The 115,343-nt window shown below is 34.1% G+C and carries 96 protein-coding genes, 1 tRNA gene and 1 riboswitch (1 of these 98 running past the window's edge); of the genes, 52 read left to right on the top strand and 45 right to left on the bottom strand.

The annotated features are described in order from the left end of the window. From ABJF52_RS03735 to ABJF52_RS03680, 12 genes are all read left to right on the top strand, one after another. Positions 1-544, top strand: the 3' portion of a protein-coding gene (locus ABJF52_RS03735) for an NAD(P)/FAD-dependent oxidoreductase (protein ID WP_348146492.1). It extends 518 nt beyond the left edge of the window; 544 of the gene's 1,062 nt are visible here — the last part of the coding sequence; the start codon falls outside the window, past its left edge; its stop codon occupies positions 542-544. A gap of 194 nt (positions 545-738) precedes the next feature. Next, a riboswitch (SAM riboswitch) is annotated at positions 739-872 on the top strand. 95 nt (positions 873-967) lie between these two features. Further along, the gene (locus ABJF52_RS03730; protein WP_348146490.1) at positions 968-1,972 is read left to right on the top strand and encodes a homocysteine S-methyltransferase family protein; all 1,005 of its coding nucleotides are present in this window, start codon (positions 968-970) and stop codon (positions 1,970-1,972) included. A gap of 9 nt (positions 1,973-1,981) precedes the next feature. Beyond that, positions 1,982-4,687 carry a methionine synthase gene (gene metH / locus ABJF52_RS03725; protein WP_348146488.1) on the top strand — a complete coding sequence of 902 codons (2,706 nt, stop codon included), beginning with the start codon at positions 1,982-1,984 and terminating at the stop codon, positions 4,685-4,687. After that, positions 4,687-4,929 (top strand): hypothetical protein, encoded by a 243-nt coding sequence (locus ABJF52_RS03720; protein ID WP_348146485.1) that lies wholly within the window; start codon positions 4,687-4,689, stop codon positions 4,927-4,929. The genes metH and ABJF52_RS03720 overlap by 1 nt, the downstream gene beginning before the upstream one ends. Next, a complete protein-coding gene (gene metF / locus ABJF52_RS03715) occupies positions 4,929-5,882 on the top strand; it encodes a methylenetetrahydrofolate reductase [NAD(P)H] (protein WP_348146483.1) in 954 nt (317 codons plus the stop codon). The genes ABJF52_RS03720 and metF overlap by 1 nt, the downstream gene beginning before the upstream one ends. 69 nt (positions 5,883-5,951) lie before the next feature. Then, complete coding sequence (locus ABJF52_RS03710; protein ID WP_348146480.1) at positions 5,952-7,052, top strand: acyloxyacyl hydrolase; 1,101 nt, start codon at positions 5,952-5,954, stop codon at positions 7,050-7,052. 10 nt (positions 7,053-7,062) lie between these two features. Continuing rightward, complete coding sequence (locus ABJF52_RS03705) at positions 7,063-7,884, top strand: head GIN domain-containing protein (RefSeq protein WP_348146478.1); 822 nt, start codon at positions 7,063-7,065, stop codon at positions 7,882-7,884. A 17-nt stretch (positions 7,885-7,901) separates the two neighbouring features. Next, entirely contained in the window at positions 7,902-9,002 is a 1,101-nt protein-coding gene (locus tag ABJF52_RS03700; RefSeq protein ID WP_348146475.1) for a serine hydrolase domain-containing protein, read from the top strand. Positions 9,003-9,283: 281 nt separating this feature from the next. Further along, the gene (locus tag ABJF52_RS03695; RefSeq protein WP_348146472.1) at positions 9,284-10,111 is read left to right on the top strand and encodes a prephenate dehydratase; all 828 of its coding nucleotides are present in this window, start codon (positions 9,284-9,286) and stop codon (positions 10,109-10,111) included. After that, positions 10,108-11,253 carry an aminotransferase class I/II-fold pyridoxal phosphate-dependent enzyme gene (locus ABJF52_RS03690; RefSeq protein WP_348146470.1) on the top strand — a complete coding sequence of 382 codons (1,146 nt, stop codon included), beginning with the start codon at positions 10,108-10,110 and terminating at the stop codon, positions 11,251-11,253. The genes ABJF52_RS03695 and ABJF52_RS03690 overlap by 4 nt, the downstream gene beginning before the upstream one ends. A 31-nt stretch (positions 11,254-11,284) precedes the next feature. Then, on the top strand, positions 11,285-12,142 hold the full coding sequence (locus tag ABJF52_RS03685) for a prephenate dehydrogenase (RefSeq protein WP_348146467.1): 858 nt from the start codon (positions 11,285-11,287) through the stop codon (positions 12,140-12,142). Between the two features lie 4 nt (positions 12,143-12,146). Beyond that, on the top strand, positions 12,147-13,229 hold the full coding sequence (locus ABJF52_RS03680; protein WP_348146464.1) for a bifunctional 3-deoxy-7-phosphoheptulonate synthase/chorismate mutase type II: 1,083 nt from the start codon (positions 12,147-12,149) through the stop codon (positions 13,227-13,229). Positions 13,230-13,308: 79 nt separating this feature from the next. Here the strand turns inward: ABJF52_RS03680 and ABJF52_RS03675 are convergent, their stop codons facing one another. Then, entirely contained in the window at positions 13,309-13,755 is a 447-nt protein-coding gene (locus tag ABJF52_RS03675; RefSeq protein ID WP_348146461.1) for a hypothetical protein, read from the bottom strand. Between the two features lie 151 nt (positions 13,756-13,906). Between ABJF52_RS03675 and rsgA the strand changes: the two genes are divergently transcribed. From rsgA to ABJF52_RS03630, 9 genes are all read left to right on the top strand, one after another. Next, on the top strand, positions 13,907-14,857 hold the full coding sequence (gene rsgA, locus ABJF52_RS03670; protein WP_348146458.1) for a ribosome small subunit-dependent GTPase A: 951 nt from the start codon (positions 13,907-13,909) through the stop codon (positions 14,855-14,857). After that, positions 14,858-15,310 (top strand): D-aminoacyl-tRNA deacylase, encoded by a 453-nt coding sequence (dtd, locus tag ABJF52_RS03665; protein ID WP_348146455.1) that lies wholly within the window; start codon positions 14,858-14,860, stop codon positions 15,308-15,310. Positions 15,311-15,408: 98 nt separating this feature from the next. Further along, positions 15,409-17,313: a DUF3857 domain-containing protein gene (locus ABJF52_RS03660; protein ID WP_348146452.1), complete on the top strand. Its 1,905-nt coding sequence runs from the start codon at positions 15,409-15,411 to the stop codon at positions 17,311-17,313. A gap of 4 nt (positions 17,314-17,317) precedes the next feature. Continuing rightward, complete coding sequence (locus ABJF52_RS03655) at positions 17,318-19,306, top strand: transglutaminase (protein WP_348146449.1); 1,989 nt, start codon at positions 17,318-17,320, stop codon at positions 19,304-19,306. Beyond that, complete coding sequence (locus tag ABJF52_RS03650) at positions 19,272-19,598, top strand: nucleotide pyrophosphohydrolase (RefSeq protein WP_348146446.1); 327 nt, start codon at positions 19,272-19,274, stop codon at positions 19,596-19,598. The genes ABJF52_RS03655 and ABJF52_RS03650 overlap by 35 nt, the downstream gene beginning before the upstream one ends. 117 nt (positions 19,599-19,715) lie before the next feature. Then, positions 19,716-20,945, top strand: coding sequence for a 3-phosphoshikimate 1-carboxyvinyltransferase (locus tag ABJF52_RS03645; RefSeq protein WP_348146443.1), 1,230 nt, complete (start codon positions 19,716-19,718; stop codon positions 20,943-20,945). An 87-nt stretch (positions 20,946-21,032) separates the two neighbouring features. Continuing rightward, positions 21,033-22,082 (top strand): tRNA preQ1(34) S-adenosylmethionine ribosyltransferase-isomerase QueA, encoded by a 1,050-nt coding sequence (queA, locus tag ABJF52_RS03640; RefSeq protein WP_348146440.1) that lies wholly within the window; start codon positions 21,033-21,035, stop codon positions 22,080-22,082. A gap of 73 nt (positions 22,083-22,155) precedes the next feature. After that, positions 22,156-23,196, top strand: coding sequence for a 23S rRNA (adenine(2503)-C(2))-methyltransferase RlmN (rlmN, locus tag ABJF52_RS03635; RefSeq protein WP_348146437.1), 1,041 nt, complete (start codon positions 22,156-22,158; stop codon positions 23,194-23,196). Between the two features lie 93 nt (positions 23,197-23,289). Further along, entirely contained in the window at positions 23,290-24,267 is a 978-nt protein-coding gene (locus tag ABJF52_RS03630; RefSeq protein ID WP_348146435.1) for a polyprenyl synthetase family protein, read from the top strand. A 4-nt stretch (positions 24,268-24,271) separates the two neighbouring features. Here ABJF52_RS03630 and ABJF52_RS03625 read toward each other — a convergent pair whose 3' ends face one another. After that, positions 24,272-24,508 carry a zinc-ribbon domain-containing protein gene (locus ABJF52_RS03625; RefSeq protein WP_348146433.1) on the bottom strand — a complete coding sequence of 79 codons (237 nt, stop codon included), beginning with the start codon at positions 24,506-24,508 and terminating at the stop codon, positions 24,272-24,274. A 135-nt stretch (positions 24,509-24,643) separates the two neighbouring features. On the opposite strand from ABJF52_RS03625, the gene dnaG reads away from it, so the two are divergent. Next, the gene (gene dnaG, locus ABJF52_RS03620) at positions 24,644-26,623 is read left to right on the top strand and encodes a DNA primase (protein ID WP_348146431.1); all 1,980 of its coding nucleotides are present in this window, start codon (positions 24,644-24,646) and stop codon (positions 26,621-26,623) included. A 58-nt stretch (positions 26,624-26,681) separates the two neighbouring features. Here the strand turns inward: dnaG and ABJF52_RS03615 are convergent, their stop codons facing one another. Together ABJF52_RS03615 and nadE are read right to left on the bottom strand one after the other, a co-directional pair. Beyond that, a complete protein-coding gene (locus ABJF52_RS03615) occupies positions 26,682-27,311 on the bottom strand; it encodes a response regulator transcription factor (protein WP_348146428.1) in 630 nt (209 codons plus the stop codon). 168 nt (positions 27,312-27,479) lie between these two features. Continuing rightward, positions 27,480-28,268, bottom strand: coding sequence for an NAD(+) synthase (nadE, locus tag ABJF52_RS03610; RefSeq protein WP_348146425.1), 789 nt, complete (start codon positions 28,266-28,268; stop codon positions 27,480-27,482). A 113-nt stretch (positions 28,269-28,381) separates the two neighbouring features. On the opposite strand from nadE, the gene gldB reads away from it, so the two are divergent. Next, on the top strand, positions 28,382-29,308 hold the full coding sequence (gene gldB / locus ABJF52_RS03605; protein ID WP_348146422.1) for a gliding motility lipoprotein GldB: 927 nt from the start codon (positions 28,382-28,384) through the stop codon (positions 29,306-29,308). Further along, positions 29,308-29,643 carry a gliding motility protein GldC gene (gldC, locus tag ABJF52_RS03600; RefSeq protein ID WP_348146419.1) on the top strand — a complete coding sequence of 112 codons (336 nt, stop codon included), beginning with the start codon at positions 29,308-29,310 and terminating at the stop codon, positions 29,641-29,643. Before gldB ends, gldC begins: the two co-directional genes overlap by 1 nt. 9 nt (positions 29,644-29,652) lie before the next feature. Here gldC and ABJF52_RS03595 read toward each other — a convergent pair whose 3' ends face one another. Beyond that, entirely contained in the window at positions 29,653-31,281 is a 1,629-nt protein-coding gene (locus ABJF52_RS03595; RefSeq protein ID WP_348146416.1) for a metallophosphoesterase family protein, read from the bottom strand. 2 nt (positions 31,282-31,283) lie between these two features. Then, complete coding sequence (bla, locus tag ABJF52_RS03590) at positions 31,284-32,048, bottom strand: subclass B1 metallo-beta-lactamase (protein ID WP_348146413.1); 765 nt, start codon at positions 32,046-32,048, stop codon at positions 31,284-31,286. Between the two features lie 25 nt (positions 32,049-32,073). Between bla and ABJF52_RS03585 the strand changes: the two genes are divergently transcribed. Next, the gene (locus ABJF52_RS03585; protein WP_348146410.1) at positions 32,074-32,448 is read left to right on the top strand and encodes a GTPase; all 375 of its coding nucleotides are present in this window, start codon (positions 32,074-32,076) and stop codon (positions 32,446-32,448) included. Here ABJF52_RS03585 and yihA read toward each other — a convergent pair. The 6 genes from yihA to ABJF52_RS03555 all read right to left on the bottom strand — a co-directional run bounded on the left by yihA (position 32,445) and on the right by ABJF52_RS03555 (position 40,417). Further along, the gene (gene yihA / locus ABJF52_RS03580) at positions 32,445-33,068 is read right to left on the bottom strand and encodes a ribosome biogenesis GTP-binding protein YihA/YsxC (protein WP_348146407.1); all 624 of its coding nucleotides are present in this window, start codon (positions 33,066-33,068) and stop codon (positions 32,445-32,447) included. The two genes, ABJF52_RS03585 and yihA, sit on opposite strands and share 4 nt — an antisense overlap. A 12-nt stretch (positions 33,069-33,080) precedes the next feature. Next, on the bottom strand, positions 33,081-33,845 hold the full coding sequence (locus ABJF52_RS03575; RefSeq protein ID WP_348146404.1) for an alpha/beta hydrolase: 765 nt from the start codon (positions 33,843-33,845) through the stop codon (positions 33,081-33,083). Between the two features lie 103 nt (positions 33,846-33,948). Continuing rightward, positions 33,949-35,709 (bottom strand): hypothetical protein, encoded by a 1,761-nt coding sequence (locus ABJF52_RS03570; RefSeq protein ID WP_348146401.1) that lies wholly within the window; start codon positions 35,707-35,709, stop codon positions 33,949-33,951. Between the two features lie 3 nt (positions 35,710-35,712). Further along, a complete protein-coding gene (locus ABJF52_RS03565; RefSeq protein ID WP_348146399.1) occupies positions 35,713-36,915 on the bottom strand; it encodes a DUF4249 domain-containing protein in 1,203 nt (400 codons plus the stop codon). After that, positions 36,915-39,680 carry a TonB-dependent receptor gene (locus ABJF52_RS03560; RefSeq protein ID WP_348146396.1) on the bottom strand — a complete coding sequence of 922 codons (2,766 nt, stop codon included), beginning with the start codon at positions 39,678-39,680 and terminating at the stop codon, positions 36,915-36,917. Before ABJF52_RS03560 ends, ABJF52_RS03565 begins: the two co-directional genes overlap by 1 nt. An 8-nt stretch (positions 39,681-39,688) precedes the next feature. After that, on the bottom strand, positions 39,689-40,417 hold the full coding sequence (locus tag ABJF52_RS03555) for a hypothetical protein (RefSeq protein WP_348146393.1): 729 nt from the start codon (positions 40,415-40,417) through the stop codon (positions 39,689-39,691). A gap of 302 nt (positions 40,418-40,719) precedes the next feature. Between ABJF52_RS03555 and ABJF52_RS03550 the strand changes: the two genes are divergently transcribed. The 15 genes from ABJF52_RS03550 to ABJF52_RS03480 all read left to right on the top strand — a co-directional run bounded on the left by ABJF52_RS03550 (position 40,720) and on the right by ABJF52_RS03480 (position 56,795). Further along, on the top strand, positions 40,720-41,202 hold the full coding sequence (locus ABJF52_RS03550; protein ID WP_348146391.1) for a division/cell wall cluster transcriptional repressor MraZ: 483 nt from the start codon (positions 40,720-40,722) through the stop codon (positions 41,200-41,202). After that, entirely contained in the window at positions 41,192-42,085 is an 894-nt protein-coding gene (gene rsmH / locus ABJF52_RS03545; RefSeq protein WP_348146388.1) for a 16S rRNA (cytosine(1402)-N(4))-methyltransferase RsmH, read from the top strand. The genes ABJF52_RS03550 and rsmH overlap by 11 nt, the downstream gene beginning before the upstream one ends. A gap of 18 nt (positions 42,086-42,103) precedes the next feature. Beyond that, entirely contained in the window at positions 42,104-42,445 is a 342-nt protein-coding gene (locus tag ABJF52_RS03540) for an FtsL-like putative cell division protein (protein ID WP_348146385.1), read from the top strand. Then, positions 42,432-44,438 (top strand): penicillin-binding protein, encoded by a 2,007-nt coding sequence (locus tag ABJF52_RS03535; RefSeq protein ID WP_348146382.1) that lies wholly within the window; start codon positions 42,432-42,434, stop codon positions 44,436-44,438. The genes ABJF52_RS03540 and ABJF52_RS03535 overlap by 14 nt, the downstream gene beginning before the upstream one ends. Next, entirely contained in the window at positions 44,435-45,898 is a 1,464-nt protein-coding gene (locus ABJF52_RS03530; protein WP_348146379.1) for a UDP-N-acetylmuramoyl-L-alanyl-D-glutamate--2,6-diaminopimelate ligase, read from the top strand. Before ABJF52_RS03535 ends, ABJF52_RS03530 begins: the two co-directional genes overlap by 4 nt. A gap of 14 nt (positions 45,899-45,912) precedes the next feature. Beyond that, positions 45,913-47,133, top strand: coding sequence for a phospho-N-acetylmuramoyl-pentapeptide-transferase (gene mraY, locus ABJF52_RS03525; protein WP_348146376.1), 1,221 nt, complete (start codon positions 45,913-45,915; stop codon positions 47,131-47,133). Further along, entirely contained in the window at positions 47,134-48,468 is a 1,335-nt protein-coding gene (gene murD, locus ABJF52_RS03520) for a UDP-N-acetylmuramoyl-L-alanine--D-glutamate ligase (protein ID WP_348146373.1), read from the top strand. It begins immediately after the preceding gene. 9 nt (positions 48,469-48,477) lie between these two features. Continuing rightward, positions 48,478-49,686: an FtsW/RodA/SpoVE family cell cycle protein gene (locus ABJF52_RS03515; RefSeq protein WP_348146370.1), complete on the top strand. Its 1,209-nt coding sequence runs from the start codon at positions 48,478-48,480 to the stop codon at positions 49,684-49,686. Next, positions 49,673-50,767: an undecaprenyldiphospho-muramoylpentapeptide beta-N-acetylglucosaminyltransferase gene (gene murG / locus ABJF52_RS03510; RefSeq protein WP_348146367.1), complete on the top strand. Its 1,095-nt coding sequence runs from the start codon at positions 49,673-49,675 to the stop codon at positions 50,765-50,767. The genes ABJF52_RS03515 and murG overlap by 14 nt, the downstream gene beginning before the upstream one ends. A 3-nt stretch (positions 50,768-50,770) precedes the next feature. Further along, positions 50,771-52,123 (top strand): UDP-N-acetylmuramate--L-alanine ligase, encoded by a 1,353-nt coding sequence (gene murC, locus ABJF52_RS03505; RefSeq protein WP_348146365.1) that lies wholly within the window; start codon positions 50,771-50,773, stop codon positions 52,121-52,123. A 1-nt stretch (position 52,124) separates the two neighbouring features. After that, the gene (locus tag ABJF52_RS03500) at positions 52,125-52,832 is read left to right on the top strand and encodes a hypothetical protein (RefSeq protein ID WP_348146362.1); all 708 of its coding nucleotides are present in this window, start codon (positions 52,125-52,127) and stop codon (positions 52,830-52,832) included. 5 nt (positions 52,833-52,837) lie between these two features. Next, on the top strand, positions 52,838-54,184 hold the full coding sequence (ftsA, locus tag ABJF52_RS03495; protein ID WP_348146360.1) for a cell division protein FtsA: 1,347 nt from the start codon (positions 52,838-52,840) through the stop codon (positions 54,182-54,184). A 43-nt stretch (positions 54,185-54,227) separates the two neighbouring features. Next, entirely contained in the window at positions 54,228-56,168 is a 1,941-nt protein-coding gene (gene ftsZ / locus ABJF52_RS03490; RefSeq protein ID WP_348146359.1) for a cell division protein FtsZ, read from the top strand. A gap of 89 nt (positions 56,169-56,257) precedes the next feature. Continuing rightward, a complete protein-coding gene (locus ABJF52_RS03485) occupies positions 56,258-56,704 on the top strand; it encodes a GatB/YqeY domain-containing protein (RefSeq protein ID WP_348146357.1) in 447 nt (148 codons plus the stop codon). Positions 56,705-56,721: 17 nt separating this feature from the next. Then, positions 56,722-56,795 (top strand) — tRNA-Arg (locus ABJF52_RS03480). A gap of 188 nt (positions 56,796-56,983) precedes the next feature. Here the strand turns inward: ABJF52_RS03480 and ABJF52_RS03475 are convergent. From ABJF52_RS03475 to ABJF52_RS03415, 13 genes are all read right to left on the bottom strand, one after another. Continuing rightward, positions 56,984-58,369 (bottom strand): BNR-4 repeat-containing protein, encoded by a 1,386-nt coding sequence (locus ABJF52_RS03475; protein ID WP_348146354.1) that lies wholly within the window; start codon positions 58,367-58,369, stop codon positions 56,984-56,986. Further along, complete coding sequence (locus tag ABJF52_RS03470; protein ID WP_348146351.1) at positions 58,366-59,328, bottom strand: YpdA family putative bacillithiol disulfide reductase; 963 nt, start codon at positions 59,326-59,328, stop codon at positions 58,366-58,368. The genes ABJF52_RS03475 and ABJF52_RS03470 overlap by 4 nt, the downstream gene beginning before the upstream one ends. Continuing rightward, a complete protein-coding gene (gene rpe / locus ABJF52_RS03465; RefSeq protein WP_348146349.1) occupies positions 59,328-59,987 on the bottom strand; it encodes a ribulose-phosphate 3-epimerase in 660 nt (219 codons plus the stop codon). The genes ABJF52_RS03470 and rpe overlap by 1 nt, the downstream gene beginning before the upstream one ends. Positions 59,988-60,124: 137 nt before the next feature. Next, the gene (locus tag ABJF52_RS03460; protein ID WP_348146346.1) at positions 60,125-62,779 is read right to left on the bottom strand and encodes a c-type cytochrome; all 2,655 of its coding nucleotides are present in this window, start codon (positions 62,777-62,779) and stop codon (positions 60,125-60,127) included. A 143-nt stretch (positions 62,780-62,922) separates the two neighbouring features. Further along, positions 62,923-63,378: a tRNA (cytidine(34)-2'-O)-methyltransferase gene (locus tag ABJF52_RS03455; RefSeq protein ID WP_348146344.1), complete on the bottom strand. Its 456-nt coding sequence runs from the start codon at positions 63,376-63,378 to the stop codon at positions 62,923-62,925. Then, on the bottom strand, positions 63,378-63,629 hold the full coding sequence (locus ABJF52_RS03450) for a VF530 family protein (RefSeq protein ID WP_348146341.1): 252 nt from the start codon (positions 63,627-63,629) through the stop codon (positions 63,378-63,380). The genes ABJF52_RS03455 and ABJF52_RS03450 overlap by 1 nt, the downstream gene beginning before the upstream one ends. A 12-nt stretch (positions 63,630-63,641) precedes the next feature. Then, positions 63,642-65,090, bottom strand: a complete 1,449-nt coding sequence (locus ABJF52_RS03445) for a sialate O-acetylesterase (RefSeq protein WP_348146338.1) — start codon at positions 65,088-65,090, stop codon at positions 63,642-63,644. Positions 65,091-65,353: 263 nt separating this feature from the next. Next, positions 65,354-66,217: a sigma-70 family RNA polymerase sigma factor gene (locus tag ABJF52_RS03440; RefSeq protein WP_099573084.1), complete on the bottom strand. Its 864-nt coding sequence runs from the start codon at positions 66,215-66,217 to the stop codon at positions 65,354-65,356. Positions 66,218-66,381: 164 nt separating this feature from the next. Further along, complete coding sequence (locus tag ABJF52_RS03435; RefSeq protein ID WP_348146334.1) at positions 66,382-68,592, bottom strand: polyribonucleotide nucleotidyltransferase; 2,211 nt, start codon at positions 68,590-68,592, stop codon at positions 66,382-66,384. A 229-nt stretch (positions 68,593-68,821) separates the two neighbouring features. Then, positions 68,822-69,091 (bottom strand): 30S ribosomal protein S15, encoded by a 270-nt coding sequence (gene rpsO, locus ABJF52_RS03430; RefSeq protein WP_068482293.1) that lies wholly within the window; start codon positions 69,089-69,091, stop codon positions 68,822-68,824. Between the two features lie 163 nt (positions 69,092-69,254). Beyond that, complete coding sequence (gene accD / locus ABJF52_RS03425; protein ID WP_348146494.1) at positions 69,255-70,115, bottom strand: acetyl-CoA carboxylase, carboxyltransferase subunit beta; 861 nt, start codon at positions 70,113-70,115, stop codon at positions 69,255-69,257. Between the two features lie 44 nt (positions 70,116-70,159). Continuing rightward, a complete protein-coding gene (fbaA, locus tag ABJF52_RS03420; RefSeq protein ID WP_348146331.1) occupies positions 70,160-71,227 on the bottom strand; it encodes a class II fructose-bisphosphate aldolase in 1,068 nt (355 codons plus the stop codon). Between the two features lie 62 nt (positions 71,228-71,289). Next, positions 71,290-73,893, bottom strand: a complete 2,604-nt coding sequence (locus ABJF52_RS03415) for a BamA/TamA family outer membrane protein (protein ID WP_348146328.1) — start codon at positions 73,891-73,893, stop codon at positions 71,290-71,292. A 27-nt stretch (positions 73,894-73,920) separates the two neighbouring features. Between ABJF52_RS03415 and ABJF52_RS03410 the strand changes: the two genes are divergently transcribed. Further along, complete coding sequence (locus ABJF52_RS03410; RefSeq protein WP_348146325.1) at positions 73,921-74,646, top strand: RNA methyltransferase; 726 nt, start codon at positions 73,921-73,923, stop codon at positions 74,644-74,646. Between the two features lie 3 nt (positions 74,647-74,649). Here the strand turns inward: ABJF52_RS03410 and ABJF52_RS03405 are convergent, their stop codons facing one another. Then, the gene (locus ABJF52_RS03405) at positions 74,650-75,369 is read right to left on the bottom strand and encodes a porin family protein (protein ID WP_348146322.1); all 720 of its coding nucleotides are present in this window, start codon (positions 75,367-75,369) and stop codon (positions 74,650-74,652) included. Between the two features lie 4 nt (positions 75,370-75,373). After that, entirely contained in the window at positions 75,374-76,102 is a 729-nt protein-coding gene (ubiE, locus tag ABJF52_RS03400; RefSeq protein WP_348146319.1) for a bifunctional demethylmenaquinone methyltransferase/2-methoxy-6-polyprenyl-1,4-benzoquinol methylase UbiE, read from the bottom strand. Positions 76,103-76,344: 242 nt separating this feature from the next. Here ubiE and trkA point away from each other — a divergent pair, with 242 nt between their 5' ends. Then, positions 76,345-77,694 (top strand): Trk system potassium transporter TrkA, encoded by a 1,350-nt coding sequence (trkA, locus tag ABJF52_RS03395; protein ID WP_348146317.1) that lies wholly within the window; start codon positions 76,345-76,347, stop codon positions 77,692-77,694. 2 nt (positions 77,695-77,696) lie between these two features. Continuing rightward, positions 77,697-79,190 (top strand): potassium transporter TrkG, encoded by a 1,494-nt coding sequence (locus ABJF52_RS03390; protein ID WP_348146314.1) that lies wholly within the window; start codon positions 77,697-77,699, stop codon positions 79,188-79,190. 2 nt (positions 79,191-79,192) lie between these two features. Here the strand turns inward: ABJF52_RS03390 and ABJF52_RS03385 are convergent, their stop codons facing one another. Beyond that, entirely contained in the window at positions 79,193-80,383 is a 1,191-nt protein-coding gene (locus ABJF52_RS03385; protein ID WP_348146311.1) for a pyridoxal phosphate-dependent aminotransferase, read from the bottom strand. 161 nt (positions 80,384-80,544) lie between these two features. Next, positions 80,545-81,645 carry an acyl-CoA desaturase gene (locus ABJF52_RS03380; protein WP_348146308.1) on the bottom strand — a complete coding sequence of 367 codons (1,101 nt, stop codon included), beginning with the start codon at positions 81,643-81,645 and terminating at the stop codon, positions 80,545-80,547. 125 nt (positions 81,646-81,770) lie between these two features. Here ABJF52_RS03380 and rsmG point away from each other — a divergent pair, with 125 nt between their 5' ends. Next, positions 81,771-82,406: a 16S rRNA (guanine(527)-N(7))-methyltransferase RsmG gene (rsmG, locus tag ABJF52_RS03375; RefSeq protein ID WP_348146305.1), complete on the top strand. Its 636-nt coding sequence runs from the start codon at positions 81,771-81,773 to the stop codon at positions 82,404-82,406. A gap of 7 nt (positions 82,407-82,413) precedes the next feature. Here rsmG and ABJF52_RS03370 read toward each other — a convergent pair whose 3' ends face one another. From ABJF52_RS03370 to ABJF52_RS03335, 8 genes are all read right to left on the bottom strand, one after another. Then, complete coding sequence (locus ABJF52_RS03370; protein ID WP_348146302.1) at positions 82,414-85,740, bottom strand: VCBS repeat-containing protein; 3,327 nt, start codon at positions 85,738-85,740, stop codon at positions 82,414-82,416. A 149-nt stretch (positions 85,741-85,889) separates the two neighbouring features. Next, on the bottom strand, positions 85,890-87,767 hold the full coding sequence (locus ABJF52_RS03365; RefSeq protein WP_348146299.1) for a RagB/SusD family nutrient uptake outer membrane protein: 1,878 nt from the start codon (positions 87,765-87,767) through the stop codon (positions 85,890-85,892). 9 nt (positions 87,768-87,776) lie between these two features. Continuing rightward, positions 87,777-91,010 (bottom strand): TonB-dependent receptor, encoded by a 3,234-nt coding sequence (locus ABJF52_RS03360; RefSeq protein ID WP_348146296.1) that lies wholly within the window; start codon positions 91,008-91,010, stop codon positions 87,777-87,779. A 778-nt stretch (positions 91,011-91,788) separates the two neighbouring features. Beyond that, positions 91,789-92,304 (bottom strand): DinB family protein, encoded by a 516-nt coding sequence (locus tag ABJF52_RS03355; protein WP_348146293.1) that lies wholly within the window; start codon positions 92,302-92,304, stop codon positions 91,789-91,791. 108 nt (positions 92,305-92,412) lie between these two features. Beyond that, positions 92,413-94,041, bottom strand: coding sequence for an L-glutamate gamma-semialdehyde dehydrogenase (gene pruA, locus ABJF52_RS03350; protein WP_348146290.1), 1,629 nt, complete (start codon positions 94,039-94,041; stop codon positions 92,413-92,415). Positions 94,042-94,297: 256 nt separating this feature from the next. Next, positions 94,298-94,684 (bottom strand): Co2+/Mg2+ efflux protein ApaG, encoded by a 387-nt coding sequence (apaG, locus tag ABJF52_RS03345; RefSeq protein ID WP_348146287.1) that lies wholly within the window; start codon positions 94,682-94,684, stop codon positions 94,298-94,300. 11 nt (positions 94,685-94,695) lie between these two features. Further along, positions 94,696-95,838 carry a DUF3667 domain-containing protein gene (locus ABJF52_RS03340; protein ID WP_348146284.1) on the bottom strand — a complete coding sequence of 381 codons (1,143 nt, stop codon included), beginning with the start codon at positions 95,836-95,838 and terminating at the stop codon, positions 94,696-94,698. Positions 95,839-95,914: 76 nt separating this feature from the next. Further along, positions 95,915-97,162, bottom strand: a complete 1,248-nt coding sequence (locus tag ABJF52_RS03335) for a type IX secretion system plug protein domain-containing protein (protein WP_348146281.1) — start codon at positions 97,160-97,162, stop codon at positions 95,915-95,917. A gap of 145 nt (positions 97,163-97,307) precedes the next feature. Here ABJF52_RS03335 and ABJF52_RS03330 point away from each other — a divergent pair, with 145 nt between their 5' ends. The 8 genes from ABJF52_RS03330 to ABJF52_RS03295 all read left to right on the top strand — a co-directional run bounded on the left by ABJF52_RS03330 (position 97,308) and on the right by ABJF52_RS03295 (position 104,990). Further along, the gene (locus ABJF52_RS03330) at positions 97,308-98,660 is read left to right on the top strand and encodes a Na(+)-translocating NADH-quinone reductase subunit A (protein WP_348146278.1); all 1,353 of its coding nucleotides are present in this window, start codon (positions 97,308-97,310) and stop codon (positions 98,658-98,660) included. Between the two features lie 3 nt (positions 98,661-98,663). After that, on the top strand, positions 98,664-99,965 hold the full coding sequence (locus tag ABJF52_RS03325; RefSeq protein ID WP_348146275.1) for an NADH:ubiquinone reductase (Na(+)-transporting) subunit B: 1,302 nt from the start codon (positions 98,664-98,666) through the stop codon (positions 99,963-99,965). A 2-nt stretch (positions 99,966-99,967) separates the two neighbouring features. Beyond that, positions 99,968-100,714: a Na(+)-translocating NADH-quinone reductase subunit C gene (locus ABJF52_RS03320; protein ID WP_348146272.1), complete on the top strand. Its 747-nt coding sequence runs from the start codon at positions 99,968-99,970 to the stop codon at positions 100,712-100,714. Between the two features lies 1 nt (position 100,715). Further along, on the top strand, positions 100,716-101,363 hold the full coding sequence (locus ABJF52_RS03315) for an NADH:ubiquinone reductase (Na(+)-transporting) subunit D (RefSeq protein WP_348146269.1): 648 nt from the start codon (positions 100,716-100,718) through the stop codon (positions 101,361-101,363). An 11-nt stretch (positions 101,364-101,374) separates the two neighbouring features. Then, the gene (gene nqrE, locus ABJF52_RS03310; protein WP_348146266.1) at positions 101,375-102,139 is read left to right on the top strand and encodes an NADH:ubiquinone reductase (Na(+)-transporting) subunit E; all 765 of its coding nucleotides are present in this window, start codon (positions 101,375-101,377) and stop codon (positions 102,137-102,139) included. Positions 102,140-102,141: 2 nt separating this feature from the next. Beyond that, positions 102,142-103,449: an NADH:ubiquinone reductase (Na(+)-transporting) subunit F gene (nqrF, locus tag ABJF52_RS03305; RefSeq protein ID WP_348146263.1), complete on the top strand. Its 1,308-nt coding sequence runs from the start codon at positions 102,142-102,144 to the stop codon at positions 103,447-103,449. Positions 103,450-103,540: 91 nt separating this feature from the next. After that, complete coding sequence (locus ABJF52_RS03300) at positions 103,541-103,900, top strand: Na(+)-translocating NADH-quinone reductase subunit F (protein ID WP_348146260.1); 360 nt, start codon at positions 103,541-103,543, stop codon at positions 103,898-103,900. After that, positions 103,878-104,990 (top strand): FAD:protein FMN transferase, encoded by a 1,113-nt coding sequence (locus tag ABJF52_RS03295; protein WP_348146257.1) that lies wholly within the window; start codon positions 103,878-103,880, stop codon positions 104,988-104,990. Before ABJF52_RS03300 ends, ABJF52_RS03295 begins: the two co-directional genes overlap by 23 nt. On the opposite strand, the gene ABJF52_RS03290 is transcribed toward ABJF52_RS03295, so the two are convergent. From ABJF52_RS03290 to ABJF52_RS03255, 8 genes are all read right to left on the bottom strand, one after another. After that, positions 104,991-105,755: a methyltransferase domain-containing protein gene (locus tag ABJF52_RS03290; RefSeq protein ID WP_348146254.1), complete on the bottom strand. Its 765-nt coding sequence runs from the start codon at positions 105,753-105,755 to the stop codon at positions 104,991-104,993. It abuts the gene before it with no gap. Positions 105,756-105,812: 57 nt separating this feature from the next. Next, complete coding sequence (gene map, locus ABJF52_RS03285; RefSeq protein ID WP_348146251.1) at positions 105,813-106,631, bottom strand: type I methionyl aminopeptidase; 819 nt, start codon at positions 106,629-106,631, stop codon at positions 105,813-105,815. 24 nt (positions 106,632-106,655) lie between these two features. Continuing rightward, on the bottom strand, positions 106,656-108,158 hold the full coding sequence (gene gpmI / locus ABJF52_RS03280) for a 2,3-bisphosphoglycerate-independent phosphoglycerate mutase (protein ID WP_348146248.1): 1,503 nt from the start codon (positions 108,156-108,158) through the stop codon (positions 106,656-106,658). 339 nt (positions 108,159-108,497) lie between these two features. Further along, a complete protein-coding gene (locus ABJF52_RS03275; protein ID WP_348146245.1) occupies positions 108,498-109,265 on the bottom strand; it encodes a M48 family metalloprotease in 768 nt (255 codons plus the stop codon). Between the two features lie 43 nt (positions 109,266-109,308). After that, positions 109,309-110,046, bottom strand: coding sequence for a M15 family metallopeptidase (locus ABJF52_RS03270; protein WP_348146242.1), 738 nt, complete (start codon positions 110,044-110,046; stop codon positions 109,309-109,311). Positions 110,047-110,186: 140 nt separating this feature from the next. Beyond that, positions 110,187-111,353, bottom strand: a complete 1,167-nt coding sequence (locus tag ABJF52_RS03265) for a gliding motility-associated C-terminal domain-containing protein (RefSeq protein ID WP_348146240.1) — start codon at positions 111,351-111,353, stop codon at positions 110,187-110,189. 18 nt (positions 111,354-111,371) lie between these two features. Next, positions 111,372-112,820, bottom strand: coding sequence for a hypothetical protein (locus tag ABJF52_RS03260; RefSeq protein WP_348146237.1), 1,449 nt, complete (start codon positions 112,818-112,820; stop codon positions 111,372-111,374). 26 nt (positions 112,821-112,846) lie between these two features. Next, positions 112,847-115,343 (bottom strand): hypothetical protein (locus tag ABJF52_RS03255; RefSeq protein ID WP_348146235.1); only part of this gene is annotated, 2,497 nt, incomplete at its 5' end.

Genomic DNA, 115,343 nt, shown 5'->3' with positions numbered 1-115,343 from the left:
TGCTGCTGAAGTGTCCTTAGTTCATAGAAGAAATGAATTTAGAGGAGCTCTAGATTCAGTTGAAAAAGCTGCAGAATTAGCAAAAGAGGGTAAAATAAAATTGTTTACAGAAGCTGAAGTTAAAAGAATATTTGGTGATGAAAAGCTAGAGGCTGTAGGAATAAAGCATAAAGATGAGGCGAAAGGAGAAACTTATTTAGAAGTGGACAACTTTATTCCTTTATTTGGTCTGTCTCCAAAACTTGGACCTATTGGTGATTGGGGATTAGAAATTGAAAAAAATGCTATTAAAGTTAATAATGCCAAAGATTATCAAACAAACCTTCCTGGAGTGTTTGCTATAGGAGATGTAAATACTTATGAAGGAAAATTAAAATTAATCCTTTCAGGTTTTCATGAAGCTGCCGTTATGTGTCAGTACGCTTATCAAATGATTAACCCTGGTAAACGTTTTGTTATGAAATATACTACTGTTGGTGGTGTTGAAGGATTTGATGGGTCCAAAAAAGAAGCTAAAAAAGAAGTGGTTCAAAGTATATCTTAGTCGCGTTCAGTTTACTTAAAATATTAATTATCAGAAACTGCTGTCTTTTTCTGATTTCGTTAAAGAACATAAATGCCTATTTTGTAATTAGTTAGTGTGTTAATTATAGGTCAAGTAATGTAAAAACAATAAACATTTCTTGGTTTTCTTTAGGATGTGATGTTTCTTTGTACTTAGTTCTTACAAATCTGTTTAAGTTATCAAGAAAGGTGGAGGGATTAGACCCTATGAGGCCTTAGCAACCCTTTGATTTTCTCTCTAGAACTCCAGAGAAGGTGCTACATTCTACTGAAAATTGCTAAATTTTAAGCATTTCGGCAGATAACAATGAAGTCTCTGGTTATAACCAAATTCCTTTTTTCGATAATGAGTAACTATTAATGCCAAATAGGTGTTAATGGCTCTGAATATGTTATTAATTAAATGAGGAATATAAAAGACATACTTGCTGAACGAATCTTAGTGCTTGATGGTGCCATGGGTACTATGTTGCAGCGCTATAAATTTACAGAAGAAGATTTTCGTGGTGAACGGTTTAAAGATTGGGAGCACCCCTTACAAGGTAATAATGATTTGTTGTCCTTAACGCAACCAGAAGCTATTGCTGAAGTGCATCGAAAGTATTTTGCTTCAGGTGCAGACATCATTGAAACTAATACTTTCTCTGGTACTACAATTGCAATGGCTGATTACCATATGGAAGACTTAGTATATGAGCTAAATTATGAGTCTGCCAGAATAGCAAAAATGGTAGCTGATGAATTCACTCAAAAGGAACCTAATAAACCAAGGTTTGTAGCAGGTAGCATGGGTCCTACGAATAAAACAGCAAGTATGTCCCCAGATGTAAATGACCCTGGTTATAGAGCAGTTTCTTTTGAGGAGCTTCGCGCAGCTTATAAACAACAAGCAGAGGCTTTGTTAGATGGTGGGTCAGACTTATTATTGGTTGAAACAATTTTTGATACCTTAAATGCTAAGGCGGCACTTTTTGCAATAGAAGAGATAAAGGAAGAAAGAAATATCGATGTGCCAGTTATGGTTAGTGGTACGATAACTGATGCGTCTGGTAGAACATTGTCTGGGCAAACTGCTGAAGCTTTTTTAATATCTATTTCCCATATTCCAATTTTATCAGTTGGCTTTAATTGTGCTCTTGGAGCGAACCAATTGGTTCCACATTTAGAAGTATTAGCTAATAAATCTGATTATGCTGTTTCAGCTCACCCTAATGCCGGTTTACCAAATGCTTTTGGTGAGTATGATGAGACACCAGAGCAAATGGCAGAACAAATTAAAGAATATGTTGAAAAAGAATTAGTAAATATTGTAGGAGGTTGTTGTGGTACAACGCCTGAGCATATTACTGCCATTGCAGAATTAGTAAATAAATATGACCCTAGAAGGTTGTCAAATGTGAGTAATTAAATATAAGAAATGGCAACTAAACATCTGAAGTTAAGCGGACTAGAGCCACTTGTGGTTACACCAGAAAGTAATTTTGTAAATGTTGGTGAACGTACTAATGTAGCAGGTTCAAAAAAGTTTCTCAGGTTAATCAAGGAGGAAAAATTTGAAGAAGCTTTAGACGTCGCTCGCGATCAAGTTGAAGGAGGTGCCCAAATCATTGATATTAATATGGATGATGGACTTCTTGATGGTAAGCATGCCATGGTGAAGTTTTTAAATCTAGTGATTGCAGAACCAGATATTGCTCGCGTACCGATTATGATTGATAGCTCTAAATGGGATATTATTGAAGCAGGTTTGCAAGTTGTACAGGGTAAATGTGTAGTTAATTCCATCAGCCTTAAAGAAGGAGAAGAAGAGTTTATTCAGCGTGCAAAACTTATTAAACGATACGGGGCTGCAGTAATTGTAATGGCTTTCGATGAGATTGGTCAAGCTGATGATTACCAAAGACGTTGCGATATCTCAAAACGTTCGTATAACATATTAGTTAATCAAGTTAATTTCCCACCGGAGGATATTATTTTCGATTTAAATATTTTCCCAGTTGCAACCGGTATGGACGAGCATAAATTGAATGCTTTAGATTTTATTCGTGCAACAAAATGGGTGAAAGAAAATCTGCCATATGTTAGTGTTAGCGGAGGGGTTAGTAATGTTTCTTTTTCTTTTAGAGGAAACAATCCTGTTCGTGAGGCAATGCATTCTGTTTTTTTATATCATGCTATTAAAGCTGGTATGAATATGGGTATTGTAAATCCTACAATGCTAGAGATTTATGATGATATACCTAAAGACTTATTAGAACATGTTGAAGATGTAATGCTCAACCGTAGGGATGATGCCACGGAGCGTTTACTCGATTTTGCAGAATCGGTTGTTGGGAAAGCAAAAGAAAGTAAAGTTGATTTGTCTTGGCGTGAAGAGCCCTTGCAGAATAGAATTACTAGAGCTTTGGTAAAAGGAATTGATCAATACATTGTTGAGGATGTAGAAGAAGCTCGTGTAGCTGCTACAAAGCCTATTGAAGTAATTGAAGGAAATCTAATGACTGGAATGAATGTTGTTGGTGATCTTTTTGGTAGTGGTAAAATGTTTTTACCTCAGGTTGTTAAATCTGCTAGGGTAATGAAAAAAGCGGTTGCCTATTTGCTGCCGTACATAGAAGAAGAAAAATTGTTGAACCCTCAAGAAAATGATTCTGAAGGTGCTGGAAAAATATTAATGGCTACTGTAAAAGGCGATGTTCATGATATCGGAAAAAATATAGTGAGTGTTGTTTTGGCTTGTAATAATTATGAAATTGTTGATCTTGGGGTTATGGTACCTCCCGAAAAGATAATTGCCGCCGCAATTGAACATAATGTAGATATCATAGGACTAAGCGGACTTATTACCCCGTCGTTGGATGAAATGGTTCATTTGGCAAAAGAAATGGAACGTAAAGGTTTTGTAGTGCCACTTTTAATTGGTGGTGCAACAACTAGTAAAGCACATACTGCTGTAAAAATTGACCCCCAGTATAGTCAGTCTGTTGTCCACGTAAACGACGCATCAAGAGCTGTAACGGTAGTTGGTGATCTATTACAGAAAGAAACTTCTGATGGTTATAAAAAAACGATTAAAGACGATTATGAAGTTTTTCGTGAGAAATTCATGAACCGATCACAGCATAAAGAGTATAAATCAATAGAAGAAGCTCGAAAGAATAAGTTTCAAATTGATTGGAATACCTCGGAAATAGTAAAACCCAATGAATTAGGTATTCAAGTTATCGATAATATGGACCTTAATCAATTAGTTCCATTTATAGACTGGACACCGTTTTTTAGGAGCTGGGAACTACATGGTAAATATCCGGATATATTAACGGATAAAGTGGTAGGTGAGCAGGCCACAGATTTATTTGCTGATGCTCAAGAAATGTTGAAGAAGGTTTTAGATGAAAAGCTGTTAACGGCAAAAGCTGTTTTCGGTCTTTTTCCAGCGAACTCAATTAATGATGATGATATTGAAGTGGAAGTTGACTTTAAAGATGATCTTGAGGTGTCTGAAGATAGTAAAATGATCTTCAGAACGCTACGTCAACAATTAAAACGAAGAGAAGGTGTAGCCGATAATGCATTGGCAGATTTTATCGCTCCAAAAGAAAGTGGTAAACAAGATTATATAGGTTGTTTTTGTGTGACTACTGGTTTTGGTACTGACGAGATTTCCGAACAATACAAGAAGGACTTAGATGATTATAATTCAATAATGATTAAAGCTATTTCTGATCGATTGGCTGAAGCATTTGCCGAATATTTACATAAAGAAGTGCGAACGAAATATTGGGGGTATGCCGCCAATGAAGAATTATCAAATGAGGATTTAATAAATGAATCGTATAAAGGAATTAGACCAGCACCCGGTTATCCGGCTTGTCCTGATCATTTAGAGAAAAAAACTATTTGGAAAATTCTTAAAGTAGAAGAGGAAATAGGAGTAAAGCTAACAGAGAGTTTAGCTATGTGGCCAGCAGCATCAGTCTCAGGCTATTATTTTGGAAATCCAGAAGCTAAATATTTCGGACTTGGAAAAATTAAAGAAGACCAAGTTGAAAATTTTGCAAATCGAAAGGGAATTTCTTTGGAATTAGCAACTAGATGGTTAGCTCCTAACATTGCAGACTAATGAGTGAAAATTTTATAGAAATAAGTTTAGGTAGTCATATGATTTCTCATGGATGCGATGATAGTAATACTGAGGTTTTGGAGAAAGTGACAGCCCCTTTATCTCCTAAGCTAGTGGCAGTATCGCGTATAAAATCTGTTAGCGATAAATATATTCTCACAGATTATTTAGATGGTCAGTGGATATATTGGGAATATGAAGGCGATTTTAATATTTTAAAAAAGAAACTAACCAAGAAATAATGAAGGTTACAGAGCATATAGAAAAAGCCAAAGGAAAAACTTTGTTTTCGTTTGAAATAATTCCTCCAGTAAAAGGTAAGAATATTAAAGAATTGTATAATAATATAGATCCTTTAATGGAATTTAAACCTCCATTTATTGATGTAACAACTTCACGTGAAGAATATATCTATATAGACCGAGAAGGATTGTTGGATAAAAAATTAACAAGAATGAGACCGGGCACAGTAGGTATTTGTGCATCTATTAAGCACAAGTATGATGTAGATACTGTGCCTCATGTATTATGTGGAGGATTTACGAAAGAGGAAACCGAATATGTTCTAGTTGATTGTCATTATTTAGGTATTGATAATGTAATGGCCCTACGTGGCGATGCAATGCGTGAACAGCAATATTTTGAGCCTACCAAAGGAGGCCATAAGTTTGCATTAGGACTTGTTGAACAAATACAAAACCTTAAATGTGGTCAATATCTACATGAAGTAATAGAAACAGACGATTGTGCAGATTTTTGTATTGGCGTTGCAGGATATCCAGAAAAGCATATGGAAGCTCCTTCGTTACAAACTGATTTAAAAAGGTTGAAACAAAAAGTCGAGGCTGGTGCTGACTACGTTGTAACACAAATGTTTTTTGATAATGATAAATATTTTGAGTTTGTCGAAGCTGCAAAAAAGACTGGTATAAATGTGCCTATTATTCCGGGTATAAAACCAATTGCGGTAAAACGACATTTAAATATATTGCCTCAGGTTTTTAAGATAGATTTGCCACAAGATTTAATCGACGCTGTTGATGATTGCAAGGATAATAAAGCAGTTAGGCAAGTTGGAATTGAGTGGGCAATTCAACAATCTAAAGAACTAAAAGAGGCCGGTGTGCCCTCCTTGCATTATTATTCTATGGGTAAATCAGATAATGTTCATGCAATTGCTAAAGCTTTGTTTTAATTTTTATTATAAATAAAACCCTGTGTTTGCTTTGATTTTTATCCTTGAATAGTTTTACCTTTACTTTTTATGAGGTTAAAATTCCTGCTTTTTTCTCTGCTATGTAGTCTAACATTGTTTGCTCAAGACGAAGTTGTTGCGAAACGATATGTGATTGATGCTAATCAGTTCTATGGGTCAATCCTGTTACATAATCCGGATATTTCTCACTTAATTCAAGATCATCCTACTGGGTTTATTCTTGGTTTGAATAGAAAAACATACGGGCAAGAAGAATGGGAAGAACTTTATAATTATCCGGATGTTGGTTATTCATTCATTTATCAAGATATGAATAATGAAACTTTGGGTAAACATTTCGGACTCTATGCACACTACAATTTTTACTTTCTAAAAAGAAATTTGCAATTAAGACTTGGCCAAGGTGTTTCTTACGCAACTAATCCCTATGATAAAAATACCAATTTCCGTAATAATGCATATGGCTCGGACTTTTTGAGTTCAACTTTTATAATGTTGAATTTTCATAGGGAAAATATCTTTAAGGGTTTAGGGGTGAAAGCAGGTTTTTCGGTAATTCATTATTCTAATGCTAACGTTAAATCACCGAATACTTCAACTAATACTTTTGCTTTCAATGCTGGCTTAACTTATGATTTGGATGGAGGTAAAGAGATTGCTTATTTATCAAATATGGAACGAGAAAAAGTTAAAGAGCCAATAAAATTTAATTTTGTTTTTAGATCCGGAGTAAATGCAAGTGATGTGATTGGATTGGGTCAGCATGCTTTTTACATTTTGTCTGGTTATGCCGATAAACGATTGAGCAGAAAAAGCGCAATACAAATCGGTGGCGATGTTTTCTTTTCTAATTTTTTAAAAGAATTAATAAGATTTCAAGCTATTTCTTTTCCAGAGTATGGTGTTCAAGCAGACGATGATTATAAAAGAGTGGGTTTATTTGTAGGTCATGAATTATTTGTGAATAGAATAAGCTTTATTACACAATTGGGATACTATGTTTATTATCCATTTGATTTTGAAGGAAGAGTATATAATAGATTAGGTATGAAACGATATTTTGGCAAAAATATTTTTGGAGCTATAACGCTAAAATCTCATGGTGCAGCTGCAGAAGCAGTAGAATTTGGTTTAGGAATTCGATTTTGAAATTTGGGTTATGAATACAATTAGAATTTTTGATAATGAAATAATTTCCTTTATAAATTCTTTAAAGGTGGTTCAGATTTCCTTTAGAGTAATTATTACTTCTTTAGCGCTAGTTCTAGTAAATTCATGTAATTCGGAATCAAGTTCAGATTGTTTACAAAAATCAGGTGACCTTATCTTACAAGAAATAACTGTTCCAGAATTTTCTAAAATTACAGTCTATGAAAAAATAGTACTGGTAGTAAAGGAAGGTACAACTCAAAAAGTAGAAATTGAAACTGGTGAAAATCTTTTAAATGATATTTCTGTGACTGTAGAAGATGACCGATTGTTATTGCGAAACGATAATGGATGTAACCTTTTTCGTGAATATGGTATCACTAAAATACACGTAACCTCGCCAAATATTACTCAAATTAGAAGTAGTAGTGGATTGCCGATTCAAAGTGACGGGGTTTTGAATTATCAGTCAATTGAACTGTTGACCGAAAGTTATTTAGTGCCCGATGCGCTCACCACCGATAGTGAATTTAATTTGGAACTTAATGTTGAAACGGTTAGTGTAGTCGTTAATGGAATCGCCTATTTTAAATTGAGAGGGGCAGCTGAAAATTTAAGTTTATATGTTGCATCTGGCGACTCGCGAATAGAAGCGGAAAATTTGTTAGCTGATAAAGTAACTATAAATCATAGAGGTAGTAATGATTTGTTTGTCAATCCGGTGGAATCTATTACGGGAATTATTCGTGGAAATGGTGATGTAATAAGCGGTAACATTCCACCTATTGTTGAAGTAGATGAACAATACAAAGGAAAACTGATTTTTAAATAGTTTAAACCTTAATTGGTATGAATCCAATTATAAAATTCTTACGAAACTTAACCGCTTCTAATCGTATCATAGGAGATAGTGTGCCATTAAAAGGATTGGCAAAAGCAGATGCTTTGTTATCTATTTTAGTTAATGATAAAAAAGTGCCTGGTATCGCAATAACAGTTATTAAAGCTGGAGATATTTTATTACAAAAAGGCTATGGTTATGCTGATATAGCATCTCAAAAACTAATTGATCCAAAGAGAACAGTATTCAGAATTGCTAGTATTTCTAAAAATATTGCAGCTGCTACATTAGCACATTTAATAGATGAAGAAGTTATAAATTTAGATGCGTCTTTTTACGATTATGTTCCATATTACCCAAAAAAGGAATACGATTTTACTATCAGACAATTAGCTAGTCACACTGCCGGTATTAGAAGTTATAGAGGTGCGGAATATGGGCTAAACAAACCATTTTCTATTAAGCAGGGAATAGCTATTTTTAAAAATGACCCTTTAGTTTTTGAACCAGGAACTCAATATTTGTATAATAGTTTTGATTGGACCTTATTGTCATTGGCAATGCAAGAAGCGAGTGGAGTGCCTTTTGCAGATTTGGTTCAAAAGAAAGTTTTCGACCCATTGGGTATGGTGAATACTTTTGCAGGAAAAAGTCCGGATGAGCAGAGTTCAGAATTTTCTAAAAGTGAAATAGCTAACCTATCTACATTTTATTCAAAAAATCGTAATGGATTTCGAAAAGCCATACCCGTAGATAATTATTACAAATTGGCAGGTGGAGGCTTTTTATCAACATCAGAAGATATTTCAAACTTTGGCCTTAGCATATTAAAAGATGAGGTTTTTACTGCAACTATGAAGGCTGAATTCTTAACTTCTTTAGAAGTTAATGAAGAAAAAACATTCTATGGTTTGGGTTGGCAAGTAAGTGAGGATAAACAAGGGAGGCCTTTCTATGGTCATGTTGGTAATGGGGTAGGGGGCTATTCTAACTTTTTTGTTTATCCCAATGAAAAAGTAGTATTCTCAATCTTGATAAATTGTACAGATCCGAAGGTACAAGAAGATTTAGATGAAGTGATTTCGTTATTTATAGATAATGATGATTAAAACAAAGTGTGATATTTTGTAACCTAAATTGATTTTTATTTTGCCAAACCTTAATAAATTGTTACCAAATCAAAATAAATTCTTCATAAAAGGAGATTTTTAAATTAAATTCATACATTAGCTGCAAGTTTAAGTTTTATGAATACGCAATTCTTTTATAACGGTTTCTTTTTTTACTTCTTTTTTAAGAGAGGTACGGGACTGTTGTGAAGTATTGAATATATAAGCAAATAGAAGTCCCGTTAAAAACGGGACTTTTTTGTTTATTAGAATTATTAGAAATGTCAGTAAAAATAGCCATACAAGGTATCAAAGGTTCAAACCACCATCAGGTGGCTCGTGAATATTGTAGTGTTGATGCCGAACTTATAGAATGCATGTCATTTGATTATTTAGTCGATAGACTCCTAGACGGCTCGGCAGATAAGGGAATTATGGCAATTGAAAATTCTATTGCTGGATCTATAATTCCTAATTATGCATTAGTGCATGATAATAATCTACATATAATTGGTGAACATTATTTAAATATTCATCATAATTTAATGGTGCTTAACGGACAGACAATTGATGACATAGTTGAAGTTCGATCTCACCCAATGGCTCTACTGCAATGCAAAGATTTTTTTAGAAAATATCCGCACATAAGATTGGTCGAAGATGTCGATACAGCTGAAACTGCGAAACAGATTCAGGATAAGCAATTGCAAGGCATAGGGGCTATTGCACCTAAAGTAGCAGCCGATTTGTATGATCTGAACATCATAGCATCTGATATACAGACAATCAAAAATAATTCCACGCGCTTTATTATTGTAAAAACAAAAAATAAGGAGTTGCCTAAGGAAGAAATTAATAAGGCATCTGTGAGGTTTATAACCGACCATAAACGTGGTAGTCTAGCGACAGTAATGAATGTTATGAGTGATTGTAACTTGAATTTAACCAAAATTCAATCTTTACCAATTATTGAAAAACCTTGGAAATACGCATTTTTTGTAGATGTAAAATTTGACGATTATACACATTTTGAAAAGGCAAAATCGTTGTTGAACATCATGTTAGATGACTTTAAAATATTGGGTGAATATAAAAATGCAATGCTATGATTCGCACTGCCGATAGATTACATACCGTTGAAGAATACTATTTCTCTAAGAAATTGAGAGAAGTTCGAGGCTTAATGGCTGAAGGCCGTCCCGTAATTAATATGGGTATTGGTAGTCCTGATTTAATGCCCTCAGCTGAAATTGTATCAACCATACAAAACGCAGTATTAGAAGATGGTGCGCATCAATACCAAAGCTACCAAGGTTTGCCTGCATTGCGAGAGGCTTTTGCAGATTTTTACCAATCTAAATTTGGAGTGACTGCAGATCCAATCTCAGAGATTTTGCCATTAATGGGATCCAAAGAAGGAATTATGCACATAAGCATGGCTTTTTTAAACCCTGGAGATGAGGTCTTAATTCCGAATCCCGGATACCCCACGTATAGTTCAGTAACCAAATTGGTAGGTGCTGTGCCTAAGTATTATGGACTTAAAGAAGAGCATGGTTGGTTTCCGGATATAGATGCAATTGAAGAAGGAGATTTAGAGAAGGTGAAAATTATGTGGGTAAATTATCCCCATATGCCAACTGGAGCTAATGTTAGTAAATCTGAATTAGAGAAATTAGTTTCTTTCGCTAAACGGAATGATATTCTTCTAGTAAATGACAATCCATATAGTTTCGTCCTAAATGAAGAGCCTACTAGTATATTATCTGTGCAAAATGCTAAAGAAGTAGCATTAGAACTAAACTCTTTAAGTAAAACCTTTAATATGGCCGGATGGCGTGTTGGAATGGTACTTGGAAACAAAGATCATATAAATGCCGTTTTAAAAGTTAAAAGCAACATGGATTCTGGTATGTTCTACGGCATTCAAAAAGGAGCAATTGAAGCTTTAGGAAGTAGTCAGACTTGGTATAATGATTTAAATGAAGTATACCGAAAAAGAAGAGATTTAATTTACAAATTGGCAGACAGACTTAATTGTACGTATGATACAAACGCCGTAGGAATGTTTGTTTGGGCGAAGTTGCCCTCTGATAGTGTTAGTTCGGAAGAATTTATTGATAAAATATTGTACGATAAGAATATATTTCTAGTACCAGGAACAGTTTTTGGAAGTAATGGTGAAGGTTTTATAAGATTTTCGCTTTGTGTGCCCGAGGAAAAAATTCAAGAGGCTATTGATAGATTTTGAAACAAGTAAACAGTAATAAGTAATTAGTAAAATGAATTTATTTATAGTCGGTATTGGTTTAATTGGTGGCTCCTTTGCAAAGGACATCAAGAGAATTCAACCAGAAACTAAGGTTTTTGGTATCGATAATAATCCGGCACACCTCTCTGAAGCTTTAGAATTAAATCTTATAGATGCCAAAGCAAGCTATAATGATTTGAATTCTGCTGATATGGTTATTGTGAGTATTCCTGTAGATGTATTGGTTGATGAACTTCCAATAATATTAGACGCAGTAAATGATGATTGTGTAGTTATCGATGGTGGATCTACTAAGAATTTAATTTGTGAAACCCTTAATGATCATCCGAAGAGAAGAAATTACTTGGCATGTCACCCAATTGCAGGTACTGAATTTTCTGGCCCATCCGCGGCCATCGAAAATTTATATAATGGGAAAGCCAATATTATTTGCGAAGTGGAAAAAACGGCTTTTAAGTTACAAGAAAGAGCCTTAGCAATTTTTCAGCAAATGGGAATGCGAATTAGATATATGAATCCTGTGGCACATGATAAACACATTGCTTATGTGTCTCATCTATCACATATAAGCTCTTTTATGTTGGGAAAGACTGTTATTGAAAAAGAGCGAAATGAACGTGATATTTTTGACATGGCGGGCAGTGGATTCGAAAGTACTGTGCGTTTAGCAAAAAGTTCACCTGCAATGTGGACACCCATATTTGAACAAAATAAAGAGAATGTTGTTGCATCATTGAACGAGTATATTCAAAACCTTCAAGAGTTTAAGGAATTGCTCGAACATAGTGATTATCAAGGAATATACAATGAAATGAACGATACAAATAAAATAAAGGAAATTTTAAAAGGAATACCGCTTAACAAATAATAAAATGGAAAACAAAAAAGAGATGAGAGGTTGGTTAGATAACATGAAGTTAGACCATCCGTTAGTGATTGCAGGGCCATGTAGCGCTGAAACAGAAGAACAAGTTTTAGGCATTGCCCATAGCTTAAAAGACACTGATGTTAATTATTACCGTGCTGGTATATGGAAACCTCGTACTCGTCCTGGAAATTTTGAAGGTGTAGGTGCTTTAGGTTTAAAGTGGTTGCAAAAAGTGAAAGCCGAAACTGGCATGAAAACTACCACTGAAGTAGCGAATGCTGCTCATGTAAAATTGGCCTTAGAGCATGATGTGGATATGTTGTGGATTGGTGCTCGCTCAACAGTGAGTCCTTTTATAATGCAAGAAATCGCAGATGCATTAGCTGGAACTGATAAAACCGTATTGGTTAAAAATCCGGTTAATCCAGATTTATCACTATGGTTAGGTGGTATAGAGCGTTTATACACAGCTGGAATTAAAAATTTAGGCGCAATTCACCGTGGGTTTTCAACCTATGAAAAAACAAAATATAGAAATATTCCAGAGTGGCAATTAGCTATAGAATTTCAAAATAAATTTCCAGACCTTCCATTAATTTGTGATCCTTCACATATTACTGGAAAGCGCGATATGATTTTTGATGTTTCTCAAACTGCACTTGACCTGAATTTCGATGGATTGATGATTGAGACTCACCATGATCCAGATAATGCATGGAGTGATGCCGCACAGCAGGTTACTCCAGCGGCTCTAGTACAAATTATGAAAGATCTTCGCATTAGAAAAGAAAGTGATAGCGAAGCTGAATACAATGCTAAATTAAGCAACTTAAGAGCTCAGATAGATATTTTTGACCATCAGTTAATTGATACTATGGGTAAACGTATGAAGATTTCTGATGGAATTGGTGAACTTAAAAAGCAAAAGAATGTTGCTGTTCTTCAATCTAATCGTTGGAACCAAATTTTAGGAGCAATGATTCTTGAAGGTGAATCTAAAGGGTTGAGTGAAGAATTTGTTTTAAAAATGTTTAAAGCAATACACCAAGAGTCTATAAATCACCAAGAGAAGATAATTAATGCTTAACTCGGGCAATTAATTAATTAGATTATTTAAAAACGGCGTTTTGATTTATTTCAAAACGCCGTTTTATTATTTAATTTATTTATTCGTCTTTTCTAAATACATAACGAGTAATAAAAATTCCTTGACCATCTTTATCACCAGCATCGGCCTCGACACCGCTAGTAACAAATGCAAGTTCCCACCCATCGGCTGCCATAGTGCTTAATTTTGAAGAAATAACAGCATCGTTTGCCGCTATATTTTGAAAACGGATGCCACCTATGTTATAGAAATTTAAAAGTTTTGTTTCTTCAAAGTTCTTAACCCGAATCTCACTTCTTTTCGATTTGTTTCTAGAATTATCTTCCTCAGTTTGTTCTGAAGTGAATTTTTGGAAGTCTTTTTCCTCTTGTGAGTCTATAATTCTAGACCTACCTATTCCACTTGGTACTATTGATTCTACACTGGTTATTACTTTAAACTGTTGCGCTTTCATCTCAATAAACGAAAAAAGTGCAAGACTAGCTACGAGAATAATTTTTTTCATGATAAATAATTAAGTTTTAATACTAAAGACAATCGATTTAGTTCTTGGTTGCATTTATTGGATGTTTTATTTTGTGCTTGATAACTCCAAGAATATTTATTATCAGGGTATTATAAAAGTATTGCTTTTCTTTGTACCCTAAATAGAATGAATGCGAGGTGTTGTCTATAAATCTACAGGAAGTTGGTATACCGTTAAAACGGAGGATGCCGATTTTTACGAATGCCGAATTAAAGGGAAGTTTCGAATAAAAGGAATTAAAAGTACTAATCCTGTGGCCGTAGGGGATTATGTTAAATTTGAACTAGACGATCAAGGAGATGTTACAGTTGGTGTTATCTATGAAATTGAAGATCGCAAGAATTACATCGTCAGAAAGTCGGTAAACCTATCCAAGCAAACACATATTATTGCGGCTAATTTGGATCAAGTGTTTTTAATGATAACCTTAAACAACCCTAAAACCTATACCATATTTATAGATCGTTTTTTAGCTACTGCGGAAGCTTATGATGTGCCAACAGTATTATTATTCAATAAAGTCGATTCATATAGCCCAGAAGAACTTGGAGAGGTTAAATACTTGGCAGAACTTTATAGAAATATTGGATATACATGTATAGGTATTTCAGCTACAACCGGTAAGAATGTACTTAAGGTTAAAGAATTAATGAGGGATAAAACAAGTATGTTTGCCGGTCACTCAGGTGTTGGCAAGTCAACATTAGTTAATGTTATTGAACCCGGACTAAATATTAAAACTACAGAAATTTCGGAACAACATCTACAAGGGCAGCATACTACAACTTTTGCCGAAATGTTTGACCTTGATTTTGGAGCACGTATTATTGATACACCAGGAATTAAAGGTTTTGGTATTGTAGATATGGAGAAGGAAGAAATTGGAGATTATTTTCCAGACCTCTTTAAGTTAAAAGGGAATTGTAAATTTAATAATTGTCTTCATTTAGATGAGCCAAAATGTGCAGTAAAGGAAGCATTAGAAAATGATGAGTTGGCCTGGAGTCGTTACCGAAGTTATGTACAAATGGTAACTGGTGACGATGATGGATATAGGATTGATGAATTTGCGGAAAAATAGATGAGAGCAATAATACAAAGAGTTTCAAGAGCTAGTGTCACTGTAGATTACGCCTTAATTTCGGAAATTAATTCAGGGTTATTAATTTTGTTGGGAATAGAAGATTTAGATACGCATGAGGATATTGAATGGCTATCTCGAAAAATAATAAACCTTAGAATTTTTGGTGATGAAAATAATATAATGAATAAATCATTATTAAATATCGGCGGTGATGCTATTATTGTTAGCCAATTTACCTTGCATGCTTCTACTAAAAAAGGAAACCGCCCTAGTTATATTAAAGCGGCTAAACCTAATGTTGCTGTGCCATTATACGAGCAATTTATAGGTCAAATTGAAAAGGATTTGGGTAAAAAAGTGGGAACGGGGGTTTTTGGTGCCGACATGAAAGTCGATTTGCTAAATGATGGCCCCGTTACCATAATAATAGATACAAAGAACAAGGAGTAATTTACTTGAACAAGTAAATAGTAATTTGGTCGATTTTATTGGTTCAAAGTTCGAAAAGCTGTTAGATTCGGTTTTTTTTACAACCTATAAAAAAGTTAATGCGCTTACTTACAATTGTTTATATTTTGTTGATTGGCTTTAATAGTACTGCACAAAAAAGCCTGTATCAATCAAGTGATATAGAGAGTATTCTTATTCATAACGCGAATGCCGTTGTTCGTTTAGATGAAACTGTAATTGATGTTTCTTCAAAAAAGAATATGACCGTGTCTAAACGACGTGTAGTCACTGTACTAAAGAAGGCTGGTCGTTCTGCGATAAATCCATATGTATTTTATGATCCTTCCACTAAAATTCAGGATTTAAGTGTAACTGTGTTTGATAAAAATGGGGATGTAATAGAAAAACTTAAAAAGAAAGATTTTAAAGATGTAAGTGCGGTTGATGGAGGTACATTATATGGTGATTCCCGTGTTAAATATTTTAATTATACCCCTATCGAATATCCATATACCGTTGATTTTACATTTAGTTATAATACTTCTAACACGGCTTTTTTGCCTAGATGGTCCCCTATTGATGAATATCTTGTAAGCACTGAGAATAGTACGTATGAAATCTCTCAACCTTCTGAAATGAAAATTCGGGTGAAGGAAAAGAATTTTGAGCAATATCCAATAGAAAATCATTCGTCAAAAGGTGTAATTTCTTATAGTCTTAAAAACGTACCTTCTACTAAAAGAGAAGTACTAAGCCCTGCTTTTTATGAGATTGAACCAAGCTTATTGGTTAGTCTTTCAGATTTTCATCTTGAAGGTGTTAATGGGTATGGTAATGATTGGGCCTCAATTGGTAGATGGCAATATGAAAGCTTATTATATGAAAAAGATATTGTTTCTGAGGGGACTAAAAATCTAATAACTGAATTGGTTTCAGGATTGGATACTAAACTGGAGAAAACCAAAAAGATTTACGAATATGTACAGGACAATACGAGATATATAAGTGTTCAATTGGGAATAGGTGGGTGGATGCCTATAGAGGCAAACGAAGTTGACCGCGTTAAATATGGTGATTGTAAGGGTTTAACAAATTACACCAAGGCACTATTGAAATCACAAGGGATTGAATCATATTATAGTGTTGTATGGGCTGGTAATTACAAGCGTAGTATTGATCCTGATTTTGCTTCAATGGAGGGAAATCATGTTATTTTAAATGTACCTAATGGTGATGATGATGTTTGGTTGGAATGTACTAGTCAAAGCATTCCATTTGGTTTTTTAAGCACCTTTACAGATGATCGTGACGTTTTAGTGGTGACTCCAGATGGTGGTATAGTAAAACGTACTGATGCATATTTAAATAAGACTAATTCAAAGTTTACTACTGCAAAATTTGAGCTGTTAGAAGATGGATCTATTAAAGGGTTAGTTGAAATAAAGACAGCTGGTGTGCAGTACGATAGGCATTCTCGTGTGCATAGTTTAACAGAAAAAAAGAAGAATGAGTATTATAAGGAATATTGGGATAATATTAATGGACTAAAGATTAATACTATTTCCTTAGAAAATGATAAAAATAGAGTCCTCTTTAAGGAGAAAATAGAAGTTGAAGCAAAAACTTTTGCAAGTAAAGTAGGTGAGGAACTACTTTTCAAGCCAAACCCTTTTGATCAGGATAATTTTGTGCCTGACCGATACAGAAATAGAATGCTTCCATTCGAAATATCAAGAGGATATCTAGATGAAAATGAATACCAAATAATTATTCCTGCTGGATTTGAATTGTCTTCAATTCCACAAGAAATAGATATTAAAAATAAATTTGGATCATATAAAGTTAGTATTACTTCAATTGATGCTAATACGTTAATCTACAAAAGAAAAGTATTGATATTAAGTGGGCAATATTCTAAAAATGAATATGCTGACTTTAGGGACTTTAAAAGAGCCATCGCTAAAGGTGATAATCTTAAAATGATTTTAAAAAATAAAATATAAAATTATGTTTAAACATTCAATGATAATAGTATTTCTAGTTTTTCTGGTACATCCTGAAATTCAGTCTCAAGAATTAAAATTTGGGAAGGTTACAAAGATTGAACTTGAAGAAAAAACATACCCCAAAGATTCTTCAGCAAATGCAGCTTACTTGTATCGCTATCGTAATTCTTATTATGAGTATAATAGTCATGTTGGTTTAGAATTGATAACAGAGATTCAAGAACGTATAAAAATTTATAATAAAGATGGTTTTAAGTATGCTACAAAAATTATAAACCTTTATAAAAGTGGTAACACTGATGTCGAAATTAGTGGATTAAAGGGGTATTCTTATGCGCTAATTGATGGAGAAATTGTAGAAACAAAACTTGATAAATCAAGTATATTTAAATCAGAGTATTCTAAAAATGTAAATCAGGTGAAGCTAACGATGCCTAATTTAAAAGAAGGCTCTGTTGTTGAATATAAATACAGATTAAAATCTCCGTTTATACAAAGTATTAGTGAGTTTAGATTTCAAGAAGAAATACCTATTCGAAAGGTAGAAGCTTCAATGCGAATTTTTGATTATTTTAAATTTAATCAGCGCCATAAAGGCTTTTTAAATATAAAACCTGTAACTACCAGTGTTTTGAATAATACATTAAATGTAAATGCAGTAAGAACAGAGTTTAATTTAAATGATATACCTGCCTTAAAAGAAGAGCCATTTGTAACTAATATTGATAACTACCGGTCAGCTGTTAAGTTTGAAATAGAATCGCTTGAAATACCAGGTTCTACTTTTAAGAATTTTTCTAAATCTTGGGATGATGTTGTAAAAAGTATTTATAACAGCAGTTCTTTTGGAGCTGAATTAAAAAAGAAAAAATATTTTGAAGATGAGTTAGATGTTGAATTGGCCACTATAAGTGATCAAAGAAAGCGATTGGATATTGTTCTTAATTTTGTTCGAAAGAAAGTAAAGTGGAACGAATATATGGGTGTAGGATGTGATGAAGGTGTTAAAGTTGCTTATAAAGAGAAGTTAGGTAATAGCGGTGATATTAATTTAATGATAGTTGCAATGTTAAAATATGCTGGTATTAAAGCATATCCAGTATTAATAAGTACCCGAGATAATGGTATACCACTTTTCCCAACTATCCAAGGATTTAATTATGTTATTGCTTCAGCGAAAATTAATGACAAAGAATATCTTATAGATGGCACAGACCCATACAGCACAGTTAATATCTTGCCATTACGAGCATTGAATTGGTGGGGTAGAATGGTTTCTGATTCTGGTAGTTCTACGATGGTAGAACTAGCACCAAAAAAGAAGTCGGTAGATTTATCCATGTTAAATGTAACTTTAAACGATGATGGATCTATTGAAGGTAATTATAAACAGCGTTATACGCAATATAATGCAATGCTTTTTAGAAAAGCATATAATCATAGCACTGAAGATACTTTCCTCGAAGAATTAGAAAAAGAAAATGATGATATAGAAATTTCAAATTATGAGATTAAATATAATGAAGACTTATTAAAGCCTATTGTTCAATCTTATGATATATTTAAAGAGGATGTAGTGGATCAGGTAGATGGAAAATTATATTTTTCGCCGCTTTTTTATAAATCTGTTTCAGAAAATCCATTTAAATCTGAGGAAAGAGAATTTCCGGTTGAATTTGGTTATCCATGGGAAGATAAATTAGTGATTAAAATAAAAATTCCAGAAGGTTATCAAGTAGAATCTATACCTGAAACTACGATGATTGCTTTGCCAGAACAGATGGGGAATTTTAAATATAATATTTCAGAGCAACAAGGTTCTTTAGTAGTTAATAGTGAAATATCTTTAAATGTCAGTTTAGTTCCAGCTCAAGAATATCAATTTTTAAAAGAATTTTATAATCTGTTGGTTCAAAAACAATCAGAAAAAGTAGTTTTGTCAAAAATCACTAAAAATGGGATTGAAGACAGCGCAGCAGGAAGTAGATAAATGGATTAAAGACCATGGAGTTCGTTATTTTAATGAATTAACGAATATGGCGCAACTTACAGAAGAAGTAGGTGAGGTGGCGCGTATCATTGCCAGACGTTATGGTGAACAAAGTGAAAAAGAATCTGATAAAAATAAAGACTTAGGTGAAGAATTAGCCGATGTTCTTTTTGTGGTGTTATGTTTGGCGAATCAGACTGGTGTTGATATTGAAGATGCTTTTTACAAGAAACTCGACTTAAAAACAAAACGCGATCACGATAGACATCAAAACAATGAAAAACTGAAATAGTTTATCTTTGTTGAATAGATTGTTCTATAATTAGAGCAATAAAAGTAATCTTGAAAATATTCATTTTTAAGATGCTTATAAATTAGCTACTATTCAACTCAAAAAGAGAACTAAGCATTGAAATTACACCTCGGCCCACCTCCGCAAAATCTTCTTACAGCAAATATTAGAATTACAGGCTCAAAAAGCGAATCGAATCGGTTGCTTTTGTTAAAAGCGTTATTTCCTAACTTAACCATTGAAAATCTCTCAAATTCCGATGATGCCCAAGTAATGGCTAAAGGCCTTGTAGTAGAAAATGGAACAGTTGATATTCATCATGCCGGCACCGCAATGCGTTTTTTAACTAGTTATTTTGCCTCGCAAGATGGTAAAAATGTATTGCTTACAGGGTCGCAACGGATGACAGAGCGGCCTATTGGCGTTTTGGTTGATGCCCTTCGTTCACTTGGTGCTCATATAGAATATGCAAAAAATAATGGATATCCTCCTTTAAGAATTAAAGGCTCAACTTTGTCAAAAAATAAGGTTAGTATTCCTGCAAATATTAGTAGTCAATATATTTCATCCTTAATAATGACAGGTGCAAGTCTTCCTAATGGCTTAGTAATTGAGCTGGTGGGTAAAATTACTTCTGTTCCTTATATTAAGATGACATTAGCACTGTTAGACCAAATTGGTGTTGAGAATTCTTTTGCTGGAAATTTAATTACGGTAAGCCCTAAAACAGCGGTGAAAGATGATACATTAGTTGTGGAATCTGATTGGAGTTCTGCATCTTATTTCTATAGCATTATGGCATTAAGTGAGGTGGGTAGTGAAATAAAACTATCGGCTTATAAGAAAAATAGTCTGCAAGGTGATAGTGTTCTTGCCGAGATTTATACCGAGTTTGGTGTTACTACAACTTTCCATGCGAATGAAATTAGTTTAAAAAAGATTTCAAATGTTGACCAATCTAATATTGAATGCGATTTGTCTAATGCGCCAGATATTGCACAAACCATTGCTGTTACCTGCTTTGGATTGGGAATAGGTTGCCATTTAACGGGTTTGCATACGCTGAAAATTAAGGAAACAGATAGGTTGGAAGCTTTATATACAGAGCTCTCCAAGTTAGGTTGTTCCATTGCTGTAACCGATAAAACTTTAACTATAAATGCCACTTCAGAAATTAAAAGTGGTATTGCTATCGATACTTATAATGATCACAGAATGGCTATGGCATTTGCTCCTCTAGCTATGAAAACGGAGGTTTTTATTAATGAAGCTGAAGTAGTTTCGAAATCATACCCAGATTATTGGAATGATTTAAAAAGTCTAGAATTTGCAATCAATGAGATATAGTTGTAATTAAATATCAATTTACTTGACAACCCCTATCTTCAGATTGTATATTTGCAGCCGCAAAAATTGCTAATCTAAATACGATAAATGAAATTATCAAACTTCAATTTCGAACTGCCCGATAATCTTTTGGCAGAATATCCTGCAGAAAATAGAGACGAATCAAAGTTAATGGTCATCCATAGAGATACTGGTAAAATTGAACACAAGATGTTCAAAGATATGATCGATTATTTTGATGAAGACGATGTAATGGTCTTGAATAATACCAAAGTTTTCCCTGCTAGATTATACGGTAATAAGGAAAAAACAGGTGCTCGTATCGAAGTTTTTTTATTAAGAGAACTTAATGAAGAACAACGACTTTGGGACGTTTTAGTTGATCCAGCAAGAAAAATTAGAATTGGTAATAAATTGTATTTTGGTGATGACGAAACTTTAGTTGCCGAAGTTATTGATAATACTACTTCAAGAGGTAGAACACTTCGTTTTTTATATGATGGATCATATATCGACTTTAGAAGAAAACTTAGAGATTTAGGGCAAACACCATTGCCTAAATATATTAAGCGTGATGTTGAGCCGGATGATGAGGATCGCTACCAGACTATTTACGCTAAGCATGAAGGCGCAGTAGCAGCTCCAACCGCTGGATTGCACTTTTCAAAACATTTATTAAAACGCCTTGAGATTAAAGGAGTAAAATTTGCTGAGCTTACGTTACATGTTGGTTTAGGTACTTTTAACCCCGTTGAGGTTGAAGATTTATCTAAACATAAAATGGATAGCGAAGAACTTATTATCGATGAGCGAGCTACTGAAGTTGTGAATGAGGCAAAAGAAAAAAAACGTAAAGTATGTGCTGTAGGTACTACCGCAATGCGTGGATTGGAAAGTGCGGTATCTTCGCAACATACGCTAAATACTTTCGACGGATGGACTAACAAATTTGTTTTTCCACCATACGATTTTAGTATTGCTAATGCGATGGTGACGAACTTTCACCTTCCAAAATCAACTCTATTAATGATGGTTTCAGCATTTATGGGGCATGATTTAATGAAAAAAGCATATAAGGAAGCAATTCTTGAGCAATATAAGTTCTACTCGTATGGAGATGCGATGTTGATAATATAAATTGAATTTGAATATTTAAATCCCGCTTTGCTAATGCATTAGCGGGATTTTTTATTGCACTATCTTTAGCATAATGAAATCGGATAAGAAAGATATTAGGGCATTAACAAAAGAGCAATTGCGAGATTTTTTTGTATCTCAAGGCGATAAATCATTTCGTGGTAATCAAGTTTACGAATGGCTATGGCAGAAATCTGCCTACTCTTTTGAGGCAATGACCAATCTTTCTAAGGAAACTCGGAAAATGCTAGAAGACAATTTTGTTATCAATCATATCAAAGTTGATTTAATGCAACGTAGCAATGATGGTACCATAAAAAATGCTGTTCGTTTGCATGACGATTTAGTAGTAGAATCGGTATTAATTCCCACTAAAACTAGAACTACTGCCTGTGTTTCTAGCCAAGTAGGTTGTAGTCTAGATTGTAAATTTTGCGCTACTGCTCGCTTGAAAAGAATGCGGAATTTGAATCCTGATGAGATTTATGACCAAGTAGTAGCTATTGATAATGAAAGTAAACTTTATTTTGGTCGTCGCTTGAGTAATATAGTATTTATGGGCATGGGCGAGCCTTTAATGAATTATAATAATGTTTTAAAGGCTATTGATAAAATTACTTCCGATGAAGGACTAGGCATGTCGCCAAAACGGATTACTGTTTCCACTTCAGGTGTGCCTAAAATGATTCGTAAAATGGCGGATGATGAAGTGAAATTTAAGTTGGCAGTCTCGCTACATTCAGCGATTGATGAAGTCCGAACTTCTATAATGCCTTTTAATGCAAAATTTACTTTGGCTGATTTGCGATCATCTTTAGTGTATTGGTACGAAAAAACTAAAAGTCGTATTACTTATGAATATGTTGTATGGAAAGGTATAAATGATACACAGGAGGCCGCAAATGCCTTGGTTGATTTTTGTCGATTTGCACCTTCAAAAGTGAATTTAATAGAATACAACCCTATTGATGATGGTGATTTTAAACAAGCTCCAGATAGTGCTATACAAATATATGTGAATACCCTAGAAAGAAATGGAATTACTGTTACTGTTCGCAGATCACGAGGTAAAGATATTGACGCTGCATGCGGACAATTAGCCAATAAACAGTAATTCTTAATTCGTGTCGAGTATTTCGGGCTTATCGTCCTATTTTAAGTATTTTTACGTTTACACATGAGCCTTTATTTAATATCGCTATAGCTGTTGAAAATAGTATCCCAAATAAAAGAACCGATTGAAAAAGAAATGGAGCTTTTTGAAGCCAAATTTCTTGAATCAATGACTTCTAAAGTGGCGCTTTTAAACCGAATTACATTTTATATTGTAAATCGAAAAGGGAAGCAAATGCGCCCAATGTTTGTTTTTCTTACCGCTAAATTATTAAATAATGGTGTGGTTAATGATCGTACTTATCGTGGTGCCGCAGTAATTGAATTAATTCATACAGCTTCTTTAGTTCATGATGATGTTGTTGATGATAGTAACAAGCGTCGTGGATTCTTTTCAATCAATGCCTTATGGAAAAATAAAATTGCTGTTTTAGTAGGCGATTTTTTATTGGCAAGGGGAATGTTACTTTCTGTGGATAATGACGACTTTGATCTATTGAAAATAATTTCAGTAGCCATGCGCGAAATTAGTGAAGGTGAACTTTTACAATTAGAAAAAGCGCGTAGATTAGATATTACCGAAGATGTCTATTACGAAATTATCCGTCAGAAAACGGCAACACTTATTGCAGCATGCTGTGCACTTGGAGCTTGTTCCGTAAAACCTGATAGTGCTGAGGTTGAAAAGTTTAGAAAATTTGGTGAACTTTGTGGAATGGCCTTTCAAATAAAAGATGACCTTTTTGATTACGGTGCTGCTAAAATTGGGAAGCCTATTGGTATTGATATCAAGGAGCAAAAAATGACACTACCGCTAATATATGTGATAAATAATTCTTCGAAAAAAGATAAAAGTTGGTTGATTAATTCTATTAAGAACCATAATAGAGATAAGAAAAGAGTTAAAGAGGTAATTGCATTTGTACAGGAGAATGGCGGATTGGATTATGCTGTGGAAAAAATGCTAAAATTTAAAGAAGAAGCATTACAATTATTACAAGATTACCCTGATACGGAATATAAAAATTCACTAGAACTTATGGTGAACTATGTGGTTGATCGAAAGAAGTAAGCTATTAAATTTCTCTTTTCATATCTTCTGAAAATTCTTCTTCAAAATATACCCGCTTACAATGGGAACATTCAATAATGGTATGGTTTGAAATTTTAAAAATTTTAATCCAAAAAAAATGAAACCAATTACTAGATTTTGATAGGGTAAGAGTGCCAATCTGCTCACAATGCGAACAAGAAACTGTGGCCAGTTTTTTTATTTCCGTTTTGCCTGGTCGAGTTCCAAAAAAGAATATCATTTTGTAAATTGATTTTAATAAAAATAATCAATTTTATAGTAATGCTCATTTACCCATGAACTCCTATTACACCTTTTAATAAGGGTAGATTTTAGCTTATATTTACGTTCTCAATATTTTAAAATAGTTTTAGCGTTGATTTCAAAATCTACAATAGATCAAGTTTATGAAACTGCCCGAGTTGAGGAGGTTATTGGTGATTTTGTACAATTGAAAAAATCTGGATCCAATTTTAAAGGTTTAAGTCCTTTTAGTGATGAAAGAACACCAAGTTTTATGGTGTCGCCTGTAAAGCAAATTTGGAAAGATTTTAGTAGTGGTAAAGGAGGGAATATTGTTGCTTTTTTAATGGAACATGAACATTTTACCTATCCTGAAGCGATAAAATACTTAGCTAAAAAATATAATATTGAAATTGAAGAGACTGAACGAACTGACGAGGAAAAAGCAGTTGCAGACGAACGTGAAAGTATGTATTTGGTTTCGGAATATGCAAGTAAGTATTTTCAAGAAATATTATACGATTCGGAGCGAGGTAAAGCTATTGCATTAACTTATTTTAAAGAAAGAGGCTTTACTGATGAAACCATAAAAAAGTTTAGCTTAGGTTATTGTTTGGATCAATGGGATGGTTTTACAGCTAACGCACTTGAAAAAGGATATCAACTCAACTACTTGAAGAAAACAGGCTTAACAATTGTTAAGGAAGATAATTTTGATGCGAGCAAGACAAAAAAGTTTGATCGTTTTAAAGGGCGTGTTATGTTTCCTATTCACTCAATGAGTGGACGAGTACTCGGTTTTGGTGGTCGAATTCTAACGAATGATAAGAAGGCTGCCAAATATCTTAACTCACCAGAAAGTGAAATCTATCATAAGAGTAAGGTGCTGTATGGTATTTACTATGCTAAACAAGCAATCGCAAAAGAAGACAATTGTTATTTGGTAGAAGGGTATACCGATGTAATTCAATTTAATCAAAGAGGTATTGAAAATGTGGTAGCTTCTAGTGGTACTGCATTAACACCTGAACAGATTCGTTTAATTAATAGATTAACAAAAAATATTACAGTGCTTTTTGATGGTGATGCAGCTGGATTGCGTGCTTCGTTACGGGGAATAGACCTTATTCTTGAACAAGGAATGAATGTTAAGGTGTGCACTTTTCCTGAAGGTGAAGACCCTGATAGTTTCTCTAAAAATAATTCGTATGATCAGGTAGTTGAATATCTTGAGAACAATGCGAAGGATTTTATTCAATTTAAAGCATCCGTTTTGATGCAAGAAGCTTCGGATGACCCTATAAAAAGAGCTGATACTGTACGAGATATAGTAAATAGTATTGCTAAGATTCCTGACCGAATTAAAAAGGAAATTTACATTCAGGAATGTGCTCGTATTATGAAAGTTTCGGAAGCTGTGCTTTTTAATACGCTGGCTCAAATTGGTAAAAAAGACCAATCGGATCAGTTTAAAAAAACACGCCAAGACCAAAAAGCATTTGAGGTAGTTAAGCCAGAACCCGTTGCAGAAAAGGTAGACGTACAGTACGAGTTGGAGCGGAAAATTATTGAAATGTTATTGCTTTATGGTAATGAGAAACAGCAATTCGAGGATTTGGTGCTTAAAGAAAATGAAGAAGGCGATTTGGAATTAGAACCAGAATCTTCTGAAGTTAAAGTTTATGAAAAAATATATTTAGACTTGCAGGAAGATGAAATTGAATTGACTAATGAGCGATTTAGAGACATCTATTATAAACTAATTGCCGAATTAAATGAGAAAGCAAATTTTTCAATTAATTCTTTTTTAGCTGAAATTAATCAAGATTTAGTTACTGAAATTTCTTCTATTTTAATGGAAGAAGAAAAATATAGTCTCCATAACTGGGAAAGTAAAGATATCTATCCGAAATCTAAAGAAACTACCATCTCGCAATTAGTTAGTGAAACTATTCTCACTTTACGTTGTTTTCTTATTAAAAAGAGAATGGAAGCTTTACAAATGAATACGGAGAATAATAATGATGACAATCGCGAAACCTTAGAAGAGATTGTAAATTATTTGCAACTGAATATGCTGTTAAATAAGAAACTAAATAGAGTATTGTCATAAAAAAAGCCCCATTTACCAAAAGGGCAAGTGGGGGCTTTCAACCTTTTTGGTAAGGTATTTAGTATAACTCTAAAGCTTTTGCCTGTTGTAAAAGGTCGACCATATTGTCAACATTTAACTTTTTCATCAAACGTGCTTTGTATGTGCTTACTGTCTTTTCGTTTAAGTTAAGACCTAAAGCTACATCCTTATTTCTTTTGCCACTTGCCAATAATTTCAATACTTCTACCTCTCTAGTAGATAATTTTCTGAAAAATCTTCGTGGTTTTTGTGTGCCTTCATCAAAGGCTAAACGCTGTGCAAGCTCATTAGTAATGAACATGTTGCCTTCAGCAACTTTTCTTACAGCTGATACTATATAATCTACTTCGGACGTTTTGGCTAAATATCCGAAAGCACCTGCCCTAATAGAACTTAATGCATAAACATCTTCAGATTGTCCACTGTACATAAGTACTTTTATATCCGGAAATGATTTTTTAATTTTTCGAAGTGCTGCAATTCCATTTATTTCTGGAATATCCATTTCTAACATTACTACATCCGGAGTTAACTTTTCTAGTTGTTCAAAAAGCTCTCCTGTGGTTGATACATCTCCAACAACTTCAAAGCCATTTGCTGATTCCAAAACACTTCTTACTCCCATTCGTACGATAGGGTGGTTGTCCGCAATTAAAATTTTAATCATTTTGATATTTTTTGGGATAAACGTTCGACCTTTAAGCTGTCTGCAAATACTGACAAGCAATGTAAGGTTTATTTATCTAATTTGGTAAACAAAACTCCAATTTTTTATCTAAAAAACACTATTTTCTAAACTATTTTCGTTTTAGATACTTGAAATCCAGATGAGTGGTCACTTTAATGCACTTGGAATTGTACAAACAGGTATAGGAACCATCTTGTGTTTGTTAGCAGTATTTAGTTTGGTAAATATAAGAAAAACCTTTTTTTCTCGGTCAGTAAAGTCATTTTCTGTTTTACCTTCATCTTGCATGCGCATTGCCCATTCTAATTCTGGGTATGAAGCACCAATTTGATCTTCGTCAGTTCGATCATCACCCCAAAGCCCATCAGTAGGGGCCGCTTCTTGGATATCTACATTTATTTTTAAGAATTTTGCAATTTCATACACCTCAGTTTTTAACAAATCAGCTATCGGACTTAAGTCAACACCGCCATCACCATATTTGGTGTAAAATCCTACGCCAAAATCTTCTACTTTATTACCTGTACCCGCAACAAGGTATCCATTTAATGCTGCAAAATAGTACAAGGTAGTCATTCTTAAGCGTGCTCTAGTGTTCGCTAATGACATAAAACGCTCTTCTTCATTGGCGACTGGAGGTAATGCTTCAATAAGACTATCAAATACAGGAGTGAGGTTTACAGGTTGTCTTTTAACGGTATTGTAATTGGTCTGTAACCAGTCAATATGTTTAGAAGCACGAGTTACTTGGTTTTCTGCCTGATGGATTGGCATTTCTAAGCAAAGTAGTTCAAGACCCGTTTTAGCACATAATGTAGATGTTACAGCGGAATCTATTCCTCCTGATATTCCAATCGTAAAACCTTTAATACCTGCATTATTAGCATAATCTTTTAGCCAGTTTACAATATGGTCAACAACTTTTTCGGTCTGCATGAAGAATTAATTTAACTTTGTTCGTTAAAAATAACGTGTAGCAACGAAAAAATAAAATGAACTTACAATTACTTTACCGGTATAAACGAATTTTTACTTTATTCTTAATAACTATGGCCATTTTTTCATGTACTGATGAAAATAAGGTGAATGAAGACATCGAAAAGATTCCGATGGATTTGAAAATAGTTCGGTTTGATCGCGAACTAGCAGCGACTACCGCTGAGACTTTTGCTGAAACTAAAGGGAAATATCCCTACTTATTTCCCGCACAGTATACAGATAGTATCTGGATAGAAAAACTGGATGATACCATACAAATAGAGTTATTAAGTGAAGTTGGTAAAGCTTTTCCTGATTTTGACGAACAAAAGGCCGATTTAGATCAACTTTATAAACATATTAAATATTACTTTCCGCGTATAAATGGACCGAAGGTTTTAACAGTAACCTCAAATGTAGATTATCGTAATAGAATTATTTTAACAGATAGCCTTTTGTTAATTGGTTTGGATAATTATTTAGGATCGGATCATAAGTTTTATCAAGGAATGCAAAAATATATTGGCGCAATTTTAGATAAAAAGTTTATGACGAGTGATGTAGCAGGTGCTTTTGCGACTAAAGTTTTAAATTATCCAACAGAGCGTACGTTTCTTTCCAAAATAATTTACTATGGTAAAATCCTTTATTTAAAAGATAAGCTATTGCCGACTATTACAGATGCTCAGAAAATAGGTTATTCTCAGGAACAATACGATTGGGCTATCGCAAATGAAGAACCTATGTGGCGTTATTACGTTGAAAATGAATTGCTTTATAGTACGGATAATAAATTGGAACCAAGATTCTTGGATTTGGCTCCATTTTCGAAATTTGGACTTGAACTTGATAATGAATCTCCATCGAGGTTAGGTAGATATATAGGTTGGCAAATAGTAAAAGCTTATATGGAAAAAGACGAAATTACTCCACAACAACTTTTACCTTTGTCCGCTGAAGAAATTTTTAAGGAAGCAAACTATAAACCTAGAAAATAATGGCTGAATTGCATAAATCTCAAATTACCCTTACCGTTGGACTTGATGAAAACCGAGTGCCAGAAAAATTAAATTGGTCTGCCCAAGATGGTGGAATCAATAATGAAGAAGCAAAGGCCATGTTACTTTCTGTATGGGATAGTAAAAATAGAGAATCTTTAAAAATTGACCTTTGGACCAAAGACATGCCGGTTGATGAAATGAAAATATTCTTTCATCAAACACTAGTCTCTCTTTCTGATACTTTTATGAAAGCTACTCAAGATGAAAAAATGACCGCTACCATGAAGGATTTTTGCGATTATTTTGCAGAAAAGCTAGAGTTGAAAGAATAAATTTAACTTTTATTCTGCGATTGATACCGTCATTGGCCAACCTTCAAATTGATTAGCATCTTCTTTTGTTACGTCTACATATCTTGGCCAGCATTCAAAAGTAGTAGATAGTGCCTTTTTATTAAATCGAATTAATCCATAACCTCCTCCTTTTGAACTACTTTCAGGGTTTACATAGGCCTTCATGCTGATTTTGTTATTAAATCCATCTAAATAATCACCGGTCCATGGTAAGGTCGTTTCTTTATTCGGATTAGGGCCCGCTTTCTCATCTAAAGGCCACCACCAACGACTGTAATAATCATTTACTATTGCAGGAACAATAAAAGACCAAGGACCATCGCCATATTCATGTATGCCTTGTTTTATAATAGTGGCTAAATGCTGATCGCCAGCTATATGTACTGCATTAGCTTTTTTAATTAATGTTAATGCCTTATTCCGCCCAGTCTGGGGCCAGCCATTAGAATCGAGATCGGCATGTAATCTATTTTCAATTTGTCCATGAATATGTGCTCCTCCACAAAACCCGGTTTGTGATAAAACCACTTTTATTGCATTCGTATTTGACGTACCCCATTCATCTAAAAATTTTAATTGACGATCTCCCAATAATTTAAGCTCTGGTAAGTCTATAGATGCCGGGTCGTATTCTGGATTTCGAATATGGTCTGGTCGCGGCCCTTGTTGTGGTATTTTACCATTCGGGCCAGATTTAAATTTTCTATCTTCTAAAATTGCAAAATCAACGCCTCCCCAAAGTAAATTGGTGTAATACACTTGAATGCCTTGTTCTATAGGTGTTGAGTCGTACGGGTCAGGTAAGTGCGAAGTTTGGCAACGCTCAACCATTTTCACATATTCTGGATGATAAGTATACCCGCCATCATTAGATCCTTCTTCTATGGATTTTTTGCCATTTTCTCCCCATAAATTGCCTTGACCTATATCGTGATCATCTGGTATAGCAATGGCAGGTCTATTTCTAAAAGTTTCGCGAAATTGGAGACCAAATTTTAGCCAAGCAGCGGTATGCTCCGTATGGTCATATGATTGATCACCAGCGAAAAATATCAAATCTGGATCTTGATGATTTATATTTCGGACATAATTTTCTCGCATTCCACGGTCTTTATTGGAATTACATGAAAGTGCTGCTAAAGAAATTTGTTCATTATCCTTTGGGTTTTTGCGAATTAAACCTTCGTAGAAAGAGTTGTTGCCATGTTTAATTCGATATTTAGTATCTTTTGTATCATCCCAACTCTCAATCCTAAATAAGGCAGACCAACCTAAATCATTAATGGTTTGTTTTTGAATCTCTTCCCATTTCCCGTCTTTTTGTAATTCTAATCGTACCTCTCTGGTTTCATCTGGGTATAATGGGAATAGCTGAGCACTTAATTTTAATATGTTCTTAGATACTGTGTAAATTCCAAATGCAACCACACTATCACGATGTACCTTTAAATCTATAATTGGGTTATCTGCACGGTTCCACCAATCATTAATAGCCAATGTATCTACATTTGTAAAAGGTGCTATTACCGGTGGTGTTTCGTTCTTTTTAGAATTTTCTTCAGTTTTACAACCAATTAAAACTGATAATATTAAAAAGGTAATTGTTAGTTTTTTCATTTTTAGTTTGTTTTAAAAAGAGCTATTGTATAATCAAGTAGTGCTGCGTTCCCGAAATCGCCATGACCGGGTACAATAGTTTTAACATTTGGATATTGGTTTTTGATTTTTAATACGGTATTACTCCATTTATTAGTATTGGCATCTTCAAGATTTCCCTTTGATGCGTTCAAAGATTTTATCATGCAACCACCATAAATTAACTCTTCGCTTGATATATAGCTAATAATATTGTCCTTGGTATGTGCCTCGCCAAAGTAAATATTCATAACGCTTTCACCACCAATTATTAGTTCTTTTTTTAAATCAAAACCGTGCATCGGCACTGTATATTCTTTTTCTTTAGCTAAATCAATAGTTTTGTTATTAGCATATGAAGGAATTTTATTATTATGAAAAGCTTCTAGTCCACCTAGACAATCAGAATGATGATGATTTACTACAATAGCTTCCACACTAGATTTTTTGAATTTTAAAATCCAATTTATTAGCTCTTTAGATACATTATTATTAGTAGGTGTATCAAAAACTATGGCTTCACCATTTTTTATAAAAACCAATCCATTGCAGGCTACTTTTCCAAAATCAGAAGTGTTTATGTATGAAATATGTACATAGCTATTTTCTGAAATAGGGATAATTTTTAGAGTTTCAGAACTGTAAGCTTCATCTAAATTTTGAGACTCACCTTGTAAAGGGATTAGTGTAACTAAAAATAATAGAAGTTTAATTCTGTTGATTAGCATTGATTGTTTAATTAAACTCATAAATATATAGTTTTAATAGCCAATTATGAAGCCCAATAATATTCATAAATTGATTTTTGTTTATAATGCCGAAACTGGTTTTAGAAATCAACTAATAGATGGAGCACATAAAGTATTAAGTCCAAGTACTTATAATTGTCAATTGTGCGCCATAACCTTTGGTGCTTTTACGGAAAATAGCACCTGGAAGAAATTCAGAGAAGATTCTAACATTTCGATGGAGTTTTTACATAAAGACGAATACCGTAAAAAATTTGCATCTAAATTTGGTCATAATTTTACTTTCCCAATTGTTCTAGGTCAAACGGATAATGAGCTTGAAATTGTTGTTAAAACTGAAGAAATGAATGCTTTTGGAGATGTGGAATCCTTAATAAAATGTATTCGTAATCGTGTCTAGATGGTCTTTTTCTGACGTTTAAAAAAATCACTATTTATTGCAGAAATAAATTCTAAAACTTCATCGCGACCTATGTTTTTAGAGGATGATGTTACAAAATGTTGTGGTGCTTCTTCCCAGTTACTTGATATTAATTCGTTAAGATATGCATTTACATTTTTTTCTATAATCTTTGGTTTTAATTTATCGGCCTTCGTGAAAATAATGCAAAAGGGAATCTGATTTTCGCCCAACCATTGCATAAATTCCATATCTATTTTTTGTGGTTCGTGTCGAATATCCACCAACACAAATGAACATACCAGTTGTTCGCGCTGTAAAAAATAATTGGTTATATATTTTTGAAATGTTCTTTTGTCCTTTTTAGAAACCTTGGCGTATCCATACCCTGGTAAATCTACTAAGAACCAATTTTCGTTAATTTTAAAATGGTTTATTAGTTGGGTTTTTCCTGGTCTTCCAGATGTTTTTGCTAAACTTTTACGTTGAGTTAACATATTTATTAATGAAGACTTCCCAACATTTGAACGGCCTATAAAAGCATATTCTGGTATTGATTCCTTCGGGCACTTCGCCACTTCTGTATTACTGATAATAAAGTTCGCAGTTTTAATCAACATGGATAAGTGATCTTAAAAGCCTCTTTTAGTAAGCCAGTTATCTAAGATTTCGTTAAACTTTTCTGGGTGTTCCATCATTGGAGCATGACCGCATTTTTCAATCCAAAAAAGCTCTGAATCGGGTAGTAATTCATCAAATAGGTTAGCGACATCCGGTGGGGTAACAGTATCGTCCTCTCCCCAAATAATACATGTAGGCGTTTGCATATCAGGTAAATCATCTGACATGTTATGTCGAATAGCACTTTTTGCAATTGCAAGGGTTTTAATGATTTTATTACGATCATTAACAGTTGCAAAAACTTCGTCAACAATTTCCTTTGTAGCTATTTTCGGGTCATAAAAAACTTTTTCTGCTTTGGCTTTAATAAATTCGTAATCTCCCCGGCGCGGATAACCATCACCCATAGCACTTTCGTAAAGTCCAGAACTTCCAGTAATTACTAGAGCTTTGACCATTTCGGGAAAAAGTTTTGTATGTAATAGGCCAATGTGTCCTCCCAACGAGTTGCCTAAGAGGATAACATCTTCTAATCCTTTAAATTCTATAAATTTTTCTAGAAATTTTGCGAATTGCTTGACATTGGTTTTCAACATGGGCATGTCGTAAATAGGCAATTCAGGAATAAGTATTTTATATCCTTTTTTTGGGAAATGATTTAAAACACCTTCGAAATTACTCAAACCACCCATAAGGCCATGCAGAATAATTATTGGAGTTCCTTCCCCAGTTTCAATGTATTTAAATTTTCCTTCTGAAATTAAGTTTTCATTCATTCACGAGCGAATCTAATCTTAAGACAAATATAGGCAATTACCTATTACAAGCGTTAGACATAAATGTAACACAATTAATAACGAAACGGTTATAAATATGCTCTTATTCTACATATATGTATTCTGTTAATGATATGGCTTCTCCATTTTGGGTGAAACCTTCTATAGATATTTCGTAGGTACCTAAGTTTTCTGAGGTATAAAATTTAAATAAATTATTTTCTTTTAAATTTACTTTAGGTAACCATAATAATTGCTGTCTGAAATCGGCGATGTGCGATTTATTAGTAGGAATAGATTCTTTGTATTCTTGAAAATAATAATCCTTTAAAGGTAATGGTCCGTCGATGTTAAATTTAATTGAATTTTTAGTTATTGGTAGCTGATTGTAATTACCTTCTTTAGTTTCAATAGAAAATATTCCTTGATATTTTCTGGGTCCTATATAGTATTCATCTCTCGATATTCCAATGTTTTGTATCTTATTTACATTAAAGTTAAAAAGGTCAGATGAATTTTGGACAAGTATTTTATCTACCAAAAATAAGGGAGCAGCTTGTTCATCAATAAAATAATGATTGTTCTCTCTGATTTGAATTTTGTATTGACCTTTTCGTTTTTTTACTAATACATTATCTATTATTTCTATAAGTGTTTCTTCAAGAGTTTTAAAACGTGTGTAGTCATCTAAATTGTACAATTCATCAAATATATTATATACGGGAGTAGGGGATATTGAAGAAATTAGGCTGTCTAATTTTGTTTCGAAAAAAGCATTCTCTATTTGGTTGTAAACACTTCGTTTCTCTAAAATGGGATTCAAATTTTTCGAAACTCCAATATTTTTAAATTTGAAGGTGTCGGTTCTAATATTTGAAGTATCTAAAACTATTTTATTAGCATCAATGTGATTGTCTAATAGGTTGAAAATAATTTCATTACTTCGATTATTGTTGACTAGATTGAAAAAGAAAGTGCCGTTTTTATCCGTTTGTGAGATTTTAGTTACCCCAAAATCTCCACCAATTGAAATACTAATATTTTTATTGGCTACTCCTTGCTTACTTAATTTATTAATTAATTTACCGGTAATTAGTTCACCTCTAAGCTCAGGTAGAAAAATTGCTTCATTGTTATTCAGGGTTATAAGATTGAATGCATTATTGTTTAAATCAATCGATTTATTTTTATTAAAAGGTATTGTGATTGGGTCTTTTTTTCTAACTGAAATAGAAATATTAGCATTAGCAGATATAGCTGTGTTTTTAATTTGAAATGTAACTAATTCCAGCTTCTTGTAATTTTTTTTGGATAGAAGTATTTTATCTGTGGTATTTTTTTCTTTTGAAATGACTCCCAATTCAATACTATCAGTTTTTGAATTATAAATTATATTTTCTGAAGGATAATTAGTTTCATTAGACAATTCATTAAAAGGATTTATAATTGCTATATCTCCAACAAAGTATGAATCTACGCCTGAATTTCGCATCCAATTAGTATATCCTACAAGTTTGTAATGTCCGGTGTTTAAAGTTACCGGTATAAAAAAATCACCTTGCCCTAATCCATTGGTCAATCCAATTTTGTGCTTAAAAATGACCTTTCCTTTACTGTTAATTAATTCAACATATCCTATTTTACTAATTTTACTCGGTGATAAATCTTTGTTATTTAAACAGTACATTTTGTAATAAAAATACTCTCCGGAAAGTAAAAAATTGTCATTGTAATGTATGAATACCTGCTCTTTATCGATTGAATTAAATTTAACACGGTCTTCATTTGATTCAAGCTGATATTGCCCAATAGTAATATCGGGTTTCAATAATGTTAAAAGGACAATAAGAACCGTTTTTCTCATAATTTATTCAATCCAAAATTCAGGTACTTCAGCACTGCCTAAAACTGTACAATCACCACATACTCTTGGGGCAATAATATAAGCTTCTAGAGCACCGGTCATTGCATTTGTAATGTTGTCAACATAGCTAACCGAGTTTGCTTTTACATATTGATAAACAGAAGGTTCTCCACTCACAGGATAAGTAGTTTGATCACAATCATCAATATAAGGTGGTAAATCTTCTTCCGGATAAAAGTCTGCATAGTTTATAAATGCTCTTTTTTCTGATACTGATGAAACTTCAAAAATACCAACAACCCTTTCCTGATTATTATCTTCTGAATAAATATTACCATTAATAAAACCTGGTTGGCTTTGCGAGAATAAACTTTCAGATCCGGAAAAATCTTGTAGTTTTTTGTAAAAGTTATAGGCTTGTTGCGAAAGCACATGTTGCCTAATTAAAATACTGTATCTATGGGAGAAAATATAATTTTCTTGATTTAAAAAACGCACTTCGAAATTAGAAACACGATCTTCTGCTGTCCCTGAAGTTTCGGTTAATAGTATTGAATTTGAATAATCAGTAGCATAGCAAACGCGTTCTTCATTTTCTCGATTTACTACGGAAACTACTTGTTCTTCTTCTGAAGCCACAATCAAGTGCTCAGGTATCCAATTAGGCGCAATTATTTTATATGTCTCTTCGTAATCATACCGATAGTAAATAGAATTTCCAGTTGGGTCATAACTATTTACAGCAATAGAAACACCGATGTTACCTGTTTGCGTTGTAGTTTTTACTGAATTAATACTCTCAATCTGACTTGATTGTGGCAATGAAACAGAACTAGACGAATATGCTTTACCTGTGGAAGTGTTTATAAACAGTTGGTATGATTTATCCAATTCAGCTTTAAAGGCTATGTCTGAAATGTATTTACCAACTTCAACCTCCGAAAAAGTATACGTTTGTTGATTATCATCGGTGATTTTTACGGTTGCATTTTGTTCAAATATTATTTCGCCTTGTTCTGCTGAAGATCGACTGAGAATAACCTCATGATTTTTTAATTCGTTTGTAAGTACGGCTTCGACTACAAGCAAGCTTTCTGTTTGTGGCAAAAGATTAGGTGAATACGGTTCTGTACAAGTACTGAAAAGACATCCTATTAAAACAAATAGAATAGTAGATATATAATATGTAACCTTATATTTTTTCATTAAAATTTAAAATTATAGGTTATCGTAGGCACTGGAATGGCAAAAATTGAACTTTGATATGCTTTTAATGTTCCCTCTTCCGTAACAAAAAATACAGAGTAGGGGTTATTTCTTCCTAAAACATTATAGACTGAAATATTCCAAAAGCTATGTGCAAATTTCTTGATTTTATGATTTCCTTCAATATTAAAGCTTAAATCTAAACGGTAAAAATCCGGAATACGAAATTTATTTCGGTCACTATATAATGCATATTCTGCACCATTTAAATTATAAGAACCAATAGGATAAGTAACTGGTCGGCCGGTTTGATAAACAAAGTTTGCGGACAAACTAAATCTTTTAGTAAACTTATAATTCGTTACTAAACTGAAATCATGTGGTTTATCGAAGTTTGAAGGAAAGTATTCACCCCCATTAATTTGCTCTTCAGGAAATTCACTGGCTAATTTTGTGAATGACCTTGAATATGTGTAACCAAGCCATCCATTTAATTTACCCTTATTTTTTTTAATTAGAAGCTCCACTCCATAGGCTTTAGCTTCTCCTTGTAAAACTTCAGTTTCAATAGATTCATTCAATAACAGTTGGGCTCCAACTTTATAATCTAAAATATTAGCTGTTTTTTTATAATAACCTTCTATACTTAGCTCGTATGTATTTGCATTAAAATTTTTAAAAAAACCTAATGAAACTTGTCTTGCTCTTTGAGGAGCTATATTAAGGTCAGAAAGCTTCCATGTGTCAGTAGGTGATACTGTTGTATTGCTGGATATGGTATGTATGTACTGGTTAGTGTTATTGTATCCTGCTTTTACAGACAGACTAGGACTTAACAAATATCGAGTTGAAACTCTTACCTCTAGTCCGTCGTAAGTATTTATAATTTCGTTACTATCAAATTCTTTTATTTCTGATAAGGTGCCTTGGTCTTTCGGTAAATCTTCTTCATATATATTTTGTGAAGATTTGCCGAGTGAAGCATAAAACGAGTATCGCAAACCAAAATCTAAAGATAACTTGTCAGATAGCGTGATATTATCAGATATAAATAATGCTGATTCCCAACCTCTTTCTTTTTGAATCTCTAATGGAGCTACAATGGACGCTATTCCTTTTGGTTCTACTTCACCTGGATTAACAATATATAATTTGCTTGAAAGTCCATAATTAAATTTATGAGTACTGCTGTATAGATTAAAAAATTTTAATTTTAATTCAGTCTCATTTATTTTATAACCTAAATTGAAATTTTGGTTTGCTTCCCCATCATAATCTATATTAAAACCATATTCACTGTTCGCTAATATTGCTTTCATAGAACTTTTTTCATTCAGTTTTTTGTTCCAATTCAATGAAGCTAAGCGGTTGTCGTAACTATATACAGAATCAGAAGTAATACTAAATGCATCTCTACTGTAATACGCTGTTGCTGCAATGTTGTTCTTTTCATTGATTTGTGAATTGTATTTAGCAACAATATCAAAAAATGATGCTTTACTATTCTGTAAAGATTCTTCATCTAATGAATTTAAAATCCAATTTGAATAGGTGCTTCGTCCTCCTAGCAATAAACCGGATTTCTCTTTTACAATAGGTATTTCGAGCATTAGGTTGCTAGTGACTGGCCCTATTGACGCTTCTCCAGTAAACTTTTCTGTATTTGCATCTTTCGTGTTTATATCAAAAACAGAAGATAATCTTCCTCCAAATTCAGCGGGAATAGATCCTTTGTATATGGTTACACCTCCAGTGGTAAAGGGGTTTAATGCTGAGAAAACACCGAAAAAATGAGAGGGGTTGTATATCACCGCATCATCTAATAATATTAAATTCTGATCTGTACTACCACCACGAACATTATAACCCGAAGCTCCTTCACCTGCATTTGTAATTCCAGGAAGAGTGATAGCTGTTTTAAGAATATCACGCTCACCTAATACTAAAGGAATAGTTTTTATTTCTGCAACATCAAGCTCTACTACACCGGATACTACAGTTTCTATATTTTTTAGCTGATTACTTTCAACAACTACTTCATCTAATTGCTCTACATTTTCCGCTAATGCAAAATTTAGTTGACCATCATTATACATGATAATCTTTTTTTCAGTGGATTCATAACCAATAGCTTTGGTCTGAATAATAGACTGACCAAATGGCAATACAATTTTATAAAAACCATTTTCATTTGTACTAACACCTCTTGAACCATCTTTTAAAATAATAGCAAGATTTTGAATAGGTTCTCCGTTCATGCTATTTATCACAGTTCCCGTTAGAGTGAAATTTTCTTGATTAGAGTAGCGTTGCTCTTTGCCTATTCTAATAGTTTCAGTTTTTGAAGATCCACTTTCCTTGGGAATTAAATAAAAATTTGGGATGCTAGTTTCGTCATCGGTAGAAGTTATTGATGTGATAATGGAGTCTTGATAAAAACTAGTATGTAATTTGTCTTTAATAATTACATTTTGAGTTAGAACGATTTTATTAGTTTCGAGAAAATAGAAATTGATAGTCGTGTTATTGAAAATATCTTTGAGTACATTATTAATAGGAGTGTTTTCATAGCTACCCGAAATATGCTCAGCTCCCAACCACGTGCTACTATAATAAAAGTCGAAATCGGAAATCTTCTCAATCTGCAGAAGAACATCTTCTCTATTGGCATTTTTAAAATTGACAGAAATATTTATATTTTCTGATTGTGCCAACGAAAACTGAAAACTGAAAACTGCGAGTAGTAAGATGGTTACTAATTTCAATACTTTTTTTAAATTTTAGTAGGTGTGCTAGTTAATAAAAAGTCTAAATGCGATAGTAATTTTTTTAATTTTGATTCAAAAGTAAGATTGGATGCTAATGCTTTATAATGTTTAGTTAATTCAGTTTCTAAATCTGGAAAAACCGAAGTGAAATCGGTATATTTTTCAATAGAATACAGATTGTTTTTATAACTTAAATAATACTCGTTTTTGGCATCTTCAAATTCATAAAAAACCAACTTCTTATCTAAAATTTCGTGAATAGATTTTTTGCGTTTTAAAAGTAATTTAAGCTTGTTTTTAATTGATATTACTTCATAATAACCGGCGCCTAATTTTTTGTTTTCAATTTTAAGAAACGAATGGTTATTAAGTTTAAAATTATTTACGTTTAGCTTATGAACTTGTAAGATGTCGCCTCCATATTTCTTTTTTACCTGTAGTAATAATTCGTCATCGTAGACATTGTATTTTATTTGGAGATTATAGTACGGTTGATTGTTAAAAACAACCGAGCCTGTTACAAAATTAGGCTCAGGAAAAAATTTCGATTTTCTACTTTTTGTACGATGCTTCTCCTTGTAAATAAGCCCAGAATGTATTTCGGAATTTTCAATAGTAGTAATCGAATCAAAAAAAGAATAAAGAGCTTGTTCTTTATCACTCTCTTGCGCTATTATTTGCTTTGGAACGATTTGAAAAAGAAAAAAGAAAACTATAGTTGGTATTGGCCTCACAAATAAATTTTGAACTATTAATTAAAAAATGTTCGGGGATTTATGGTTCTTCAAATTCATTTTTTTGTATTAACAAATTTGTAACCTAAAGTTATCTGTTTTTTGCAAATAAAAACATAATAAAGACTTTAATTCTCCAATTAATTAGCATTTAACATATATGTGTTTAGCTGCATAGTGGTCATTTTACACTTTTATATGCGAAGAATCACCTCGTTTTATCAACAAAGTGGTAAAAAGTGGTAAAAAGTGGTAATAATATTTATATATTTGACATAGTAAATAAAAAATCAACGACTTAGGTGATTCATTTTAACAACTCGTACGATTGTAAAGTTGATGCCAAAGGTAGGCTAATGCTACCTTCTGGCCTAAAGAATCAGCTATTGCCATTGTTGAAAGATGGATTCATCATAAAGCGATCCGTAAACGGTAAATGTTTAGAGTTGTGGCCTAAAGTGGAGTGGGATGTTGAGATGGGTAAGCTTAAAAAGCTAAATAGGTACGTAAAAAAGAATAACGATTTCATTAGAATTTTTATGGCTGGAGTCAAAGAAATTGAAATTGATAATGCTGGTAGGTTGTTGATACCTAAGAACTTAGTTTCAATTGCAGCTATTAAAAAAGAAATATCGTTGAGCTCTGCGGTTAATTACATAGAAATATGGGATAAAGAGCGCTATGAGCAAGAGATTGAAATTGAGCCGCTAGATTTTGAGGCGATGGCCGAAGAGGTTATGGGTGGTGATGGTATAGGTGCTGAGAATACTCCGGATGTATCATAATCCAGTATTATTAGCGGAGTCTGTTGCTGGACTCAATATTAAAGAGAATGGAGTGTATATAGATGTGACCTTTGGAGGTGGAGGACATTCTAATGAAATATTGAAACAACTTGGTGCAAAAGGTAAGTTAGTTGCTTTTGATCAAGATACTGAGGCATTGGATAATTCTATTGATGATGAGCGATTTACATTGATAAATGAGAATTTTCGATATCTCAAACAGTTTTTAAAGTTCTATGGCATTCGGAAAGTAGATGGAATCTTAGGAGATTTTGGCGTTTCATCGCATCAATTTGACAAAGCAGAACGTGGTTTTTCAACTCGTTTTGAAGCGGAATTGGATATGCGAATGAATATGAATAGCAAATTGTCGGCCTATGATGTTGTTAATAGTTATGATCATGATAGTTTGAGAAAAGTTCTTTTTCAATATGGTGAATTGCGAAATGCAGATGCAATGTCAAATACTATTATTGAAGCAAGAACTGATGCGCCAATTAAAACAACGATGCGGTTGAAAGAGGTGTTGAGAAAGTTTTTGCCGCAACGAAAAGAGCATAAAATTATAGCTCAGGTTTATCAGGCTATTAGAATAGAGGTGAACCAAGAGTTAATAGCAATTGAAGAGCTGTTGTATCAGAGTGTTGATTTATTGGATGTAGGCGGTAGGTTGAGTTTAATTAGTTACCACTCTTTAGAAGATCGGTTGGTGAAAAACTTTATTAGAGCTGGAAAGTTTGAAGGAGAGGCGGAAAAAGATTTTTACGGAAATGTAGATGTGCCTTTTAAAAAAGTCGGCAAGTTGGTGATTCCATCAAGAGAAGAAATAGTACTAAATAATAGAGCACGTAGTGCTAAGCTTAGAATTGCTGAGCGTATTTAATAAGAATAAATAATTGTGATGAAAAACGGAATACTCGACATATTGAGAGGAAAATTTTTAGTGAGCGGGGATGCTCCTAAAAATTGGATGTTTATCATATTCACCTCTTTTTTAGCTACAATAATGATAGGAAGCTCACATAGAGCTGATCAACAAGTGCATAGGCTTGCAGCGTTAAACGAGGAGGTAAAAGAATTGCGTAGTGAATTTGTAGATATACGTTCGGATGTACAACGTTTGAAGCTCGAATCTAATTTGTCGCAGACACTCCTTGAAACAGGATTGTTTCCATCTGAAATTCCCCCAAGAAAAATAAAAGTTAAATCAAAAATTACCGAGAGAGCTAATGCCGGTTTCTGAAAAGAAAATTTTAAATCGCTTATATATTGTATCGGCAGGACTTTTTCTGTTTGCGATGGCTGTTATAGTGAAATTGGTGAGCATACAAATGGTTGATGGTGATAAATATCGCAACCTAGCAGAAAAGCGTACCGAAAAAATGTTCACAATAGAGCCTAATCGAGGTAATCTATATTCAGATGATGGTAGTCTTTTGGCAACATCGGTATCGCGATATACTGTTCGTTTTGATGCGGTTACAGTTGCAGATGAAGATTTTCAAGAGAATGTGAAACCTTTAGCAAATGAATTAGCTAAACTTTTAGGTAAAACTTCTTCGCATTATCAACAATTATTACGCAAAGCAAAAGCCAACAAGAATAGGTATGCGCTTATTGCTAGAAATCTCGATTATTCAGAATATATAGCACTAAAACAATTTCCGCTTTTTAAGAAAGGTCCATATAAAGGAGGATTGATTATAGAACAGAAAATTAAACGAGAGCACCCATTAGGTAAAATTGCTGAACGATCTGTTGGCTATGAACGATTTGATGAAAATGGTTATGCAACTAGAGTTGGACTTGAAGGTGCATTTGGTCAATATTTAAGAGGCATAGAGGGTAAGCGATTAAAGCAAAAAATTGCAAAAGGACAATGGAAGCCTATAGGGCTTGACAATATTGTAGAGCCGAAAGATGGATATGATGTTGTTTCTACCATAGATATTAATATTCAAGATATAGCGCATCATGGTCTTTTGGGGCAATTAGAAAAATATAATGCTGATCATGGTTGTGTAATAGTTATGGAAACTGCAACAGGTGAAGTAAAGGCAATTTCTAATTTGGGAAGAACTAAAGAAGGTAAATATTACGAACGTTTAAATTATGCCATTGGCGAATCTAGTGATCCAGGTTCAACTTTTAAGTTGATGAATATGGTTGCTGCTCTTGAAGATAAAGTAATTGATACTAGTACTGTAATTGATACTGAAAAGGGACGGTGGAAAATTTACAGAAAAACTGTTAAGGATTCTAAGCATGGTGGTTACGGTGAAATATCAATGGCAAAAGCATTCGTTGTTTCATCTAATACTGCTTTTGCAAAAATGATTCACACTAACTACAAGAATAATCCGGAAAAGTATGTTGATCGTTTACGTGAATTAAAAATTCACCAGCAATTAGGGTTACCAATTAAAGGTGAAGGAAAACCACTTTTAAGATATCCAGGAGATAAAGGATGGTCGGGTATTTCTCTAGCACAAATGGCTTATGGTTATGAGGTTTTGATGACCCCACTGCAGATACTTACTTTTTATAATGCCATTGCCAATGATGGAGAAATGGTAAAGCCGCGCTTGATAAAAGAGGTGAAAGAATGGAATACTACTATACAGAAATTTGAAAAAGAAGTTATTGACCCTTCTATTTGTTCTAAAGAAACGGTGAAGAAAGTTCAGGCGCTAATGGCTAATGTGGTTTCTGAAAAATTTGGAACGGGACATAGACTATATTCTCCCAATTTTTCAATGGCGGGAAAAACTGGTACTGCACAAAAGAATTACGGTTCAAGTGACCCTTCTAAGTTTGGTTATATATCTAGTTTTTCAGGATACTTTCCGGCTGATAATCCAAAATACTCATGTATTGTGGTAATACATGAGCCAGATAAAAGTGTTGGCTATTATGGTGCAGATGTTGCAGGGCCAGTATTCAAATCGGTTGCTCAAAAAATTTATGCAAATAACCCATTGGTTAATGAGGTGGAATTAATGACAGCTGATAATCAGAAGCTAGATACTGAATATCAAAAATATTATACCGAGGTTCAAAAAGCACATAGTAGTGTTCCAAATGTGAAGGGTATGAGTGGTATGGATGCAGTTGCAATACTTGAAAATTTAGGTTTACAGGTTGAAGTTATCGGAAATGGTAAAGTGAAAAAACAATCTATTTCTCAAGGAACTGCAATAAAAAAAGTTAATAAAATAATACTCGAACTTTCATGAAGACTTTGAAAGACATCTTATTTGGGGTGAGCTTAACTGCTGTAAATGGCAGTACGGCTGTAGAGGTCAATTCGGTATGTTTTGATTCGAGAGCTGTTGATGTAGATGATGTTTTTGTGGCTATACGTGGTACATTAACTGATGGTCACGAGTTTATAGAAAAAGCTATTGAATTAGGTGCTAATGCTATAATCTGCGAAGAATTACCAAAGACAATGGACAGTAATGTCACTTTTGTTGAGGTAAAAAATGCAAATGAAGCGCTCGCATTTATGGCATCAAATTTTTACGATAACCCTTCTAAGAATTTGAAGTTGGTTGGAGTTACTGGTACAAATGGTAAAACAACTGTGAGTAGTCTTTTATACCAGCTATTTAAAAAGGCAGGTTTTAAGGTGGGTTTAATATCGACCATTAAAATTATGGTTGATGAAACTGAGTATCCTACAAAGCATACAACTCCAGATGCACTTACAATAAATCATCACCTCGATTTAATGACGGAAGCTGGTGTTGAATTTTGTTTTATGGAAGTTAGTTCGCATGGAATACATCAAAAACGAACTAAAGGTCTTGTATTCGAAGGTGCGATTTTTACTAATCTTTCACATGATCATTTAGATTACCATAAAACTTTTGCAGAATATAGAGATACCAAAAAAATGTTGTTTGACGAGCTTGGTAAAAATGCTTTTGCACTTTCCAATATAGATGATAAGAATGGTGAAGTAATGATGCAAAATACGAAAGCTAAAAAGCATACGTATGCGTTGAAAACTTATGCAGATTACAGAGCGCAAATCTTAGAGAATCAGTTTGACGGACAATTACTGAAACTTAATGATAATGAATTATGGTCTCGATTAATAGGAGATTTTAATGCTTATAATATGTTGGCAATTTATGCCACAGCAGAATTATTAGGTCTGGAAAAACTAGAAACGTTACGTCTACTAAGTGAGTTGGAGAATGTAGATGGTAGGTTTCAATATTTTATTTCAAAAGAAAAAATTACGGCTATAGTTGATTATGCCCATACACCGGATGCGCTAAAAAATGTGCTTGAAACTATCAACACATTGAGAACTGGAAATGAAAACGTCATCACCGTTGTGGGGTGTGGTGGCGATAGAGACAGATCAAAGCGTCCGGTTATGGGTTATATCGCCTCGGAAATGAGTAACAAAGCCATATTTACCTCTGATAACCCAAGATCAGAATCACCATCTGCTATTATTGAAGAAATGGAAGCTGGTGTGGAAATGCAAAAAAAACAGAATGTATTGTCTATCGAAAATCGTGATCAAGCAATTAAAACTGCTTGTCAGTTGGCTTTAGCAAAAGACATCATTTTGGTAGCGGGTAAAGGTCATGAGACCTACCAAGAAACAAACGGAAAACGAATTGATTTTGACGATTTTAAAATCATAAGAAATCATTTAGATAGTCTTAATAAATAGTGTAATAAAAGAGAATGCTGTATTATCTTTTTGAATATTTAGAAACACAATACCAGGTGCCCGGTGCGAGTCTGTTCCAATTTCAGACTTTTAGAGCGGCTTTGGCGGTATTGTTGTCTCTAATATTGGCTACAACTTATGGCAAACGTATTATACTCTTTTTGCAGAAAAAACAAATAGGAGAAACTGTTCGGGATCTTGGTTTAGACGGTCAAAAACAAAAATCTGGTACGCCAACAATGGGTGGTTTAATCATCATCATGTCTACTTTAATTCCAGTTTTACTTTTTGCAGATATTTTAAACATCTATATCATCTTATTAATTATTACAATTATATGGATGGGAATTATTGGCTTTATTGATGATTATATTAAAATCTTCAAGAAAGACAAAAAAGGCTTAAAAGGCAGGTTTAAAGTAATGGGCCAAGTTGGATTGGGTCTTTTCGTCGGTACTGTTTTATACTTCCACCCAGAGGTTACAATGCGAGAAAGTACTCAAACTATAATTACCGAACAATATACTGTTGAAGAAGTTAAAGGGAAAGATGTTAAATCTACTATGACTACAGTTCCTTTTCTTAAACACAATGAGTTGGATTACAGTAGTCTTATTTCATGGGCTGGTGAAGGTGCTAAAGACTACGGATGGTTGTTGTTTATTCCGATAGTAATACTAATTATTACGGCGGTTTCTAATGGTGCAAATTTAACTGATGGTATTGATGGATTGGCAGCTGGATCATCAGCGATAATTGTGTTTACCCTTGGAATTTTTGCTTGGGTTTCTGGTAATATTATTTTCTCAGAATACCTCGATATAATGTACATCGTAGGTGCTGGTGAACTTCTTGTTTTTATTACAGCATTTGCAGGTGCACTTATTGGATTCTTATGGTATAATGCATTTCCTGCTCAAGTGTTTATGGGGGATACTGGTAGTTTGACTATTGGAGGTGTTATCGCTGTAATTGCAATTATTGTTAGAAAGGAATTGTTGCTAGTTATTCTGTGTGGGATATTTTTAGCAGAATCAGTTTCAGTAATGATGCAAGTAGGATATTTTAAATACACAAAGAAAAAATTAGGAGAAGGAAAGCGCATTTTTTTAATGGCGCCATTACATCATCATTATCAAAAAAAAGGGTATCACGAAAGTAAAATTGTTACCCGTTTTTGGATTGTAAGTATCGTGTTAGCAATTCTTTCAATTGTGACTTTAAAAGTCAGATAGATGGCAAGACTTGTTGCATTAGGTGGAGGAGAAAGTGGAGTAGGTACTGCAGTTTTAGGATTAAAAGAAGGTTTTGAAGTCTTTGTTTCAGATAAAGGCCTCATTAAAGAAAAATATAAAAAAGTTCTTGAACATTTTGGGATTGATTGGGAAGAAGGTCAACATACCGAATCAAAAATTTTGAACGCCGATATCGTAATGAAAAGTCCTGGTATACCTGAAAAGGTGGCTTTAGTACAGGAATTATTTGCGAAAGGAATACCGGTTATTTCAGAAATTGAATTTGCCACTAGATATACTGATGCAACAATTGTTGGTATAACTGGTAGTAACGGTAAAACTACCACCACAATGCTAACGAATCACATTTTTAAATCGGACGAATTAAATGTGGCAATGGCAGGGAATATTGGTGATAGTTATGCGAAAATGGTAGCGGAAAATAGTTTTGATTTTTATGTTTTAGAAATCAGCAGTTTTCAACTAGATGGTATAATATCATTTAAACCGAAGATTGCGATAATAACAAATATTACTCCAGACCATTTGGATCGGTACGAGTATAAGTTTGAAAATTATATCGCATCAAAATTTCTGATAACAAAAAATCATACTGAAACAGATTATTTGATTTATGATGCTGATGATAAGGTTTTAGTCAGTTGGTTAGAAAAACACCCAGTCAAATCCCACTTAATACCTTTCTCCATTGAAAAAAGCTTGGAAGAAGGTGCGTATCTCGAGAATGAACATATAGTAATAACAATAAATAATAATACAATACACATGACCACCGACTCATTAGCGCTTGAAGGCAAACACAATTTAAAAAATACCATGGCCGCTTCGTTAGCAGCAACTTTGGTTAATATTAGAAAGCAAACCATTAGAGAAAGCATTACTAGTTTTCAAGGTGCGCCACATCGCCTAGAGAAAGTGTTGAAGATTCATCATGTACAATACATTAACGATTCCAAAGCAACGAATGTTAATGCCACCTTTTTTGCCCTAGATAGTATGAGTACCCCGACCGTCTGGATTGTCGGCGGGGTTGACAAGGGCAATGACTACAAAGAATTAATGCCTTTAGTGCGAGAAAAGGTAAAGGCAATTGTTTGTTTGGGTGAAGATAATACCAAGATTAAAGAATTTTTTGGCAATGTTGTTGACCTGGTGGTGGAAACTTATGCAATGTCTGAAGCTGTTAAAGTAGCGTATAAAATTGCCGAACGTGGAGATACAGTTTTGCTTTCTCCTGCCTGTGCTAGTTTTGATCTTTTTGATAACTATGAAGATCGAGGAAATCAATTTAAAGAAGCAATTAAAAATTTGTAATAGATAAAAGTGAAATCATTATTCCAAAATATAAAAGGAGATAAAACCATTTGGGCTGTAGTGGCACTCTTGGCTTTGTTTTCGTTTTTGCCGGTTTACAGTGCTAGCAGCAATTTAGTTTATGTTGTTGGTAGTGGCACAACTATGGGGCATTTGGTTAAACATGCCATGTTGTTGATTCTTGGTTTTGGAATTATTTATGGAATACATCGAATTCCAAGTCATTATTTTAAAGGCTTATCATTAATAGCAATGCCAATTGTTTTGGTGTTACTAGCTTTTACAATAGCACAGGGTACTACAATAGATGGTGCAAATGCTAGCCGTTGGATACAGTTGCCATTAGTAGGTATTACTTTTCAAACTTCAAGTTTGGCTTCGGTGGTTTTAATGATTTATGTTGCTCGGTATTTATCTAAAATTAAGGATCAAGAAATTACTTTTAAAGAAAGTATATTGCCTTTATGGGTGCCAGTTTTTTTAGTGATAATTTTAATTTTACCAGCTAATTTTTCTACAGCTGGAATCATTTTTTCGATGGTGCTTTTATTATGTTTTCTCGGAGGATATCCCACGAAATATTTATTGAGTATAGTTGGTACTGGATTATTATGTTTAACACTATTTATACTTGTAGCCAAAGCGTTTCCTGATTCATTTAGTAACCGCGTAACAACTTGGGAACATCGTATTACAAGTTTTACGGATGGAGAAGATGGCGAAGCGGGTTACCAAATAGAAAAAGCAAAAATAGCTATTGCAACTGGTGGTATTGTTGGTAAAGGGGCAGGTAAGAGTATTCAAAAGAATTTCCTACCACAAAGTTCTTCCGATTTTATATATGCGATTATTGTTGAAGAATATGGTCTTGTTGGTGGAATTATTGTAATGTTTTTCTACCTACTCTTACTTTTTAGAATTGCAGTGGTTGCAAATGCTAATTCTTCAATTTTTGCAAAATTATTAGTATTAGGAGTGGGTCTTCCAATTGTATTTCAGGCTTTAATTAACATGGCTGTTGCTGTGGAGTTGTTCCCGGTTACGGGGCAAACTTTACCCTTGATAAGTAGCGGAGGTACATCAAGTTGGATGACTTGTTTAGCTATCGGAATTATTTTGAGTGCAAGTGTAAAAGATAAAGATAGAAAAAAGAGTAAAGAAGATAATTCAGATATGGAAATAACTAACCCCTTAGAAGTTTTAAGTGGGCAGCTATAAATTTATTTTATCTGGAGGAGGCACAGGCGGACATATTTATCCTGCCATAGCCATAGCAAATGAATTGAAAAAAAGACATTCCAATGCCGAATTTTTGTTCGTTGGAGCAAAAGATCGCATGGAAATGGAAAAAGTGCCCAATGCCGGTTACAAAATTGAAGGCCTTTGGATATCAGGATTGCAACGGAAATTGACATTAAAGAATTTAATGTTTCCATTTAAATTGATAAGTAGTTTGTTGAAAGCACGAAAAATAGTATCACAATTTAAACCCGATGTTGTCATTGGCACCGGAGGTTTTGCTAGTGGGCCACTCTTAAAAGTTGCTTCTGGTCGTGGTATTCCTTGTGTTTTGCAAGAACAGAATTCTTATGCGGGAATGACCAATAAGTTGCTTAAAGATAAAGTTACTAAAATTTGTGTTGCTTATGATGGTATGGATAAGTTTTTCCCTGCCGAAAAGATTATAAAAACAGGTAATCCTGTTAGAGGTGATTTGGTTGCAATGAATGTGGATAAGCAAGAAGCAATTAAATCTTTTCGGTTAAGTGCAGATAAGAAAACCATTTTTGTATTAGGTGGAAGCCTTGGTGCGAGAAGAGTAAATCAGCTAATAGCGAAAGAACTTGAATATTTTAAAACTAGAAACCTACAGGTTATTTGGCAATGTGGTAAGCTTTATATCGAAGAATACAAAAAATATAATTCGGATTCGGTCAAGGTACTTGACTTTATAAACAATATGGATTTCGCTTATGGGGCAGCCGATTTTATAATTTCAAGGGCAGGAGCAGGTTCAGTTTCAGAACTATGTATTGTAGGTAAACCAACAGTATTTATTCCATCACCCAATGTTGCTGAAGATCATCAAACAAAAAATGCGCAAGCTTTAGTATCTGAAAATGCGGCATTAATGTTGCGAGAAAAAGAACTGGATGAAAATTTTGAAACTGTATTTTCAGAATTAATTGAATCTGGAGAAAAACAGAAAGTGCTCAGTACAAATATTAAAAAATTGGCTTTGCCTAATGCAACTAAAAATATTGTTGATCAAATTGAAAAATTGTTAAATAGGAATTAAATCTTGGACTTAAAAAACATACATAACGTTTATTTTATCGGCATCGGAGGTATTGGTATGTCTGCTCTTGCACGTTATTTTAAGTTTCTTAAAAAGGAAGTAGCTGGTTACGATAAAACTAGAACTCCATTAACTGCAGAATTGGAATCTTTAGATATAGCCATACATTATGAAGATTCTATGGGTTTAGTTTCCAAAAATTTTAAAGATTCAAAAAACACCCTTGTTGTTTATACGCCAGCGGTCCCCACGGAGCATTCTGAATATCAATTCTTTTTGAATTATAACTTTCAGATTAAAAAACGTTCTGAGGTTTTAGGTTTAATTACTAAAGATACTTTTTGTCTTGCGGTTGCAGGTACGCATGGCAAAACGACAACTACAAGTATACTTGCTCATCTACTTAAAGAAACTGGCACTTCTTTTACCGCTTTTTTAGGCGGAATTTCGGAAGATTTTAATAGTAATTTTTATTTTCAAGGTAACGATGTTTCTGTGGTTGAAGCTGATGAGTTTGACCGTTCTTTTTTAAGGTTATTTCCTGATGTTGCTTGTGTTACATCAATGGATGCAGATCACCTAGATATTTATGGTGATGCTGAAACTTTACACCAATCTTTTAAAGATTTTGTAGGGTGTATGAAGTCTAACGGAAAATTATTTGTTAGAAACGGACTGCCTCTAGAGGGGTTCACTTATGGTATTGAAGACGATTCGGATTTTTGTATCCGAAATATAAAAATAGTACATGGCACCTACGTTTTTGATTTGGGCACTCCTGAAATTAATTTAAAGGGAGTTAAGTTCAACAAACCAGGAAGGCATAATTTGCTAAATGGTTTGGTTGCTTTTGCGATGGCGGTGCAAACTGGTTCCCCACCAGACCGCCTTGCTAAAGCCCTTGAAACTTTTAAAGGAGTTAAACGTAGATTTTCTTACAAAATAAAAGAAAAGAATTTTGTTTTTATTGATGACTACGCTCATCATCCAACAGAAATTAATGCTATTTATGATGCGATTAGTGAAATGCATCCCAATAAAAAAGTTTTGGTTGTTTTTCAACCACACCTTTTTTCAAGAACTAAGGATTTTGTAGATGATTTTGCAAAAAGCCTTGCAAAATTTGACAGTATTCTGCTGCTAGAAATTTATCCAGCAAGAGAAAAACCAATGGAAGGGGTTAATTCTGAGTGGCTTATGGGAAAGATTGATAACCCTCATAAAAAAGTAATTCAAAAAGACAAATTAATTAGTGAAATAAGAAGTCAAAATCCAGATGTATTAGTTACGATGGGGGCAGGTGATATTGGTCTTGAAGTAGAAAAAATTACAAAAGAATTTGAATATGCGAATTAATATGAGTTTTATCAAGTTATCTGGCTTATTGCTATTGGTTACAGGGCTTTACGCATTTTCTAATCATAGAAATTTGCAAAAAAAAGTTAATGGAATTAATGTGGAGTTCGTTGGTGAGCAGAATTTATATATTACACAAGGGACGGTTAATAAATTGTTAATACAAAATTATGGTCCGCTTACTAATGTGACCAAAGAAAAATTAGTTTTGAATACGATTGAAGAAGTCATTGAGGCCAATGAAATGGTTAAAAATGCGGAAGTTTTTCTATCAGTTGATGGTAAACTAACTTCTAAAATTACTCAGCGAAGACCAATCGGAAGAGTTGAAGGAGATTCAAAGTTTTATTTGGATGATGATGGAAAAAAAATGCCTTTTTCAAATAGTCATTCTGCAAGAGTGCCAATTATAACTGGGGATATAACAGGTAAAGGTCTTGAAGATGCATATGAAATATTGAAATTTATTAATCAGGATGATTTTTTACGCAAAAATGTGATAGGTATTCACATTGAAAGTTTAGAGAATTATCAACTAAAATTCCGAATGGAACAGTTTGTGGTGAATTTGGGAAATATAGAGAATCTTGCAGTTAAGTTTAAAAAGTTCAAAGCTTTTTATAGTAAAGCTGATAAAGATGAATCTTTGAACGAATACGCAATGGTCAATTTAGAATTCAATAACCAAGTAGTGTGCACCAAAATTTAAAATAAATGGAAACAACAAAATATTCAGTAGGTCTCGATATCGGTACAACCAAGATTGTTGCAATCATTGGTAAAGAAAATGAGTACGGTAAAATAGAAGTTTTAGGTATTGGTAAATCGAAAAGCCTAGGTGTACACAGGGGAGTTGTAAATAATATTACACAAACCATTAAATCTATTCAACAAGCTGTAGAAGAGGCTGAAGCTAATTCTGGACTTAAAATTGGATCTGTTGTTGTAGGTATTGCTGGGCAGCATATTCGAAGTCTTCAGCATAGCGATTATATAACACGAACTGACTCTGAAGAGGTTATTAATGATGATGATTTGGATCGTTTGGTAAATCAAGTTTATAAGTTGGTTATGCTACCTGGCGAAGAAATTATCCATGTTCTTCCTCAAGAATATAAAATTGATGGTCAAGCTGAGATAAAGGAGCCTATAGGAATGTATGGGGGTCGTTTAGAAGCTAATTTCCATGTTGTTGTAGGTCAAATATCTTCTATTAGAAATGTAGGAAGATGTATTAAGAGTGCAGGTTTAGATTTAGGTAATATCACACTTGAACCTTTAGCTTCTTCAGATGCTGTTTTAAGTAAAGAAGAAAAAGAAGCAGGAGTGGCACTTATAGATATAGGCGGTGGTACTACCGATTTAGCAATTTTTAAAGATGGCATAATTCGTCATACAGCGGTTATACCATTTGGTGGAGGTGTAATCACTGAAGATATAAAAGAAGGCTGTTCAATAATTGAAAAGCAAGCTGAGCTATTGAAAATGAAATTTGGTTCTGCTTGGCCCGGTGAGAACAAAGACAATGAAATAGTTTCTATACCTGGATTAAGAGGTAGGGAGCCTAAAGAGATTACATTAAAAAATCTTTCTAAAATTATTCACGCTAGGGTAGTGGAGATTATAGAACAGGTTTATGTAGAAATAAAAAACTACGGTCACGAAGAACAAAAGAAAAAATTAATAGCCGGTATTGTTCTTACGGGTGGTGGAAGTCAATTGAAACATTTGAAGCAATTGGTGGAATATATAACCGGTATGGATACCCGAATAGGTTATCCTAATGAACATTTAGCAGGTAACTCTGATGAAGAAATTGCTAGTCCCTTGTATGCTACCGCTGTGGGTTTGTTAATGAATGCCGTACGTAACGGTGAATATCAATCTAATGCAGAAGAAGCAGTAGTTAGCGAAGAGCAAATTGAGGAGTCAGTAGAAGAACTTGTTTTAGCAGGTGAAGAAGAAGTTAAAGAAAACAACCCCCAAGGAAATAAGGAACGTAAGTCCGTTTTTGATAAATGGTCTGAGAAGCTCAAAGACTTTTTAGATAACGCGGAATAAACGAGAATAAAGAATAAGAACATTAACCAGTAATAAAAGTACTATGAGCAATAATAACGAGTTTGAAAATATTTCATTTGATCTCCCAAAAAACCAAAGTAATGTAATAAAGGTGATTGGAGTCGGTGGTGGCGGAAGTAATGCCATCAACCACATGTTCCAATCAGGAATTAACGGAGTCGATTTTATAATTTGTAATACAGACTCTCAGGCATTGAACAATAGTTCAGTGCCAAATAAAATACAGTTGGGAGTTTCATTAACAGAAGGATTGGGAGCTGGTGCTAATCCTGAAGTAGGTGAACAAGCTGCGCTTGAAAGTATGGAAGAAATCAAGCAAATGTTATCTACAACAACTAAAATGATTTTCATAACTGCTGGTATGGGTGGTGGTACAGGTACTGGTGCTGCTCCCGTAATTGCAAGACAAGCCAAAGATTTAGATGTTCTTACTGTTGGTATTGTTACTATGCCTTTTGAATTTGAAGGTAAAATGCGTTGTGAACAAGCTCAAATCGGAATTGAAAAATTAAGAGCTAATGTTGATTCATTAATTGTGATTAATAACAACAAGCTTCGCGAAGTATATGGTAATTTAGGATTCAAAGCTGGATTCTCAAAAGCTGATGAAGTTTTATCTACCGCTGCAAGAGGTATCGCAGAAGTAATAACTCATCACTATACTCAAAATATTGACCTTAGAGATGCAAAAACAGTATTATCTAATAGTGGAACTGCAATAATGGGTTCTGCTATGGCTTCAGGTTCAACCAGAGCTAATGAGGCGATAATGAAAGCTTTAGATTCTCCTCTTTTAAATGATAATAAAATATCTGGTGCTAAAAACGTATTGTTATTGATTGTTTCTGGTTCTCAAGAAATTACTATTGATGAGATAGGAGAAATTAATGATCACATACAAGTTCAGGCCGGTCATGGTGCAAACATAATAATGGGTGTAGGTGAAGATCAAGATATAGGTGAAGCTATTGCAGTAACTGTAATTGCTACAGGGTTTGATATTGATCAACAGAATGAAATTGTAAATACAGAAGCAAAAAAAATAATTCATACACTGGAAGAAGAACAGCGTGCTGAAAGAGATTTAACAGCGCAAAATGTGGTTCATCGTCTAGAAGAGGATGTTGTCGTTCCTGCTCATGCACCTGTAATTAAACATACTTTGATTGATGATACCGAAGAAGAACTAGGTATGGATTTAATACCAACTACAAATTATATTAGAAACTTTAATGTTTTTTATGATGAAGTAATTGAGGAAGTTGCTAAAGGTGAAGTTTCGGAAGACGATTTTGTTATAATTGATTCTACAGAAGCTGCAAAAAATATAGAAGTTGTAGATCCGCAAGAACTTTCTGCTGAAGAGGAAGATCAATTTTCTATAGGATTCGATTTACCTTTGGTTACAGAGAATGAAAAACCAGAAGAAGAAAAGGAACGAATGATAACTTTTGATCTAGAAGAAGAAGTTAATAATCTTGATGTTAAGGATCACGTAGAGGTAATTCCGGTTTTAGAATACAACAAACAAGGTGAAACTCGCTATAGTTTAGATGATTATATGGAACTTGAAAATAAACTTACAGGTGCCAAATCCAAAGCAGAAGAGTTTGAACCAAAAATCGTTGAAGATGAATTAGTTTTCGAAAAGAAAGTTCTTCAAACAAAAGAGAAAATAAAGACTGAAGAGGAATTAGATCCTATGGATAGTCCATTAGAGGAGTTATTGAAGGAAAGAGCAGATGAACGAAGAAGGAAATTAAAAGATTTTAATTATAAGTTTCAAAACAATGTAAATAGCATTGAAGAAATTGAGAAGGAACCTGCTTATAAAAGACAAGGAGTAAATTTAACTGAAAGAACTGCTGAAAATAAAGTTTCTAGAACTTCTTTAGGTGAAGATAGTAATGGAGAAATACAACTTCGTACAAATAATTCTTTCTTGGAAGATAATGTAGATTAAATTTTAGACAAACCTTATTTACAACCCGAAAGCCAACTGTGCTTTCGGGTTTATTTTTTATCTTCGCTTTCTTTTAAAAATTAATAGTTATGGGTTTACAACAAGATGTAATGGAGCAAATGAAGGCTGCTATGAAAGCTAAAGATAGCGTTGCATTAGAATCATTAAGAGCTATTAAATCAGCTTTGTTATTAGCGAATACCGAAAGTGGAGCAGGAGCTTTATCGGAGGACGATGAAGTGAAATTGATTCAGAAATTAGTTAAGCAACGAAAAGATAGTGCCGCCATATTCAATAAACAAGGTCGTGCTGATCTTGCTGAACCTGAGTTGGCACAAGTTGCCGTAATCGAACAATTTTTACCGGAGCAATTAACAACGGAAGAGGTTGAAAAAGTTGTGGTAAAAACTATTGCAGCTACTGGAGCTTCAGGTATGAAAGATATGGGTAAGGTTATGGGTATGGTTTCAAAAGAATTAGCTGGTAAAACAGATGGAAAAACTATTTCTACGATAGTTAAGAATAAATTATCTTAGCGGATTAATAAATTAAAGGCCGCGTGGCGCAACTGAATAGCGCATCAGATTTCGGCTCTGAGGGTTGGGGGTTTGAATCCCTTCGCGGTCACGAATAAATCAAAACACCACTTGTCAAATCAAGCTTGCTTGAATTTGTAAGAGTGGTGTTTTGATTTTCAAAGCGTAGCTTTAAGGGAAAGGCGCAGCCAATCCCTTAAAAAGATTAATCAAGCTTGCTTGAACTTTGATTTTCGAAGCGGATTTACCTCCTAAATGCTTATTTAAAAACTTAAATGGTTATTTTACTTTAATGGGTTTTAGATAATCTTTTGTCATATCATAAGGCAGTTTCCAAATGTTACCGTTAAAATTGCCAAAATATAATTCCGATTTACTAAAAGCATGTGAATCTCCGTCAGACCAGAAAAAGTCGAAAGGAGCTTTATTGTCAACTGGGCGGCGGACGTAAGAATGACTCAGTTTACTATTACTGGTTAATGTTCTTTGTTTGATCCATGTATTACCTCTATTTTTTGATGTCCAAATTGCTAATTCACCACCAACACCCCAAGCTTGTGGACCTTTTTCGGTTGGACCAACAACACTCCAATTATCGTTGTCAATAAAAAGACTACCCATATCATAATTATGGTCTGAAGTGGTTACTACCGAAGTTTTCCAAGTAGTTCCATTCCATTTAGTTACGCACCATTCATAAGGTGCACTTTTTGGTCCAGGTTCATGCCCATTACTTCTAATATATAAACAAGCTGGGTTGCCATTACTATCAAAACCCATGTCTTTTACATATATATTCTTATTTGAAGCGGCATAATCTTCGACTCTAACATCACTTTCTAGTGTTTTAATAGGTAGTTGTAATTGTTTATCTTCAATACTGGTCCAAGTGTCGCCAAAGTCTTTAGATTGTATGTAATAAAGATCTGTGCGTTTGTCTACATTCCCGTTTGGGTGTCTATTAAAAAAAGTTCCAACTAATTTATTTTCAAACGTATTACTAGTTTGATAATGTCCGGATTTTTCACCCTCATTTATGGGAATAGCTGCTAACATTTTATCTTCTGTCCAAGTCTTTCCATCTATACTTGTTTCGAAATACAATTGTCGAACGCCTGTATATTTTGTAAAAAAATGAAAGAACCCATCTTTTGTTTTCCAAGGTTGAGGGTAGGTCATTTCTTCCTCTGTTATCTTAGTAAATTCGTCTATCGAATATGGCTTTGTGCTTTTGTATTTAAAACCAGGTCGCTTTTTTCCACGTCCACTAATAAAAACCCAAATAAACCCATTATTGTCAATTAATAATGACGGATTGTCATGAGGGTCGTTCACTCCCTGTTTGTCATAAACTACCGTTGGCTTGGAAACCATACCCGTTTTATGGTTGTATTCTCCAATCATGCACAATAAATATTTTTCATCTTTTGAGGTAGTTCCCCCATAGACAAAAAAAGTTTTATCAACCGCTTTGGAATAGATGGCTAACGGAACATGCTTTGCAGTGTATGTGCTTAGCGCACCAGAATATTTATCTCCAAATTCATATTTCTGATTTAATTCAAACCAAATGCCTTTATAGCCATCAATTTTTGTGTTAGATAACTCTTGACCATTACTATGACCAACTGTAAGGCATATAAATATAATTATTAGTGTTCTCAATCTTTAACAATATTTTTCATTATTTGTTTCGCGTGAATTCTCGAATTCTCAATAAACCATTTATGGGTTTCCATTCCTCCACAAACAACACCAGCCAAATAGAGTCTTTCTATATTAGTCTCCATAGTCTCCGGATTGTATTTAGGAAGTCGTTTTTCGTCTTCTGAAAGTGTAATTCCCATTTTAAGGAGGAAATCAAAATTTGGTGTGTATCCGGTTAACGCAAGAACAAAATCGTTTTTTAGTGTAATCTGCCCACTAGGTGTGTTTATAATAACATTACTTTCTGTAATTTCCGTAACAGTAGAATTGTAATATGCAGTAATACTTTCTTCCTCAATTCTATTTATAATATCGGGTCGTACCCAATACTTTACACGATGCCCAATTTCGGGCCCACGTACAATTAGTGAAACTTCAGCACCTTTTCGCCAACATTCTAATGCGGCATCTATTGCTGAATTGCTGGCTCCTAAAATGGCTACTTTCTGTCCCGAAAAATAATGTGGATCGTTATAATAGTGCGATACCTTGGGTAAATCTTCACCAGGAACATTTATCTTATTTGGCAAATCGTAAAAGCCAGTAGCGATTATAACATTGTTTGATGTGTAAGTATTCTTACTAGTTTTGATTTTAAAAATATTACCATCCTTAGTAACCGATTCTACTAATTCAAAAAGATTAATACTAATATTATTTGTAGTTACAATTCTTCGGTAGTATTCTAGAGCTTCATTTTTTTTTGGCTTAGCTTCTGTACTTATAAAAGGAATATTATCTAGCTCTAACCGCTCTGAAGTAGAAAAAAATTGCATGTTTTTCGGATAATTATAAAGTGAATTTACAATTGGTCCTTTTTCTATAATAACATAATTTAGTCCGTTTTTCTTTGCTTCAAGTGCACAAGCAATACCAATAGGTCCGCCACCTACTATTACAACATCATACTCATTCATTAACTTGTAATTTCTTTTAGTTCACTAATTGTTTTAGTTGGACTTTGACTCTTAAAAACAAAACTTCCGGCTACTAAAACGTCAGCCCCAGCATCAACAAGTGCTTTAGCGTTTTTAGATGTTACCCCACCATCGATTTCAATTAAGGTCTTTGCACCTTTTCTATTAATTAATGCTTTTAAATCTTTAATCTTATTATAAGTGTTTTCAATAAAAGATTGTCCGCCAAACCCAGGGTTCACACTCATTAAACAGACTAAATCTGCATCGTTTATAATATCTTCCAATAAACCTATATTGGTATGTGGATTCATAGCCACACCAGCTTTCATGCCAGCACTTTTAATTGCTTGAAGTGTTCTGTGCAAGTGAGTACATGCCTCATAATGTACTGTAAGATTAGCTGCGCCCAAATTGGCGAATGTTTCAATATACCGGTCTGGGTCCACTATCATTAAGTGCACATCTAAAGGTTTTGTGGCATGCTGATGTATAGTTTTTACAACCGGCATTCCATAAGAGATGTTGGGAACAAATACTCCATCCATAATATCTAAATGATGCCAATCGGCTGTACTATCATTTACCATTTCAACATCACGTTGTAGATTGCCAAAATCAGCAGCAAGTAATGAAGGTGCTATTTTTGTATTACTCATTTTAATACTCTTAATTATTTCAAAAAGGTCTATTCCAAAATGGAATGTTTAAACCTTTTTCTTAAATGATGAAAATCGCCTGATCTTCCTTTAAGGTAAAATAAGGCGATTTTATTGACTTTTTAAAATAAACAAGTTTATTTATCTCCAGTATAAATCTTATGATTTTTATCTCCACCTGATAATAAATAGGCAAAAAGATCTGTAAGCTCTTGCTCATTTAATCTATTTATTAAACCTGGAGGCATTGGTGATACCGGTGATAATTCTTGTTTATCAACATCTGTTTTTGCTAATTTAAGGGTGTATGAAGGATTGTAAGCATTTGGCATGATACTTAAAGAATCGCCTTCTTCCGAAATCAAACGACCAATTACTTTTTTACCGTCTTTTGTGTAAAAGATTGTATTTGAATATTGATCAGAAATTTCTTCACTAGGACTGACCAAAGCGAAGGTTAAATCGTAGCTGCTAAATTTTGTATGCATTTGTGTTAAATCCGGACCAGTAGCTCCGCCTTCACCTTTCATTCTATGACAAGTAATACAAAGGGCTGCTTTATAGGCTCTCACTCCATCTTCAATTGACCCTTTATATGGATTGCTATGAGCACTAAATGCAGCTCTTGCTTGAGGCATAGTATATGCTTTTCCAGGGCCTATTGGATCCGGCAAGTCCGCCAAATCATCTGCTGGTGAATAAATGCCTGATATTTCTTCAAAATACTCTTTATCGTTACTTGGAACCTTTGCCATAGCTTCTTGCCTTACATTTTCAATGTATGCTTTAAAACTCATTCCTCCTTTAGAACTCATTACATCAAAAAACCATTTGAAATACTTTTCGCGCAATTCTTTTGTCCATCCCACTTCAGCATGACTTAAAAGCATACCATAATAAATAGATTCACTCGGTGGCATTTTTGCTATTACATCTCTAATTAATGGACCATATTGTTCACTTCGCATTGAAGCTTCTTCAGAGAGCATTTCAACACCTTCAGTAATAGTTTTTTCTTTAGCATGTTTTTCAAGAAGATTTACTAAACCTTCTGTTGCACCATCAGCTTTTAGAAACAATAAAACTTGTGCTAATTCTCTATTTACTGTATTGTTAGCATGAGGAAAGTAAGTGTTTAACTTTTTTCCAGTTGCAATTCTAGATGCATTATTCGGTTCTCCCATTCTAATAAATAAAAGCTCATATGCACGTAAAATATCAATTTGATCTTTTTGTGTTAGGGTTTCTAAATTTAATTGATTGAGCTTCTCTAAAATCTTTGATTGTAAATTTTTATTTCCTTGATGAGCTAAAGCAATACTTGCTTCTACAATTTTAGTTGGATTTTTTTCGTCAAAAAAACGTTGTTGCCAATCGGCTATTGGTTGGTGTTCTAAGGCAACTCTGGAAGCATAGCGTATGAACCTGTCATCACTATTTAAATTATCCCATGCAAGTACAATGCCCTCTGCAGATTGTTCTGAGTGAAATTTTTCAATACTACGTCTTAATTCTCGCGCTTCTTTACCTACAGTATTTTCAGTTAATGCAGCTTTCTCAGTATCACCTCCAATATATTTAAGTCTGTAAAAGTGTGAATCTATTCTTCTACCCCCCGTTGCAAAATATAAATTACCATCCGCACCGGCTATCATATCAGTTAAGGGTAGGGGAGTACCGGATAAAAACTCCTCTCTGCTACCTGTGTAAGTACTGCCTTCTGGTTTTAGGTCAATAAAATAAATGGTCCCAAAACTCCAATCCATAATTAATATTCCTTCATCATATTTTGAAGGGAAATTTAATCGGTCACCGGCTAAAACGGCTGTTGGCGAACCTTGCTCTAAATTATGAACTGCTGGTAAAGCATCTGGGTAATACGCTGGCCATTTTCCAGACCCTGTTCTCCATCCAAATTCACTTCCACTCGTAACATGGCAAATCCGTGTTGGTCTGTACCAAGGCATTCCTATGTCCCATTCCATATCTGCATCGTAAGCAAATAATTCCCCGTCTTTATTAAAAGCCATATCAAACGGATTTCTATAACCTGCTGAAATCAATTCCCAATCTGTTCCTTCAGGATTAAATTTAGCTATCCAACCCCCTGGAGCCTTTATATCATTAGCATGTCCACGTGCATCAAGATAAGGTGTGAATAGGTTATCTTCTCCCCAATTAGAGGGAAGTCTTGTTTTTGCTTTAACAACATCTGGAACTAATACATGATTTCCAGCAATGAAATATAATTCTTTGCCATCAGGTGAGGTTAAAAAACTATGTGGTCCATGTTCACCAGCACCATCTAATTTTAAGAGTGAATCAATTTTATCTAATTCACCATCGTTATCAGAATCAGTAAGTCGATATATACCACTACCATATTCTTCATCGTCTGGCACATCATCTTGCCATCTTTTGTTAACGGCTACATATAAACTGTTAAATGCCCAATGTAAACCATGCGCTTCACCAATAGGAAGGTTTAGAGGTTTAACATCGGTGGCTTTTATAGTGCTACCAGCTGCAGGAGCATTAAATTGATATATTTTACCATATTGGTCACATGCAAACATTTTGTTTTCAGGACCTTGAGCTAATGCAACCCAAGAGCCTTGTTCATGATCGCTGGGACTGTATAATTCTTCAAGTTCGAAACCTGAAGGAAGATTGATTGTAATGCTATCCAGAACTACGGTATTTAGCTCAGCTGATTCATTGGTTTTTTTGTCTTCTTTTTTACAAGAAAAAATAATAATTAATAATAAAAATAGGAGTTTGGTCGTCTTCATTCTTTATAAATTTTTCGAACTTGAAGATACCAAAAATAATTTGACCAAAAGGTTAGAAAACTATGTTAAGATTGGAGTTTGATAAATTTATAACCAATTCTAAATTGAATGTAATATTCTTTTGTAGTCTTAAAAAAGGTTAATTATGATTTTAATTGTCGCAACCCTTCATAAACAGTAATTCCGACAGAATTTGCTAAATTTAAACTTCGAATATGTTTGCTGTATAATGGAATTTTATACAACTCTTTAGAATTGTTGTTTAATATTTCTTCTGATAAGCCAACGGATTCTTTTCCAAAGACTAAATACATGTCTTCTTTAAAAGATATTGACCAATGATTTTTCGAACCATGGCTCGAAAAGTACACCATATTTTTATCTTTATTCATCGCGTAGAATTCTTCGATGTTTTCGTAAATAAAAAGGGAAATGTGTTTCCAATAGTCTAAACCTGCACGTTTTAAGCGGGCATCATTTATTTCAAATCCAAATGGTTTTACAAGATGTAGTGTTGAATCTGTTGCCAGAGCTAAACGGCCAATATTTCCTGTATTGTTGGGAATCTCTGGCTCTACTAATACAATATTCAACCCCATTATTTATCTATTGATTTTAAATATAAATGTTCAACTTTTTCCCGCGCCCAAGGAGTTTTACGTAAGAATTTTAATGATGATTTTATAGATGGATTACTTTTAAAACACTTAATGTTTACTTGGCCAGCAAGATCCTCCCATTCATATTTTTCAGTGAGAAATTCTAATATGTCAAGCAATTTTACACCATGGAGGGGATTATTAAGTTGCTGCTTAGGAGTTTTTATTTGTTTATTAATATTGTTTTTCAATTTCTAATTAATTTAATTGGCCTTAAACGCTTCGTCCCAATTGTCTGTTCTAAATGAAGAAGAAGGTAAAAGATACGTGTCGTACAGTGTACCTTCTATCCAATTGCGCCATGCATATCTAACAGCTTTTGGTGATGGTACTTGTTTGCTTGTTACAAATACAAATTTGCGATCAATAATTTTAGCCTCAGCGGGATAAAATACTTTATCCTCTCCTGCAATTTCGAATCCTTTTAAACCTTTGAAAGAATACAAACCAGTTTCTGCATTTTCAAAACTTAATATAACACCGTCTTCCTTTATCTCGTGAGATTTATATAAAGGCCCTTTGTAATCTACTGTTGAAAATCCATAGGTTTTGTTTAGTGCATTATACAATAATCGGTCAGCCACTTCTTTCTTCTTGGCTGGGTGAATGCATTCGGCTTCACCAATATCCATTGTTATCGCTATTCCAGAATTTGCAATTAAATCTAAACATTGTAATTGTACTTCGCGAATAAAGGCAGAATTTGCCGAAGTAGTGAATACTTCATTATCACCATATAAATAAGGTGCAATTTGTACAAAGTAAAAAGGGAAATCACCTATATTCCATTTGGTCCGCCAATCTTCTACCATAGCTGGGAAAAGTTCTTTGTATTTATGTGGTTCATTTCTGTTTGACTCTCCTTGGTACCATAATGCGCCTTTAATAGTGTACGGTATAAGTGGGTGTATCATTGCATTGTATAAAGCGGTTGGTATGTGATTTGTACCTTTGGTAATATTGACCGCACTAAGGTCTACTTTTTCAAATGATTCCATTTTATCTTTGCTTAACCAGGCTTGCACACTACTGCCCCCCCATGAAGTGTGAATCATTCCTACTGGAACATCCAGTATTTTTTGCAATTGTTGCCCATAAAAAAAAGCGATTGCACTAAATTCACTTACATTTTCAGGACTAGCAGATTGCCATTCAACATATTTTTCTACATTTTTTATAGGTTCTTTTGCACCTAATCTTTCAACGGTAAATAATCTTAAATTTGGATTTTTGGATGTTGTTATAGCTTCCAATGCGCCGAAAGTTGGTTGACCCGTATACCCATTTAATGGTTGTTGCATGTTCGATTGGCCAGAACAAAGCCAAACTTCTCCGAATAAGATATCCTCCAATAGAATTTCAGATTCGTTGCCTTTTATTTTTATTGTTTGAGCTTTTTTGCTGTTAGTTGTTTGTAGCTCTAGCTTCCAATTTCCTTCTTTATCTGTTTTCGAATAAAGCGTTTCATTCAACCAAGATGTATTTATGATAATTCTTTCATTGGGATCTGCCCATCCCCAAAGAATAACTTTTGTATTACGTTGCAATACCATGTGAGATGAAACAATAGCGGGAAGTTTTATTTCAGCAGTAATGGGTGTGCTGAACATTAGTGAGATAACAAATAAAAATAAAAATCGAGTTTTGGTCATTAGTTTGGTTTTTGAATTTTACTAATTATAAGCTGAAATTAAAAATTAAGCCTATAATACTTCCCTATATTTTATAGTAGTATTTATAAAAATAGGAATTTATACCAATGTAATAACCATAAATGAAAAAACTCCGGTAATCAGCCGGAGTTTATTCATCAATCAAAAAACGAACAGTCATGATAAACTGTTGTTACGTTGTACAAATTACAATTAATATGCCAAAAATACAATCAAAGCATTTTTAACATTTTGTATTTTGTCTATCCAAGATAAGTTTTCAAGATTTTACTTCTTGAGGTATGCTTTAATCTACGAATCGCTTTTTCTTTAATTTGACGAACTCTTTCTCTTGTAAGATCAAAAGTTTCACCAATTTCTTCTAAAGTCATAGAATGTTGACCCGCTAAACCGAAGTACAAACGAATAACGTCTGCCTCACGAGGAGTCAATGTTTCTAATGCGCGCTCAATTTCAGTACGCAAAGATTCATGTAACAATTCTTTGTCTGGATTTGGAGACTCTCCACTACGAAGTACATCGTAAAGGTTAGAATCCTCCCCGTCAATTAATGGTGCATCCATAGATACGTGACGACCAGAATTTTTCAAAGATTGTTTAACATCATCAACAGTCATATCCAATTCTTTCGCAATTTCTTCAGGAGAAGGCATACGTTCATGCGCTTGTTCTAAAAAGGCAAAAGTTTTGTTGATCTTGTTGATAGATCCAATTTTGTTTAATGGTAAACGAACAATACGAGATTGTTCTGCTAACGCTTGTAAGATAGATTGACGAATCCACCAAACTGCGTAAGAAATAAATTTGAAACCACGAGTTTCATCAAAACGTTGTGCCGCTTTTATCAATCCTAAGTTTCCTTCATTGATTAAGTCCGGCAGAGTAAGGCCCTGGTTTTGGTACTGCTTGGCAACTGATACAACGAATCGAAGATTGGCCTTTGTTAGTTTTTCAAGAGCGATCTGGTCGCCTGCCTTGATACGTTGTGCCAATTCTACTTCTTCATCTGCTGTAATCAAGTCTACTTTGCCGATTTCTTGCAAGTACTTGTCCAAAGATGCGGTCTCCCTGTTGGTGACCTGTTTTGTAATTTTAAGCTGTCTCATGTACGGGGATTAAATTCATATTGCATAGACTGCATATACTTATACGTAGAAACTTGAGAAATGTTACAAAATGAGGAAAAAAACTTTAAATAATAGTTAAACGGTACAAAAAACCCCATTTGCCAATGGCATCTGGGGTCTTTAAAATTGAATAAAGGTAATTATTAATCTCTTCGAGGTTTACGATCACGATTATCTCGACGATCATTTCTTCGATCATTATTTCTACGTGGTGGTCTTTCTACAAAACCTTCTGGTTTTTCTAATAAAGCTTTGCGAGAAACTTTCTCTTTACGAGTTCTAGGGTCAGTACCTAAATACTTTACCTCAAACTCATCACCCATATTAACAACATCAGAAACGTTTTCCGTACGTTCCCAAGCTAACTCAGATACATGTAATAATGTTTCGTTGCCTGGAGCATCAAGATACTCAACAACAGCACCGAAATCTAACATTTTTATTACTTTAACCTTATATGATTCATTCATCTGAGGTTTGAACATCAATGAATCAATCTTAGTTATAACGGCATCAATACCTGTTTGATCTGTACCTAATATTTCAACGATTCCTTCTTCAGTAACAGGGTCTTCGTTAATAACAATAGTTGTACCCGTTTCTTTTTGAAGCTCTTGAATTACTTTTCCTCCTGGTCCGATAAGTGCACCTATAAATTCATTAGGAATGATACGGGTTACCATTTTAGGAGAATGCGGTTTCACATCTGAAGCTGGCGCTGCAATAGTATCAGTTAATTTTGTAAGAATATGTAAACGACCTTCTTTAGCTTGATTTAAAGCATTTACTAAAATCTCATAAGAAAGACCTTTTACTTTAATATCCATTTGACAAGCAGTAATACCGTCGGCAGTACCTGTTACTTTAAAGTCCATGTCTCCTAAGTGATCTTCATCACCTAAAATATCAGAAAGTACAGCGTATTTTCCAGAATCAGCATCGGATATTAGTCCCATTGCAATACCAGAAACTGGTTTTTTCAATTGAACACCTGCATCCATCATTGCCATAGTACCAGAACAAACAGTAGCCATCGAAGATGAACCGTTAGATTCTAAAACTTCTGAAACTACACGTACCGTATACGGACAGTCATCAGGTACCATTCCTTTCAACGCTCTTTGTGCAAGGTTTCCATGGCCAACTTCTCTACGAGATGTTCCTCGAATAGGTCTTGCTTCACCAGTAGAAAAAGGAGGGAAGTTATAATGTAAATAAAAATTCTCTTCACCTTCGTAAGATGGCATGTCTATTTTATTGGCATCTCTAGATGTACCTAAAGTAACTGTAGCCAATGCTTGTGTTTCTCCACGTGTAAAGATAGCAGAACCGTGAGTAGAGGGTAAATAATCTACTTCACACCAAATAGGACGAATCTCATTAGTTTTACGTCCATCTAAACGTAAACCTTCATTTAATGTTAAATCTCTTACAGCTGCTTTTTCAGCTTTGCTGTAGTATTTTGAAACCAATCCGCCAAAATCAGCTAATTCCTCTTCTGAGAAAGTTGCTTTAATCTCTTCTTTGATTTCGCCGAATGCAGCGCTTCTTTCATGCTTAGCAGAACCTGCTTTTGCAACAGCATAAACTTTATCGTATGCTAAGTCATGAACTTTTTTTGCTAATTCTTCATCAGTTCTTTCTGGCTCATATTCACGAACTTCTTTCTTACCGAATGCTTCTGCTAATTTTAATTGAGCAGCACATTGAACTTTTATAGCTTCATGAGCGAATTTAATAGCTTCAGTCATTTCTTCTTCAGAAATTTCATCCATCTCGCCCTCTACCATCATAACTGAATCAGCAGAAGCGCCAATCATCATATCGATGTCTGATTCTGCTAATTGAGCTCTTGTAGGGTTGATAACGAATTCTCCGTTTACACGACCTACTCTTGCTTCAGAAATAGCACATTCAAATGGAAAATCTGAAAGTTGTATTGCAGCTGATGCTGCTAAACCAGCCATTGCATCAGGCATTACGTCATCATCATGAGACATTAATTGAATCATTACCTGTGTTTCGGAATGATAATCTTTTGGGAAAAGCGGACGCAATACACGGTCCACTAAACGCATAGTTAAAACTTCACCATCACTTGGTCTTGCTTCTCTTTTGAAGAAACCACCTGGGTAACGACCAGCGGCAGCAAATTTTTCACGGTAGTCTACCGTAAGTGGTAAAAAGTCTACGTCACTTTGTTTGTAGTTCGATACTACTGTACATAATAACATACATTTACCAGATTGAACAACAACAGAGCCATGTGCCTGTTTTGCCAATTTTCCAGTTTCGATAGAAATTTCTCTACCGTCACCAAGGTCTATGACCTCTCTAAATACTTTTGGAATCATAAAATTGATTTGTATCTGCCAATGGGCAGACTGTTAAACAATGGTCATCCGGATGTTGAGGCCGGAAGGTTGTGTTGCTGTATGTGCCGTTGGCACTGACCAATGAAAAACTATAAGTAGCTTTTAATTTGCCTTACATTACTAAGGACTTTTACTAAAATATTCCTATGCTAAAATGAATTCAGCATAATTTAAAAATGGGGAAAGCTAACTTTCCCCATTTTAATATTTACTTTCTAATACCTAATTCTTTGATTAATTCACGATATTTTACAATATCCTTCTTTATCATATAATCTAAAAGACTTCTTCTTTTACCTACTAGTTTTACTAAAGAACGTTCTGTGTTATAGTCTTTATGATTCTTTTTTAAATGTCCTGTCAAATGATTGATTCTGTGTGTGAATAATGCAATTTGACCTTCTGTAGAACCTGTGTTCTCTGCTTTTCCGCCGTGTTTCTTAAAGATTTCGGCTTTTACTTCTTTTGTTAAGTACATGCAAATATTATTGTAAATGATTATTATGTATCTGACTGATTCTCAATCAGCGTGCAAATATAGTACTATTATGCGTTTTTCTAAATGGAAAGACACTTTTTTTATATATCTTATTGATATGTAAAAAAAGTGTCTTGTTTTATTTTAACCCAAATTACGTATTCTATTTACGTATTGGATTATTTTGAATTAAGTCTATATATTGATTTACTTTAGTTTTGAGGTTTTTTCTGTGTACAATAAAATCTAAAAAACCGTGCTCTAGCACGAATTCTGCGGATTGAAAACCTTCCGGTAAATCTGCACCAGTTGTATCTTTTACAACTCTTGGCCCTGCAAAACCAATTAATGCTCCCGGTTCAGCAATATTAATATCACCTAACATAGCATATGACGCCGTAGTACCACCAGTTGTAGGATCCGTACATAATGATATATAAGGAATGCCTGCTTCTGCCAATTGTGCCAATTTAGCTGATGTTTTTGCTAATTGCATTAACGATAATGCTGCTTCCATCATTCTAGCACCACCAGATTTTGATATAAGTAGAAATGGAATTTTCTTTTTAATAGAATAATCAATAGCACGTGAAATTTTTTCACCAACAACACTACCCATTGATCCACCAATAAAAGCAAAGTCCATACAAGATATAACTAAATCTTTTCCTAAAGATTTGCCAACACCTGTTCTTATGGCATCTTTGAGTCCAGTTTTTTTCTCAGCTGCCTTTAAACGTTCAGAATATTTCTTTGTATCCTCAAATTTTAAGGGATCCTTCGAAGATAATTTTGCGTCTAATTCTCTAAACTTATTATCATCAAAAAGTATTTCAAAGTATTCTTTACTACCAATTCTGACGTGATAATCATCTTCCGGACTTACATAAAAATTTTGTGCAAGAACTTCAGATTCGACTATTTTTCCGGTTGGAGATTTATACCATAAACCTTTCGGAGTGTCTTTTTTTTCCTCAGTAGCAGTTTGAATTCCTTTTTCCTTCCTTTTAAACCACGACGACATGTTATCCATTATTTAGGGTTAAATAGTTTGGGAAAATTTCCTTTTTACAAGGTATTAATATTATTAAGATCTTCAAAGGCCTTTTTTAAACGCTCAACAAAAGTCTTTTCTCCTTCACGTAGCCAAACACGAGGATCGTAATGCTTTTTGTTAGGTTCATCAGCTCCATCTGGATTTCCAATTTGACCTTGAAGATAATCTTTTTTACCTTGAATGTAATCTCTTACTCCCGCTAGAAAAGCATATTGTAAATCTGTATCAATATTCATTTTAATCACACCATAACTAATTCCTTCTCTAATTTCTTCAACTGTAGATCCAGATCCACCATGAAAAACGAAATCGATATGATTGTGTTCAACACCATATTTTTCTGAAATAAATTCTTGAGAATTCTTTAAGATTTTTGGTGTTAATTTTACGTTTCCTGGTTTGTAAACTCCATGAACATTACCAAAAGCTGCTGCAATAGTGAATTTAGGACTTACCTTAGATAATTCTTCATATGCGTAAGCTACTTCTTCTGGTTGTGTGTATAATTTAGAATCGTCTACGTCAGAATTGTCAACACCATCTTCTTCACCACCTGTAATTCCAAGCTCAATTTCAAGAGTCATACCCATTTTGCTCATGCGCTCAAGATACCCTTTACAAATTTCAATGTTTTCTTCAATTGGTTCTTCTGATAAATCAATCATGTGTGAACTGAAAAGTGATTTGCCAGTTTCAGCGAAATGTTTTTCACTCGCATCTAATAAACCGTCTATCCAAGGAAGTAATTTTTTTGCACAGTGGTCTGTATGTAAAATTACTGTTGCCCCATATGCTTCTGCTAATTCATGTACATGTTTTGCTCCAGCTACTGCACCTGCAACTGCAGCTTTTTGCCCTTCATTTGAAAGACCTTTTCCAGCATTAAATTGAGCTCCACCATTTGAAAATTGAATTATTACCGGCGAATTTAAACTAGCAGCTGTTTCTAAAACACCATTAATAGTGTCTGAACCAATTACGTTTACTGCGGGTAAGGCAAAACCTTTCTCTTTTGCATAGTTGAAAATTGCTTGTACTTCATCGCCAGTGGCAACTCCTGCCTTTATATTATGGGACATATTTTCTTCTTTTTTTGTTAAGCGACAAATGTAATAAAATATTTAGCTCTAGACACGAATAGCTAAAAAGGATAGTTGATTCCGATCTGAAGTACGGAATTAGCAAAATTATAGTCCCTAAACCATCGTTTTGATATCTCCTCGGCAGGATTATATGTTTTGAAACCAAGATCTAATCGAAATAGAAAGTAAGTAAAATCATACCGTACACCAAAACCAGTACCTAACGCTATATCACCTAAAGAACTAATTCCATTAAAAGTTGCGTCAGGGTCTTCAACGTTATCAAAAACATTCCAGATATTACCTGCATCAGCAAAAAGCGCACCATTAATATCACCAACTATTGGAAATCTGTATTCTAAACTCGCTGCCATTTTTAGGTTAGCTTCATTAAAATCGTTTATTGCATCTGTTCGTCCGGGACCTAGAGAATATGGGGTCCAAGCTCTAATGTCGTTTGAACCGCCAGCAAAATAACTTCTAACAAAAGGAATGTTATCCGCATTACCATAAGGGATAGCAATACCAAAAAAGGTTCTGAGGGCTAGTACTTGAGATTTTGAAAGATCCCAATATTTTACATAATCGAATTCTGTTTTTATGTATTGCGAATAGGGAACATTAAATACTAATAAGTCTCCATTGTCATCTTCGCTAAAAGGTAAAAGATAAGATAGACCTGAAAGTAAATTGCCTGCACTTTCTACTTTAAATCGAAAAGAATAAAATTGATTATCAGTTAAACCATTTCTATTCGTAAGGTTTAATGTATAGTTCGTTGCAAAAATTAAGTTGTTTTGAGTAAGTCTGTCTCGCCTTTGCTTAATGTTAATTACATCTGCATAATCATCTGAAGTGCTACCTAAAGTACCATTTTCGATTTGGGCAATGAATTCATTTGCACCATCGGGAATTGTTAATTCTGTGTCGTCGATATCTTCACCGATGTCAAATAATTCCGGTGCAACTGTAATATAATCATACGATGTTGTACTTGTTGCAATATCATTTAACGAAGAAAATGAATTCGTGTATACATTAAAAAACCGTTCTTGATTTACATTCCTTACAAACTGTACATTTAATAATTCAACATTATGTTTTTTAAAATCTGATGGTGTCCAATTGTACCCTAAAACCGTATTAAAAGTTTGTTTATCTAAACCTATATTTTGCTGTGCACTAGCGCCAATAGACATTCTAGTGCGCGGTAGGGTGTAACTAGGAATTATTTTATCGGTATTAATAAATGGCAACCAAATTCTTGGAAAGTTTAAATTTAAATCTGCTCCAAACTCTAAAATATTAAAGAATTGCTTATCTATAATTGATTCGTCTCGAGAATTTCCTATACTCAACCTTCCTGTTAAACTTAAGTTTTCAGCACCTTTAAAAATGTTTCGCGCTTGTAAAGAAGGACTATAGGCTAATCCTACTCTTTGAATGTTTGAATGATTTATATCAAAATCTGAACCTAAAGAATATTTAGGTCTAGATTGTAAGTATATGTTGGCTGTTAAATCAGAAGGTTTTTCCGGATCTTGATCATAAGATATCGTGGGGTAACGAAATACATTTAGGTTTGCAATTTGCCTATTAGTTCTAACTCGATCAATATCTCTATAAACACTATCTTTATTAAAGAAAATTGCGTTTGCTAAAGTTTTAGGTTTGAATCGTAATTTGCCTCGATAGAAAATAGTATAATCTTTATATCGTATAAATTCTTCATTTTCTTCACCGGTAAAATCATAGTCGGTATGTATGTTTATGTTTTTAAAGCGGTGCACTTCGTATTGTGATGTAGTTGCAACACCATCTCCTCTTCGTCTTTGATCTTCAATGTTTAATTGAATATCCATGCCCTGATCATTCCTAAATTCGAATGTGTCACGTTCTATGGTGTAAGAAATTGAACTTTCTTGGAAATTATAAATACCAGTATTTCTAAATAAAGTTGTTAATCGCTCGCGCTCATTATTAAAATTGTCAATATCAAATTTTTCCCCTGGTACTACGAATGACTCGTTTGTGTGTAGTTGATATATGGAATCTAATGCGGGAGAACTTATTTTTTGCATTAAAGTGTCAATCATATATGGTTTGCCTAAATCAATATTATAATTGACACCAATACGTTTTTTCTTTGGTAAACTATCAATGGTAAAATTACCATCGTTATTAAAATAACCTTTACTATGGTAATAGGCTTTTAGTCTTGTTAATGTTCTTAAAGTTTGAGTGGTATCAATAACCGCTGGTGGTTCTCCTATTTTTTTAAGCCACTCGTGAACACCTTTTGCAACAAAAGACTCACCTAGTCTACGAACTTGTTTCTGAGAAAGTAATTTGTTTAACCGTTGTTCCCTTTTTTCATTGCGATATAACCAGGCATTATAAGAGGAATCGGGATTCTCTTTTGCTAGATTGTATAGATTAAGTCGTAATGGATATCCTAATAAGGCACTATTTGGCTTTTGAATTATTAAACTATTTATATCCTCATTACTAACTTTAAGACTGTCAGCATAAATAGTGTTTTTTGTAATTAATAGTTCATTGTCATCAACACGTTTTAAGGTATTACATGACGCCAAGAATACGGCTAAAAATAATAGACTTATTTTAGCAAAGTTATCTCTAGAACATGAGGGGTTGTACATATTAAAAATCAAAAATACATTATTTGCATGGTTGTTAAAAGCCAAATAAAACTTATAAAAAGTCTACTACAAAAAAAGTACCGATCTCAACATTCACTTTTTGTAGTAGAAGGTGTAAAGACTGTAAAAGAATTATTAGAATCTGATATTATAAATTTTCAAATTTATACAACGGATTTATCTCTTTTTGATACGGATCAATCGCTTGTTCAACAAATTACAGAAAAAGAGTTAAAACAAATTAGTAATTTAAAAACTCCGAATAAAGTTCTAGGAGTTTTTCAAATCCCTAAAACAAAAATTATTGACTTTTCAAACTGGGTTGTTGCACTTGACGGTGTTTCCGATCCAGGTAATTTGGGGACTATAATTAGACTTTGCGATTGGTTTGGAATTCCTAATTTACTATGTTCAACCAATACAGTTGATTGTTATAATCCAAAAGTTTTACAGGCTACAATGGGTTCAATTGCTCGAGTAAATGTTGTTTATGATGATTTATCTGAAGTTTTAAGAAGTGTAGAAAAACCAATATATGGTACGTTTATGGATGGAAAAAATAGCTATAAACAAGAATTTCTAAATTCAGGTATTTTGGTAATGGGAAATGAAGCAAATGGCATCTCTAAAAAGATTGAATCTCTCTGTAATCATAGAATTAGTATTCCGCATTTTGGATACGCAACTACAGAAAGTTTAAACGTAGCTACTGCTACCGCAATTTTCTTAAGTGAAATTAGGAGAGGTAGATGAGTTTTACTCGAAAGTAAAATTAATAAATAAACCGCGAGAACGCATAGCATCAACATTGCCAGTCCATGGACTATTAGCGTCATTATCACGTACTAATTCATCATTGATAGCAAAAACACCACGAATAGAAGGTGTAAATTTGAAATATTCTAGATAAAAATCAATTCCAAATCCCATTTCATAATTGTTCACCCATTTTTTCATTCTAAAAGTGCCACTACTATTATCATCTAAACTTGTTTCATTACTACCCAAGTTTAAAGTTCTGGATACACCTCCAATTAGAAAGGGTTTCCAGTTCCCAAAACGTCTTGTGCTTAATTTTAGAAGAATAGGAAAATTGATATAAGTAGATTTAACATCTCTAAAAGCATCTCTTTTTCCTTCGTCCGTATTATCAAAGCCAGGGAAGCCTAAAGTTCTTTGTGTATAGTTTAAACCTGGTTCAAAGCGAATGTCTACAAATTCGTTAATGTTCATTTCTCCAATAAGACCAACATTAAACCCCATGGATTTATCAACTAGAATATCAGTTAAATTTATGCCTCTGTCATTCGTGTAGTCGAATTTGAAATCATATTGATTAAATCCTAAGAAATACCCATAGTTCAAGAATTTCTTATCCTTGTTCTCTAAATTAAGTATTGGGTTTTCCTTAAACTGGGCAGTTATAGGCTGACTTAGCAGCATTGTGCCAAATAATATAAAAAGAAAATACTTCATTGGTTTATTTTGTGGCAACATATATTGATGCGACCCCAAACGTTTGAGGTCTGTTCTCTACACCTATAAACCCCATTTTTCTCAAAATATTGTTGAAATCTTCACCATGAGGAAAAATCGATGCTGATTCACTTAAGTAAGCATATGCAGATGCGTCTTTTGAAAAAATCCTGCCAATACTAGACATTATGTATTTTGTATAAAATTTGTGACCTTGTTTATACGGAAACTTCGTAGGTACTGATGTTTCGAGAACAACAAAAGTACCTTTAGGTTTTAATACTCGGTAAATTTCTTTCAAACCTTTTTCTAAAGTTTCAAAGTTTCGAACTCCAAATGCAACAGTAATTGCATCAAAAGAGTTTTCTTCAAATGGAAGGTTTTCACTATCACCTAAAATCATTTCAACCTTATTGCCCAGATTTTTTTCCTTAATTTTTTGCTTGCCAATATCTAGCATACCCTGAGAAATATCTAGCCCTACCACCTTTTTCGCCCCAGTTTGCGCTAAATTAATAGCTAGGTCACCTGTGCCAGTTGCAATATCCAAGATTGAATTTGGCTTGTTTTGCGAAATTATGGCAACTACACGCTTTCGCCACTTAATGTCTATTCCAAAAGAAATTACCCTGTTTAGTCCATCATAGTTTTTCGAAATGGTATCGAACATTTGGGTTACTTGTTCTTTCTTACCTAATTCTGAATCTTTGTATGGTGTAACTTTTTCTGCCATTGAGTAATTTTCGTGCAAAGATACGATATACCCACAATTTTACGTTTGTTATATGCTGTTTATGGTTGAGTAATAGCAACTTATTATAAATGGGTTTTTTATAACGAAAACGGAATAATTGCGTAATTTTGGCCTGCAAAATTGATTGTACAGATTGTGATAATACCTTATGATAAAGTGTTTTATTACAAACAATAATAGCGGGGAACGAACCGCAGAATCAAAAAAAATATTGTTTAGAGATGAAAATCTTAATAGCTGGAGCTGGTGAAGTGGGTTTTCATTTAGCAAAATTACTTTCTTTCGAATCACAAAATATTACTTTAATTGATACCGATAAAGAAAGTCTTGCCTATGCCGATGCGCATTTAGATATAAGAGTAATTAGAGGTGATGCTACTTCTGTTTCCTTGTTGTTGGATGCCGATGTTGCAAAATCTGATATGGTTATAGGTGTTACATCTTCCGAAACAACAAATTTAACCTTATGTATGCTTGCGAAGCAATTGGGATGTAATAGAACTATTGCTAGGATATCTAATACAGAGTTTATTGATAACAAAGAACTTGTAAAGTTCGAAGAATTAGGTATCGATGAATTAATTTCCCCAGAAGAATTGGCAGCCACAGAAATTCAGATGCTTTTGAATAAATCTGGCTTCAATGATACCTATGAATTTGAGGAAGGGAAATTAATAATGGTAGGTGTTTCATTACCTAAATTGGCTCCTTTTGTTGGCAAAAGTGTTAAAGAAGCTGCACAGATTTTTCCTGAGCTTAATTTTATGCCTATAGCTCTAAAAAGAACAGGTACTCAACGTACATTAATACCACGTGGTGATACAATTTTTAAACCTGGTGATCAAGTCTATTTTATTACCACTAAAGAAGGTGTAGATGAATTGTATAAGCTTACTGGTAAGCGGAATGAGGATATTAAAAATGTGATGATCTTAGGCGGTAGTAAAGTTGGCTTTAAAACTGCAAGAGATTTATGCGCAAGTAAGTTTAATGTTAAGTTGATTGAGAAAAGCAAAGAGAAATCAATTGATTTGGCAGATGATTTGCCTAATGCCTTAATTATTAATGGAGATGGTAGAAATGTTGAATTGTTAGATGAAGAAAGTTTGGATTCTATGGATGCTTTTATTGCTGTAACCGGGAACTCTGAAACAAATATAATGTCTTGTCTGGTTGCAAAATCAAAAAACATTAAAAAGACCATCGCTTTAGTTGAAAACATGGATTATTTTCAACTCTCTCATTCCATTGGTATTGATACTTTAATTAATAAAAAGTTACTAGCTGCAAATAATATTTTTAGACATATTCGAAAAGGTGAAGTTGTTGCTTTAATGCGATTGAATAGTTTGAATGCTGAAATTCTAGAATTTGTTGTTAAACCGAAGTCAAAAGTAACAGGGCGAATTATTCGTGAGCTTAATTTTCCTAAATCTGCTACTATAGGCGGTGTAGTTCGCGGGGAAACTGGAAAGATTGCGTTAGGTGATTTTCTTATTCAAGCTGGTGATAGGGTAGTGGTTTGCTGCTTACCTGAAGCGATACCAAAAATTGAAAAACTTTTTCTTTAAACATGGGCTTGAACGTTAAAATTATTGTTCATTTAATGGGGCTATTGCTGCTATGCAATGGCTTTTTTATGCTTTTGGCAACATTGGTTAGTCGTATTTATAATGATGGGGCAACACTAAGTATTTTAACCGCAGCCTTATCTACTTTGTTTCTTGGGATACTTGCCATGTATTACACCAAAGATCATAGAAAAGTAGTAAAAAAGAAAGAAGGTTATATTATTGTAACCTTTGGTTGGTTGGTAATGACAATTTCAGGAATAACACCATATTTATTTTCTGAAGCTATTCCCGATATTACAGATGCTTTTTTTGAAACAATGTCGGGTTATACCACTACCGGGGCTTCCATTTTAAATGATATTGAAGCGTTGCCAGAAGGAATATTATTCTGGCGTAGTTTAACTCATTGGATAGGTGGTATGGGGATTATAGTATTGGCAATCGCCATATTACCATTATTGGGCATAGGAGGGATGCAATTATTTGCAGCCGAGGCTCCTGGTCCGAGTGGTGATAAATTACATCCTAGAATTACAGATACTGCTAAACGACTTTGGTTAATTTATGTAGGGTATACTTTGGCAGAAACTTTATTATTGAAATTGGCCGGAATGAATTTTTTCGATGCAATAAATCATTCTTTAGCAACGCTTTCCACTGGTGGATTTTCTACTAAAAATGCTAGTGTAGCTTATTGGAACGACCAGCCTATAATTCAGTATATTATAATTATTTTTATGTTCTTGGCTGGGAGTAATTTTGTGTTGAGTTATTTCGCGTTTAAAGGTAAGATACAACGCGTTCTTAAAGATGAAGAATTTCGATACTATGGCGGTTTTGTATTAGCATTCACTATTATTGCTGCATTGGTTATCTATTTTAAAGCAAATTTAAGTATAGATACTCCTGGTTATGAAATGGTTTGGGGAAAAGCAGAAAGTTCATTTAGGCATGCCTTGTTTCAAATCATAGCCGTTGTGACTACCACTGGTTTTGTTACTGCCGATTTTACAAGCTGGTCACCATTTTTAACTGTGTTTTTCTTCGGATTAATGTTTGCGGGAGGTTCTGCAGGTTCCACTGCTGGAGGAATTAAAGTGATACGACACTTATTAATTATTAAAAATGGAGTTCTAGAATTTAAACGTACACTACATACGAATGCAATAATTCCAGTACGCTATAATAATAAATCCGTAGGGCAGGATATTATTTATAATATAATAGCATTCTTTGTTTTGTATATGCTACTATTTATTATTGGTGCAATGGTACTTGGTATGATGGGTGTTGATTTTGTAACAGCAATAGGTGGCGCTGCAACATCATTAGGTAATGTTGGTCCGGCCTTTGGAGACTTAAACCCTGTGAGTAATTTTAGCGGATTACCCGCACCAGCCAAATGGTGGTGCGGATTTTTAATGTTATTAGGGAGATTAGAACTCTTTACAGTTTTAATTTTATTAACTCCCTATTTCTGGAAAAAGACGTAATCCTATTTTAAGGCCTCTTCAATTCGCTTAATTGCTTCTCTAATATTGTCTTCAGAGGCAGCATAAGAAATTCGAATACAATTCCCATTACCGAATGCATCACCTGTTACTGTAGCTACATTGGCGTGTTCCAAAAGATACATAGCGAAGTCAGACGCGTTGTTTATCGTAACGCCATTTAAAGTTTTGCTGAAATATGCAGTTACATCTGGGTATACATAAAAAGCACCCTCCGGTTCATTACATTGAAAACCATCAATGTTATTTAGCAAACCTAAAATTATTTTTCTACGTTCTTTAAACTCATCAACCATATAGTTAATTCGTTCAGGTGATTCTACTAATGCAGTAATAACGGCACGTTGCGCAATACAATTCGCTCCGCTTGTAACTTGTCCTTGTAGTTTATTGCATGCTCTAGCTATATAGCTAGGCGCTCCAATATAACCAATACGCCATCCAGTCATTGCAAAAGCTTTTGCAACTCCATTAACAGTTACTGTTCGGTCATACATATCATCAAAAGCAGCCATTGAAGCATGCTCAGTTACTCCGTAATTAATGTGCTCGTAAATCTCATCACTAACAACAATAATTTGTGGGTACTTCTGTAAAACATCAGCTAATGCGCGTAATTCTTCTTTACTGTAAATTGAACCACTAGGATTACAAGGAGAGCTGTACCATAGCATCTTAGTTTTAGGAGTAATAGCGGCTTCTAATTGCTCAGCCGTCATTTTAAAATCACTTTCAATTGTTGTAGAGACTTCAACGGGTACGCCATCTGCCAATTTTACAATGTCGCTATAACTTACCCAATATGGACATGGAAGGATAACTTCATCTCCTTCATTTAAAATTACTTGTGCAACATTGTATAAAGCTTGTTTTGCTCCCGTAGAAACTACAATTTGAGATGGTTCATAAGAAATGTTATTATCTCTTTTGAATTTAGTGATAATAGCTTCTTTCAATTCAACATAACCATCAACTGGTGTATATGAATTATAATCATCATTAATAGCTTGTTTAGCAGCTTCTTTTATGTAATCTGGAGTGTTGAAATCAGGTTCTCCAAGGCTTAATCCTATGATGTCTTTTCCTGATGCTCTTAATTCACGAGCTTTAGCAGCCATTTCTAATGTGGCCGAAGGTGTTAGACTATTTATTCTATTAGATAGTTTGTTGCTCATTTGCTTATAGTTAGTTGATACATTAAACTGTACACAAAATTATTACTTTTTAAAGTTTTACAGGTAAGAAAAGTACGGATTGTACATTATTAATGAAACTTGTGCGAAAAACCATGTTTCGTTAATGTTTAAATTGTAAAAAGATATTTAATAAAGCCTAATTAATACTGTAATGTAGGTTGCTTTCCTAATTCTTTTAAATGTTTGAAGTGGGAAATAATTGCTTTTCTGGTCGTTTTATACTCGTGATATGGTAAATTAAATTCCTTTGCAGTCTCCTTTACAATTTTAGAAATATTGGTGTAGTGAACATGACTAATATTAGGAAATATATGATGTTCTACTTGATGATTTAATCCACCAGTAAACCAGTTTACAATTTTATTTTTAGTGCCAAAATTTACTGTTGTGAAAAGTTGATGAATTGCCCATGTATTTTTCATGTTCCCGCTTTTGTCTGGAAGAGGAGTTTGTGCATCATCCACAATATGGGCTAATTGAAAAACAACACTTAAAATAACTCCAGCAACATAGTGCATAATAAAGAAACCTAATAAAATCATATACCATGGCATGTCTACAAAAATTAACGGTAGCACAATCCAAATAGTGATGTATAGGATTTTGGTGATTACAAGTGTACTCCAATTAACAACTGGGCTGGGTAATTTTCCATAAGAAAGCTTACGTTTCATATAGCGATACATTTGCTGAAAATCTGTAGTAATAGCCCAATTAAAAGTTAACAATCCATATAGGAAAATAGAGTAGAAGTGTTGAAATTTATGATGCTTACGCCATTCGGTATGTTTCGAGAATCGAAGTATTCTTCCTGCCTCCATATCTTCATCGTGGTCTTGAATATTGGTATAGGTATGGTGTAAAACATTATGTTGTACTTGCCAATTATAGACGTTTCCGGCTAGGATATAAATACTACTTCCCATTAGCTTATTGACCCACTTTTTATTTGAATATGACCCATGATTACCATCATGCATAACATTCATGCCTACTCCAGCCATTCCAACACCCATTACTATAGTCAAAAGTAAATTTGCCCAATTTGGAAGACCTAAAGTTAGTATTAAAAAATAAGGCGTTAAAAACAAAGCGAACATGATTATTGTTTTTACATGCAATCGCCAATTTCCTGTTTTTTTAATTTTATTTTCTTTGAAGTAATCATTAACTCTTTTATTTAAAATTTTAAAAAAGTTAGTGGCGTCTTTTCTGGGGAATTTTATAGTAGTCTTATTCATTTTTAACAAATCTTAGGTAAAGATAATGCAAATGTCGTACTTCATTTAGCCTGTTAACTAAAATTGGCAAAACAATTTATTGCAGTAGTGAATATACTATTTTTGCTTAAATAATTAAAATACGAATGAAGACATCTCTTGTTTATAAATATTTCCCAAATCTAACGGAAGAACAAAGACAGCAATTTGAACTTCTTGAGACTTTATATCAAGATTGGAATCAGAAAATTAATGTTGTTAGTCGCAAGGATATTGATGAGTTATATCTTCGACATGTACTGCATTCATTGGCAATTGCTAAGTTTCAGGAGTTTAATAAGGGGGCGTTGGTTTTAGATGTGGGTACTGGAGGTGGTTTCCCAGGAATACCATTGGCAATTTTGTTTCCGGAGGTGAAATTTACGTTAGTCGATTCTATTGGTAAAAAAATTAAAGTTGTTGAAGAAGTGGTTTCTGGTCTTAATTTAACGAATGTTACTCCTTTAAATTCTCGTGTTGAAGAGATTAAAGGTCAATTTGATTTTATTGTAAGTAGAGCTGTGGCTGCAATGCCAACTTTTACGCATTGGGTGAAAGGTAAAATTAAAAAAGAATCGACGCATGAAAGACGTAATGGAATACTGTATTTAAAGGGAGGTGATTTAACTGAGGAATTAAAAGATTATAAAGCAGCACAGATTATTGATTTAAATGATTTCTTTGATGAGGATTTTTATGAAACTAAAAAATTAGTCTATTTACCTCAGAAATATAAAGGTTGATTTGCGATTACAAAGTTGAATTTACTTTAATAAGTTGCATCTGTGCATCATTTTTGGCTGCTAAAATAAAATCCTCTCTTTTAATTGATATTTCTTCAAGAGCGCGAACATCACCAATTATTTTAAGTCCAGATTGGAGCATTGGTATTGCATCAAAATTACCTTTGCCATCGCCTTTAAGATAAAGTCCAAAACTGGAATCGTTTCGAGGTGTTTCTACTTCTGCGTTATATAAATTACCTGCTAATACTGCATCTAAATTACCATCTTGATCAAAATCATTCACAATAAATTGATTAATACTTGATATTTGCGCCAGTTGAGGAAGTGCTTTTAATTTAAATTTACCATTGTCATTTTCAAGATAAACACTTGCAAAAGAAGTTATTTCATAACTCAGAGAGTTTTCTAACATTTCGGTAGTGTAAATCTGTTTTAAAGAGGCACTTGCAAAAGAATTATAATCTTTGAACTTAGCTTTAATAGCAGGCATTTGTTGCGATGAACACTGTCTTCCGCGCAGTGGAAATTCTGTATCTCCTTTCTTATAACTCAAAACAATATCTGGTTTGTCATTTTCATCAAAATCGTTTAAATAAACCTTAAACGGCGCATCCTTTTTAGCTTGATATTTATAATTTTTACCAAGGTTGCCAACAATCAAATCTTGATCGCCATCATTATCAAAGTCACCCTTTTGAATGTCAAACCACCATCCGTTTGTTTTTTCAGGAAGTAGTTGATTAGTGATATCTTTAAATATGCCTTTATTGTTTTTAAAAAATTTTATAGGCATCCATTCACCTACTAATACAAGATCTTCCCAACCATCGTTATCAATATCAAGCCAACAGGAGGCTGAGGTTAAGCCTATTTCTTTGAGTTCAGGAAGAACTTTTTCGGTGGCATCAATAAATTTTATTTCAGTATCTGTACTTACATTCTCTAAAATATAAGAATCAGCGGGGTAGGGGTATTTTTTCGGTATTAGTCTTCCGCCGATAAAAATATCTAAATCACCATCGTTATCAAAATCAGTTGTTGAGACATCTAAACCGCTTATTCTTATGTCTGGAAGTGCTCCTTTATTTCTGCGAAAACTATTATTTCCTAAGTTTTCATAAAGGCGATCTTGATAACCCATTGAGCCGGGTTTAAATTCATTGCCGCCGCTAGCTACATAAAAATCTTGATCACCATCTTGATCAGCATCAAAAATTACTATACCAAGATCTTCATAATATTGATCTTTTTTTAAATCTGAGTTTTCCAATGCTGTAAATTCCCCATTTTCTTTCTGAATGAAAACGGTAATCGGTCTACCCACTGCGGCGCCAACTATATAATCTTCTAGACCATCTCCGTTTAAATCTCCTGTAGCCATAGAAGGGCCTAAAGTGGAATTTTTATGGGGTAATAATACCTCTACTTCAAAATCGTTAAAATTGTTCTCCTCGTGTGTGTATAGATTGGTGGTGTCCATAGTTTGGAACAACCTTTTTACAGAAGGAGTAGATTCCGATTTAGAATTAATTGTTATTGCCTTTTCATTAGTAATAGTTAATTTCTGATTAGCTTTAATGTTTTGAAGTTTCGTTATAGTTCGGTTCGGCCATTTTACTATGATACTATCAACAGTTTTAATAGACCCTAACCCAAAATGTATTAATGGAGAAACTGAAGAAAGATAACCTCTTACTGTATTATATTCATGCGCTTGCAAACCATCGGTTGTATAAATAGTGACTTTACTACCATTGGGTAATTCGTTATTTTTAGTTTTTAAGTCAATAGTTAGTTGATTGTTAGTTGCCGAATTATTTCGGTAAATACTTGCGGTATCTTCTAAATTATTAATCACCAAATCTAAATCACCGTCGTTATCTAAATCTGAATAGGCAACACCATTTGAAAAAGTTTTTTCTTCAAAACCCCATTCCTTTGTTTTTTTAGTAAAGGTTAAGTCTTTATTATTTTGAAACATGTAATTACTCAATTTTTCAGATGGTAATTCTTCAAGATAATTCAGTAATTCTACTTCTTCTTCTTTGTCTTTATAATTGGGGTCACTTTCCATTTTTTTGAAAAACTCCTTATATTTTGCATAGAAATCTTTATTATTCACATCTCTTCGAATTCCATTCGTGACAAATAAATCTTTGTAGCCATCATTGTCAAAATCCGCTAGTAAGGCACCCCAACTCCAATCGGTTGAAGAAACACCTGCTAATCTCGAAACATTACTAAATACGGGTAATTCACCATCTTTATTACCATTATTTAATTGCAGTGAATTTTGCATGTATTGATAATGCAATCCAATATCAACCGATTCGTAAAATGCTGCAGGATCCATTGCAGACATGTTAGCTTTAGATCTAAAATTATCCTCAGCAGACATATCTAGTTGAAAAATATCCATTAGGCCATCATTATTAAAATCGGCAATATCTGCCCCCATTCCAAAAAAAGATGTCTGTTGTAAACTGTTGTCTATCTCGTTTGTAAATGTGCCATCTTGGTTGTTAATAAACAAGAAGTCTGGTGCATTAAAATCGTTGGAAATAAACAAATCTTCATATCCATCATTATTAATATCTGAGGCGACAACGCCTAAACTAAGTCCAAATGAACTTAATCCCGATTCTTCAGTAACATCGGTGAAATGGCCGTTATCATTTCTAAATAATCGATCAGAATCTTTTAGTTCATGGTTTTGCAACATGTAACTATAATAGGCTACTGGTGCTACAAAACTTGTAGGAGGGTAGTTAATTACATACAAATCCAAATCACCGTCCTTGTCATAATCAAAAAAAGTAGCTTGCATGCTATGGCCATCACAATCAATGCCGTATTCCTTTGCTTTTTCGGTAAAAGTGTTGTCTTTGTTATTAATGAAAAGTACGTTGTTATGTGGTGCTTTTTTGCCATTAACAGCGCAATAGATATCGAGATAACCATCTTTGTTAATGTCGACAAAAGTGGTGCCGGTATACCATCTTTCATCACCAGAGATTCCGGCAGAATGGGAAATATCTTCAAATTGCATATTTCCTTTATTCAAGTAAAGTTTATTCGGTACCATATTACCTGTAAAGAAGATGTCTTCTAAACCATCATTATTTATGTCACCCACGGAAACACCTCCACCTAAATACATATAAGGATACGTAAAATAATTATACTTGTGAGTTTCGGTAAGTTTATTTGCGAAATTAACTCCAGATTCAGAACTGCTAATTTTTGAAAATAGTTGCGAAGCTTCTTTCTCTTGATTACAAGACCAGATAGAAAATACAAGTAATAGAATATATATGTGATTAAACTTCATATATGAAACGGCTGTTTTTTTGTTTTTGATTGAAACTAAAAATTAAGAAAAAGTTATGCATTTAATTCTTAAGAGAGTATCCTAAAATAAGAATAACCCTTGACATTTATGCAAGGGTTATCCAAAATAATAATAAAAATTAAAGCTGTTTAATTGTATCCAGGATTCTGAATAATAGATGCGTCTTTATCTATTTCTTCTTGCTTAATTGGCATAAAGTAAACCTTATCTTGCCATTGTCTGTTTTCAAAAACAATGTCGGTTGGTTTGTATACATAATCAAATAAAGAAGTATCTTTTCTATAATCTTCTGCTGCAACTGAAGTGCCTGCTTTTTGAGTTGCTTGAATTAAGATTTGTTGTACAGGTTTGTTAAGCGATTCAGCTCCTTCTAGCCATCGTTTCATGTCGAACAAACGTGCATCTTCATTTACAAGTTCTTTGTTGCGTTCTCTTTTATAAAGTTCAAGAAGCGCATCTCCTGTTTCAGTAACTGCAGGTAGTCCGTTTCTAAAGCGAAGTTTATTTAACCAAGCTATGGCTTCACCTTCGTCATTAGAGTTTATGGATGCTTCTACATAGTTCAATAAAATTTCAGAATAGCGTATATAAGGTGCATCAACTTTTTGTAAATCATTTGGCCATGATGCTGGAGTAGTTGGATCTGCAAATTTTCTAAAATAATAACCCGTTCTAGAACCATTCCAATCTTCAACCGGACCTTGTCGTGTATCAACACCATTAATAATGGTTCCATCTGCTAATGTATAGTAGCCTGTTTGTATTTCGTTGTATTTATCAAATTTAACAACATCATCAGTTCTGTCTTTCCAAGGTCCACCATCATATAAAAAAGTAGAATAAAATCTTGCTTCTCTATTTTCATAAGGTGCTGCTGCATGCGCAGGGTTGTCCCAATCAAATTCGGTTCCATCTGCAAAGTCATACTTGGATACTAAAGCTTCAGTAGGTGTTGTTCCTGCCCATTCATGATATCCGTTTGGACCGTGATATAGTGCTACCATACCCGGACCTTGAGACCAACCATCACCTCCAGGATATGTTCTAGAACCAAAACCAAATTCCTCAACCGATCTACCCCATATATAATCTTGATTTTGATCTCCTTGCAACCAAATATCTTCATAGTTCTGTATTGCTTCCGCTTGTGTGGCTGGAGCTGTATAGTCTAATTTGTAACCGGTAGTTGCATCTAATAATGCTTTTGAAGCAGCCTTAGCAGCTACCCATCGGTCTGCTTGAGATCCACTTGTCCAACCTATTAGTTCAGGATTACTGTAAGATGCAATTGTTGAAATTGATGAAGCTTTGGAAGGTTCATATAAATCACTAGCCACATGTGTTAAAACTCTAGATTTTAACGCCATTGCTGTTATTAAATGAGCTCTTTGCTTGCTTGCTGGAGCATCCGCTAAAAGCGTCATTGCTACATCAATATCTGAAAGTATTAGATTAACAGTTTCTTCAAAAGTACCTCTTGGATTATTCGCTTCACTATCTAAACCTAAAGGTTCGGTCAAAAGCACTACACCTCCAAATTGACGCATCAATTGCGTATAATAAAATGCTCTCATATAATATGCTTCGCCAAGTAATTGGGTTACAAATGCATCATCAAAACCAGCTTCATTTGCAGTTAGCTTTTGGATGGCGAGGTTAGCACTTCTAATAAACGGATAAAGTTCAGGCCAACTAAACCATTGCATGTCCATGAAATTTCCTGCAGGATTCATTTTCCCTTCGGTATAGCCATCAACACCACGACCTGGGTGTGTGAATACCGCTTGATCTGTAAAAGCATCTGTGGTTTCTTCACGAGTTAAAGTTCCTGCCCATGTTCCTTGGTATAAGTCTAAAACTGCCGCTTCGGTCAGTTTTTGATCCGACCATACTTGCTCCTCTGATGCTTGACTCAGAGGTTGTGTCTCTAAAAAGTCATCGTTACATCCAACGGCTAGCACCGCAAAAGCAATCAACGCTACATGTTTAATTATTTCTTTTTTCATCATTTTTTTTTAAAAAGTTATTTGTACGCCAAAATTGAAAGTTCTTAGCATTGGGTATATTCCACCATTTGCAGTTCGTCCACCACTAACACCTTGTGTGCCCTCATCAGCATCAGCAGCGTTACTTGATAATTCATCATTGCTAATCTGTAGCACTTCAGGATCGAAAGGGTAATCTGTGAATGTTACAAGATTAGTCCCTGATACTGATATCCGTAAATTTTCCGCTCCAATTTGTTCTATAATTCCTTGATCAAAAGTATAACCTATCTCTAGGTTCTTAAGTCTCAAATAATCTCTAGTCAATAGGTAGGCATTTGTTTGACCCGAATACCATTGGTCACCACGGTCTGCTAATCTTGGTCCATAGGCATCTGGGTTATCTAGTGACCATGAGCGATCACGTACATCGCGCTGTACATTTGCAAGGGTACCCGACATAAAACTCCATTCATAATTACTATAACCACCAGTAGCACCTGCCCAGTACATACTAAAATCAATATTATTATAATTAATAGCTGTATTAAATCCAAACTGAGTATCTGCGAATGCACTTCCACCAGTTCTTATTTTGTCTTCAGGTCCTATGGTTCCATCACCACTAATATCAACTACTCTAGCATCTCCAGGTTTTAATTCTGGTGTTACGCCGCTATAATCTAATGTTTCAGCATCTATTTCTGCTTGTGATCGGAAAACACCATCATATTCATATAATAATGGTCTCCCTATTTCACCACCAGTTTCACGTTGCCATGGGCGATCAGCTAAAGCTGGTTCATCAAAGAATACCAATTTGTTATTTGAATCACTAAAATTAAATGTCAAATTATAATTGAATCCTTCATCATTACCTCCATTTAATCCTAAACTAATTTCATAACCAGAGTTTTCAAATTCTCCTATATTTACTGCTGGTGCATTAATACCACTATACTCTGGTAGGGTTTTTAGTGGCACTGTTAAAATATCTTCTCTAGAATTTTTATATAAGTCTAAACTAAGTGATAGTTTATTGTTTAATGTTCGTAAATCAAACCCGATATTTCGAGAAGTTGCAGTTTCCCAGGTTATGTTTGGGTTGGCTACATTACTTTCATAAGCAGTTGATACTGTTGATCCAAGGCCAGTTGCTGATAATTCATAAGAATTTAAATATTGAAACCTACTTACATTGTCATTACCTAATTGACCGTATGATCCACGAAGTTTAAAGTAATCAATAAATGGTAATGATTTTTCAAAAAATGGTTCTTTGGAAATTACATATCCTGCAGATACGCCTGGGAAAAATCCAAAACGATTATCTTTTGGGAATAAGTAAGAACCATCATACCTAAACAAAAATTCTAATAAATATTTCTCTTTATATGCGTAATTTAAGCGACCAAAATAATTCAATCGGCGATTTTCAAAGCCATTACCTTCACTACTCTGTCCTTCTGTACCTCCTAAATCTAGTTGTGCTAAGTCGCTCGACAAAAAGAATCTCTTAAAAGCTCCAAAAAATTCTTGGTCCGTTTCTTCACGTGTTACACCACCAAGCAATTTGAAATAATGATCATCAAATTCCTTTTCATAAGAACCTGTAAGTGTTGCTGTAATATCAGTTTTAGTTGTATGCTGTTGTCTTAAACTTGGATCTCCAGGACCTCTTTGTGCGGCAGTCAAGCCGGATGAATCTCTGTTTACCCCATCCCAAGTATAGAGGGTCCATGGACGATTCCATTCTTTATATTCATAATTAGCTTTATCGTAGGATACATTTCCTCTAAATTCTAAACCTTCAACACCTGGCACCTTATAGGTTAAGCCAATATTACTTTGTACAAAATTATTGCCAGTTTCAATATAACCGGGACTGTCGGTTACTCTAACAGCAGGGTTGTTACCATTTTCAATATCTGGGCCTAATTCTCCAGAAGGCCAAAAAGCAGGAAACCAAGGATATTGACGAACCAAATCATCAAATATGGCATTTGCATCTCTTGTCGCCCTTACATTATCTTCTTGTCTAGAATATAGTCCCACATCCATACTTAAAGACTTGCTGATGTTGGCATCTAAATTTAATCTAAGATCATATTGGTTATAACCTTTTGGGGAGTTTTTAAAATTTAATTCTTGTTTTAAATATCCTAAGGATGCTAAATATCTGACATCTTCGGTACCACCAGAAACTTGAATATTTTGTCTGGAAATTGGAGCGGCCTTTGTTGATACTTCTTCCATCCAATCTGTATCAGGATACAGCCAAGGGTCTGTTCCTGCAGCTGTTTGCGCAATCCGATCATTTGTAAAAGTTGGATTTACTACCTCGCCGTTATCAAGTCGTGTATAGGGTGCACCTCTACCAGCATGAGCAGTAGCCCATTCTGAAACAGGAAGTTTATAAACATTTAATATGTTTACTAAATCCATGTATTCGGCACCTTTAAGCATTTCGGGAGTTGAGGTAAAACTTTGAGTACCAACAGTACTTGTGATTTTTACTTTCGGGGTTCCGATTTTACCGCGTTTAGTGGTAACTAAAATTACACCGTTGGCAGCTCGAGCACCATAAATAGCTGCAGATGCATCTTTTAATACTGAAATTGTAGCAATATCTGCCGGATTGATTCTGGCAATACCACCTTCTCTTGCAGGAATACCATCAATAACCACTAAAGCCCCAGAATTGTTAAATGTATTTGTACCACGTACACGTATAGCGGGTGTATCAGCACCTGGAGTTGCTTGGCCGGTATCAACAAAAAGACCAGTTACCTTACCAGCTAAGGCAGCACCTAGGTTAGGGGAGGACGATTTCTCTAGCGCCTCGCCTCCTACACTAGATACAGAACCTGTCATGGTTGCTTTTTTCTGAGTTCCATAGCCTACTACTACAACTTCTTCTAGGTTCTGTACATCTTCTTTCATTTGAACATCAATGGATGTATTTGTTCCAACAGTTACGTTTTGCGAAGCAAAACCAATGTATGAAAAAACAAGTACGGCATTGTTGTCATCTACAGCAATAGCATAGAGGCCATCAAAATCTGTAGTTACACCAGTGGTTGTTCCTTGTATTACGACACTAACACCAGGCAATGGTGTTCCAGATTCATCTGAAACAGTACCAGAGATATTAGTTTGGGCAATGGCAGCAGAGAAAATAATGCCACCTAAAAAAAGGAATAGGGAGAGATAATGCTGCTTCAAAAGCATACCATTACCCTTAGGTTTAAGTTGGTTGATCATGAGTTTTAGGTTCTTTAAAGTTAATTTTGAGAAGTTGAAAATAGTTAATAAAACCTTAAAAACAATAAAATTATTAACTTTTATAACCTAAAAGCACTCTTATTTTATGATAAAATAAAAATAATGTTAAAAAATTATGATTGTAAAAATTAACATAAAAGATGTAATTTACCAGTAAAATAGGGTCTTAACACGAATTTTCTGTATCAATTTTTAAAAGTCTAGAATTGAAAAATAACTATTAATGGAAGGATATTATTTGTATATTTTTTTAGCTAAAAAAATAATATTTGCGGGTTAAACAGTTTGAGCATTATGGAGTGATGACAACTGCTAATTAAAAAGAAGTAATACGGGCTGTATTTTTGCTAAGTAAAATAATGCAGATAAACTGGAAAATAGGTTGAACGTTTGTTTAATTAAATCAGTTTTTAATTAAGTATTCAACATTCTATTAAATGAGTAACGACAGTTATTAGCATAATTTTTAATAAATGTATAAAAGTTTTGAAAGTTGAAACTTTCGTTTTTCGTGGAAGTAATATTTTCTTTATGTGTTTTCATAAGCTATAAATTTTAGTTCCTGAGTAGACTAATGAATATTTTACTTTACAATTACTTAACGTTAAATTTACATTGAAATTGTGTGGAAATCAACTTTTAGCTGATAAATAATTGGTTTACAGCTTTTTCTGATTGATATTGCTTGAAAATGAGTTAGTTGTGTAGAATAAAAAAAGGTGCTAAAAAGCACCTTTCAATAAAAATTATGAAGTTGTTACTTGCTCCAAGGTGGCGTAACCCCATTGGATCTGGCATATGCAATAAGTTGACCTTTATGTTCGCCATTGTGTTCCATAATGGCAAGTAACCCTCCCAATTTGTTCATTTTAGCAAAACCGAAATCTACTTCATCACTAAGTGAACCATTTTCTACTAACATTATTTTTTCAAGTACAAATTCATTAGATTTCTTCAACGTTGCAATTACATTTTCCTTTCCAGTAATTTCTCCTAGTTTCATCATGTCAACATCTTCAGGAGGAGCAAAGCCCATTTTAGACGCTATATAATAATTACCTCCTGCAACATGTAAAATTGCTTCTCGAACAGAATTTACTCCTTCCATAGGTCGCCAATCGTATTGTTCATCCGAAAAAGCTTGAGCCAATTGTATTACCTGATCTTGATTTCCTGCCAATACACCTTGTATGGTACTTTGTGCTAATTTTTCTTGTGCAAAGCAAAAGACCGTGGTCATCAATAGCAATGCTAGTGTAGAAAGTTTTTTCATTTTATTGAGTGTTTAAGTTACTAATACATTCACTTTTTTTAAAAAAGTGTTGTGTAAGGTAATGTTTTTAAAATATAAGCACTTCATACACTAGCTGTTATGAAGTAATTATCCTAAAAATGGATAACGATAGTCTTCAGGAGTTATAAATGTTTCCTTGATTAATCTAGGTGATACCCAACGCAATAAATTTTGGGCCGATCCGGCTTTGTCATTTGTTCCAGATGCTCTAGCTCCTCCAAAAGGTTGTTGACCAACAACAGCTCCTGTAGGTTTGTCATTTATATAGAAATTTCCAGCAGCATTTTGTAATGCTTTTGTAGCTTCATCAATGGCATAACGATCTGTTGATAAAACGGCTCCCGTTAAAGCATATTCTGAGGTTGTATCTATTAATTTTAAAGTTTTAGCCCAATCTTTATCATCATACACATAAATTGTTACCACAGGACCAAAAAGTTCAGTTTCCATGGTTGTATATTTAGGATCAGTAGTCAGAATTACAGTTGGTTCAATAAAATACCCTTTCGATTTGTCATAATTTCCACCAGCAATAATTTTTGCTTTTTTATCTTTTTTCGCTTGGTCAATATATTTTGCCAATTTATCAAAAGAACCTTCATGAATAACTGCTGTAATGAAGTTCGACATATCTTCTGGTGAACCTGGAGGATTGAAAGATTCGACATCTTTTTTAACTAAATCAAGAATTTTATCAGCCTTAGATTTCGGTAAATATACTCTAGAGGCTGCACTGCATTTTTGACCCTGAAATTCAAAGGCACCGCGTACTATTGCTGTTGCTACTTGTTTTGGATTAGCAGATGAATGAGCTAAAATAAAGTCCTTGCCACCCGTCTCACCTACTATTTTTGGGTATGTTTTATACGTGTGAATGTTGTTGCCAATTTGTTTCCATAATTCTTTAAAAACATGTGTTGAACCGGTAAAGTGAATTCCGGCAAAATCTGGACTTGCCAATATATTCTTTGTTATCATTACAGGATCTCCGTATATAACATTTATTACGCCATCAGGTAACCCAGCTTCTTTAAAAATATCTACAATTACCTTAGCTGAAAATATTTGACTATCGCTTGGTTTCCATACAACAACATTGCCCATCATGGCAGCACTAGCTGGTAAATTACCCGCAATTGCCGTAAAATTAAATGGTGTAATGGCATAAATAAATCCTTCGAGTGGACGATATTCTACACGATTCCAAATACCTTCTGCAGAATCGGGTTGTTCCTCATAAATGTGAGACATGTATTCCACATTAAAACGTAAAAAATCTATAAGTTCACAAGCAGCATCAATTTCGGCTTGATGAATATTTTTTGATTGGGCTATCATAGTGGCAGCATTAATCTTAGCACGATAAGGTCCGGCTATTAATTCAGCAGCTTTTAAAAAAATTGCTGCACGTTGCTCCCAAGTTAAATTTGCCCAAGCATCTCGTGCTTTTAAGGCTGAATCTATTGCGTCAATCACATGAGATTCATCAGCAATATGGTAGCTTCCTACGTTGTGTTGATGATCATGTGGCGGAGACATTGGTTTTGTATTTCCTGATTTTACTTTTTTCTTACCAATGTACATTGGTACCTCTATACTATTATTGTAATAAGCTTCATATTGCTTAAGTACTTCTTCTCGTTCAGTTGAACCAGGTGCATAACCTAAAATAGGCTCGTTAATAGCTGTTGGCACTTGAAAAAAACCTTTACCCATGATATTTTATTTAGGGGTTAAAAACTGAAGCAAAGGTACTTGTTGTTATTGACAATAAAAAGAATTTACAAATTGCTATTTGGCACTAATAGGCAAAGGTTAAATGCAATTTAAAGAAGCTGAAATTTTGCGAAATGATATTGAAAATAATAAGAATAAAGAAGTGCTAGTGCATTGAATTAAAAGTTGATTAATTCAATGCTATTTTGTTGATCTTAAGTAGTATGATAAGTCTTAAATTGCTTGTATAATAATCTTAATTTAAAGCAAAAGGAGCGTGGAATTTAAAAGTAGGAATATATACTCTAAATTTTTCTGATGTACCAAAATTTACCATGTTATAATGTCCTTTCATAGCGCCTATCGGTGATGCTAAAAGACAACCAGAATTGTAGGTGTGAGATTCACCTGGTAAAATAACGGGTTTCTTACCAATTACACCTTCACCATCTAAAACCTCCATATCATTTAAAGAATCATAGATTTGCCAATGACGTCCTGTTAACTGCACAGAGTCTTTACTCTGGTTCTCTATGGTAATAGTATAGCCAAATGCAAAATGCATTTTATAATTTTTAAAGAAGGTTCCTTCAAAAGTTGTGCGAACAGAAATTTTAATGCCTTTGGTTACTAATGTTGTCATAGTCTCTCAATCTAAAATGTAAAAATATTTCCTGCAAATAAAATTGCCATAGAAAACATTGCCAATATAAAAAAAATCGTATTTAAAAACACGTATTTAATACTTGTTTTGATAAAACTTTGTTGATAGAACCTTTTCATCGAAATAAATAGATAAAAACAAAAGAGAATTAAAAAAACCCAATTGACATTAAAGTTTGTAATCCATTCAATCAAATAACTAATAATCAGCAAGATAAAAAACAAAGATGTATTGTGAAAGCTAAAGATCAAATGATCGGTATAACTGTATTTTTTTCTGATATATACCAGCCAAATGAACAGTGCGAACGCTGGTAAAAAGAAAAATATGGCAAAAGGTAATTTTGAAATCATCGAACTTATGAAGCTACCCGGTTGTTGTAGTAGGCCAATTGTGCCATGTGCTAAGTTGAAAGTTAGGTTGTTTTCAAAGGTATTTGATATATCATATTTTTCTACAGCTTGTTCGAAATCATAAATTGTGTCCTTAGTAATAACCGTTCTAAAAAAGTCTTGTTTTTTGTTCTGCCGAGCTATAAAGGATTTATCTCCTATGGTTTTAAAGTAAGCGCTTGGATTTGCTAAAATTACTGAGTCTTTACTTTTAGTTTTATTTGCTGTTTCCTTTAAGCTTAATTTTATGTTTTCAATATCAATAATTGTGTCAAGCTCCTCAGTTGTGAAATCTTCATTTTCAAATTGGTTTGAATCGAAATTGAAATCATTCATTCGGTCAAATATTTCATCCTTGTTCTGTAATCCGTGTTTGTCTAAGCTTGAGTAGTTTCCACCATAATTAATCATTAAAAAATAGATGATTGTTAGGCTTAAAAGAAAACGAAATGGATTTGTGTAGGAAGCGCGTTTTCCGTTGATAAAATCACGTGTAATTTTACCCGGTTGTATGAGCATTGCGCTAAGGGTCTTTAGAAGTTTAGAGTCATAAGAAATTAGGGTGGCAAAAAACTCATCAAAAAAATCCTTTAAGGATAGTTTTTTGGTGCTATTGGCTTGCGAACAATTCGAACAAAATTTATCGGTTAATTTTAATGGGTGTCCACAGTTTAGGCATTCAGTTCCTCTGAATTCTATTTTATATCGGCCTTTTGATGTTAAGGTTGGTTTGTTACTCATATGAAGCTTCCAAGATATAAAATCTTTTTGCAAAAAGGCTCAAATGTTATAGGCTAACCAGTATGTAGATTGAGTTTTAATTGGTGATGTTTCTAGAGTTGGCAGATCCTATGCCAATAATGCTGTCGTACAAATCTCCAAAATTTCGATAATAAACTAAAATTGAATAATTATTTTCGGTAAAATGATAGTTACCTGAAACTGTATTGAGGTCAATTAAACCATCTTCTTTTTGTACAATGTATTTGTAATTGTAAAACCCTTGTTTAAGCTCTAGGGTTCCTTCCATCATCCCGTTATCTTCATTATATTTTAATTTGTTTTCTGTTGTAAGTGCATAATTGTTGAATTTTCCGAAAATATAAACATCATCAAGCCCTAGAATTTCATTGTAGGGCAAACTAAAATGTACATTCGTATATTCAGCTTCTCTTGATGTGTCATCACCTTGGAGGGTTCTTATCGCAAAATCTCCGTTGATATCGGGAAAATAAGTGTATGCGATATTGTATCTTAAATTATCGGAAAATAAATAATGTTGGTATATATCTTCAAGATCTATACGTGCTATTTCAGAGCTTGGAGCTCTTAAGTCTTTAGTGTCAAAGTATAAAAATTCATTGCCTCCAAAAAAACTGGTTTCATAGTCATATTTATATACAAGTTCACTTCCAATTGTAAATTGTGGTGGTACATCATATAGTGCTGTTGGCCAGTGGTAATTTTGAACAATAGCTATTTTAACCTCTTTTTTAGGGTTAATTAATTGTGTGTTACCGGAGTTAATGGTGAATTGTACTACTTGTTTTTCGTTTAAAAAATCAAAATCTCGCGATCTTTTAACTGTACCGCTTACTGATACTAAATCTTTATAAACAACAAATCTTCTTGAGAATTGAATTTCATCGCTAGAATTGTAAATTTCTAATACGTAATTTCCACTTACTTTTAAGCGTACCGCGTCATTTGGAATGCTTAACGAATAGTTTGAGTAGGGCTGTAGTGTGTTGTAACTATTGCCGTAATTGATTATTCTTTGGTTGTCAATACCATCAAGATATTGCGATTTTAAAAGGCTTGAACTTTGCCAATCGTAATCACAATGCACTATTTTATAGTAGAAATCTTGTTCGCTTGCAGAAAGATCATCAAATTCAAGATTAAGTGTTTCACCTATTTGAACGATTGGAAATTGATCTTCAGTGGGTCCTTTAAATACAATAGACTTAATATAGTCTGGTGCATTAACTTCTTCATATACCTGAGCACAAAGCGATGAGGTGCAAAAAAGTAGTAATATTATTCTAAAAGCAATCGAGCTCATTAACCTGCAAATTTCTGGTAAAGTTAAGCAAAAAGCGTACCTAAAAAATTAACCTCGTTATAATGCCTAAATTAATGGGTAATTATTATGAAAAGAATCGTTTAAATGCTAAATTTGCCCGAATTTTAATATAGTCTACAAAAATATGTCTAAAGACATCCGAATTAAAAAAGGGTTGAATATAAACCTTGTCGGCACCGCAGAAAAGACTACATCTAAAGCTGTTTTAAGCAATGTGTATTCGCTTAATTTAAGTGATTTTCATGGGGTAACGCCTAAAATGTTGGTAAAGCAAGGTGCTGAGGTTAAAGCTGGTGAGGCAATTTTTTACAATAAAGACAACGAAGAAATGCTTTTCGTGTCGCCCGTAAGTGGTGAATTGGTAGAGATTGAGCGTGGTGCTAGGAGAAAAATATTATCGCTGAGAATATTGCCAGATAAAACCCAAGAAAGTTTAGTGCATTCAACATTTGATGTGCAATCTGCCACAAAAGAAAGTATAAAAGCTTTTATGTTAAAATCTGGTTGTTGGCCATTTATTAAACAACGACCATATGATATAATTGCAAATCCGGATGTTAATCCAAAGGCTATTTTTATTTCGGCGTACACTACAGCTCCTTTGGCTGCTGAAGTGGATTACGTTTTGGAAGGAAAAGAAAAAGAAATTCAAGCAGCTATTAATGCTTTAAGTAAACTTACCCCTGGTAAAGTTCATCTTTCTGTTGGTGCTGCTAGTAGTTCGGTTTTAACCGGTTTATCTAATGTAGAATTACATAAGGTTTCAGGTCCACACCCAGCTGGTTTAGTTGGTACTCAAATTAATAAGATAGATCCTATAAATAAAGGAGAAGTTGTTTGGACTGTTGCTCCGCAGGATCTTATTATAATGGGAGAGGCTTTGCTGACAGGAAAGTTTAATGCAGAGCGAACAGTGGCTTTAGTTGGTTCTTCTGTGAAGGCTCCTAAATATTTTACTACAATGATTGGGGCTGAGATATCAACTTTTTTATATGCTAGTGGTGTTAATGAAGATAATATTAGAGTTATTAATGGTGACGTGCTTACAGGGTCTAAAAGTAAGCCAGATGGCCATTTAGGGTTCTATAATAATACAGTTTCTGTTATTCCAGAAGGAGATGATTACGATTTTTTCGGATGGAATAAGCCGATTTTTAATAAAATTTCTGCAACAAGAGCTTTAACTTTCTCTTGGATGCAACCGAATAAGAAATTCACATTAGATACCAATACTAACGGAGAGCACCGAGCTTTTGTGTTAACTGGTCAATATGAGAAGATATTTCCATTAGATATTTTTCCAATGCAACTTTTAAAAGCTTGCTTGTACAAAGATTTAGATGAAATGGAACAATTGGGGCTTTATGAAGTGGCTCCTGAAGATTTTTCTTTGACAGAATTTATCTGTGTGTCAAAACAACCTCACCAACAAATTATTCGTGAGGGATTAGATTTGCTTTATAAAGAAATAGGATAAAAGATGAGTGATAAAAGACTGACCTTTAAGAAAAGACTACACATCTTAAAGCACCATTACCGAGGTAAAAAAATGGCTCCTGCATTTAATGCAATCCATACTTTTTTATACGCGCCAGACGAGACTACCCATTCAGGTTCGCATGTAAGATCAGCAGATGATTTAAAGCGAACAATGAATACAGTAATTATGGCATTAGTGCCTGTGCTTATTTTTTCAATGTTTAATGCAGGTTACCAACATTTCTCTGCAATTAATGGTTTTCCAGAGAATTTCTCTGTGATGGATCATTTCTTGACATGGGATAATTTTTGGATTGGAATAATAAAGGTTTTGCCTTTGTTGGTTGTATCCTATGGTGTTGGACTTCTTATTGAATTTATTTTTGCTGTAATAAAAGGACACGAAGTAGAAGAAGGATATTTGGTAACTGGTATGTTAGTGCCTTTAATTGTGCCAATTGATACGCCATTATGGATGCTAGCAATAGCTGTAATTTTTGGTGTGGTTATCGGTAAGGAAGTTTTTGGTGGTACAGGAATGAATATTCTAAACCCCGCATTAACTATTCGCGCCTTTCTTTTCTTCGCTTACCCAACTTGGATGAGTGGAGATAAGGTTTGGGTTTATGAAGCACGTGAAAGAGCTGAAATGATTGCAGATGGTGCGACGAATGTAGACGCAATATCTGGTGAAACTGTTCTTGGATTTTTAGCGCAAGGAAAAGGAGCCGAAATGGATACCATTTATAGTACATGGGATATGTTTTGGGGTTTTATACCAGGTTCGGTTGGCGAGACACCTACTTTCTTAATACTGTTAGGAGGTTTGTTTTTGATTTTTTCTAAAATAGCTAGCTGGAGAATTATGTTAAGCGCTGTACTAGGTTCTTTAGTAATGGGCTTGATTTTTAACGGTGTTGTTGACCAAGGGTGGATAACAGGAAATAGCCCATTTTATGGCTTAATGAGTTTTGATTTTTGGAAGCATTTATTAGTAGGTGGTTTGGCATTTGGTATTGTTTATATGGCAACAGACCCTGTCACCGGTTCACAAACTAACCGAGGTAAATGGATATATGGCTTTTTAATAGGTTTTATGTCAGTAATGATTCGTGTATTTAATCCAGCTTATCCAGAAGGTGTATTCTTAGCAATATTATTAATGAACGTTTTTGCACCTACCATTGATCATTATGTAGTGCAAGGCAATGTTAAAAAACGTTTGAAACGATTAACAAATGCTACAATTTATCCTAAGGATTCAGAAGGAGAAGCAAAAGAACTAAAAGCAGAAACTGTATAAAAATGGCAATCAATACTGATAAAAATAGTTATACCATAATTTTTGCAACTATTATGGTAGTGGTAGTAGGATCAATATTGGCTTTTCTAGCATCAGCCTTACGACCTAATATTCAAGAAAACGAAAGGTTCGAAAAACAACAGAATATTCTTTACGCAATGGGTGTAAATGAAAATGACGAATCAAGTGTTAGTTTTATACCTACGGATAAAGTTGAGGGTGAGTTTAATAATTATATAAAGGAGCAGTTGGTTATTGAAGGCGATAAGGTCACTAATGATGACGAAGCTTATTTAATCGATTTGAAAAAACAGTTAGCTGCAAAAAAGAAGGGAGAATCTTTTAAACTTCCATTATTCATAGGGGATAAAGACGGTAAGAAATTTTACATTATTCCAATGTATGGTAAAGGATTATGGGATGCTATCTGGGGTTTTATAGCTTTAGATGAAACTATGACTGTGCAAGGTGTGTATTTTGATCATAAAGGTGAGACACCAGGGTTAGGAGCTAATATTAAACAGCGCTATTTTATGGATGACTTTACTGGTGAAACCATTTTAAAAGGTACTAAATATGCAGGAATAGCTGTTGTAAAAGGGAACAATGACCCTTTGAACAATACCAAGGATGATAATGAAGTGGATGCTATGGCAGGAGCTACAATTACTGGTAATGGTGTTTCTGCAATGATTAAAGAAAGCGTTAATTTATATAAAGGTTATTTAGAAACCATTAGAGTTAAATAATATGGGATTACTTTCAAAAAAAGATACGAATTTAATTTTGGATCCGCTAGCGGATAACAACCCTATTACAATTCAAGTTTTGGGTATATGTTCTGCTTTAGCAATTACTGCTGAGTTAAAAGCTTCCATTGTAATGGCTGTGGCAGTATTGTTTGTATTGGGTCTTGGTAACGTAGTTATTTCATTAATGCGAAACATTATTCCTTCCAAAATTCGAATAATCGTTCAATTGATTGTAGTTGCTGCATTGGTGATTATAGTGGATCAAGTGTTAAAAGCATTTGCTTACGAATTGAGTAAAACATTATCAGTATTTGTTGGATTGATTATTACCAACTGTATTATTATGGGGCGTTTTGAAGCTTTTGCTTTAGCAAATGGACCATGGAAGTCTTTCTTAGATGGAATTGGTAACTCTTTGGGGTATGGAATTATTTTGATTATCGTAGGATTCTTTAGAGAGTTGTTTGGGTCTGGAACTTTATTAGGATTTCCAGTGTTAGGTGATCCAATAGCTAAAACAGGACTTTATGCTACTGGTTATGAGAATAATGGATTTATGATTATTCCTCCTGCGGCGCTTATTGTAGTGGGTATTATTATTTGGGTGCAACGTTCGCGTAACCCTGCATTAGTTGAAGACAATTAAATTAGGGAATTATGTTAGAGCATGTAGAATTATTTTTTAAGTCCATTTTTATTGATAACATGGTTTTCGCCGTGTTCTTAGGAATGTGTTCTTATTTAGCGGTTTCTAAAAAAGTTGCCACCGCTGTAGGTTTGGGAGCAGCTGTGATATTCGTATTAGCGGTAACCGTACCCATGAACTGGTTATTAGATAAGTATTTGCTGCAAGATGGTGCGTTAGCTTGGTTAGGCCCAGAATATGCAGAGTATAACCTGAGCTTTTTATCTTTTATATTATTTATTGCAACTATTGCTACAATGGTGCAATTGGTTGAAATTGTTGTGGAAAAGTTCTCTCCTTCACTTTATAACTCTTTGGGTATATTTTTACCCTTAATTGCGGTTAACTGCGCAATTTTGGGAGGTTCTTTGTTTATGCAGGCTAGAGAAATTGAAACATTTGGTCTTGCGTTTAATTATGGTGTAAGTTCAGGTATTGGATGGTTTTTAGCAATTTTAGCTATTGCTGCCATTCGCGAAAAAATTAGATATTCAAATGTTCCTGCGCCTTTAAGAGGATTAGGTATCACCTTTATCATTACAGGGTTAATGGGTATTGGTTTTCAAAGTTTTGGGGGTATGTTAACCGGTGGTGGTGATGCTGAAGAAACTACCGAGACTGAAACAGCTGTTGATAAAATTGAAACAGAAGATTTAGGTACACTAGAATTAAATAAAGAAAAAAATAAAGAAATTGACGAAAATGATATTTCTTATAACGATGCTATAAAAAAGTAGAAATGATATTAGCTACAAGTACAGGAGGAACCATATTAATTACTGTTGTTGCGTTTCTTATTCTTTTATTATTATTGGTTGCATTATTACTGTTTACCAAAGAAAAACTTTCGCCATCTGGTCCGGTTACCATAACTATTAATGGTGAAAAGAAAATTGAAGTAGGCTCAGGTAGTTCATTACTCACTACATTAGGGAATCAAAAAGTATTTTTACCTTCTGCATGTGGTGGAGGTGGAACATGTATTCAGTGTGAATGTCATGTGCTTTCTGGTGGAGGCGAGGCATTGCCTACTGAAACTCCTCATTTTTCTAAGAAAGAATTAAATCATGGTGCTCGTTTAGCCTGTCAAGTAAAGGTAAAACAGGATATGGAGATTACAATTCCGGAAGAAGTATTCGGAATTAAAAAGTGGGAAGGTACCGTTGTTCGTAATTATAATGTAGCGTCTTTTATTAAGGAATTTGTTGTTGAAATTCCGGAAGATATGGGATACAAGGCAGGTGGTTATATTCAAATTGAAATTCCACCATGCGAAGTAAAATATTCTGATATGGATATTACGGCGCACCCAGAGGAGCATGATACTCCTGATAAGTTTCAAACAGAATGGGATAAATTTGCCTTATGGCCGTTGGTGATGAAAAATACCGAAACCATAGAAAGAGCATACTCTATGGCTTCTTTCCCAGCAGAAGGAAGGGAGATAATGTTGAATGTACGTGTCGCTTGTCCACCTTGGGATCGAGCTAAAAATGGCTGGATGGATGTTAATCCAGGAATTGCATCTTCATATATTTTTAATCAGAAGAAAGGTGATAAAGTAACTATTTCTGGACCTTATGGTGAGTTTTTTATTAATGAGTCTGAGTCAGAAATGTTATATGTAGGTGGTGGAGCTGGTATGGCACCTATGCGCTCGCATTTGTATCATCTTTTCAAAACATTAAAAACTGGTAGAAAAGTTACGTATTGGTATGGTGGTCGTTCTAAGAGAGAGTTATTTTATCTAGACCATTTTTACGAACTAGAGAAAGAGTTTCCAAATTTCAAGTTTTACTTGGCATTATCTGAACCAATGGAGGAAGATAATTGGAAGGTAAAAGAAAATATTGATGCCCCAGGTGATGGTTTTGTCGGGTTTATACATAATTGTGTAATTGATAATTACTTAAGCCTACATGAAGCACCAGAAGATATAGAATTGTACTTCTGTGGACCACCATTGATGAATAAAGCTGTTCAGAAAATGGGTGAAGATTTTGGTATTCCAGATGAGCATATTCGTTTTGACGATTTTGGAGGATAACCTAAAAGTTTATTTATTTCTAAAAAATAAAAACTAAAATTAAAAACCTGACAGATTTTATACCTGTCAGGTTTTTTGATTCTGATTTACTATGAGTAAACCCCTTACAGAACAGGAGCTTCATAATCTTGCAATGAACATTGTAGGTAGAAAATTAGAGGAAGATGGTTATGAATTTATGGGCATAAATAGTAAGCCTAAAAAGAATCCTCAATTTGTTTGTTTGAAGGATAAAAAACTACATTTTATAATAGTTAGAAATATTCCGTTTCCTGAAGACCCTTCAAATTATGATCAAGATTTTATGCTTAAAATGAAAGATCATGCTTTAAAACATGAAGCAAAAGCGTATTATGCTGGAGTAGGTCTTTCTAATGCTCAAGATAGATTTTTGCCTGTATATTTAAATGAAGAATATATTGTTGATTATGACGGACTTATTGAAATCTAGAACTATGACTATCAATGAAAAGGTACATTTACTTAAGGCTAATGGTATGTTGAAGAAATTACATGGTTTATTTAGCTTTTCTAAACTGCTTATATGTTTTTTGACTATAATTGCTTTGGTTCTTTCATGTAAAAGTGAGCCAAAATTAATTAAAAATCAGAATAGAGGTGCTGCCTTAGGTACCAGTTATGGCATTACGTATATCACAGATGGTGAAGAAAATTTTCAAAAAGAGATTGATTCAGTATTTGAAGTAATCAATATCTCAATGTCAACTTATATTCCTACTTCCGATATTTCAAAAATTAATGAAGGTGATTCTACATTGGTGGTTGATCAGATGTTTCAAGAAGTTTTTCTACTGTCAAAAAGTATACACAGTTCAACTAAGGGCTATTTTGATCCCACTGTGGGTGTTTTGGTTAATGCTTGGGGATTTGGTCCGGGTGAGCAAATTAAATTAGATAGCGCTAAGGTAGATAGTCTTTTAGATTTTGTAGGTTTTGAAAAAGTTCAATTGCAAGCTAATAATACTATTAAAAAGAAATTACCTCAAATAAGGTTTGATTTTAATGCAATAGCTAAAGGTTATTCAATAGATCGCTTAGCAGTTATGTTAGATCAGAAAGGTGTTGAGAATTATCTAATAGAAGTAGGGGGAGAGGTGGTTGCAAAAGGTTATAATAGTATAACAGATAAAAATTGGGTAATTGGTATTGATGATCCGGTGGGTGAACCGCGAAATAGTCCTAAGCAATTGATACATTTGAAGAATAGGGCTATGGCTTCTTCTGGAAATTATATTAAATATCGAGTTGATGAAGAAACAGGTGAAAAATATGTGCATACTATAAACCCGTTAACAGGATATACCAAAAACTCTACAACCCTTGGAGCAACTGTTTTTGCTAAAAATTGTGCGACAGCAGACGGATACGCTACATCTTTTATGGCAATGGATTTGGATGAAGTGAAACAGTTGTTGAATACCCGAGAAGAACTTGATGCTTATATTGTGTATTCAAATGAAATGGGTACTATTCAGGAATTTATGACAGAAGGCTTTAAAAAGCTTTTAATTGCTCAATAATTATTTTCTTACCAATGGAATTATTTCACCTTTAGCAAGTCTATATTTTTCGATGTCTTCCGAAGAAAAACTAGCAGTATAATCTAGTTCTTCCACAATAAAACCAATGCTTCGTAATTTGTCGAAATAGTCGCGACCATAAATACGTACATGGTCATATTGACCAAAAATTCTTGCACGTTCTTTTTTGTCAACAATACTATTATCTTCAAAAGTTTTAATTCTATTTAAATCTTGTGGAATTTGAAAAATGCCCCAACCTCCTGGCTTTAACACACGATACATTTCTGTCATTGCTTTGGTGTCATTAGGAATATGCTCTAAAACATGGTTACAAAAAATCACATCAAAAGACTCATCATTAAATGGTAAATCACAAATATCTGCTTTTACATCGGCGAGCGGTGAATTTAAATCTGTTGTAATATAATCTAGATTTTTAAGCGCTTTAAACCTTTTGTAAAAGGCTTGTTCAGGTGCAAAATGTAAAAGGCTTAAATTGGCAGTAAAGAAATTGGTTTCGTTTTTTAGAAAGAGCCATAGTAATCGATGTCGTTCTAAGGATAGTGTAGCAGGAGCAAGAACATTTTCTCTTGGCTTTTCATATCCGTAGGGAAGAAAACTCTTAAAGCTTTTACCATCAATTGGGTCCACATACTTGCTGCCTCGCATAAAAAAAGCAAGAATAGGTCTGGCCCAATAACTCATTTTAATGAGTAAAGGACGTGGTATAATGTTGAGTACAATTTTGAAAAGTTTTTTCAAGCTATTGTTCAGCGTAGTCTTGTGAATTGTTAAACTCTCAATGACTTGTTATTATGGTTAATGTACTAATCCTTGTTTTCTAAACTCATCTTCCTCATCACTTTTAATGCCAAGTGCATCATATATGTATTTAAAAGTAGATAATAGTTCAGGTTTACCATCTATTAATGCTACATCATGTTCGAAATGTGCACTTGGTTCGCCGTCCGCTGTTAGTATTGTCCAACCGTCACTTAGTTGTTTTATTCTACGTGTTCCCAAATTGGTCATGGGTTCAATAGCTACAACCATTCCGTTTACAAATTTCTTGCCTCGACCACGTTTACCATAATTTGGCATTTCTGGGTCTTCATGCATTTTTCTTCCTAAACCATGGCCCACTAATTCGCGAACAACACCATAACCGTGATCTTCAGTATATTTTTGTATCGCGAAACCAACATCACCTACACGATTTCCAATTTTGAACTCTTTAATTCCTACATAAAGAGATTCTTTGGTAACCTGTAACAATTTTTTAATTTCTGGTTTTACTTCGCCAACTTCGAAGGTATATGCATGGTCACCATAGAAGTCATTTTTTAAGGCACCACAATCGATTGATATTATATCTCCTTCAATTAATGGAGTATTATTAGGTATGCCATGAACAACTTGTGAGTTTGGACTCATGCAAAGCGAGTTAGGGAAATTATAAAGCCCTAAAAAGCCTGGAACGGCACCATGGTCACGAATAAAAGTTTCGGCTAATTTGTCTAAATATAATGACGTAACTCCAGGTTTAATTTCGGAGGCTAGCATTCCTAACGTTTTTGAAACAATCAATGCGCTTTCGCGCATAAATTCTATTTCTTCGGCAGTTTTAATTTTAATCATAAGGTCAAAGGTAAGTAAGACTTTTTAAACTAATGATTTACAGGTCATTGCTTCTGGTTGAGCTACACCAATCATTTTTAATATTGTAGGGGCCACATCTCCAAGAACTCCGTCGTTTATTTTCTTTAAATCTTTATCAATTAAAATTACAGGAACAGGGTTGGTGGTATGTGCTGTATGTGGCGAACCATCTGGGTTAATCATAGTTTCGCAATTTCCATGATCGGCAATAAGTAGAGTTGAATACCCATTGTCTAACCCAGTCTCTACAACATTTTTCACGCAAATATCTACTGCCTCACAAGCCTTAATTGCTGCTTCCATGATGCCAGTATGTCCTACCATATCTCCATTTGCAAAATTAAGGCAAACAAAATCAGCTTCCTGTTTTTTTAAATCTTCAACTAAAGCATCCGTGAGCTCGTAAGCACTCATTTCTGGCTTTAAATCATAAGTAGCTACTTTAGGAGAATTGCGTAGTATCCTGCTTTCTCCAGGGAAAGGTTCTTCTTGGCCTCCTGAGAAAAAGAAGGTAACGTGTGGATACTTCTCTGTTTCAGCAATTCTAATTTGCTTTTTACCAGCTTTAGACAATACTTCACCAATGGTTTCTGTAATGTTATCTTTGTTAAAAATGACATTTATTCCATTAAAACTATCATCGTAATTAGTCATTGTAACATAGTACAATGGTATTTTTTTTGTTTCGAATTCAGGAAAATCATTTTGAGATAACATATTTGTTAGTTCTCGACCACGATCTGTTCTAAAGTTGAAGAATATTACAACATCATCTTCTGCTAAGATGCCATTTGAATTTGCAATAAGTGGTTTTACAAATTCATCAGTAACATCATTGTTATAATTTTCTTCCAGACTTTTTATTACATTATCAGTTGGTGTGCCTACTCCTTTAGCAATTGCATCGTAAGCAAGTTTTACACGCTCCCAACGATTATCTCTATCCATTGCGTAATAACGGCCAGTTACAGTTGCGATTTCGCCAACCGTTTTAGACATATGCTCCTGTAAATCCTTAACATAACCAGCACCAGCTTTTGGGTCAACATCTCTACCATCGGTAAAAGCGTGAACAAAAACATCTTTTAAACCATTGTCATTAGCTGCTGTTAGTAAACCTTTTAAGTGATTGATATGAGAGTGTACCCCTCCATCACTTAATAGCCCTAAAAAATGAACTTTTTTGTTGTTACTCTTTGCATAATTAAAAGCATCTACTAAGACTTTTTCGTCTTTTAAAGTATTATTTTTTATCGCTAAGTTGATTCTAGTTAACTCTTGATAGACAATTCTTCCTGCTCCTAAATTCATATGGCCAACTTCGCTATTACCCATTTGCCCTTCTGGCAAACCAACGTTAAGCCCATCGGTGCGCAATGCAGCATTTGGGTATTTGGTATATAAGCTATCTATATATGGCGTATTGGCATTATCAATTGCTGAAACTTTTGGATCAGGTGATGTTCCCCATCCGTCTAAAATCATCAAAATAACTTTCTTGTTCATGTGGCATATTTATTACTTTTTCAAAAGTAGAACGATTAAAGAAGTAATGCCAATTTTTTGAATCTTGTTTTTATTTTTTTAGGAATATTTAGCCAAAAACAGCTGTAAAAAGGAGAATTGTAATTTATTTTCTTTAAAGTTGATCTCTAAGCTATCTGGTCTCAAGATCTGATCTTTAATTTAATAGGCTTCGTTTTGTAGGAGTCTACGTTTTCATTTCTTTGTTTATAGAATAAAAAAGTGAAACAATATTCGTTGGCATTACTTTACCTAAGACTTGAGTAGTACAGTTTTCATACCATTGTATTTAATAGTATGCTAATTAGAGGTCTTGTTATTTTATTGATTGCTATACTTCTGAATGGACTCTCTTATTTTTTCAATTCTATTTTCGGGATCGGGATGAGTACTTTGAAATTCTGGTACTCTATTAGGACCAGCAGCAGCTTTTAAAATTTTCATCACTTCAATCATTTCATAAGGGTCGTAACCCGCTTGAATCATAAATAAGACTCCAAGATCATCACTTTCTAATTCATCACCACGACCGTTAGTTAGTAAGGTGTTTTGTCCTATTCCACCCACCAGTCCGCCCATATCACCAGCTCCAACTGTTGCACCCATAGTAGCTGTTTTCCAGAAATTGCTATCTGCGATTCTTTCAGCAGAATGTCTACCCACAACATGACCAATTTCATGTCCCATTACACCTGCCAATTGAGCTTCAGTTAATTGTGAAAAAAGGGCGTAGGTGATAAAGCATTGTCCGCCTGGTAAAGCAAAGGCATTGATTGTTTGATCATCGGCTAATAGATGAAAATCGTATTGATAAGGGGTTTCGCGAGCTATACTATTTTGTACTAATTTGTTGCCAACTGCATCTACAAAAGCTTGTAAACGTTCGTCTGGATAAAGCCCGCCATGCTGTTGTGCCATTTCAGGAGCACTTTGAAGTCCGATGGCAATTTCTTGGTCAGCAGACATGTTTATATGCTGTGATCTTCCAGTATATGGATTCTCTTCTGTATTACTGCATTTTTGAATAAATGCAAAAGCTACAATGGCTAGACCTATGAAGATTCGTATCTTCCAACTACTTCTTCTCATGTTTATAGTGTTCTTTCAGTACCGTTTCAAGGTACAAAAAGAGTTATAAAAGCGAAGTATTTATGTCTAAAATATTGTTTCTCACGTAGTTTTTGATGAATCCTGTAGTGAATTCAGAGCTGCCTTCAAATTCTTCATTCTTTAAAATTTGCATTAGATTTTTGCTTCTGAATTGGGTTAACATAGGCACTGATAAAGGTGCATAGCTATAGTGCCATGGTTCGTATTTAAAGCCATTACGCTTTGCTACATCTGTATAAACTAAATGAAAATCGAACTTTTCAGAATTTTCGTCCATCCATTTTTTAAAGTTCTCAAAAGGACCACCATTTTTAAATAAGTTAGGTACTAAAACGTCACCTTCAACCTTTGGGTAACCATCAATTACATCAATATCGGTACCCCAATGATGTCTACTTGTTCCTGGTATTGTAGAGTATTCAATTATCTTGTCTATTGCATCTAATGGCGCCATGCCGTCATCGATGTAGCGTATATATTTACGCTCAAAAATTGAGGTTTGGCGTTCAAAACTCCTATAGCTCGAAACGATTTTAATATCAATGCCATCGCTATAAGCTGCTTTCTTCATTTCTAAAAATGCATCATGAGCTTCTTGCCTAAGGTTAATACCTTCACCGTAAAGGTCAATATCTACCTTGCCCATTAACTCTAGAATACTGTATTCAATATCATTATCATTTGCGAAACTTAGGCTAGGAAGCATAGTTAACGCTAAACCAGATAAGCCGCTTTTCTTAATAAAATTTCTACGTTGCATAAGTTATGTGTTGAATTCCTTAGTTTTTATAGTTTGATTTAAAGCAAATACGTTGCCAAGTATGTGTGTAACTGATACTTATTGCTTACTATTTGTAATTTAAATTTAAAAAAAATTAATCACATTCATTTTTTTAATAGTTATTCTGATGTGGCTAAGTACATGTATCCCTGATGTCTTTGCCTAATATCTAACATGGTAATTATATAAAAATAAACACCAGAGGCTAAACCAGTATCACGACTTATAACAGTATTTCTGTTAGAAATACCATTAAAGGTATTTTGATAATTCATTTCTGAGTATACCAAAACACCATAGCGATTAAATATCTTTAATTCATTGTTCGGTGATTGCTCTAAACCATCTAATACTAAATAATCGTTTTTACCATCACCATTTGGAGTAATAAAATAATTGTCTAGTTCTATTGTTATGAATTCCCCAATTCTTTGATCAGCACCACCAATTGTTAAAAGTTCATATTCGTCTGGTGTAAAAATTTCAGATGTCAGCGATCCTTTATTCATGGTGCCTTGTGCAAAAACATTACCTAAGTCTACCCATTCATTTTTATCGATATGCCAACCAACTACTTTAAGCTCGTCAATAGTTTGACCTAGAGTTCTAACATCACTACGATCATCCCATGTTAAGGTTACAGATGATGGAACACTTCCTCTTAAATGCCAAAATTCTATATCGCTTACCGATAAATATTCAGATTCTTTCGTTCCGGTTTCAAAACTTTTAGAAAACGTTGATGGTGCATTCGGACTTTCATAAAAGTAAGCGCAAGTAGATTGAACATTGATTCCTGTAGAAGCTATAGTTAAAGGTCGTAGATATTCTCCATCTCCTACTGGGAATGTAAAATCTTCTTTATTGGTTGCACCGGCATAACCATTTACTAATGCCGCATCGTTATCGCCAACATAAAAAGCATCATTAATGAAATTGGTGTAAATGTTGGTATCGTTTCTAGGGGTAATTATATCCCCTACAATTAGATTTCCATTATTAATAACTCCCATTGAGGTGTCCAGATATAATCCATAGTCAACAGCAACTTCGGCATCATAAAAAATTGGAGCAAATGCTCCAGAAACGGTTAATGCTTTGTTGTAACCATAAAATCCTGCAAGTCCAGTGTTTTGGTCAAAATTACCATCGTTAGTTAAATCTATATGAAAGCCTACACTAACATCACCATGCATTTGTAAATCACCAAAATTGTGCACAGCTTCTTGGGCTACAATTATATTTTGTAGCAAGAAGATGATTACTAAAGTGATTATTGGTTTCATTGTATTCGAATCTTGCAATTAATAAGTGAATTCAAAGGTTAATGATGTATAACTCAATCGATTTCCAGATGATGATCCTGTTGCCCATACTAATAAATCACCTTCTTCTAAGTTGTAACTTACATTAATGGTTTGAACTGTAACACTTGTCAAAGGATTCGTTATTGTATATGTTCCTATATTTAAAATACTACCATTTCGAATTACAGATAGATTTATTTTAGGATTTATAGGGGTTGAGTTAAAATCATTTTTTACTGTAAATTTTGAAAGGTTAACACTTGAAGTTATTGGAACACTAAATTGTTCGGTATTTGAGTAAGCTGGAGTAGTAGATGTTCCTTTGTAAGAACTCCAATTCTGATTGCCTTGGCCATACTGATCGTTAGGGCCGTACCATCTGTTGGCGTAATAATAAGCTCTACCAGAATAATTTAAGAAAAACTTATTACTGGTTTTTCCTGGAGTAATAGAATGCCAAACAGAGCCATCACTTTGTACATGTAAAATACTATTCGCTCCTATTGAAGAAATAGTACTTCCTGTATTATCCAAATAATTGGAAATACTTATAGAACTATTGTTTTGATTTTTTATAATGTAGGTTCTTCCACTACAGGAAGCAGCTGAAGGTAAAGTTATGTTGCTATTATTTGATATTAAAACAGTATGGTGTGTTTCGTTTAAAGTTAAATTAGAGGAGCTTGTTTCAATAGCGGTAGCAACAGACCCTTCAACTTGTAAAGTAGAATTTGCTAATTGACCAGTATTAATACCTACTCTTGGAAGTGCATTTTGACTATCGGATGCACCTTGAATTCTAAAAAGTTCCTTCTTCAAAGCATCGCGATAATCATAACGTTTAAAAATAAATGGTTCAGCACCGTCATCACCAATAACAAATTCTAGCTCTCCATCATTAGAAGTACCATTTGAACCTATTTCGAAAAAATCAGTTTTGGCAGCACTGCCTTTAAGTCTAAAATTACCAGCAGAAGTTGTATAAAACATTGGCTTGTAGAATTCAGCTGCATCTGCTTGAAATTGTAGAGCTGCAACTCCATTACTACCTTTTACATAGGTTAGATATTGATCATTATTATCATAATCGGAATATGCCTGAGTAAGTCCTAAAGTTTGTCTCCTACCAAATTGTAGAATACTGGTGGAATTTGAACGGATATCTAAAATGGCATCATTATTAGTTCCTAGAAAGGCCCCGCTTGTAACAATATTACCAGTGCTTAACCAGTTGCTATTCGATGCACTGGTCCATAATAAACCATTGTAAACCATAATTTGTTTAGTGTCATTATTATAAAGAATTTGCCCTTCAGTAGCTCCAAGTATTGTACTTATTTCAAGCGTACTTGCATTGGTTAAACCCAGTAGAAGTTGACTGTCAATTTGCCCGTACATACCATAAGTAAGGGTAAAGATTACAATGGTTAATAGCTTTTTAATCACTTTTGTTTTGTTTGTTAATTGTATGGTTATAGGTCTAAAATTGTGAACATAAATTCAGAATCGAATCTAGCTCTATCTGTTGCTCCATTATCATTGTCACCGATAATTACTTGGAAACCTGTAGCAGTCTGATTTGAATACGAAATTCCAGGATCATCATTTCCAGCACCACCTCTTCCGGGTTGTGTTAATTGAATAATATAGTTTGCATCTGATACCATACCCGATGGTAAATTCACCTGGTATCTACCTGTACTAATTTTTGACGTTGTAATTCCACTAGTAGCTTTGATAACACTACCCGCACCAGCAATTTTTCCAATTGCCTTAATCGGGCTTAATGAACTTACCCATGCTGTACCTGTACCAGTAGAACTTAAAACTTGTCCTGCAGTACCGGGTGAATTGCTAGTATCTAATACGTCGCCTTCTAATTCCAAGGTTTCATTAACTATAACTGTAGTATTGTTTGAAGTTTCATCTATTCTTAATGCTTCAATTCCACCAACGCTAAATCCGATTTCATCACCAGCGGGTTTATACATACCTGTATTAGTGTCGCCATTAAACCTATATGCAGGTTCATTTTCTGTACCATTAGAATTAAGGAATCCTTGAGAACGAATAGCTCCAGTTACATGAAGTTTATTTGAAGGACTGGAAGTTCCAACTCCTAAACTATTACTACCATTATCCCAAAATAATTGCGAGTTATCCTCTGTTGGCGAACCATTTGTATCTGCAAAAAATACCGAGCCAGTAGTTCCAGATATAGAAGGTAAAGTAATCGTATTACCTCCTGTACCATTAATACTTAAATCGTTTCCTGAAATAGATAAAGTCTGAATTTCATTAGTGGCACTCTTATCATTATCTAATGCTTCGGAAGCTGCAATTGCACTGGCTAGTTGAGCATCTGTTGCAAACGTACCATCCAAGTTAACTGTACGGTCAGAAAGCCCATCCCTTATTAATGATAATTCTAGGAATGTTCCATTTAAAGCAAATTTATCTGGATATTGATTATCCGAACTTACAGAACTTAAATTTACCGTTTCATCTGCGGCACCATCTTGTTCTAGAGTTAAGGTAGTTCCATCAAAAGTTAAAGCAGTTACAGATTCATTTCCAATTGCCTTGTCATTATCCAAGGCTTCGGAAGCAGCAATAGCATTGCTTATCTGTGTGCTTACTTGTGCATCTGTAGCAAAAGTACCGTCTAAGTTTACTGTTCTGTCAGAAAGACCATCTCTAATTAAAGATAATTCTAAGAATGTGCCATTCAATGCAAATTTGTCGGGATATTGATTGTCCGAACTTACTGAACTTAAATTCACGGTCTCACTTGCCGCACCATCTTGAGCTAAGGTTAAAGTTGTACCGTCAAAAGTTAATGCTGTTACGGACTCGTTTCCGATTACTTTATCTAAATCCAATGCTTCCGAATCTGAAATAGCTGTAGCTACTTCAGCATCTGTTGCGAAAGTAGTACCAAGGTCAATAGTTTTATCAGCTTCACCATCACCTTCGTTAGAAACAGCAATAGTTGTTCCTGTTAGGGAGAAGGTGTCAATTTTTTGATCATCGCTAGACACAAAACTAGCTAAATCTACTTCATTCGTACCTGTAGCAGGATTCGTAAGCGTAAGAATATTTCCAGTTAAATCTAAATCAGAAAGTTCATTTGTAGCTGAAGTATCTTGATCTGCAGTGTTATGCGCAGCAATTGCAGCTGTATTAGCAGCAATAGCGTTATCAGCATCTGTTTCATTTTGGTCTACGTCAGCTTGTACGGCAGCAATCGCATTATCGGCATCTGATTCATTTTGATCTACATCAGCTTGAACGGTTGCAATCGCAGCAGAATCATCTAATGCAGATAAATCAACTGTTACATCATTACCACCTTCGATATTAATGCCTAATACATTAGCAGCAGAAAGGGTAGCAGATTCTAAGTTTTGATCATCGCTAGACACAAAACCGGCTAAATCTACCTCATTCGTTCCTGTAGCAGGATTTGTAAGTGTTAGAATGTTGCCAGTTAAATCTAAATCAGAAAGTTCGTTAGTCGCTGAAGTATCTTGATCTGCAGTGTTATGTGCAGCAATTGCAGCTGTATTAGCAGCAATAGCGTTATCAGCATCTGTTTCGTTTTGATCTACATCAGCTTGTACGGCAGCAATAGCGTTATCGGCATCTGTTTCATTTTGATCTACATCCGCTTGTACAGCAGCAATGGCATTATCAGCATCAATTTCATTTTGGTCAACATCTGCTTGCACTGTTGCAATCGCAGCAGAATCATCTAATGCAGATAAATCTACTGTTACATCATTACCACCTTCGATATTAATCCCTAATTCATTAGCAGCAGAAAGTGTAGCGGATTCTAAGTTTTGATCATCGCTAGACACAAAACCGGCTAAATCTATTTCATTCGTTCCTGTAGCAGGATTTGTAAGCGTAAGAATATTTCCAGTTAAATCTAAATCCGAAAGTTCATTAGTCGCTGAAGTATCT

This window comes from Aurantibacter sp., from assembly GCF_039941195.1.
Classification (GTDB): Bacteria; Bacteroidota; Bacteroidia; order Flavobacteriales; family Flavobacteriaceae; genus Aurantibacter_A.
The sequence above is the reverse complement of the archived record's forward strand: the minus strand, read 5'-3'. Positions and strand labels throughout refer to the sequence as shown.

Bases quoted from the DNA above. Each gene is read 5' to 3' on its own strand.
- ABJF52_RS03730 (WP_348146490.1), top strand. From the start codon at position 968: ATGAGGAATATAAAAGACATACTTGCTGAACGAATCTTAGTGCTTGAT.
- metH (WP_348146488.1), top strand. From the start codon at position 1,982: ATGGCAACTAAACATCTGAAGTTAAGCGGACTAGAGCCACTTGTGGTT.
- ABJF52_RS03720 (WP_348146485.1), top strand. From the start codon at position 4,687: ATGAGTGAAAATTTTATAGAAATAAGTTTAGGTAGTCATATGATTTCT.
- metF (WP_348146483.1), top strand. From the start codon at position 4,929: ATGAAGGTTACAGAGCATATAGAAAAAGCCAAAGGAAAAACTTTGTTT.
- ABJF52_RS03710 (WP_348146480.1), top strand. From the start codon at position 5,952: ATGAGGTTAAAATTCCTGCTTTTTTCTCTGCTATGTAGTCTAACATTG.
- ABJF52_RS03705 (WP_348146478.1), top strand. From the start codon at position 7,063: ATGAATACAATTAGAATTTTTGATAATGAAATAATTTCCTTTATAAAT.
- ABJF52_RS03700 (WP_348146475.1), top strand. From the start codon at position 7,902: ATGAATCCAATTATAAAATTCTTACGAAACTTAACCGCTTCTAATCGT.
- ABJF52_RS03695 (WP_348146472.1), top strand. From the start codon at position 9,284: ATGTCAGTAAAAATAGCCATACAAGGTATCAAAGGTTCAAACCACCAT.
- ABJF52_RS03690 (WP_348146470.1), top strand. From the start codon at position 10,108: ATGATTCGCACTGCCGATAGATTACATACCGTTGAAGAATACTATTTC.
- ABJF52_RS03685 (WP_348146467.1), top strand. From the start codon at position 11,285: ATGAATTTATTTATAGTCGGTATTGGTTTAATTGGTGGCTCCTTTGCA.
- ABJF52_RS03680 (WP_348146464.1), top strand. From the start codon at position 12,147: ATGGAAAACAAAAAAGAGATGAGAGGTTGGTTAGATAACATGAAGTTA.
- ABJF52_RS03675 (WP_348146461.1), bottom strand. From the start codon at position 13,755: ATGAAAAAAATTATTCTCGTAGCTAGTCTTGCACTTTTTTCGTTTATT.
- rsgA (WP_348146458.1), top strand. From the start codon at position 13,907: ATGCGAGGTGTTGTCTATAAATCTACAGGAAGTTGGTATACCGTTAAA.
- dtd (WP_348146455.1), top strand. From the start codon at position 14,858: ATGAGAGCAATAATACAAAGAGTTTCAAGAGCTAGTGTCACTGTAGAT.
- ABJF52_RS03660 (WP_348146452.1), top strand. From the start codon at position 15,409: ATGCGCTTACTTACAATTGTTTATATTTTGTTGATTGGCTTTAATAGT.
- ABJF52_RS03655 (WP_348146449.1), top strand. From the start codon at position 17,318: ATGTTTAAACATTCAATGATAATAGTATTTCTAGTTTTTCTGGTACAT.
- ABJF52_RS03650 (WP_348146446.1), top strand. From the start codon at position 19,272: ATGGGATTGAAGACAGCGCAGCAGGAAGTAGATAAATGGATTAAAGAC.
- queA (WP_348146440.1), top strand. From the start codon at position 21,033: ATGAAATTATCAAACTTCAATTTCGAACTGCCCGATAATCTTTTGGCA.
- rlmN (WP_348146437.1), top strand. From the start codon at position 22,156: ATGAAATCGGATAAGAAAGATATTAGGGCATTAACAAAAGAGCAATTG.
- ABJF52_RS03625 (WP_348146433.1), bottom strand. From the start codon at position 24,508: ATGATATTCTTTTTTGGAACTCGACCAGGCAAAACGGAAATAAAAAAA.
- ABJF52_RS03615 (WP_348146428.1), bottom strand. From the start codon at position 27,311: ATGATTAAAATTTTAATTGCGGACAACCACCCTATCGTACGAATGGGA.
- nadE (WP_348146425.1), bottom strand. From the start codon at position 28,268: ATGCAGACCGAAAAAGTTGTTGACCATATTGTAAACTGGCTAAAAGAT.
- gldB (WP_348146422.1), top strand. From the start codon at position 28,382: ATGGCCATTTTTTCATGTACTGATGAAAATAAGGTGAATGAAGACATC.
- gldC (WP_348146419.1), top strand. From the start codon at position 29,308: ATGGCTGAATTGCATAAATCTCAAATTACCCTTACCGTTGGACTTGAT.
- ABJF52_RS03595 (WP_348146416.1), bottom strand. From the start codon at position 31,281: ATGAAAAAACTAACAATTACCTTTTTAATATTATCAGTTTTAATTGGT.
- bla (WP_348146413.1), bottom strand. From the start codon at position 32,048: ATGAGTTTAATTAAACAATCAATGCTAATCAACAGAATTAAACTTCTA.
- ABJF52_RS03585 (WP_348146410.1), top strand. From the start codon at position 32,074: ATGAAGCCCAATAATATTCATAAATTGATTTTTGTTTATAATGCCGAA.
- yihA (WP_348146407.1), bottom strand. From the start codon at position 33,068: ATGTTGATTAAAACTGCGAACTTTATTATCAGTAATACAGAAGTGGCG.
- ABJF52_RS03575 (WP_348146404.1), bottom strand. From the start codon at position 33,845: ATGAATGAAAACTTAATTTCAGAAGGAAAATTTAAATACATTGAAACT.
- ABJF52_RS03570 (WP_348146401.1), bottom strand. From the start codon at position 35,709: ATGAGAAAAACGGTTCTTATTGTCCTTTTAACATTATTGAAACCCGAT.
- ABJF52_RS03565 (WP_348146399.1), bottom strand. From the start codon at position 36,915: ATGAAAAAATATAAGGTTACATATTATATATCTACTATTCTATTTGTT.
- rsmH (WP_348146388.1), top strand. From the start codon at position 41,192: ATGTATCATAATCCAGTATTATTAGCGGAGTCTGTTGCTGGACTCAAT.
- ABJF52_RS03540 (WP_348146385.1), top strand. From the start codon at position 42,104: ATGAAAAACGGAATACTCGACATATTGAGAGGAAAATTTTTAGTGAGC.
- ABJF52_RS03535 (WP_348146382.1), top strand. From the start codon at position 42,432: ATGCCGGTTTCTGAAAAGAAAATTTTAAATCGCTTATATATTGTATCG.
- ABJF52_RS03530 (WP_348146379.1), top strand. From the start codon at position 44,435: ATGAAGACTTTGAAAGACATCTTATTTGGGGTGAGCTTAACTGCTGTA.
- mraY (WP_348146376.1), top strand. From the start codon at position 45,913: ATGCTGTATTATCTTTTTGAATATTTAGAAACACAATACCAGGTGCCC.
- murD (WP_348146373.1), top strand. From the start codon at position 47,134: ATGGCAAGACTTGTTGCATTAGGTGGAGGAGAAAGTGGAGTAGGTACT.
- ABJF52_RS03500 (WP_348146362.1), top strand. From the start codon at position 52,125: ATGAGTTTTATCAAGTTATCTGGCTTATTGCTATTGGTTACAGGGCTT.
- ftsA (WP_348146360.1), top strand. From the start codon at position 52,838: ATGGAAACAACAAAATATTCAGTAGGTCTCGATATCGGTACAACCAAG.
- ftsZ (WP_348146359.1), top strand. From the start codon at position 54,228: ATGAGCAATAATAACGAGTTTGAAAATATTTCATTTGATCTCCCAAAA.
- ABJF52_RS03485 (WP_348146357.1), top strand. From the start codon at position 56,258: ATGGGTTTACAACAAGATGTAATGGAGCAAATGAAGGCTGCTATGAAA.
- ABJF52_RS03470 (WP_348146351.1), bottom strand. From the start codon at position 59,328: ATGAATGAGTATGATGTTGTAATAGTAGGTGGCGGACCTATTGGTATT.
- rpe (WP_348146349.1), bottom strand. From the start codon at position 59,987: ATGAGTAATACAAAAATAGCACCTTCATTACTTGCTGCTGATTTTGGC.
- ABJF52_RS03460 (WP_348146346.1), bottom strand. From the start codon at position 62,779: ATGAAGACGACCAAACTCCTATTTTTATTATTAATTATTATTTTTTCT.
- ABJF52_RS03455 (WP_348146344.1), bottom strand. From the start codon at position 63,378: ATGGGGTTGAATATTGTATTAGTAGAGCCAGAGATTCCCAACAATACA.
- ABJF52_RS03445 (WP_348146338.1), bottom strand. From the start codon at position 65,090: ATGACCAAAACTCGATTTTTATTTTTATTTGTTATCTCACTAATGTTC.
- ABJF52_RS03440 (WP_099573084.1), bottom strand. From the start codon at position 66,217: ATGAGACAGCTTAAAATTACAAAACAGGTCACCAACAGGGAGACCGCA.
- ABJF52_RS03435 (WP_348146334.1), bottom strand. From the start codon at position 68,592: ATGATTCCAAAAGTATTTAGAGAGGTCATAGACCTTGGTGACGGTAGA.
- rpsO (WP_068482293.1), bottom strand. From the start codon at position 69,091: ATGTACTTAACAAAAGAAGTAAAAGCCGAAATCTTTAAGAAACACGGC.
- accD (WP_348146494.1), bottom strand. From the start codon at position 70,115: ATGTCGTCGTGGTTTAAAAGGAAGGAAAAAGGAATTCAAACTGCTACT.
- fbaA (WP_348146331.1), bottom strand. From the start codon at position 71,227: ATGTCCCATAATATAAAGGCAGGAGTTGCCACTGGCGATGAAGTACAA.
- ABJF52_RS03415 (WP_348146328.1), bottom strand. From the start codon at position 73,893: ATGTACAACCCCTCATGTTCTAGAGATAACTTTGCTAAAATAAGTCTA.
- ABJF52_RS03410 (WP_348146325.1), top strand. From the start codon at position 73,921: ATGGTTGTTAAAAGCCAAATAAAACTTATAAAAAGTCTACTACAAAAA.
- ABJF52_RS03405 (WP_348146322.1), bottom strand. From the start codon at position 75,369: ATGAAGTATTTTCTTTTTATATTATTTGGCACAATGCTGCTAAGTCAG.
- ubiE (WP_348146319.1), bottom strand. From the start codon at position 76,102: ATGGCAGAAAAAGTTACACCATACAAAGATTCAGAATTAGGTAAGAAA.
- trkA (WP_348146317.1), top strand. From the start codon at position 76,345: ATGAAAATCTTAATAGCTGGAGCTGGTGAAGTGGGTTTTCATTTAGCA.
- ABJF52_RS03390 (WP_348146314.1), top strand. From the start codon at position 77,697: ATGGGCTTGAACGTTAAAATTATTGTTCATTTAATGGGGCTATTGCTG.
- ABJF52_RS03385 (WP_348146311.1), bottom strand. From the start codon at position 80,383: ATGAGCAACAAACTATCTAATAGAATAAATAGTCTAACACCTTCGGCC.
- ABJF52_RS03380 (WP_348146308.1), bottom strand. From the start codon at position 81,645: ATGAATAAGACTACTATAAAATTCCCCAGAAAAGACGCCACTAACTTT.
- rsmG (WP_348146305.1), top strand. From the start codon at position 81,771: ATGAAGACATCTCTTGTTTATAAATATTTCCCAAATCTAACGGAAGAA.
- ABJF52_RS03370 (WP_348146302.1), bottom strand. From the start codon at position 85,740: ATGAAGTTTAATCACATATATATTCTATTACTTGTATTTTCTATCTGG.
- ABJF52_RS03365 (WP_348146299.1), bottom strand. From the start codon at position 87,767: ATGAAAAAAGAAATAATTAAACATGTAGCGTTGATTGCTTTTGCGGTG.
- ABJF52_RS03360 (WP_348146296.1), bottom strand. From the start codon at position 91,010: ATGATCAACCAACTTAAACCTAAGGGTAATGGTATGCTTTTGAAGCAG.
- ABJF52_RS03355 (WP_348146293.1), bottom strand. From the start codon at position 92,304: ATGAAAAAACTTTCTACACTAGCATTGCTATTGATGACCACGGTCTTT.
- pruA (WP_348146290.1), bottom strand. From the start codon at position 94,041: ATGGGTAAAGGTTTTTTTCAAGTGCCAACAGCTATTAACGAGCCTATT.
- apaG (WP_348146287.1), bottom strand. From the start codon at position 94,684: ATGACAACATTAGTAACCAAAGGCATTAAAATTTCTGTTCGCACAACT.
- ABJF52_RS03340 (WP_348146284.1), bottom strand. From the start codon at position 95,838: ATGAGTAACAAACCAACCTTAACATCAAAAGGCCGATATAAAATAGAA.
- ABJF52_RS03335 (WP_348146281.1), bottom strand. From the start codon at position 97,162: ATGAGCTCGATTGCTTTTAGAATAATATTACTACTTTTTTGCACCTCA.
- ABJF52_RS03330 (WP_348146278.1), top strand. From the start codon at position 97,308: ATGTCTAAAGACATCCGAATTAAAAAAGGGTTGAATATAAACCTTGTC.
- ABJF52_RS03325 (WP_348146275.1), top strand. From the start codon at position 98,664: ATGAGTGATAAAAGACTGACCTTTAAGAAAAGACTACACATCTTAAAG.
- ABJF52_RS03320 (WP_348146272.1), top strand. From the start codon at position 99,968: ATGGCAATCAATACTGATAAAAATAGTTATACCATAATTTTTGCAACT.
- ABJF52_RS03315 (WP_348146269.1), top strand. From the start codon at position 100,716: ATGGGATTACTTTCAAAAAAAGATACGAATTTAATTTTGGATCCGCTA.
- nqrE (WP_348146266.1), top strand. From the start codon at position 101,375: ATGTTAGAGCATGTAGAATTATTTTTTAAGTCCATTTTTATTGATAAC.
- nqrF (WP_348146263.1), top strand. From the start codon at position 102,142: ATGATATTAGCTACAAGTACAGGAGGAACCATATTAATTACTGTTGTT.
- ABJF52_RS03300 (WP_348146260.1), top strand. From the start codon at position 103,541: ATGAGTAAACCCCTTACAGAACAGGAGCTTCATAATCTTGCAATGAAC.
- ABJF52_RS03295 (WP_348146257.1), top strand. From the start codon at position 103,878: ATGACGGACTTATTGAAATCTAGAACTATGACTATCAATGAAAAGGTA.
- map (WP_348146251.1), bottom strand. From the start codon at position 106,631: ATGATTAAAATTAAAACTGCCGAAGAAATAGAATTTATGCGCGAAAGC.
- gpmI (WP_348146248.1), bottom strand. From the start codon at position 108,158: ATGAACAAGAAAGTTATTTTGATGATTTTAGACGGATGGGGAACATCA.
- ABJF52_RS03275 (WP_348146245.1), bottom strand. From the start codon at position 109,265: ATGAGAAGAAGTAGTTGGAAGATACGAATCTTCATAGGTCTAGCCATT.
- ABJF52_RS03270 (WP_348146242.1), bottom strand. From the start codon at position 110,046: ATGCAACGTAGAAATTTTATTAAGAAAAGCGGCTTATCTGGTTTAGCG.
- ABJF52_RS03265 (WP_348146240.1), bottom strand. From the start codon at position 111,353: ATGAAACCAATAATCACTTTAGTAATCATCTTCTTGCTACAAAATATA.